The organism is Microbacterium phycohabitans (genome assembly GCF_032464935.1).
GTDB lineage: Bacteria > Actinomycetota > Actinomycetes > Actinomycetales > Microbacteriaceae > Microbacterium > Microbacterium phycohabitans.
Genome location: NZ_JAWDIT010000004.1, coordinates 1 through 110,742 on the forward strand (window position 1 = coordinate 1; position 110,742 = coordinate 110,742).

Annotated in this window: 110 protein-coding genes and 1 tRNA gene (1 of these 111 only partly in view); 61 read left to right on the plus strand and 50 right to left on the minus strand. The window is 71.6% G+C overall.

Annotation, left to right across the window (positions count from 1 at the left end; all coding sequences use genetic code 11):
* Window positions 1–171: 171 nt before the first annotated feature.
* Window positions 172–1,131: a hypothetical protein gene (locus RWH44_RS11330; RefSeq protein WP_316004650.1), complete on the minus strand. Its 960-nt coding sequence runs from the start codon at window positions 1,129–1,131 to the stop codon at window positions 172–174.
* Window positions 1,132–1,651: 520 nt separating this feature from the next.
* Between RWH44_RS11330 and rplK the strand changes: the two genes are divergently transcribed.
* From rplK to RWH44_RS11360, 6 genes are all read left to right on the plus strand, one after another.
* Window positions 1,652–2,083, plus strand: a complete 432-nt coding sequence (gene rplK, locus RWH44_RS11335; protein WP_013585556.1) for a 50S ribosomal protein L11 — start codon at window positions 1,652–1,654, stop codon at window positions 2,081–2,083.
* Window positions 2,084–2,094: 11 nt separating this feature from the next.
* Window positions 2,095–2,787 carry a 50S ribosomal protein L1 gene (gene rplA / locus RWH44_RS11340; RefSeq protein WP_298873776.1) on the plus strand — a complete coding sequence of 231 codons (693 nt, stop codon included), beginning with the start codon at window positions 2,095–2,097 and terminating at the stop codon, window positions 2,785–2,787.
* A 190-nt stretch (window positions 2,788–2,977) separates the two neighbouring features.
* On the plus strand, window positions 2,978–3,784 hold the full coding sequence (locus tag RWH44_RS11345; protein WP_298873775.1) for an amino acid ABC transporter substrate-binding protein: 807 nt from the start codon (window positions 2,978–2,980) through the stop codon (window positions 3,782–3,784).
* Window positions 3,785–3,903: 119 nt separating this feature from the next.
* Entirely contained in the window at window positions 3,904–4,569 is a 666-nt protein-coding gene (locus tag RWH44_RS11350; protein WP_298873774.1) for an amino acid ABC transporter permease, read from the plus strand.
* Complete coding sequence (locus tag RWH44_RS11355) at window positions 4,556–5,347, plus strand: amino acid ABC transporter ATP-binding protein (RefSeq protein ID WP_316004651.1); 792 nt, start codon at window positions 4,556–4,558, stop codon at window positions 5,345–5,347. Before RWH44_RS11350 ends, RWH44_RS11355 begins: the two co-directional genes overlap by 14 nt.
* 47 nt (window positions 5,348–5,394) lie before the next feature.
* Window positions 5,395–6,438 carry an NAD(P)H-dependent flavin oxidoreductase gene (locus tag RWH44_RS11360; protein WP_437127290.1) on the plus strand — a complete coding sequence of 348 codons (1,044 nt, stop codon included), beginning with the start codon at window positions 5,395–5,397 and terminating at the stop codon, window positions 6,436–6,438.
* Between the two features lie 9 nt (window positions 6,439–6,447).
* Here RWH44_RS11360 and RWH44_RS11365 read toward each other — a convergent pair whose 3' ends face one another.
* Window positions 6,448–6,729, minus strand: coding sequence for an acylphosphatase (locus RWH44_RS11365; protein ID WP_316004652.1), 282 nt, complete (start codon window positions 6,727–6,729; stop codon window positions 6,448–6,450).
* 140 nt (window positions 6,730–6,869) lie between these two features.
* Window positions 6,870–7,520: a LysE/ArgO family amino acid transporter gene (locus RWH44_RS11370; protein WP_316004653.1), complete on the minus strand. Its 651-nt coding sequence runs from the start codon at window positions 7,518–7,520 to the stop codon at window positions 6,870–6,872.
* A 69-nt stretch (window positions 7,521–7,589) separates the two neighbouring features.
* Here RWH44_RS11370 and RWH44_RS11375 point away from each other — a divergent pair, with 69 nt between their 5' ends.
* Window positions 7,590–8,477, plus strand: coding sequence for a LysR family transcriptional regulator ArgP (locus RWH44_RS11375; RefSeq protein WP_316004654.1), 888 nt, complete (start codon window positions 7,590–7,592; stop codon window positions 8,475–8,477).
* Window position 8,478: 1 nt separating this feature from the next.
* Here the strand turns inward: RWH44_RS11375 and RWH44_RS11380 are convergent, their stop codons facing one another.
* The 4 genes from RWH44_RS11380 to RWH44_RS11395 form a co-directional block, all read right to left on the minus strand.
* The gene (locus RWH44_RS11380; RefSeq protein WP_316004655.1) at window positions 8,479–9,498 is read right to left on the minus strand and encodes an NADP-dependent oxidoreductase; all 1,020 of its coding nucleotides are present in this window, start codon (window positions 9,496–9,498) and stop codon (window positions 8,479–8,481) included.
* Window positions 9,499–9,649: 151 nt separating this feature from the next.
* The gene (locus RWH44_RS11385; RefSeq protein ID WP_316004656.1) at window positions 9,650–10,111 is read right to left on the minus strand and encodes a MarR family winged helix-turn-helix transcriptional regulator; all 462 of its coding nucleotides are present in this window, start codon (window positions 10,109–10,111) and stop codon (window positions 9,650–9,652) included.
* A gap of 4 nt (window positions 10,112–10,115) precedes the next feature.
* On the minus strand, window positions 10,116–11,810 hold the full coding sequence (locus RWH44_RS11390; RefSeq protein ID WP_316004657.1) for an MDR family MFS transporter: 1,695 nt from the start codon (window positions 11,808–11,810) through the stop codon (window positions 10,116–10,118).
* A 98-nt stretch (window positions 11,811–11,908) separates the two neighbouring features.
* Entirely contained in the window at window positions 11,909–12,577 is a 669-nt protein-coding gene (locus RWH44_RS11395; protein WP_316004658.1) for a YqaJ viral recombinase family protein, read from the minus strand.
* A gap of 101 nt (window positions 12,578–12,678) precedes the next feature.
* Between RWH44_RS11395 and RWH44_RS11400 the strand changes: the two genes are divergently transcribed.
* The 4 genes from RWH44_RS11400 to RWH44_RS11415 all read left to right on the plus strand — a co-directional run bounded on the left by RWH44_RS11400 (window position 12,679) and on the right by RWH44_RS11415 (window position 19,387).
* Window positions 12,679–13,080: an SIP domain-containing protein gene (locus RWH44_RS11400; protein WP_298873765.1), complete on the plus strand. Its 402-nt coding sequence runs from the start codon at window positions 12,679–12,681 to the stop codon at window positions 13,078–13,080.
* Between the two features lie 457 nt (window positions 13,081–13,537).
* Window positions 13,538–14,053 carry a 50S ribosomal protein L10 gene (gene rplJ / locus RWH44_RS11405; RefSeq protein WP_243499995.1) on the plus strand — a complete coding sequence of 172 codons (516 nt, stop codon included), beginning with the start codon at window positions 13,538–13,540 and terminating at the stop codon, window positions 14,051–14,053.
* A 38-nt stretch (window positions 14,054–14,091) separates the two neighbouring features.
* Window positions 14,092–14,478, plus strand: coding sequence for a 50S ribosomal protein L7/L12 (gene rplL / locus RWH44_RS11410; RefSeq protein ID WP_058232706.1), 387 nt, complete (start codon window positions 14,092–14,094; stop codon window positions 14,476–14,478).
* A gap of 340 nt (window positions 14,479–14,818) precedes the next feature.
* Complete coding sequence (locus tag RWH44_RS11415) at window positions 14,819–19,387, plus strand: ExeM/NucH family extracellular endonuclease (RefSeq protein ID WP_316004659.1); 4,569 nt, start codon at window positions 14,819–14,821, stop codon at window positions 19,385–19,387.
* A 144-nt stretch (window positions 19,388–19,531) separates the two neighbouring features.
* Here the strand turns inward: RWH44_RS11415 and RWH44_RS11420 are convergent, their stop codons facing one another.
* Window positions 19,532–20,542, minus strand: coding sequence for a LacI family DNA-binding transcriptional regulator (locus RWH44_RS11420; RefSeq protein ID WP_298873753.1), 1,011 nt, complete (start codon window positions 20,540–20,542; stop codon window positions 19,532–19,534).
* A gap of 240 nt (window positions 20,543–20,782) precedes the next feature.
* Between RWH44_RS11420 and RWH44_RS11425 the strand changes: the two genes are divergently transcribed.
* The 3 genes from RWH44_RS11425 (at window position 20,783) to RWH44_RS11435 (ending at window position 24,568) form a co-directional block, all read left to right on the plus strand.
* Window positions 20,783–22,114: an ABC transporter substrate-binding protein gene (locus tag RWH44_RS11425; RefSeq protein WP_316004660.1), complete on the plus strand. Its 1,332-nt coding sequence runs from the start codon at window positions 20,783–20,785 to the stop codon at window positions 22,112–22,114.
* Between the two features lie 127 nt (window positions 22,115–22,241).
* Window positions 22,242–23,594, plus strand: a complete 1,353-nt coding sequence (locus tag RWH44_RS11430) for a carbohydrate ABC transporter permease (RefSeq protein WP_437127291.1) — start codon at window positions 22,242–22,244, stop codon at window positions 23,592–23,594.
* Window positions 23,591–24,568: a carbohydrate ABC transporter permease gene (locus tag RWH44_RS11435; RefSeq protein WP_298873750.1), complete on the plus strand. Its 978-nt coding sequence runs from the start codon at window positions 23,591–23,593 to the stop codon at window positions 24,566–24,568. The genes RWH44_RS11430 and RWH44_RS11435 overlap by 4 nt, the downstream gene beginning before the upstream one ends.
* Before the next feature lie 804 nt (window positions 24,569–25,372).
* On the opposite strand, the gene RWH44_RS11440 is transcribed toward RWH44_RS11435, so the two are convergent.
* Window positions 25,373–26,044 (minus strand): DUF305 domain-containing protein, encoded by a 672-nt coding sequence (locus RWH44_RS11440; RefSeq protein WP_298873749.1) that lies wholly within the window; start codon window positions 26,042–26,044, stop codon window positions 25,373–25,375.
* A gap of 1 nt (window position 26,045) precedes the next feature.
* Window positions 26,046–26,753, minus strand: a complete 708-nt coding sequence (locus RWH44_RS11445; RefSeq protein ID WP_316004661.1) for a thioredoxin-like domain-containing protein — start codon at window positions 26,751–26,753, stop codon at window positions 26,046–26,048.
* A 232-nt stretch (window positions 26,754–26,985) separates the two neighbouring features.
* On the opposite strand from RWH44_RS11445, the gene RWH44_RS11450 reads away from it, so the two are divergent.
* The 3 genes from RWH44_RS11450 to RWH44_RS11460 all read left to right on the plus strand — a co-directional run bounded on the left by RWH44_RS11450 (window position 26,986) and on the right by RWH44_RS11460 (window position 31,268).
* Window positions 26,986–28,323, plus strand: a complete 1,338-nt coding sequence (locus RWH44_RS11450) for a multidrug effflux MFS transporter (protein WP_298873747.1) — start codon at window positions 26,986–26,988, stop codon at window positions 28,321–28,323.
* Between the two features lie 181 nt (window positions 28,324–28,504).
* Complete coding sequence (locus tag RWH44_RS11455) at window positions 28,505–29,203, plus strand: phosphatase PAP2 family protein (protein ID WP_316004662.1); 699 nt, start codon at window positions 28,505–28,507, stop codon at window positions 29,201–29,203.
* Between the two features lie 10 nt (window positions 29,204–29,213).
* Complete coding sequence (locus tag RWH44_RS11460) at window positions 29,214–31,268, plus strand: helicase HerA-like domain-containing protein (protein ID WP_316004663.1); 2,055 nt, start codon at window positions 29,214–29,216, stop codon at window positions 31,266–31,268.
* A gap of 476 nt (window positions 31,269–31,744) precedes the next feature.
* On the opposite strand, the gene RWH44_RS11465 is transcribed toward RWH44_RS11460, so the two are convergent.
* The gene (locus RWH44_RS11465) at window positions 31,745–33,214 is read right to left on the minus strand and encodes an MFS transporter (protein WP_316004664.1); all 1,470 of its coding nucleotides are present in this window, start codon (window positions 33,212–33,214) and stop codon (window positions 31,745–31,747) included.
* Between the two features lie 141 nt (window positions 33,215–33,355).
* On the opposite strand from RWH44_RS11465, the gene RWH44_RS11470 reads away from it, so the two are divergent.
* From RWH44_RS11470 to RWH44_RS11490, 5 genes are all read left to right on the plus strand, one after another.
* Window positions 33,356–34,969, plus strand: coding sequence for an SDR family oxidoreductase (locus RWH44_RS11470; RefSeq protein ID WP_298873741.1), 1,614 nt, complete (start codon window positions 33,356–33,358; stop codon window positions 34,967–34,969).
* A gap of 66 nt (window positions 34,970–35,035) precedes the next feature.
* Window positions 35,036–35,518, plus strand: a complete 483-nt coding sequence (locus RWH44_RS11475; protein ID WP_316004665.1) for a MogA/MoaB family molybdenum cofactor biosynthesis protein — start codon at window positions 35,036–35,038, stop codon at window positions 35,516–35,518.
* A complete protein-coding gene (locus RWH44_RS11480; protein WP_316004666.1) occupies window positions 35,515–35,973 on the plus strand; it encodes a molybdenum cofactor biosynthesis protein MoaE in 459 nt (152 codons plus the stop codon). The genes RWH44_RS11475 and RWH44_RS11480 overlap by 4 nt, the downstream gene beginning before the upstream one ends.
* 26 nt (window positions 35,974–35,999) lie before the next feature.
* A complete protein-coding gene (locus RWH44_RS11485; RefSeq protein WP_316004667.1) occupies window positions 36,000–36,680 on the plus strand; it encodes a hypothetical protein in 681 nt (226 codons plus the stop codon).
* A gap of 11 nt (window positions 36,681–36,691) precedes the next feature.
* Complete coding sequence (locus RWH44_RS11490; protein ID WP_316004668.1) at window positions 36,692–37,144, plus strand: helix-turn-helix domain-containing protein; 453 nt, start codon at window positions 36,692–36,694, stop codon at window positions 37,142–37,144.
* A 12-nt stretch (window positions 37,145–37,156) separates the two neighbouring features.
* On the opposite strand, the gene RWH44_RS11495 is transcribed toward RWH44_RS11490, so the two are convergent.
* Genes RWH44_RS11495 through moaA form a run of 5 tightly spaced genes read right to left on the minus strand, consistent with a single transcriptional unit; the run spans window position 37,157 to window position 41,057 of the window.
* Entirely contained in the window at window positions 37,157–37,393 is a 237-nt protein-coding gene (locus tag RWH44_RS11495) for a MoaD/ThiS family protein (protein WP_316004669.1), read from the minus strand.
* Window positions 37,390–37,899 (minus strand): cyclic pyranopterin monophosphate synthase MoaC, encoded by a 510-nt coding sequence (gene moaC, locus RWH44_RS11500; RefSeq protein WP_316004670.1) that lies wholly within the window; start codon window positions 37,897–37,899, stop codon window positions 37,390–37,392. Before moaC ends, RWH44_RS11495 begins: the two co-directional genes overlap by 4 nt.
* Window positions 37,896–39,119, minus strand: coding sequence for a molybdopterin molybdotransferase MoeA (locus RWH44_RS11505; protein WP_316004671.1), 1,224 nt, complete (start codon window positions 39,117–39,119; stop codon window positions 37,896–37,898). Before RWH44_RS11505 ends, moaC begins: the two co-directional genes overlap by 4 nt.
* 13 nt (window positions 39,120–39,132) lie before the next feature.
* Window positions 39,133–39,915: a HesA/MoeB/ThiF family protein gene (locus tag RWH44_RS11510; protein WP_316004672.1), complete on the minus strand. Its 783-nt coding sequence runs from the start codon at window positions 39,913–39,915 to the stop codon at window positions 39,133–39,135.
* Window positions 39,912–41,057, minus strand: a complete 1,146-nt coding sequence (moaA, locus tag RWH44_RS11515) for a GTP 3',8-cyclase MoaA (RefSeq protein ID WP_316004673.1) — start codon at window positions 41,055–41,057, stop codon at window positions 39,912–39,914. The genes RWH44_RS11510 and moaA overlap by 4 nt, the downstream gene beginning before the upstream one ends.
* A gap of 129 nt (window positions 41,058–41,186) precedes the next feature.
* Here moaA and RWH44_RS11520 point away from each other — a divergent pair, with 129 nt between their 5' ends.
* Window positions 41,187–41,582, plus strand: a complete 396-nt coding sequence (locus tag RWH44_RS11520) for a TOBE domain-containing protein (RefSeq protein ID WP_316004674.1) — start codon at window positions 41,187–41,189, stop codon at window positions 41,580–41,582.
* Window positions 41,583–41,718: 136 nt separating this feature from the next.
* On the opposite strand, the gene RWH44_RS11525 is transcribed toward RWH44_RS11520, so the two are convergent.
* Together RWH44_RS11525 and RWH44_RS11530 are read right to left on the minus strand one after the other, a co-directional pair.
* A complete protein-coding gene (locus RWH44_RS11525; RefSeq protein WP_316004675.1) occupies window positions 41,719–42,633 on the minus strand; it encodes an SDR family oxidoreductase in 915 nt (304 codons plus the stop codon).
* Window positions 42,634–42,722: 89 nt separating this feature from the next.
* A complete protein-coding gene (locus RWH44_RS11530; protein ID WP_316004676.1) occupies window positions 42,723–43,562 on the minus strand; it encodes a helix-turn-helix transcriptional regulator in 840 nt (279 codons plus the stop codon).
* Window positions 43,563–43,726: 164 nt separating this feature from the next.
* Here RWH44_RS11530 and modA point away from each other — a divergent pair, with 164 nt between their 5' ends.
* Genes modA through RWH44_RS11545 form a run of 3 tightly spaced genes read left to right on the plus strand, consistent with a single transcriptional unit; the run spans window position 43,727 to window position 46,403 of the window.
* Complete coding sequence (modA, locus tag RWH44_RS11535) at window positions 43,727–44,485, plus strand: molybdate ABC transporter substrate-binding protein (RefSeq protein ID WP_316004677.1); 759 nt, start codon at window positions 43,727–43,729, stop codon at window positions 44,483–44,485.
* On the plus strand, window positions 44,482–45,261 hold the full coding sequence (modB, locus tag RWH44_RS11540) for a molybdate ABC transporter permease subunit (RefSeq protein WP_316004678.1): 780 nt from the start codon (window positions 44,482–44,484) through the stop codon (window positions 45,259–45,261). The genes modA and modB overlap by 4 nt, the downstream gene beginning before the upstream one ends.
* The gene (locus RWH44_RS11545) at window positions 45,258–46,403 is read left to right on the plus strand and encodes an ATP-binding cassette domain-containing protein (protein ID WP_316004679.1); all 1,146 of its coding nucleotides are present in this window, start codon (window positions 45,258–45,260) and stop codon (window positions 46,401–46,403) included. Before modB ends, RWH44_RS11545 begins: the two co-directional genes overlap by 4 nt.
* Window positions 46,404–46,506: 103 nt before the next feature.
* Here RWH44_RS11545 and cydC read toward each other — a convergent pair whose 3' ends face one another.
* Genes cydC through RWH44_RS11565 form a run of 4 tightly spaced genes read right to left on the minus strand, consistent with a single transcriptional unit; the run spans window position 46,507 to window position 52,354 of the window.
* Window positions 46,507–48,192: a thiol reductant ABC exporter subunit CydC gene (gene cydC / locus RWH44_RS11550; RefSeq protein ID WP_316004680.1), complete on the minus strand. Its 1,686-nt coding sequence runs from the start codon at window positions 48,190–48,192 to the stop codon at window positions 46,507–46,509.
* Complete coding sequence (cydD, locus tag RWH44_RS11555; protein WP_316004681.1) at window positions 48,189–49,871, minus strand: thiol reductant ABC exporter subunit CydD; 1,683 nt, start codon at window positions 49,869–49,871, stop codon at window positions 48,189–48,191. Before cydD ends, cydC begins: the two co-directional genes overlap by 4 nt.
* A gap of 4 nt (window positions 49,872–49,875) precedes the next feature.
* Complete coding sequence (gene cydB / locus RWH44_RS11560; protein ID WP_316004682.1) at window positions 49,876–50,901, minus strand: cytochrome d ubiquinol oxidase subunit II; 1,026 nt, start codon at window positions 50,899–50,901, stop codon at window positions 49,876–49,878.
* A gap of 13 nt (window positions 50,902–50,914) precedes the next feature.
* Complete coding sequence (locus tag RWH44_RS11565) at window positions 50,915–52,354, minus strand: cytochrome ubiquinol oxidase subunit I (RefSeq protein ID WP_316004683.1); 1,440 nt, start codon at window positions 52,352–52,354, stop codon at window positions 50,915–50,917.
* Window positions 52,355–52,510: 156 nt separating this feature from the next.
* Between RWH44_RS11565 and RWH44_RS11570 the strand changes: the two genes are divergently transcribed.
* Together RWH44_RS11570 and RWH44_RS11575 are read left to right on the plus strand one after the other, a co-directional pair.
* Window positions 52,511–53,062, plus strand: coding sequence for a PadR family transcriptional regulator (locus tag RWH44_RS11570; protein WP_316004684.1), 552 nt, complete (start codon window positions 52,511–52,513; stop codon window positions 53,060–53,062).
* A 100-nt stretch (window positions 53,063–53,162) separates the two neighbouring features.
* Window positions 53,163–53,453: a hypothetical protein gene (locus RWH44_RS11575; RefSeq protein WP_316004685.1), complete on the plus strand. Its 291-nt coding sequence runs from the start codon at window positions 53,163–53,165 to the stop codon at window positions 53,451–53,453.
* Between the two features lie 51 nt (window positions 53,454–53,504).
* Here the strand turns inward: RWH44_RS11575 and RWH44_RS11580 are convergent, their stop codons facing one another.
* Together RWH44_RS11580 and RWH44_RS11585 are read right to left on the minus strand one after the other, a co-directional pair.
* On the minus strand, window positions 53,505–53,834 hold the full coding sequence (locus RWH44_RS11580; protein ID WP_316004686.1) for a heavy-metal-associated domain-containing protein: 330 nt from the start codon (window positions 53,832–53,834) through the stop codon (window positions 53,505–53,507).
* Window positions 53,835–53,844: 10 nt separating this feature from the next.
* Window positions 53,845–54,126 (minus strand): metal-sensitive transcriptional regulator, encoded by a 282-nt coding sequence (locus tag RWH44_RS11585; protein WP_056230224.1) that lies wholly within the window; start codon window positions 54,124–54,126, stop codon window positions 53,845–53,847.
* A gap of 229 nt (window positions 54,127–54,355) precedes the next feature.
* On the opposite strand from RWH44_RS11585, the gene RWH44_RS11590 reads away from it, so the two are divergent.
* Window positions 54,356–54,718, plus strand: coding sequence for a hypothetical protein (locus tag RWH44_RS11590; RefSeq protein ID WP_316004687.1), 363 nt, complete (start codon window positions 54,356–54,358; stop codon window positions 54,716–54,718).
* Window position 54,719: 1 nt separating this feature from the next.
* Here the strand turns inward: RWH44_RS11590 and RWH44_RS11595 are convergent, their stop codons facing one another.
* Complete coding sequence (locus tag RWH44_RS11595) at window positions 54,720–55,418, minus strand: ABC transporter ATP-binding protein (protein WP_316004688.1); 699 nt, start codon at window positions 55,416–55,418, stop codon at window positions 54,720–54,722.
* Window positions 55,415–56,476, minus strand: a complete 1,062-nt coding sequence (locus tag RWH44_RS11600) for an FtsX-like permease family protein (protein ID WP_316004689.1) — start codon at window positions 56,474–56,476, stop codon at window positions 55,415–55,417. Before RWH44_RS11600 ends, RWH44_RS11595 begins: the two co-directional genes overlap by 4 nt.
* 146 nt (window positions 56,477–56,622) lie before the next feature.
* Between RWH44_RS11600 and RWH44_RS11605 the strand changes: the two genes are divergently transcribed.
* From RWH44_RS11605 to gnd, 4 genes are all read left to right on the plus strand, one after another.
* Window positions 56,623–57,786, plus strand: a complete 1,164-nt coding sequence (locus RWH44_RS11605) for a sensor histidine kinase (RefSeq protein ID WP_316004690.1) — start codon at window positions 56,623–56,625, stop codon at window positions 57,784–57,786.
* Window positions 57,783–58,403 carry a response regulator gene (locus tag RWH44_RS11610; protein WP_316004691.1) on the plus strand — a complete coding sequence of 207 codons (621 nt, stop codon included), beginning with the start codon at window positions 57,783–57,785 and terminating at the stop codon, window positions 58,401–58,403. The genes RWH44_RS11605 and RWH44_RS11610 overlap by 4 nt, the downstream gene beginning before the upstream one ends.
* A 51-nt stretch (window positions 58,404–58,454) precedes the next feature.
* Window positions 58,455–58,955 (plus strand): bifunctional nuclease family protein, encoded by a 501-nt coding sequence (locus RWH44_RS11615; RefSeq protein WP_316004692.1) that lies wholly within the window; start codon window positions 58,455–58,457, stop codon window positions 58,953–58,955.
* A gap of 80 nt (window positions 58,956–59,035) precedes the next feature.
* Complete coding sequence (gene gnd, locus RWH44_RS11620) at window positions 59,036–60,097, plus strand: phosphogluconate dehydrogenase (NAD(+)-dependent, decarboxylating) (RefSeq protein ID WP_298873697.1); 1,062 nt, start codon at window positions 59,036–59,038, stop codon at window positions 60,095–60,097.
* A 16-nt stretch (window positions 60,098–60,113) separates the two neighbouring features.
* Here the strand turns inward: gnd and RWH44_RS11625 are convergent, their stop codons facing one another.
* The gene (locus RWH44_RS11625; protein ID WP_316004693.1) at window positions 60,114–60,638 is read right to left on the minus strand and encodes a hypothetical protein; all 525 of its coding nucleotides are present in this window, start codon (window positions 60,636–60,638) and stop codon (window positions 60,114–60,116) included.
* Window positions 60,639–60,825: 187 nt separating this feature from the next.
* Between RWH44_RS11625 and RWH44_RS11630 the strand changes: the two genes are divergently transcribed.
* A complete protein-coding gene (locus tag RWH44_RS11630) occupies window positions 60,826–61,389 on the plus strand; it encodes a ribonuclease H family protein (RefSeq protein WP_298873693.1) in 564 nt (187 codons plus the stop codon).
* Between the two features lie 10 nt (window positions 61,390–61,399).
* On the opposite strand, the gene RWH44_RS11635 is transcribed toward RWH44_RS11630, so the two are convergent.
* Window positions 61,400–62,356: an NAD-dependent epimerase/dehydratase family protein gene (locus RWH44_RS11635; RefSeq protein WP_316004694.1), complete on the minus strand. Its 957-nt coding sequence runs from the start codon at window positions 62,354–62,356 to the stop codon at window positions 61,400–61,402.
* 144 nt (window positions 62,357–62,500) lie between these two features.
* Here RWH44_RS11635 and RWH44_RS11640 point away from each other — a divergent pair, with 144 nt between their 5' ends.
* Window positions 62,501–63,109 (plus strand): DUF3885 domain-containing protein, encoded by a 609-nt coding sequence (locus tag RWH44_RS11640; RefSeq protein ID WP_316004695.1) that lies wholly within the window; start codon window positions 62,501–62,503, stop codon window positions 63,107–63,109.
* Window positions 63,110–63,222: 113 nt separating this feature from the next.
* On the opposite strand, the gene RWH44_RS11645 is transcribed toward RWH44_RS11640, so the two are convergent.
* Together RWH44_RS11645 and RWH44_RS11650 are read right to left on the minus strand one after the other, a co-directional pair.
* Entirely contained in the window at window positions 63,223–64,386 is a 1,164-nt protein-coding gene (locus RWH44_RS11645; protein ID WP_316004696.1) for a GNAT family N-acetyltransferase, read from the minus strand.
* A gap of 45 nt (window positions 64,387–64,431) precedes the next feature.
* Entirely contained in the window at window positions 64,432–65,835 is a 1,404-nt protein-coding gene (locus tag RWH44_RS11650) for a glycoside hydrolase family 113 protein (RefSeq protein WP_316004697.1), read from the minus strand.
* Between the two features lie 202 nt (window positions 65,836–66,037).
* On the opposite strand from RWH44_RS11650, the gene RWH44_RS11655 reads away from it, so the two are divergent.
* A complete protein-coding gene (locus RWH44_RS11655; RefSeq protein ID WP_298873686.1) occupies window positions 66,038–66,406 on the plus strand; it encodes a hypothetical protein in 369 nt (122 codons plus the stop codon).
* A gap of 180 nt (window positions 66,407–66,586) precedes the next feature.
* Here the strand turns inward: RWH44_RS11655 and RWH44_RS11660 are convergent, their stop codons facing one another.
* Window positions 66,587–67,621 (minus strand): LLM class flavin-dependent oxidoreductase, encoded by a 1,035-nt coding sequence (locus RWH44_RS11660; RefSeq protein ID WP_316004698.1) that lies wholly within the window; start codon window positions 67,619–67,621, stop codon window positions 66,587–66,589.
* A 90-nt stretch (window positions 67,622–67,711) separates the two neighbouring features.
* Between RWH44_RS11660 and RWH44_RS11665 the strand changes: the two genes are divergently transcribed.
* The 3 genes from RWH44_RS11665 to RWH44_RS11675 all read left to right on the plus strand — a co-directional run bounded on the left by RWH44_RS11665 (window position 67,712) and on the right by RWH44_RS11675 (window position 71,915).
* Entirely contained in the window at window positions 67,712–68,464 is a 753-nt protein-coding gene (locus RWH44_RS11665) for a hypothetical protein (protein ID WP_316004699.1), read from the plus strand.
* Window positions 68,465–68,664: 200 nt separating this feature from the next.
* Window positions 68,665–71,256, plus strand: coding sequence for a DEAD/DEAH box helicase (locus RWH44_RS11670; protein ID WP_316004700.1), 2,592 nt, complete (start codon window positions 68,665–68,667; stop codon window positions 71,254–71,256).
* 116 nt (window positions 71,257–71,372) lie between these two features.
* A complete protein-coding gene (locus tag RWH44_RS11675; RefSeq protein WP_316004701.1) occupies window positions 71,373–71,915 on the plus strand; it encodes a hypothetical protein in 543 nt (180 codons plus the stop codon).
* 103 nt (window positions 71,916–72,018) lie between these two features.
* Here the strand turns inward: RWH44_RS11675 and RWH44_RS11680 are convergent, their stop codons facing one another.
* A complete protein-coding gene (locus RWH44_RS11680) occupies window positions 72,019–72,579 on the minus strand; it encodes a Dps family protein (RefSeq protein ID WP_116536354.1) in 561 nt (186 codons plus the stop codon).
* A gap of 166 nt (window positions 72,580–72,745) precedes the next feature.
* On the opposite strand from RWH44_RS11680, the gene RWH44_RS11685 reads away from it, so the two are divergent.
* Both RWH44_RS11685 and RWH44_RS11690 read left to right on the plus strand, forming a co-directional pair.
* Entirely contained in the window at window positions 72,746–74,554 is a 1,809-nt protein-coding gene (locus tag RWH44_RS11685) for a glycoside hydrolase family 15 protein (RefSeq protein WP_316004702.1), read from the plus strand.
* Window positions 74,555–74,607: 53 nt separating this feature from the next.
* Window positions 74,608–75,501: an SDR family oxidoreductase gene (locus RWH44_RS11690; RefSeq protein ID WP_316004703.1), complete on the plus strand. Its 894-nt coding sequence runs from the start codon at window positions 74,608–74,610 to the stop codon at window positions 75,499–75,501.
* A 225-nt stretch (window positions 75,502–75,726) separates the two neighbouring features.
* Here the strand turns inward: RWH44_RS11690 and RWH44_RS11695 are convergent, their stop codons facing one another.
* Entirely contained in the window at window positions 75,727–76,191 is a 465-nt protein-coding gene (locus RWH44_RS11695; RefSeq protein WP_316004704.1) for a GNAT family N-acetyltransferase, read from the minus strand.
* An 86-nt stretch (window positions 76,192–76,277) separates the two neighbouring features.
* On the opposite strand from RWH44_RS11695, the gene RWH44_RS11700 reads away from it, so the two are divergent.
* A complete protein-coding gene (locus RWH44_RS11700) occupies window positions 76,278–77,207 on the plus strand; it encodes a helix-turn-helix domain-containing protein (protein ID WP_316004705.1) in 930 nt (309 codons plus the stop codon).
* A gap of 1 nt (window position 77,208) precedes the next feature.
* Here the strand turns inward: RWH44_RS11700 and RWH44_RS11705 are convergent, their stop codons facing one another.
* Window positions 77,209–77,469 (minus strand): hypothetical protein, encoded by a 261-nt coding sequence (locus RWH44_RS11705; protein WP_298873665.1) that lies wholly within the window; start codon window positions 77,467–77,469, stop codon window positions 77,209–77,211.
* A 142-nt stretch (window positions 77,470–77,611) separates the two neighbouring features.
* On the opposite strand from RWH44_RS11705, the gene RWH44_RS11710 reads away from it, so the two are divergent.
* On the plus strand, window positions 77,612–77,770 hold the full coding sequence (locus tag RWH44_RS11710) for a hypothetical protein (protein ID WP_298873663.1): 159 nt from the start codon (window positions 77,612–77,614) through the stop codon (window positions 77,768–77,770).
* 102 nt (window positions 77,771–77,872) lie between these two features.
* Here the strand turns inward: RWH44_RS11710 and RWH44_RS11715 are convergent, their stop codons facing one another.
* The gene (locus RWH44_RS11715) at window positions 77,873–78,919 is read right to left on the minus strand and encodes an epimerase (protein ID WP_316004706.1); all 1,047 of its coding nucleotides are present in this window, start codon (window positions 78,917–78,919) and stop codon (window positions 77,873–77,875) included.
* Window positions 78,920–79,035: 116 nt separating this feature from the next.
* On the opposite strand from RWH44_RS11715, the gene RWH44_RS11720 reads away from it, so the two are divergent.
* From RWH44_RS11720 to RWH44_RS11730, 3 genes are all read left to right on the plus strand, one after another.
* Window positions 79,036–79,635, plus strand: coding sequence for a hypothetical protein (locus tag RWH44_RS11720; protein WP_316004707.1), 600 nt, complete (start codon window positions 79,036–79,038; stop codon window positions 79,633–79,635).
* 239 nt (window positions 79,636–79,874) lie between these two features.
* Window positions 79,875–81,311: a PepSY-associated TM helix domain-containing protein gene (locus RWH44_RS11725; protein ID WP_316004708.1), complete on the plus strand. Its 1,437-nt coding sequence runs from the start codon at window positions 79,875–79,877 to the stop codon at window positions 81,309–81,311.
* A gap of 407 nt (window positions 81,312–81,718) precedes the next feature.
* The gene (locus RWH44_RS11730; RefSeq protein WP_316004709.1) at window positions 81,719–83,047 is read left to right on the plus strand and encodes a serine hydrolase; all 1,329 of its coding nucleotides are present in this window, start codon (window positions 81,719–81,721) and stop codon (window positions 83,045–83,047) included.
* Window positions 83,048–83,151: 104 nt separating this feature from the next.
* Here RWH44_RS11730 and RWH44_RS11735 read toward each other — a convergent pair whose 3' ends face one another.
* Window positions 83,152–83,619 carry a hypothetical protein gene (locus RWH44_RS11735; protein ID WP_316004710.1) on the minus strand — a complete coding sequence of 156 codons (468 nt, stop codon included), beginning with the start codon at window positions 83,617–83,619 and terminating at the stop codon, window positions 83,152–83,154.
* Window positions 83,620–83,770: 151 nt separating this feature from the next.
* On the opposite strand from RWH44_RS11735, the gene RWH44_RS11740 reads away from it, so the two are divergent.
* Window positions 83,771–84,763, plus strand: a complete 993-nt coding sequence (locus RWH44_RS11740; protein ID WP_316004711.1) for an aldo/keto reductase — start codon at window positions 83,771–83,773, stop codon at window positions 84,761–84,763.
* Window positions 84,764–84,828: 65 nt separating this feature from the next.
* Here the strand turns inward: RWH44_RS11740 and RWH44_RS11745 are convergent, their stop codons facing one another.
* Together RWH44_RS11745 and RWH44_RS11750 are read right to left on the minus strand one after the other, a co-directional pair.
* Window positions 84,829–85,281, minus strand: a complete 453-nt coding sequence (locus tag RWH44_RS11745) for an SRPBCC family protein (RefSeq protein ID WP_298873644.1) — start codon at window positions 85,279–85,281, stop codon at window positions 84,829–84,831.
* A 239-nt stretch (window positions 85,282–85,520) separates the two neighbouring features.
* On the minus strand, window positions 85,521–86,729 hold the full coding sequence (locus RWH44_RS11750) for an NAD(P)/FAD-dependent oxidoreductase (protein ID WP_316004712.1): 1,209 nt from the start codon (window positions 86,727–86,729) through the stop codon (window positions 85,521–85,523).
* Window positions 86,730–86,935: 206 nt separating this feature from the next.
* On the opposite strand from RWH44_RS11750, the gene RWH44_RS11755 reads away from it, so the two are divergent.
* The gene (locus RWH44_RS11755) at window positions 86,936–87,295 is read left to right on the plus strand and encodes a sugar ABC transporter ATPase (protein ID WP_316004713.1); all 360 of its coding nucleotides are present in this window, start codon (window positions 86,936–86,938) and stop codon (window positions 87,293–87,295) included.
* Between the two features lie 87 nt (window positions 87,296–87,382).
* On the opposite strand, the gene RWH44_RS11760 is transcribed toward RWH44_RS11755, so the two are convergent.
* The gene (locus tag RWH44_RS11760; RefSeq protein ID WP_298873638.1) at window positions 87,383–87,838 is read right to left on the minus strand and encodes an Hsp20/alpha crystallin family protein; all 456 of its coding nucleotides are present in this window, start codon (window positions 87,836–87,838) and stop codon (window positions 87,383–87,385) included.
* A 245-nt stretch (window positions 87,839–88,083) separates the two neighbouring features.
* Here RWH44_RS11760 and RWH44_RS11765 point away from each other — a divergent pair, with 245 nt between their 5' ends.
* On the plus strand, window positions 88,084–88,908 hold the full coding sequence (locus RWH44_RS11765; RefSeq protein ID WP_316004959.1) for a UbiA family prenyltransferase: 825 nt from the start codon (window positions 88,084–88,086) through the stop codon (window positions 88,906–88,908).
* Window positions 88,909–89,240: 332 nt separating this feature from the next.
* Here the strand turns inward: RWH44_RS11765 and RWH44_RS11770 are convergent, their stop codons facing one another.
* The 5 genes from RWH44_RS11770 to RWH44_RS11790 all read right to left on the minus strand — a co-directional run bounded on the left by RWH44_RS11770 (window position 89,241) and on the right by RWH44_RS11790 (window position 93,959).
* Window positions 89,241–90,350 (minus strand): FAD-dependent oxidoreductase, encoded by a 1,110-nt coding sequence (locus RWH44_RS11770; RefSeq protein ID WP_316004714.1) that lies wholly within the window; start codon window positions 90,348–90,350, stop codon window positions 89,241–89,243.
* Window positions 90,343–91,002 carry a methyltransferase domain-containing protein gene (locus RWH44_RS11775; RefSeq protein WP_437127296.1) on the minus strand — a complete coding sequence of 220 codons (660 nt, stop codon included), beginning with the start codon at window positions 91,000–91,002 and terminating at the stop codon, window positions 90,343–90,345. Before RWH44_RS11775 ends, RWH44_RS11770 begins: the two co-directional genes overlap by 8 nt.
* Before the next feature lie 47 nt (window positions 91,003–91,049).
* Entirely contained in the window at window positions 91,050–92,144 is a 1,095-nt protein-coding gene (locus tag RWH44_RS11780) for a type III polyketide synthase (protein ID WP_316004716.1), read from the minus strand.
* Window positions 92,145–92,403: 259 nt separating this feature from the next.
* Entirely contained in the window at window positions 92,404–93,600 is a 1,197-nt protein-coding gene (locus RWH44_RS11785; RefSeq protein WP_316004717.1) for a glycosyltransferase, read from the minus strand.
* A gap of 173 nt (window positions 93,601–93,773) precedes the next feature.
* Window positions 93,774–93,959, minus strand: coding sequence for a hypothetical protein (locus tag RWH44_RS11790; RefSeq protein ID WP_298873629.1), 186 nt, complete (start codon window positions 93,957–93,959; stop codon window positions 93,774–93,776).
* A gap of 207 nt (window positions 93,960–94,166) precedes the next feature.
* Between RWH44_RS11790 and RWH44_RS11795 the strand changes: the two genes are divergently transcribed.
* Window positions 94,167–94,616 carry a MarR family winged helix-turn-helix transcriptional regulator gene (locus RWH44_RS11795; protein ID WP_316004718.1) on the plus strand — a complete coding sequence of 150 codons (450 nt, stop codon included), beginning with the start codon at window positions 94,167–94,169 and terminating at the stop codon, window positions 94,614–94,616.
* 133 nt (window positions 94,617–94,749) lie between these two features.
* Here the strand turns inward: RWH44_RS11795 and RWH44_RS11800 are convergent, their stop codons facing one another.
* A complete protein-coding gene (locus tag RWH44_RS11800; RefSeq protein ID WP_298873625.1) occupies window positions 94,750–95,091 on the minus strand; it encodes a hypothetical protein in 342 nt (113 codons plus the stop codon).
* Window positions 95,092–95,305: 214 nt separating this feature from the next.
* Between RWH44_RS11800 and RWH44_RS11805 the strand changes: the two genes are divergently transcribed.
* Both RWH44_RS11805 and RWH44_RS11810 read left to right on the plus strand, forming a co-directional pair.
* Window positions 95,306–95,449 carry a hypothetical protein gene (locus RWH44_RS11805; RefSeq protein WP_316004719.1) on the plus strand — a complete coding sequence of 48 codons (144 nt, stop codon included), beginning with the start codon at window positions 95,306–95,308 and terminating at the stop codon, window positions 95,447–95,449.
* Window positions 95,450–95,542: 93 nt separating this feature from the next.
* A complete protein-coding gene (locus RWH44_RS11810) occupies window positions 95,543–96,478 on the plus strand; it encodes an AraC family transcriptional regulator (RefSeq protein ID WP_298873623.1) in 936 nt (311 codons plus the stop codon).
* Window positions 96,479–96,496: 18 nt separating this feature from the next.
* On the opposite strand, the gene RWH44_RS11815 is transcribed toward RWH44_RS11810, so the two are convergent.
* The gene (locus tag RWH44_RS11815; RefSeq protein ID WP_316004720.1) at window positions 96,497–97,990 is read right to left on the minus strand and encodes a SulP family inorganic anion transporter; all 1,494 of its coding nucleotides are present in this window, start codon (window positions 97,988–97,990) and stop codon (window positions 96,497–96,499) included.
* Between the two features lie 120 nt (window positions 97,991–98,110).
* On the opposite strand from RWH44_RS11815, the gene RWH44_RS11820 reads away from it, so the two are divergent.
* On the plus strand, window positions 98,111–98,482 hold the full coding sequence (locus RWH44_RS11820) for a MerR family transcriptional regulator (protein WP_316004721.1): 372 nt from the start codon (window positions 98,111–98,113) through the stop codon (window positions 98,480–98,482).
* Complete coding sequence (locus RWH44_RS11825; protein WP_316004722.1) at window positions 98,479–99,078, plus strand: GNAT family N-acetyltransferase; 600 nt, start codon at window positions 98,479–98,481, stop codon at window positions 99,076–99,078. The genes RWH44_RS11820 and RWH44_RS11825 overlap by 4 nt, the downstream gene beginning before the upstream one ends.
* Window positions 99,079–99,111: 33 nt before the next feature.
* Here the strand turns inward: RWH44_RS11825 and RWH44_RS11830 are convergent, their stop codons facing one another.
* Complete coding sequence (locus RWH44_RS11830; protein ID WP_316004723.1) at window positions 99,112–99,852, minus strand: FadR/GntR family transcriptional regulator; 741 nt, start codon at window positions 99,850–99,852, stop codon at window positions 99,112–99,114.
* A gap of 78 nt (window positions 99,853–99,930) precedes the next feature.
* Between RWH44_RS11830 and RWH44_RS11835 the strand changes: the two genes are divergently transcribed.
* From RWH44_RS11835 to RWH44_RS11850, 4 genes are all read left to right on the plus strand, one after another.
* Window positions 99,931–100,821 carry a proline iminopeptidase-family hydrolase gene (locus RWH44_RS11835; RefSeq protein WP_316004724.1) on the plus strand — a complete coding sequence of 297 codons (891 nt, stop codon included), beginning with the start codon at window positions 99,931–99,933 and terminating at the stop codon, window positions 100,819–100,821.
* Between the two features lie 62 nt (window positions 100,822–100,883).
* Window positions 100,884–102,308, plus strand: a complete 1,425-nt coding sequence (locus RWH44_RS11840; RefSeq protein WP_316004725.1) for an APC family permease — start codon at window positions 100,884–100,886, stop codon at window positions 102,306–102,308.
* Entirely contained in the window at window positions 102,305–103,231 is a 927-nt protein-coding gene (locus RWH44_RS11845; RefSeq protein WP_298873609.1) for an acetamidase/formamidase family protein, read from the plus strand. The genes RWH44_RS11840 and RWH44_RS11845 overlap by 4 nt, the downstream gene beginning before the upstream one ends.
* Window positions 103,232–103,395: 164 nt before the next feature.
* Window positions 103,396–103,487, plus strand: a tRNA-Ser gene (locus RWH44_RS11850).
* Between the two features lie 45 nt (window positions 103,488–103,532).
* On the opposite strand, the gene RWH44_RS11855 is transcribed toward RWH44_RS11850, so the two are convergent.
* The 3 genes from RWH44_RS11855 to RWH44_RS11865 are packed head-to-tail and all read right to left on the minus strand — an operon-like array spanning window position 103,533 to window position 108,035.
* Window positions 103,533–105,845, minus strand: a complete 2,313-nt coding sequence (locus tag RWH44_RS11855; RefSeq protein ID WP_316004726.1) for a transglutaminase TgpA family protein — start codon at window positions 105,843–105,845, stop codon at window positions 103,533–103,535.
* Entirely contained in the window at window positions 105,832–107,088 is a 1,257-nt protein-coding gene (locus tag RWH44_RS11860; RefSeq protein ID WP_316004727.1) for a DUF58 domain-containing protein, read from the minus strand. The genes RWH44_RS11855 and RWH44_RS11860 overlap by 14 nt, the downstream gene beginning before the upstream one ends.
* Complete coding sequence (locus tag RWH44_RS11865; protein WP_316004960.1) at window positions 107,085–108,035, minus strand: AAA family ATPase; 951 nt, start codon at window positions 108,033–108,035, stop codon at window positions 107,085–107,087. Before RWH44_RS11865 ends, RWH44_RS11860 begins: the two co-directional genes overlap by 4 nt.
* 259 nt (window positions 108,036–108,294) lie before the next feature.
* On the opposite strand from RWH44_RS11865, the gene RWH44_RS11870 reads away from it, so the two are divergent.
* The 3 genes from RWH44_RS11870 to RWH44_RS11880 all read left to right on the plus strand — a co-directional run.
* Entirely contained in the window at window positions 108,295–109,227 is a 933-nt protein-coding gene (locus RWH44_RS11870) for an ROK family protein (protein ID WP_316004728.1), read from the plus strand.
* 13 nt (window positions 109,228–109,240) lie between these two features.
* Window positions 109,241–110,485: an ROK family transcriptional regulator gene (locus RWH44_RS11875; protein ID WP_316004961.1), complete on the plus strand. Its 1,245-nt coding sequence runs from the start codon at window positions 109,241–109,243 to the stop codon at window positions 110,483–110,485.
* 136 nt (window positions 110,486–110,621) lie between these two features.
* On the plus strand, window positions 110,622–110,742 hold the beginning of the coding sequence (locus RWH44_RS11880; protein WP_316004729.1) for an extracellular solute-binding protein. The gene runs 1,238 nt beyond the window's last position; 121 of the gene's 1,359 nt are visible here — the first part of the coding sequence; it begins with the start codon at window positions 110,622–110,624; the stop codon falls past the right edge of the window.

Genomic DNA, 110,742 nt, shown 5'->3' on the forward strand with positions numbered 1-110,742 from the left:
GCGCCGCGCCGGCTCGCAGCCGGACGCCCCCGCGCCGCCGCTGCCCGCCGGGCGCGCCGCGCCGCCCCCGCAGCCTTCCGGGCTCGAAACTGCTCGACAAACGCCTTCCGTGCCGAAACACGCGGTCTCGGACCATGTCTCAGCACGCACGGCGTTTATGCCCCCGCGCGGCTACTCGGAACGCGGGTTGAGACCGACGCCGCGAAGGTTGCGCCCGTCGACCCGTGACACCACAGGCAGGCCCGCCGCCCTCAATGCATCGCGGAGGCCGTCGACCCGCAGCGCACCGACGTAGTCCCAGCGCGCGATGCGCCACCCCGCCCGCCGCAGGGCGTCCTCGCGGGTCTTCTCCGCTCGAACGGCCTCGGCGGCTGCCTCCGGATCGTGACGGTCGTACTTCGTCCAGCCGTCGAATTCGCCGACGACGCGATGCTCCGGCCAGCAGAAGTCGGACCGATAGGCGCGGCCGCCGACACGATGCTCGGTCTGCAGGTCGACGGCGGGGAACCCGCACCACTCCATCACCGCCCGGCTCACTGACTCGCCCACGGACTCCGACCGCGGATCGCCGCGGGCCAAGACCCAATCGAGCTTCCTCCGACCTCGCGGATTGCGTTGGGCCGCGGCGAGATCGTGCAACTCGGCCGACGTGACCGCCCCGGTCCGGAGGGCGGCATCCGTGACCGCCAGGGCGAACGCGGGCGGCAGGACGCGCGCGAGGTCCACCACGACGTCGGAGAGAGGGGAGCATCGGATGCCGCCGCGGTCGAGAGCGCGGCGACGGTCGGCACTCGTGTGCACGCGCACGTCGCCGTACGCCACCGAGCGCGCCCGTCGCCCGTCGAAGAGGTGGATGTGGCGGGGATGACCGAAGGTGGGCAGGCCATGCAGAGCCGCTGCCGACTCGTGTGAGAACACCGCATCGGCGTTCACGAGCCGGAACGCGTGCACGCGCAGGAGATATCTGTCCCACGGCGGCAGCGCCGCCCACCCGTCCCGTTCCGTGTACACCCCCGGCCGGATGCGATGCAGCTGCGGGTCGCGCGACGGGTGCGATCCGAGGGAGGGGCTCTCGGCCGCGGCGAACAACGGCAGAGGCGCGCCGCGGAACGCGGGGGAATCGGCATCCATCCGCCGAGGGTGCCGCAAACGGCACGCCCGCGTTGACGGGGTGTGCATAACCCGGGCGAGCTCCGCCGATAAACGCTGTCTCTGCCGAAACTCGCGGCGTCGCGCTGTGTCTTGGCGCGCACGGCGTTTATCGGCACTTGAGGCCGGGCGCGCTCTGCCGATAAACGCTGTCTCTCCCGGAACTCGCGGCGCCACACCGTGTCTCGGCACGGACGGCGTTTATCGGCACATGGGGGCGGGGCACGCGCTCTGCCGATAAACGCTGTTTCTGCCGAAACTGGCGGCGTCGCACCGTGTCTCGGCACGCACGGCGTTTATCGGCACATGAGGGCACAAGACCGGCGCACGCATAGGCGGCGACGCACGGGGAGGGGAGGGGAGGGCGCGGGATGCCGGAAGGCGCCGCGTCGCGTATGATGGCAAGGTTGCGTGCTTCGGCGCGCGACGACCGCTGTCCGGAACCGCCGGGCGTGCGGGAGAGAGGGAACCGCGAGGGTCCCGCTCGAGAGAGGAAAAGGATATGGCACCCAAGAAAAAGGTGACCGGCCTGATCAAGCTCCAGATCAAGGCGGGCGCGGCCAACCCCGCGCCGCCGATCGGTCCGGCGCTCGGTCAGCACGGCGTCAACATCATGGAGTTCTGCAAGGCGTACAACGCGGCGACCGAGGCCCAGCGCGGCAACGTCATCCCCGTCGAGATCACCGTCTACGAGGACCGCAGCTTCACGTTCATCCTGAAGACGCCCCCGGCTGCAGAGCTCATCAAGAAGGCCGCCGGCCTCGCGAAGGGCTCCTCGACGCCCCACACGGTCAAGGTGGGCAAGCTCACCAAGGACCAGGTCCGCGAGATCGCCACCACGAAGCAGCCCGACCTGAACGCGAACGACATCGAGGCCGCCTCGAAGATCATCGCCGGCACCGCCCGTTCCATGGGCATCACGGTCGAGGACTGAGGGAGATAACAATGGCTACCAAGTCCAAGGCATTCCGCGCCGCTGCTGAGAAGATCGCGGCCGACACGTTCTACACCCCGACCGAGGCCGTCGCCCTCGCGAAGGAGACCGGCTCGAAGAAGTTCGACTCGACCGTCGAGGTCGCACTGAAGCTCTCGGTCGACCCCCGTAAGGCCGACCAGATGGTCCGCGGCACGGTCATCCTGCCCCACGGCACGGGTAAGACCGCGCGCGTCATCGTCTTCGCCAACGGCCCCGCGGCCGAGGCGGCCCTCGCCGCCGGCGCCGACGAGGTCGGTGGCACCGAGCTCATCGAGAAGGTCGCGGGCGGGTACACCTCGTTCGACGCCGCCGTCGCCACGCCCGAGCTCATGGGCCAGGTCGGACGCCTCGGTAAGGTTCTCGGACCCCGTGGCCTCATGCCGAACCCCAAGACCGGCACCGTGACCCCCAACCCGGCCAAGGCCGTCGAGGAGATCAAGGGCGGAAAGATCGAGTTCCGCGTCGACAAGCACGCCAACGTGCACTTCGTCGTCGGCAAGGCCTCGTTCTCGGCCGAGCAGCTCGACGAGAACCTGAAGGCCGCGCTCGAGGAGATCGTCCGCCTCAAGCCGTCCAGCTCGAAGGGCCGTTACATCCAGAAGGGCGCCGTTTCGACCACCTTCGGTCCCGGCATCCCGCTGGACGTCAACGCCATCGTCTGACGTTCGTCTCACAGAAGCCCCGCCGCGCCTCGTGCCGGCGGGGCTTCTGCGTGCGCGCCGTGCACGAACGTGCAACACAACGTCATCCGGGAAGACGATCACCCGCCGACGTGTTGTGCTGGAGGGTCGCGGTCGTCCTGCCCCGCACCCCCCGAACGTCATCCCCACATCACACATGTCTGGAACAGCTATGCCCCGTCGTCGTCTGACCGTCCTCGCCGCCACCCTGGGCCTGAGCGCCCTCGCGCTGACCGCCTGCAGCGGCGGAACCACCTCGGGCGCCTCGTCCGACGCCGGCTCCGAGTACGACCTCGTCTCGGGCGGCACCCTCACGGTCGCCACCGAGGGCACCTACCGCCCGTTCTCGTACCACGAGGGTGCGGGCGAGCTCACCGGCTTCGACGTCGAGATCGCCAAGGCCGTCGCCGACAAGCTCGGCCTGGAGGTGAAGTTCCAGGAGACCCAGTGGGATGCCATCTTCGCGGGCCTGGACGCCGGTCGTTTCGACGTGATCGCCAACCAGGTGTCCATCAACCCGGAGCGCCAGGAGAAGTACACCTTCAGCTCGCCCTACACCGTCTCGCGTGGAGTCGTCGTGACCACCGAGGACGACGACTCGATCTCGAGCTTCGCCGACCTGTCGGGCAAGACCACCGCGCAGTCGCTCACGAGCAACTGGTACGAGCTGGCCACCTCCAGCGGAGCCCAGGTCGAGGCCGTCGAGGGCTGGGCGCAGGCCGTGGCGCTGCTCAAGCAGGGCCGCGTGGATGCCACGATCAATGACCAGCTGACCTACCTCGACTACGAGAAGACCAACAGCCCCACGGGTCTGAAGATCGCCGCCGAGACCGAGGACACCTCCGAGAGCGCCTTCGCTTTCAAGAAGGGGCAGGACGAGCTCGCGGATGCCGTGAACTCGGCCCTCGAGGAGCTGCGCGCCGACGGCACGCTGACCCAGATCAGCGAGAAGTACTTCGGCGCCGACGTCACCCAGTGACACCCCCGCGCATCCACGCGCTGTAAACCCCACGGATCATCCGCCTCGCACCCCCTAGCGTGAGAGGCGGATGATCCGTGCTCGCGTGAGACGCGCGCCCCGAACGAAGAAGGAGGCCCATGAACGACCTGTGGACGTTGTTGCTCGACTCGTTCTGGCCGATGGTGGTGGCCGGGATCACGGGCACGATCCCGCTGTCGCTGGCCTCCTTCGCGATCGGTCTCGTGATCGCGCTGCTCATGGCGCTCCTGCGGCTGTCGCCGAACGTGGTGCTGTCGGGATTCGCCCGCTTCTACATCTCGATCATCCGCGGCACGCCGTTGCTGGTGCAGCTGTTCGTGATCTTCTACGGTCTGCCGGCGGTCGGCGTCGTGATCGACCCGTTCCCCGCCGCCGTCATCGCCTTCTCCCTCAACGTCGGCGGGTACGCGGCGGAGGTCATTCGGGCGGCGATCCTCTCCGTCCCGCGCGGACAGTGGGAGGCAGCCCACACCGTCGGGCTGTCGCCGGCGAAGACGCTGACGCGCATCATCCTCCCGCAGGCCGCGCGGGTGTCGGTGCCGCCGTTGTCGAACACCTTCATCTCGCTCGTGAAGGACTCGTCGCTGGCATCCCTCATCCTCGTGTCGGAGCTGTTCCGCCAGGCGCAGAACATCGCGGCGTTCTCGTACGAATTCATGGCCGTCTACCTCGAGGCGGCACTCATCTACTGGTTGTTCTGCCTGGTGCTGTCGTTCGCGCAGAACGCCCTCGAGAAGAGGTTGGACCGCCATGTCGCCCACTGATCCCACCCCCGCGCTGCTGACGGTCACGGGGCTGACGAAGAGCTTCGGCGCCAACCGCGTGCTCGACGGTGTCGACCTCGAGGTGCGCCGCGGAGACGTGCTCGTGCTGATCGGTCCCTCGGGGTCGGGCAAGACCACCGTGCTGCGTTGCCTGAACGGTCTCGAGACGCCCGACGAGGGTGTCGTGGCGTTCGACGGCGGGCCGCGGGTCGACTTCGCGCAGAAGGTGGCCAAGGCCGATCGCGGCGCGGTCCGCGCCCGTTCGGCGATGGTGTTCCAGCACCACAACCTCTTCCCGCACCTCACCGTGATCGAGAACGTCATCGAGGGTCCCGTGCAGGCGCAGGGGGTGCCGAAGGCGACGGCCGTCGCCAACGCCGAGCGCCTGCTCGCGCGCGTCGGCCTCGCCGAGAAGCGCGACGCGTATCCCTCGGAGCTGTCGGGCGGTCAGCAGCAGCGCGTGGGCATCGTGCGGGCACTCGCCCTGCAGCCCGATCTGCTGCTCTTCGACGAGCCCACGAGCGCCCTCGATCCCGAACTGGTCGGCGAGGTGTTGAAGGTCCTGCGCGAACTCGCGAACGAGGGGTGGACGATGGTCATCGTCACCCACGAGCTCGGCTTCGCGCGCGAGGTCGCCGACGAGGTGCTGTTCTTCGACGAGGGCGCGATCGTCGAGCGTGGGGCTCCCGCGAAGCTGTTCACGCAGCCGCAGAAGGAGCGCACGCGGCGCTTCCTCGACCGCCTGCTTCGGCCGCTCGACGGGCCCGACCCGGAGTGAGCCGCGGCATCGGGCCGCTCGACCGTCTCGCGTGGCACCCTGGGAGGGTGAACCGCCTGCAGACCGCGCTCGGCATCGATCTGCCGATCGTCCTCGGCCCGTTCGGCGGACTGTCGTCGATCGAGCTGACCTCGGCGGTGAGCGACGGAGGGGGACTGGGGTCGTTCGGGCTCTACGGCTATGCCCCCGCTCGCATCCGCGACACGATCGACCGACTGCGCCGATCGACGACGCGCCCCTTCGCGGTGAACCTGTGGATGCCGCGCGGCGACGAGGTCGCCCCGGACGACGTCGACGTGCGGCCGTTCCTCGACGCCGCCGGTCCGCTGTTCGACGCGGCGGGCGTGCCCGTGCCCACCCCGCCCGAGGAGTTCGTCCCGCCCTTCGCCGCGCAGCTCGACGCCGTTCTCGAGGCGCGACCGGATGTGCTGAGCGTCGTCTTCGGCGTCCCGGATGCCGAGACCCTGGCGCGCGCGCACGAGCGGGGGATCGCCGTGATCGGCACGGCCACCTCGGTCGCCGAGGCCCGTGCGCTGGACGCGGTGGGCGTCGACGCGATCGTGGCGACGGGAGCGGAGGCGGGAGGGCACCGGGTCTCGTTCCTGGCGGATCCCGCCGCCTCGCTCGTGGGGACCTTCGCCCTCGTGCCGCAGGTGGTCGATGCCGTCGCCGCGCCGGTCATCGCCGCGGGCGGGATCGCCGATCGTCGCGGAGTCGCGGCGGCGTTCGCCCTCGGCGCCGAGGGGGTGCAGGTGGGCACCGCGTTCCTCCGCACGCGCCAGTCCGCCGCGACGGCCGGCCATCGCGCCGCGATCGCCGCCGCGTCCGACACCGACACGCGATTGACGCGGGCCATGAGCGGTCGGCTGGCGCGTGGCATCCCGAACCGGGCGGTGCGCGAGATCGAGGCCTCGGGGATGATCGCGCCGTTCCCGGCGCAGAACTGGCTCACGGGCGTGTTCCGTGCGGCGGCGACCGCGTCGGGCGATGGCGAGCTGGTGTCGTTGTGGGCCGGGCAGGCCGCCGGGCTCAGCCGCCTCGACGACGCCGGCGAGGTGCTCGCCGAGCTGCGGGCCGGGTTGCCGGGTTAGGGCGTCGCCTCAGACGGTCTCGCGGATCTCGAAGCCCTCGGGCACGTCCACGGACTCCCCGCTCTCGAGCACGTCGACATCGGCGACCCGAGACGACGGCGGTCCCTCGTGCGCCCACGCGATGACGCCCTCGACCGCGTCGGGGTCACCCGCGACGAGCGCCTCGACGGCACCGTCGCTCTGATTGCGCACCCAGCCCCGCGTCCCGAGGCGTTGCGCCTCGGCCCGCAGCGCCCAGCGGAAGCCGACGCCCTGCACGCGGCCGGTCACGGTGATCGTCACTGTTCGCATCGATCCATTGTCGTCGCGTCGACGATGGGCGCGGGGGATGCGCGGAGTCCCGGGCGGCGTTTCGCGTCGGGATGCTCGGATTCCGCCCCGAACGCCACGACGCGCGGGGAGTGTCGGCCCCCGGGGCGACGCGGTACCTGTCAGTGCGGGAGCACGAGCGAAACGGCGATCGCGACCATGACCACGGCGATGAGCGCGTCGAGGATGCGCCATGCCCGCGGGGTGTCGAGCCACCTGCCGAGGTAGCGCGCGCCGAAGCCGAGCGCGGTGAACCACACCAGGCTCGCCAGGCACGCACCGACGGCGAAGGCCCAGCGACCGTCCCCGTGGGTCGAGGCGACGGAGCCGAGGAGGAACACGGTGTCGAGGTACACGTGGGGGTTGAGCCAGGTGAGCGCGAGGCACGTCAGCACGGTCGTCGCGAGCGTCGTGCGGGTCCGAAGCGCCGTGCCACCGGCATCCGGGATCGGAGGGGATGCCGCGGTTCCGACGCTCAGCGTCTGCCCGCTCGGGCTGAGCGCACGGCGGGCCGCGAGCACGGCGTAGCCGAGCAGGAAGGCCGCCCCCGCCCACCGCACCACCACGAGCAGCCACGGCACCGCCTGCAGCACGACGCCGATGCCCGACACGCCCAGCAGGATCAGTACGGCGTCGGAGGTCGCGCACACGGCGACCACCGCGACCAGGTGTTCGCGGCGCACGCCCTGGCGCAGCACGAACAGGTTCTGCGCCCCGATGGCGATGATGAGCGAGAAACCGAGGCCGAGTCCGGCGAGCAGAGAGGCGAGCACGTTCCGACGGTAGGCCCGAAGTGATCGGCAGACCAGCTCAGGATTCTGCATCACCGTTAGCATCGCTTCATGTCGATCCCGCTCGATCTCGCCCGAACCCTCGCCGTCGTCGTGGAGGAGGGCACCCTGGATGCCGCGGCGCGTCGCCTGCACATCACCCCGTCGGCGGTGAGCCAGCGCCTGCGCACGCTGGAGGACCGCGTCGGCCGGGTCGTGCTCGTACGGTCGAAGCCGGTGCGCACGACCGAGGCCGGTGACGCCGTCGTCCGTCTCGCGCGCCAGCTCGCCCTCCTCGAGCACGACGCCCTGACGGCGATCGGGGCGGAGGGCGGGGCCACCGCCTCCCTCCCGCTCGCGGTGAACGCCGACTCGCTCGCGACGTGGTTCCTCCCGCCCCTGGCCCGGGTGGCGGCCGCGCACGCGGTCGTGTTCGACCTCCACCGCGACGATCAGGACTTCACCGCGGGGCTGCTCGAGTCGGGAACGGTGATGGCGGCGGTGACCTCGCGCGAAGCGCCGGTGGCGGGCTGCCGCGTGCGCCCCCTCGGCATCCTCCGCTACGAGCCCGTGGCGACGGTGGGGTTCGCCGCGCGCTGGTTCGCGGGCGGAGCGGATGCCGAGGCCCTCGCGAAGGCACCACTGGTCGACTTCGACCGCCGCGACGATCTGCAGACGCAGTGGCTCGCCCGTCGTGGGGTGGTCGCGGGGGATCCTCCGCGCCATCGCGTTCCCGCCTCGCAGGATTTCGCGACCGCGATCGAACTGGGCCTGGGGTGGGGGCTCCTGCCCGGATTCCAGTCCGCACCGGGCCTCGAGGCCGGCACTCTCGTGCGTCTCGCGGACGACGCGATCGACGTGCCGCTCTACTGGCAGCAGTGGAACCTCACGTCGCCCCTTCTCGATCTCGTGGCCGAGGAGGTGGTGTCCGAGGGGCGCCGCCGTCTCGCGGGAGCCTGAGTCAGTCGTCGCTGACGCGCAGCACGACCTTGCCGCGCGTGTGTCCCCGCTCGATCGCGGCGTGCGCCTGCCCCGCTTCGTCGAGGTCGAACACGCGCTCGATGTACACGCGCACGGCGCCCGAATCCAGCAGGCGCCCGATCGTGGCCAGGGCGCCCCCATCGGGGATGGTCTTGAAGTCGGTGGAACGGATGCCGCGTGCCGCGGCCGCCTCGCGGAAGCCGGGCCACGCGCCGGTGGGCACCTCGATCAGGAGCCCGCCGGGTCGCAGCACGTCGAGCGATCGGGTGCCGGTGTCGTCGGAGACGTTGCCGATCAGGTCGATGACCACGTCGACGGTGCCGACGACGTCTTCGAAGCGCGTGGAGGTGTAGTCGACGACCTCCGCCGCGCCCAGCTCGCGCAGCCAGTCGAGGTTGCGGGGCGAGCCCGTGGCGATCACGTGGGCACCGAAGTAGGCGGCGAACTGCACGGCGAAGTGACCGACGCCTCCGCTCCCGGCGTGGATGAGGATGCGCTGCCCCTGGTGGGCGAGGGCGGTCTCGACGACGATCCCCCACGCGGTGAGCGCGGCGACGGGCACGCCCGCGGCCTCGACGTGCGAGAGGGAGACGGGCTTGCGGGCGAGCGAGAGCGTGGGCACGACGACGTACTCCGCGTAGGTCCCCGGGGTGCGCGGAACAGCCGCCATGCCGTAGACCTCGGTGCCGGCGGGGAACGGGTGGGCATCGAACGGCGCCCGCACGACGACCCCGCTGACGTCGAGACCGAGAACCGCCGGCCACGAGTCGATCGCCGACGACATTCCGCGGCCCGCGCGGGTCTTCGCGTCGATCGGGTTCACTCCCGCGGCCACCACGCGCACGAGGACCTCGCTGAGGACCGGGGTGGGCACCGCGACCTGATCGACGCGGAGGGTCTCGGCCGCTCCCGGCTCGTCGAGGACCACGGCATCCATGGTTTCGGGAACCGCCGGAGCGGGGTGGAGGGCGGCCTCGGGACGCGTCGATCGGAATCTCATCGGGCGCTCTCTCTCGCGTGCGGCGGTGTCGCGGCGGCTCCGCCGCGGTCTCCACAGTCAAGCGCGCCATTGTCTCGACGGTGTTACACCTCGGTCACCGTGTCGCGAAGCCGGGGACACCCCGCGTCAGGGGCCTCGACGATCGGGCCGCTCAGCCGCGTGCGGGGACCTCGCCGACGGCGAGGGCGTGCAGCAGGGTCGACAGGTGGCGGATGTCGTCGATCGACCAGTCGGCGATCGCGTCGAACAACCGGCTCTCGTGCGGGGCGCGGGCGTCGGCGAGGCGGCTGTGCCCGATCTCGGTGACCGCGATGAGACGCGAGCGGCGATCGTTCGGGTCGGGCGTGCGGGTCACGAGCCCGAGATCCTCGAGCTCGGTGATCGAGCGGCTGAGGAATCCCTTGTCGGCGGCGAGCCGCTCGGCCAGAGCCGAGAGGGTGAGCGGGCCGAAGCGGCTGACCACCGACAGTGCCTTGAAGGTGGCCGGGAGCATCCCGGGGCTGACCCGTTCCGCCGCCTCGGAGACGAAGCGGCGGAACACGGTCATGAGCTCGGAGAACGACGACTCCAGGGCCTGCACGGCCTCACGGCGGTCATCGTCCACGTCGCTCATCACGTCAGACATCCTCTCCCATCCCGGCGTCTCGGCGCGCACGGTGCGAGGATGCGGCATCCTGCGTCGGCACGGTTCCGGTCGCGGAGAGCGTCGCCATGCCCTCGGGCACCGAGACCGTGGCGAAGTCGGCCTCGCTCGCGGCGACGCGCTCCGTGGTCGTCATGCGGGTGAGCGGGCGGTTCGGCAGGAACAGGATCGCGATGAGGCTCACCACGGCGACGGGCACGGCGATGAGGAACGAGTGCGCGATCGACTGGGCGTAGATGTCCTCGACGATCACGCGCACGCTCTCGGGCAGCGTCGAGACCTGCGGGATCGCACCCGACTGCAGCGACTGGGCGACGGCTGCGCCCTTCTCGCCGAGCCCCATGATCGCGGTCTTCAGGTCGTCGGCGCGGTCGGTGAACAGGCTCGTCGCCATGCTCGCCAGCGCCGCACCCATGACCGAGACGCCGATCGTGCCGCCGAGGCTGCGGAAGAACGTCACTCCCGAGCTCGCCGCACCCATCTGGGTGGGGTTCGCGGTGTTCTGCACGACCAGCACCAGGTTCTGCATCGTCATGCCCACGCCGGCGCCGAGCAGGGCCATGTAGATCGAGACGAGTGCGAAGTTGGTGTCGTAGTGGATGGTCGACAGCAGGAACGAGCCCGCGATGAGCAGGGCGCCTCCCGCGATGAGGAAGGGCTTCCAGTGCCCGAAGCGCGAGATGAGCGCGCCCACGACGATCGACGACACCAGGAGCCCGCCGATCATCGGGATGGTCATGACGCCGGCCTCGGTGGGCGTGGCGCCACGGGCCATCTGCATGTACTGGCTGAGGAAGACCGAGGTGCCGAACATCGCCAGGCCGGTCGCGATCGAGGCGATCGTGGCGAGGGTGAAGGTGGCGTCGCGGAAGAGGTTGAGCGGCACGAGGGGCTCCGACGAGCGCAGCTCGACGACCACGAAGAGGATCGCGGCGACGACGGCTCCGCCGACCATCAGCAGCGTTTCGGTGCTGGCCCACTCGAACGTGCTGCCCGCGTTGGTCACCCAGATGAGCAGTAGAGATACGGCCGTCGACAGCAGCACGATGCCGAGGTAGTCGATCTTGACCTTCCGCTTCGCGCGCACCGGCAGGTGCAGCGTGCGCTGCTGGATGAGCAGGGCGGCGACGGCGAAGGGGAGGGCGACGAAGAAGTTCCACCGCCAGCCGAACGCGTCGGTGATGACACCGCCGAGAAGGGGGCCGCCGACCGTGGCCACGGCCATGACGGCACCGAAGAGGCCCATGTAGCGACCGCGCTCGCGCGGGCTGATGATGTCGGCCATGATGACCTGGCTGAGGGCCGCGAGGCCACCGGCGCCGAGGCCCTGAACGGCCCGGAAGCCGATGAGCATGTCGGTGTTCTGCGAGAAGCCGGCGGCGGCGGTGGCGAGCACGAAGATCGCGATCGCGACCTGGATGAGCACCTTGCGGTTGAACAGGTCGGCGAGCTTGCCCCAGATGGGGGTGGAGATCGCGGTGGTCAGCAGGGTCGCCGTGATGACCCAGGTGTAGGCGTTCTGGTCGCCGGACAGGTCGTGCACGATGACGGGCAGCGACGTCGAGACGACGGTCGAGGCGAGCATCGACACGAACGTGCCGAGCAGCAGCCCGATGAGGGCCGGGAGCACGCGCCGCGGCGCGACGGTCTCGGGGGAGGTGGTGGTCATGCGGAACTCCACGAAAGGGGGATGGATGCCGCGACGACGCTGGCGCGATTAGTTGACTGATGTCAACGATACGCCTGTTGCTTGACTTGCGTCAACTATTAATCGACGAGCGCGAGAGCGCGATACCTCTCGGTGGGTTCCGGTCGCACCGGTTGGCGCGCCTGCATGGTGCGGCGGTACAGCTCGTCGATGAGCGAGGTGGCCAGGCCCACGAGCTTGGCGATCTCGCGCTCATCGCGTTCGATCCACTGGCAGCGCGGTTCGTCGTGCAGGGGGACGAAGCCGTCGTGCTGCTCCCAGGCCACGAGCGTGCGCTCGGCGCCGAGCACGTGCTGCTGCCACCAGATCTGGCGCATGTACGTTTTGGGGATCGAGCGCCACGCCTTGTTGGTGGTCTTGATCTCGGCGAGGATCACGCGACCCTCCCCGTCGACGACGACGCCGTCGGGGGTCGCGAGGTGCCTCTTCTCGACGACCGCGTGATACAGCGCCGACGAGGGGCGGATGCCGTGCGTCGCGGCCACCCAGGCGGCGATCTCGGGCTCGCGTCGACGGCCGTGGGCCGTGAAGGCGTTGCCCGAGAAATTCGAGCCCATGAGCTTCGCATCCGCTGCCCGCGCGATGGCGTTGGCGCTGGTGAGCGCCGCGACGTCGGTGGCGGTGATCCCGCGCGAGCGGGCCCGGATCCAGGCGACGCGATCACGGGAATCGGCGACGATGCGAGCGTCGAGGTCGGCGCTGCGCGACGCGACGAGCTCGGGGGACATGCGTTCGACCCTAACCCCGTCCGGCCGTGGAGCGCACGCGAGCCCCGGCGCGTCGGCATCCGGGTCTTGTCCGCGAGGTAAGGGTGACCTAAGTTGTTCGCATGGATGCGAAGCCCGAGATGCTGCGGCGCCCCGACGGTGGCCTCTGGCGCGACCTCGAAGGTGCGGTGCTCCTCGGGGGAGACGCGCAGAACGTGCCGGAGATGCGACGCATCGCCGCCGCCCTGTCTCCCGTCGCGCACCTCACCGTCGTGGTCGAGGTGTGCGGATCGGACCAGGTCGGCGTGATCGACGCGGGGGACGGGCGGGTGAGCTGGCTCGATCGCGCGCTCGAGGGCGAGCTTCGTCCGCGCGGCGAGCGTCTGGCGCAGGCCATCCACGCCTGGTGCGCCGAGTGGGCGTGCGGCGAGGCGCCGGTGTGCACGGTGTGGCTCGGCGCTCGCACGCCGTCGCGCATCGTGCGCATGACCCAGGCGCTGCTGCCCGAGCCGCGGGTGTCGTAGGCGCGCCCACCCTGCGGCGGGAGGACCGGCGCCCACGAGCTTGCGCCGGCGTCAGGGGAGGGCCGCTGCCTGCGTCTTCAGTCCGGTGTCTACGTCGACCGCGCCGCGCATGTCGGGCGGCCGCCCGCCGAGCGGCATCGGGTCGCCGTCGATGGTGATGGTGGGCGGCAGCGACGGTGGGGCGCGAGGGCGGGGCGGTGGCCGCGGCGGTGCGCGGGCGGATTGGCGCGCGGAGCGAGGGTCGGGTACAGTAGTGACCAAGCCAAAGACCGTCGGTCATCGTCGTGCTCGCATGTCGATCGAAGCGTCTGCTGAAAAGCAGGGGACCTACGCAGGTAAACGAAACTCTTCCGAGCTCCGTGCGCCTGCGCCGGAGCTCTTCTTTTTTGTCCGGACCCCGGTGTCTTCGGCCGGCGCCCCGCCTCCGCGGAGCGCCTCGTACACACAAGGAGTGGCCATGGCGCAGAAGGATGCATCGGTCGCCGAGCTCACGAAGAACTTCGAGAACTCGACCGCCGTTCTGCTGACCGAGTACCGCGGTCTGACGGTTGCCCAGCTCAAGCAGCTGCGCAACGACATCCGTCAGGACGCGGATTACGCCGTGGTGAAGAACACGCTGACCAAGATCGCCGCGTCCAACGCGGGGGTCACGGGACTGGATGACGAGCTCAAGGGCCCGTCCGCCATCGCGTTCGTGCACGGCGACCCCGTCGCCGTCGCGAAGAGCCTGCGTGCCTTCGCCAAGGCTAACCCTCAGCTCGTGGTGAAGGGCGGCTACTTCGATGGCGCCGCTCTGACCGCGGATGAGGTCAACAAGCTCGCCGATCTCGAAAGCCGTGAAGTCCTGCTGGCGAAGCTCGCCGGCGCGATGAAGGCGACGATGACCAAGGCGGCATACGTCTTCCAGGCGCTTCCGTCGAAGGCCGTTCGCACGGTCGACGCGCTGCGCGAGAAGCAGGACACCGCGGCCTGACCCGGCCCGGCTGATTAACCCGATCAAGGAGATACAACATGGCTAAGCTCAGCACCGAAGAGCTGCTCGACGCGTTCAAGGAGCTCACGCTCATCGAGCTGTCCGAGTTCGTCAAGGCGTTCGAGGAGACCTTCGACGTCACCGCTGCCGCCCCCGTGGCCGTGGCCGGCCCCGCCGCCGGTGGCGCCGCCCCCGCCGAAGAGGTCGAGGAGAAGGACTCGTTCGACGTCGTCCTCGAGGCCGCCGGTGACAAGAAGATCCAGGTCATCAAGGTCGTCCGCGAGCTCACCTCGCTCGGCCTCGGCGAGGCCAAGGCCGTCGTCGATGGCGCTCCCAAGGCCGTGCTCGAGGGCGCGAACAAGGAGACCGCCGACAAGGCAAAGGAGGCCCTCGAGGCCGCTGGCGCCACGGTGACCCTGAAGTAATTTCAGACACACCGTCGCTTTCGCGACACCCAGAACCCCGGATGCCGATCGGCATCCGGGGTTCTGTCGTCTCCGCCGCGACGCGGCGACGTGCCGATGTGGGACACCGTGGTCCCTCGCGCGCCGTGGAACCGGGTGTCCGCTGCTGCGGAACCGGAATTCACCGAATGGAAACGAAAGAAGTCTGGGAAAAACGTATGGGCATCGTTTACGGTCGTTGAGAACACCCCCCCCCGTCGATCCCCCCATCCGACGTCGATCTCGTTCACGCGTCCACTCGTGCGTCGGTACCTGGAGACCCATGCTCATCGCTTCATCCGGCGCGCCCGCGCGCCGTTTCATGACCGCTCTCAGCGCCGCCCTCGGCGCCGCTCTGCTCGGTTCCGCCCTGGCCCCCCTGCCCGCTTTCGCGGCCGACGGCGCGAAGGTGGTGATCAATGAGGCCTACCTGAAGGGCGGGAGCGCCGGCGCGCCGTACGCGAAGAAGTTCGTCGAGCTGTACAACGCCGGCGACACCGCGCAGGACCTGACCGGCTGGTCGCTGCAGTACCGCTCCGCCTCCAACGTCGATGCACCTTCGGGCGCGAACACTCAGGCGCTCAGCGGATCGATCGCCGCGGGCGGCTACTACCTCATCGCGCTCCCCGGCAACGGCAACGGCGACGTCGGTGCCCCTCTGCCCGCCACCGATGCCACCAGCGCGGGGCTGAACCCGTCGGGGACGACCGGACAGCTCTTCCTCGCCGACGTCACGGAGCCGCTCGCTCTGCCCGCCGGTTCGGTTGACGACGACCGCGTCGTCGACTTCCTGGGCTACGGCGCCGGCGTGAGCTTCGAAACCGCCCCGGCCGTCGTCGACGGCCCGAACGGCACCCCGAACTCCCTCGTGCGCATCGATTTCGTCGACACGGATGACAACTCCGTCGACTTCACCAACACCGCGACGGTGACGCCGCAGGGGTCCGGGGGAGCCGCCCCCGAGCCGCAGCCGACCGAGGAGCCCTCACCCTCTCCGACGACGCCCGTCCCCGGCGAGGTCACCCCGATCCGCGAGATCCAGGGGACCGGTGCGACGACACCGCTCGACGGCACCGTGGTCACCACCCGCGGCGTCGTGACCGCCGCGTACCCGACCGGCGGCTACAACGGCTTCTTCCTTCAGACGGAGGGAACCGGAGGCGCGGTCGACGTCGCCACCCACACCGCCTCCGACGCGATCTTCGTCTACGGCTCCGACGCCGCGGCATCCGTCGCCATCGGCGACCACGTCGAGGTGACCGGAATCGCGGGCGAGTTCTCCGGACAGACGCAGCTCACCGCCGACGCCGCCAGTGTCCGCGTCCTCACCGAGGAGGCCGCCCCGGTCGCCCCCGCGGAGATCACGTGGCCGAAGAACGACGAGGAGCGCGAGCGCTTCGAGGGCATGCTGCTGGCGCCGCAGGGCGACTTCACCGTGACGAACAGCTACTCGACGAACCAGTACGCCGAGGTGGGGCTGGCGGCGGGCACGACCCCGCTGCGCACGCCGACCGACGTGGCGCGTCCCGACACACCCGACTACGCCGCTGCCGTCGCCGCCAACAAGGCCCGCGCCGTCGTGCTCGACGACGGTGCCTCGCTGAACTTCCTCACCACCGCGAAGGACGTCCCTCTCCCGTACGTGTCGCTGACCGACCCCGTGCGCGTCGGTGCCGCCGTGACCTTCACGCGTCCGGTGATCCTCGACTACCGCAACAACGCCTGGAAGTTCCAGCCGACTCAGCAGCTGACCGTCGACAACGCCGCGAGCGTGCAGCCCGCGACCTTCGCGAACACCCGCACGGCGGCCCCGGAGCCGGTCGGCGGCTCGGTGAAGATCTCGAGCTTCAACGTGCTCAACTACTTCACCACCACGGCGGAGAGCGTCGGGTGCACCTCGACCTACGACGACCGTGAGGGCAACCCGATCACGGCCGACACCTGCCCCGCTCCCGGCCCCCGCGGAGCAGCGGACGCGGTGAACCTCGCCCGCCAGCAGGCCAAGATCGTCGCCGCCGTGAACGGACTGGGCGCCGACGTTGTCTCGCTCGAGGAGATCGAGAACTCGGCCGTCTTCGGCAAGGACCGCGACGACGCCCTGTCCACCCTCGTCGACGCCCTCAATGCGGCGCTGGATGCCGAGGAGTGGACCTTCGTGCCCTCGCCGGCGGACCTTCCGGCGTCGGAGGACGTCATCCGTACCGCCTTCATCTACAAGAAGGCCGTCGTCGCCCCGATCGGCGACAGCGTCATCCTGGACGACCCGGCCTTCTCGAACGCCCGGCAGCCGCTCGCCCAGGCCTTCGCCCCCGTCGACGACGCGGATGCCAAGATCCTCGCGATCGTGAACCACTTCAAGTCCAAGGGGGACAGCCGTCCCGCGGCGACCGGCGACAACGCCAACGGCATCCAAGGCGCCTTCAACGGCGACCGCGTGCGCCAGGCGCAGGCCCTCGGAGCCTTCGCCGCGGAGCGGTCGGCAGCGGTCGGAACCGACGACGTCTTCCTGCTCGGCGACTTCAACGCCTACACGCAGGAGGATCCGATCGAGACCCTGCGCTCGTTCGGCTTCGAGCCGCTGGAGGCGGGAACGGGCAAGTACTCGTACTCGTTCAGCGGGCAGTCGGGGTCGCTCGACCACGTGCTCGCCTCGCCCTCGGCGCGCGAGCTCGTGACCGGCGTCGACATCTGGAACATCAACGCCGTCGAGGCGCTCGCCCTGGAGTACAGCCGCTTCAACTACAACGCGCTGAACTTCTACGACGAGTCCCCGTACCGCTCCAGCGACCACGACCCCGTGGTCGTGGGTCTCGACCTGTCGTCGACGACGGAGCTCAACCTGCTCAACATCAACGACTTCCACGGCCGCATCGACGCCAACACGGTGAAGTTCGCGGGCACGATCGAGTCGCTCCGCGCGGCGGGCGGCGAGGACGACACGCTGTTCCTCTCCAACGGCGACAACATCGGTGCGTCGCTGTTCGCCTCCTCCAACGCCGGTGACAAGCCGACCATCGACGTGCTGAATGCGCTCGACCTGGCGGCATCCGGGGTCGGGAACCACGAGTTCGACAAGGGCGCCGACGACCTCGTCGGCCGGGTCGGCGATCTCGCCGACTTCCCGTACCTGACGGCCAACGTCTACCGCAACGGCGAGCCGCTGCTCCCCGGCTACGAGATCTTCGAGGTCGACGGCCTTCGGGTCGGCGTGATCGGTGCGGTCACCGAGGAGACGGCCTCGCTCGTGACACCCGGTGGCATCAGCGGCGTGGAGTTCCGCGAGCCGGTGGCCGAGGTCAACCGCGTGGTCGCCGAGATCCGCGACCAGGTCGACGTGATCGTCGCCGAGTACCACGAGGGAGCCGCGAAGGGCGGGTCGCTCGACGACGCGCTCGCCGCGGGGGGCGCGTTCGAGCGCATCGTGGACGAGACGGACGCCGACGTCGACGCGATCTTCACGGGGCACACCCACGAGGAGTACGTCTGGGATGCACCGGTCCCCGGCACGGACGGCACGCGACCGGTGCTGCAGACCGGAAGCTACGGCGAGAACATCGGCCAGATCGTGCTGAGCGTCGACCGCGAGAGCGGCGAGGTCGTGGGGCACACCGCCCGCAACGTGCCGCGTCTCGCGGGCGAGGTCGTCGATGGCGACCCGGCGAAGACGGCCGAGAACAGCGCGGCCCTCGACGCCGAGCTCATCGCCGGATACCCGCGCGTGGCCGAGGTGGCGGACATCGTCGCCGCGGCGCTCGCCGACGCCGACCGCGTCGGATCGCAGCCGGTGGGCTCGGTCGACGCCGACATCACCACCGCCTTCACCGGCGGGGCCTACGTCGACGGCGTCTACGCGGGCGGCAAGCGCGACGACCGGTCGCGGCCCTCGGCGCTCGGCTCGCTCGTGGCCGATGCGCTGCTGGCGACCCTGAGCGACCCCGCTCGCGGCGGCGCCGACATCACCGTGGTCAACCCGGGCGGTCTGCGCGCCGAACTCCTGCGCGGAGACGACGGGGTCATCACCTTCGCCGAGGCGAACGCGGTGCTTCCCTTCGTCAACAACCTGGGCACCACGGCGCTGACGGGAGACCAGGTGCGCCGCCTCCTCGAGCAGCAGTGGGGCGATGCGGCGGGTCGCGAGGCCACCCTCGCCCTGGGCGTCTCGGAGAACGTGCGCTACACCTACGACGCCGCGCGGCCCGCGGGCGAGCGCATCACGGGCGTATGGATCAACGGTGCGGCGATCGATCCGGCCGCCACCTACCGGGTCGGCTCCTTCAGCTTCCTGCTGCAGGGCGGCGACGCGTTCTCGGTTTTCGCCGAAGGCACCGACTCCCGCGACTCGGGTCTCATCGACCGCGACGGGTGGATCGCCTACCTGCAGCAGAACCCGGGACTGAGCCCCGACTTCGCGGTTCGCTCGGTCCAGGTGCAGGGTGTGCCGGCCGAGACGAGCCGGGGTGCGCAGGCCGCGTTCACGGTGTCGGGTCTCGACCTGACCTCGCTCGGCAGCCCGCTCACGACCGAGGTGACCGCGACGGTCGGAGGGGGAGCCCCGGTGTCGTTCCCGGTCGTCGACGGCGCGGCGCAGATCGCGCTGGACGTGCCGACGGATGCGCCGGACGTCGTCGATGTCACCCTCACCACGGCGTCGGGCGCGACGGTGACCGTGCCGCTGCGTGTCACCGACGCGGCCGCGGGTGACGGTTCGGGCGCGGGATCGGGCGCCGGCGACGGAGCGGATGCGGGCGGCAACGCTCCCGGCGGCTCCGGTGCGCTTCCCGTGACCGGCACCGACACCGCGTGGATGGGGGCGGGCGTGCTCGCCGCCCTGGCTCTGCTCGGCCTCGGTCTGGCTGTTCGTCGCCGCAGCTCGCTGCACCGCGTCGAGTGATCGCACACTGAAGGAACGGAGGACCCGGATGCCACGGCATCCGGGTCCTTCTTCGTTCCCGCGGCGGTGGCACGCGCGGGTGCCCGCGGGAAGCGGGGCGGGAAACGGGTGCCGGCGGGTGAGGCGGTGCCCGCCGGGTGCGGGTCAGGACGTGCGCGGGGGAGCGGTCGTGGAGCGCACGACCAGACGCGTGTCGGCCTCGGTGCGCCGGGGCACCTCGCCGGTGCCCTCGATCATCCGCACGAGCATACGCGTGGCCTCGACGCCCTGTGCCTGGGGGAACTGCTCGATCGTGGTGAGCGAGAACATCTCGGCGTAGTCGTGGCCGTCGATGCCGACGACGCTGAGCTCGGTCGGAACCGAGATGCCCATCCGCCGTGCCGCGATGATGACGCCGATGGCGACCTCGTCGCACGCGGCGACCACCCCGGTGGGGCGCGAGGCGGCGTCGGCGAGGAACGACGCGGCCGCGGCGTAGGCGTCGGTGATCGTAAGGGTCGACGGCACGCTGCGGATGCGCACGGCGAGACCGTTGTCGTTCATCGCGTTGCGGTAGCCGATCGAGCGCTCGTCGACGTCTTTGGCCGGGGCGTCGGTGGGGGGCGTGCTGCCGACGAAGGCGATGTCGGTGTGTCCGAGCGCGATCAGGTGCTGCGTGATGATGCGGGTGATGGCGATGTTGTCGAGACCCAGGGTCGGGACGCCGGAGAGCGCGTTGCCGATGCTGACGACGGGCTTGCCGATGTTGGCGAGGCGCTCCAGGTCGGCGTCGTCGGGCTCGAGCGCCACCGCGATGATGCCGTCGAATCGCTTGCGCGCGAGATAGGTGGAGTACAGGCTTTCGCGGTCTCGCGACCCCGGTTCGGCGACGTACAGCGTGACGTCGTAGCCGAGGGGGATGAGCGTGCGCTCGACGCCCTCGACGATCGAACCGAAGTACCAGCGGTTGACCTTGGGGACGATGAGCGCAATGGTCCGCGTGCGCCCGGTGGCCAGACTGACCGCGCTCGTGGAGGGGACGTATCCCAGGGATGCCGCGGCGTCGGCGACACGCTGTCGTGTGCCGTCGGAGACGTAGCCGCCGCCCGTGAGAGCGCGGCTGGCCGTCGATTTCGACACGCCCGCCAGGCGTGCCACCTCGGCGATTCCGCTCATGCGCTGGTCTTTCCTCGTCACGTGTCGACGCCAATGTCGACGTCGAAGAAGAGTATCCGACATCCCGCGAAAGTGGAACCGGTTCCTTGCGGGTGAAACGACGGTCTGCCGCATGATTCCGCTAGTTATCGGTTCGTGACCTGACGCGTGTTGCAACTCTTGTGGATTGCCTCTACGGTTGCCTGGAATCGGTTCCCTAAGGGGCCCGATGCACCACCGAACTCAAAGAGGAGAGACCACATGGGTATGTCACAGCGGTATCGCCTGCTGGCTCCCGTCGGACTGCTGGCGGTCGGAGCGATCGCTCTCGCGGGCTGCGCCGAGGGTGACAGCAGCGGATCGGGCGGATCGGGCAGCGGAGAGACCACCGTGCGCATCGCCGGCGGAATCACGGGCACCGAGGCCGACGCGCTGAACCAGAGCTTCGAGCAGTTCACCGCCGACACCGGCATCAAGGTCGTCTACACGGGCGACAAGAGCTTCGAGGGCAACATCGTGACGAAGGTGTCCGGTGGCGACGCCCCCGACATCGCGATCGTCCCGCAGCCGGGTCTGCTCAAGACCCTCATCGGCACCGGCGAGGTGCAGAAGGCGTCCGACGCCGTCTCGTCGAACGTCGACGAGTACTGGGGCGAGGACTGGAAGTCGTACGGAACCGAGGACGGCACGTTCTACGCCGCTCCGATGCTCGCCAACCTCAAGGGCTACGTCTGGTACTCGCCGGCGAAGTTCAAGGAGTGGGGCGTCGAGGTGCCCAAGACGCTCGACGAGCTGATGACGCTCACCGCGACCATCCAGCAGAAGACCGGCGCTGCTCCGTGGTGCGCCGGCTTCGCTTCCGACGCCGCTTCGGGATGGCCCGGAACCGACTGGGTCGAGGACATGGTCCTGCGCCTGTCGGGCCCCGACGTCTACGACCAGTGGGTGGCCAACGAGGTCAAGTTCACCGACCCGCAGATCAAGGCGGCCTTCGACGCGGTGGGCGAGATCCTTCTCAACCCCTCGTACGTCAACGCCGGCTTCGGTGACGTCAGCAGCATCAACTCGACCGCATTCGCCGACGTGGCGGCCAAGGTCGCCGACGGCAGCTGCCCGATGACGCACCAGGCGTCGTTCCTCTCGGCCAACTTCCTCACGGTGACGAACGCGGCGGGCGAGACCCCCACGATCGCCCCCGACGGTGACGTCTACGCGTTCCTGACCCCCGGCGTGACCGAGGGCGAGCTCGCGGTCGAGGGTGGCGGCGAGTTCGTCGCGGCCTTCTCCGACGACGAGAGCGTGCAGAAGGTCGTCGAGTTCATGTCGACGCCCGAGTTCGCCGACGCCCGCGTCAAGCTCGGCGGCGTGATCTCCGCCAACAAGGGCGCGGACCCCTCGCTCGCCTCGAGCGAGTTCCTCACCGAGGCGATGAAGACGCTGCAGGACCCCAACACCACCCTGCGCTTCGACGCCTCCGACCTGATGCCGGCCACCGTCGGTGCCGGTTCGTTCTGGAAGGGCATGGTCAGCTGGATCGACGGCACCCCGACCGACGAGGTGCTCAGCAACATCCAGGCCGGTTACGACAACTGATCGACGCCGACCGAAAGATGGGCCGCCCGCGACGCGGGCGGCCCATCCGGGTCCATACTCATAATCCGCCCCAAGCTCCACACGGGCACTCATCGATGAGCACGAAGGCGTGTTCGGGAGGGACGTCATGACCGATATCAAGAACGCGGAGACGACGCCGGCGGCGTCGCCTCCGCCGTCCGGCCGGGGCAAGCCCGCGTCGCGCGGCTCCGCGGCCAGGAACCGCACCACTCTGCTCGTGGTGGTGGTGGGGCTCATCCTGGTGGTGGCGCTCTTCCTCTTCATGGTGACGCGCGCCCCCGCCGACACCAAGCCGACCACGCTCGGCTTCTCCCTCAACAGCTTCTTCATCTGGCTCGGCGGGCTGAGCCCGATCGTGCAGATCCCGCTCGTCCTCGTGGTCTTCGGGGCGGTCGTGGGACTGCTCCTGCTCCTCATCGAGTACGCGCCCCGCTCGGGCAAGGGCTACTTCTGGCTGCGCCTGATCGCGTGCTTCGCCGTGCCGATCCTCGCGTTCATGCTGCTGCGTCCGTACCAGAACGCGGTCATCTACGTGCTCGGCATCGCGGTCATCCTCGGCGCGATCCTCTTCTACGCCGACTACCGCTCCCGCCAGGGCGCCGGTTACCTCTTCCAGCTGATCCTGTTCGCGGCTCCCGCGGCGATCCTGCTGCTGATCGGCCTCGTCTACCCGGCCATCACGACGTTCTTCCAGTCGTTCTTCGACAAGACCGGCGACAACTTCGTCGGCTTCGAGAACTACATCTGGACTTTCACGAACCCCGAGGGCTTCTGGTCGGTCATCAACACCCTCATCTGGGTGCTGCTCGCCCCGACGATCGCCACGGCGATCGGCCTCGCCTACGCGGTGTTCATCGACCGGGCTGCGGGGGAGAAGTACCTGAAGGTGCTCATCTTCATGCCCTTCGCCATCTCGTTCGTCGGCGCGGGCATCATCTGGAAGTTCGTCTACGACTTCCGCCAGGGCGACCAGCTCGGCATCCTGAACGCCATCGTCACCGCGTTCGGCGGCCAGCCGATCTCGTGGCTGTCGGCCTCGCCGCTGATCAACACCCTCCTGCTCGTGGTGGTCTTCATCTGGAGCCAGACGGGCCTGGCGATGGTCATCCTCTCCGCCGCGATCAAGGCGGTCCCGCCGGAGCAGAACGAAGCGGCCGAACTCGACGGCGCCAGTGCGTGGGAGCGGTTCATCAACGTGACCGTCCCCGGCATCCGCTCTTCGCTCATCGTCGTGCTGACCACGATCGCGATCGGCGCCCTGAAGATCTACGACATCGTCGCCGTCATGACCGGTGGCCGCAACGACTCGACCGTGCTCGCCTTCGAGATGGTCAACCAGCAGCAGCGATTCCAGAGCTACGGGCACTCCGCAGCGCTGGCCGTGGTGCTGTTCCTCTTCGTGCTGCCGCTGATCATCTTCAACGTGCGCCAGATCCGGAAGCAGAGGGAAGTGCGATGACCACCTCCACCGTGGTGCTCGAGCCCACCACCGACACGCGCTCGGCCCGCCAGGTCGCCCGCGACACCCGCAAGCACGAGGCGATGGCGCGCAAGCGCCTGACCTCGAAGGGCGCGACGATCGCGGCGATCGTGATCGCGTTCTTCTGGACGATCCCGACCTTCGGTCTGTTCATCACCTCGTTCCGGCCGGGGTCGGACACGCAGTCGACCGGGTGGTGGACCGTCTTCACCGACCCGTCGTTCACCCTGGAGAACTACCGGCTCGCCCTGACGTCGGGCGGCACCGCCCTGACGCTCGCGCAGTCGTTCCTCAACTCGCTCGCCATCACCATCCCGGTGGTGCTGTTCGCGCTGGCGATCGCCTCGCTCATCGCCTATGCGTTCGCGTGGATCGACTTCAAGGGTCGCAACTTCTTCTTCATCTTCATCTTCGCGCTGCAGATCGTGCCGCTGCAGATGGCCCTCGTGCCCCTGCTGAGCCTGTTCTCGCGGGGACTGACGATCAACGAGGTGACGATCTTCCCGGGCTTCGACCTGCGCGGGGTGGAGCACAGCTTCGCCACCGTGTGGATCGCGCACGTCATCTTCGCGATGCCGCTGGCCATCTTCCTGCTGCACAACTTCATCGCGGAGATCCCGGCCGAGGTCATCGAGGCGGCGCGCGTGGACGGCGCAGGGCACGGGCAGATCTTCTTCCGCCTGATCCTCCCGCTCGCGGCCCCCGCCCTGGCATCCTTCGCGGTGCTGGAGTTCATCTGGGTGTGGAACGACCTACTCGTGGCGACGATCTTCGCGCCATCGTCGTCGCTGCCGCTGACGCAATCGCTCAACTCGCTGTCGGGGACCTGGGGTGACCAGTGGTTCCTGCAGTCGGCGGGAACGTTCATCTCGATCCTCGTGCCGTTGATCGTGTTCTTCCTGCTGCAGCGCTTCTTCGTGCGGGGCCTGCTGGCGGGTGCGACGAAGGGCTGAGGTCCGTTCGACGCGAGGGGCACGTCATCCGGAAGGGTGCCGTGCCCCTCTCGCATGCGGGGAGGGGGATGCCGGGGCGCGCGATGACGGCGCCGCGGGGCCGCGAGAAACGGCGTCCTTGACGAGACACACGGTGGGGGGATTCCGGCGGGGCGCGGTGACGGCGTCGCGGGGCCGCGAGAAACGGCGTCCGTGTTGAGACACGCGGTGGGGGGATTCCGGCGGCGCGTGGTGACGGCGTCGCGGGGCCGCGAGAAACGGCGTCCGTGTTGAGACACGCGGTGGGGGGATTCCGGCGGCGCGTGGTGACGCCGTCGCGGGGCCGCGAGAAACGGCGTTTGTGTTGAGACACGCGGTGCGGGCGCGTGTCTCGTGAGGGATGGCGTTTATCGCCGGGTGGGGCGGGGATCGCCGGGGCGGGGGCCGTCGCCGGGGCGCGGGAGCGGGCGGCGCGGGGCCGGGCGACGCGGGGCGCGAGGGGACGCACGGGCGGATGCCGCTGAGCGGTGCGGACGCCGGTGCGCGGTGCGGATGCCGGTGCGCGGTGCAAATGCCGGTGCGCGGTGCGGATGCCGGTGCGCGGTGCGGAGGCCGGTGTCACGGGGCGTCGCCCCGCGCGGGCCGCGAGAAACGGCATCCATCGCGAGACACGTCGTGCGGCCGCGTGTCTCGCGACGAATGGCGTTTATCGAAGGGCTGGGCGGGGCGGGCGCGGGGCGGGCGCGAGGCGGGCGAGCGCGAGGCGGGCGGGCGTGAGGCGAGGCGCGGGGCGGTCGGCGCGAGGCGGGCGCGGGGTGGGGGCGGTCAGGCGCTGCAGGCGAGGCGGGACTGGATGTCGCGCATCGCGTCGAGCTCGGCGGACTGGCCGGTGACGATCGCGCCGGCGACCTCTTTCACGCGCGCGTCGTCTCCGAGCTCGATGACGGCCTGGGCCATGGGGATCGCGCCCTCGTGGTGGTGGATCATCAGGTCGAGGAAGAGACAGTCCGCGGGCTGGCCCTGCGCGCTGCGCAGTTCGTCGAGTTGGGCGTCGGTGGCCATGCCCATCTCGCTCAGCAGTTCCTCCTGCGTCTTGGCCGCGGTGTCGCCGTGGCTGTGCGCGTCGGACTTCTCCATCCACGTCATGAGCGGTTGGCTCGAGGCCTGGGGGAGCCCCCATTCGACCAGCCACCCGAACATCTCGCCGCGCTGACCCGACTGCGTCGTGGCGATGTCGTACGAGAGGGTGCGCAGCTCGTCGTCCGAGGTCTTGCGGTAGATCTCCATCGCCATGAGCACCGCCTGCGTGTGGTGCACCTGCATGTCGCGCGCGAAGCCGGCCTCGGCCGACGTGTCGGAGGGGTGGGCGGGCGCCGCCGTCGCGCCGAACGCGGTGAAGCGTCCGATCGCGAAGGCGACGGCCATCACGGCGACGGCGACGAGGGCGACGACGGCCCACCGGGCCGCGGGACGCGCGACCGGGGTGTCGTCGCTCACGTCAGGCCTTGCCCGGTCCGTCGATCGCGCCGGAGCACGACGCGTTCGGCTCGGGGGCGTTCTGGCTGCGCCAGTACTCCGTGAAGAACTCCCCGATGCGCGGGTCACTGGGGTCGTCGACCTTGAGCTGGTGGTTCCAGGCGCTGACGGCGACGGGGGTGTCGAGACCGGGGTAGGGCGAGAGCAGAGCGTAGCTGGAGGGCATGACGGCCTTGAGCGCGTCGATGCCGGCCTCGTCGACCTCGTCGGGGTTGTACGTGATCCAGATGGCCCCGTGCTCGAGCGAGTGCACGGCGTTCTCGTTCTGCTGGGGCTCGGTGTAGACGCCGCAGTTCAGCCAGTAGGGGTTGTGGGGGCCGCCTGCCGGGGGCGTCTGCTCGTACGTGACGGCGCCCTGCACGTGGTCGGAGCGGTTCTCGAAGGTCTGCACGCCCTCGATCTCGCGGCCCGTGCTGTTGCCGGCCTGGTAGCTGGTGGGTGCGGCGGGAGCGAAGGCGAAGGATGCCACGACGAGACCGACCACGGCGAGAGCCGCCGTGGAGCCGACGACCCACCAGACGAGCTTGCCGCGCTTACGCTTCGCGACCTGCTTCTGGTATTCGGCGAGCTTCTCCTGACGCTTCTGCTCGCGCTGCTGCTTGACGGTGAGGTCGATCTGGGCCTGCTTCGCGGGGTTGCCGCTGGCTCGCTTGTCGGAGGGGGAGGTCATGCGCTGTGTTCAGTCTCTCTTCGGGGCGGGACACATCGGCATCCGCCGACCTGTCCAGACTATTCGGATGAATGGGCCGCTGGCCTGGGAGGAAACCCCGAGCCGGGATGGTGGCCGACGGGGGAGTCACGGTAGTATGACGATGTCGAATCGATTCGAGGTTCGACGATCCCCCCTTTTTCTCAGCCCGGCTCGCGCCGGGCTGTCCGTGTTGCGAAACGAAATCAGACGCGTGCTCGATACTGCCTCCCACCCCGTCATCCCGACGTCGTCCCACTCGGTGCCGACGACCACCGGCGCGATCCGTGCGCTGGGCAAGAACCCCGCAACCGCGCCGATCGTGCTGCACCCCGGCGACTCGATCCCCGCCTCGCGCCGCGTGCTGTACATCATCGTGCTCGGCGCGCTGACGGCCCTCGGCCCGTTCACCATCGACCTCTACCTGCCGGCCTTCCCGGTGCTCGAGGCCGACTTCCAGACGACCGCCGCCGCGATCCAGCTCACCCTCACCGGCACGATGATCGGCTTCGCCCTCGGGCAGCTGATCGTCGGACCGCTGAGCGACAAGGTCGGCCGCCGCATCCCGTTGCTGTCGGTGACGGCGCTGCACGTGGCGGCGAGCATCTTCGCCGCCCTCGCCCCGACCCTCGGAACGCTCTCCGTGGCGCGCGTGCTCATGGGCGCAGGAGCCGCCGCGGGCGGCGTGGTGGCCGCCGCGATCATCCGCGATCTCTTCGGCGGCAAGCGGCTGGTGGTGATGCTCTCGCGCATGGCGATGGTGTCGGGGGTCGCGCCCGTGCTCGCCCCCCTCGCCGGATCCGCCCTGCTGCTGGTGATGAACTGGCGCGGGATCTTCGTGGTGCTCGCCGTCTACGGCGCGGTCATGCTCGTGTCGGCGATCCTGTTCGTGCCCGAGACGCTTCCGCCCGCCCGACGCGGCGGACCAGGGTCCAGCACGGTATGGCAGCGCTACGGCAGCGTGTTCCGCGACCGCGTCTTCATCGGCGTTCTCATCATCGGTGCGATGGCCTTCAGCGGACTGTTCTCGTACCTGTCGGCATCCTCGTTCCTGTTCCAGGTGACCTACGGCTTCAACCCGCAGCAGTACGGCGTGCTGTTCGCGGTCAACTCCGTCGGCGTCGTCGTGGGTGTGCAGATCGCCTCGCGGCTGGCGGCGCGCTTCGGCCCGCAGTGGGTGCTGGCGGTGTCGACCGCGGTGCTGGTGATCGCGGGCGGCGCCATCGTCGTCACGGATCAACTGGGTCTGGGACTGTGGGGGACCGTCATCCCGCTGTTCTTCTTCATGACGGCGTGCGGGTTCACGTTCCCGTGCGCGCAGGTGCTCGCGCTCGACCGGCACGGCAAGGCCGCCGGCACGGCGCAGTCGATCATCGGTGCGGCCAACTTCGGCGTCGCGGGGATCATCTCGCCCGTCGTGGGCCTGCTCGCCGCGGGCTCGGGCATCACCGCCACGACCATGGCGTCGGTCATGGTCGGATGCGCGGCGATCGGGGTGCTGTCGTTGTGGCTGCTCGTGCGCCCGCGCACGGTGGAGCGTCTCGCGCCCTGACGCGCGCGAGGTGGAGCGTCTCGCGCCCTGACGCGCGCGAGGTGGAGCGTCTTGCGCCCTGACGCGCGCGGAGTGGAGGACCGCGCTCGACGCGCGCGCCGCGGAATCGCGAACAGTAGCAGGACGCGCGGTCGGCGCGTCGACCGTTCCGCCGGCGCCCGCGACGCGGCATCATGAGGCGATGGATGCCACCGCGACCGAGGACGTGCTCGACATGCGTCCGCAGCGTTTCCGCGCCGTCGTCGGGGTGGTGCTCATCGCCCTGGCCTGCGGGCTGGGGGCGTGGGTGTTCTTCCGCGGACCCAGTCCCTTCGCGATCGACGTGTGGTGGAACCAGCTCTTCGCCGCGGCGCCTTCGCAGCCCCTTTACGTGTTCGCGCTCGTCATGGACCAGGTCGGCGGGCACCTGACGGCGGTGCTGATCGTGCCGCTGCTGGGCGCGCTCGCGCTGTTGCTCTCGCGACGACGATGGTCGGCGCTGTATTTCTTGAGCGCGTCGGTCGGCAGTGCGTTGCTCGTGCAGGTGCTGAAGCACACGTTCGGGCGGGCGCGTCCCGAAGACATCCTCATCCTGAGCGACTTCGGCTCCTTCCCCTCCGGTCACACCGCCAACGCCGCGACGATCGCCGTCGTGGCGGCGGTGCTGTTCCCGCGAGCCTGGGTGCGCATCGTCGGCGTCGCGTGGGTGGTGCTGATGGCGTTCAGCCGCACGTACCTGCACGCCCACTGGCTCTCCGACACCGCCGGTGGTGCCCTCGTCGGGGCGGGGGCGGCGCTCGTGCTCGCCGCCGCATTCTCGCGTCTGCGGGCGCGTGACGAGGATCGCCTGACGATCCGCCGTCTGCGCAGAACGGATGCCGGACCGGCGGTCTCGTCGTAGGCTGACGCGCATGAGCGAGCCCGGCGACGCGCCCTCCGTCCCCTCCGCGGCCGATGCCGAGGTCGCGCGGCTGAGAGCGGAGGCGGAGGCCGCCGAAGCGGAACTCCGACTCGCGCGCGCTCGCGCCGACCTCGCGGCAGCCGAAGCCGCGGCGGCGGCCGCACGGGCGCGCGCGGCCGGCGGAGCGACGACCGCCGACGGCGGCGATGTGGCGGCGCTGGCCGAGGGGCCGGCGCAGGCCGGGGGACCGGCCGTGACGGCCTCGGAGCAGTCGAGCCCCGCGGCATCCGACTCGCCGGTCACGGCCGACGACTCGGCGGCAGGTGCGGCCGACGGCGCCGGAGCGGAGCCCGCGACGCCGGAGGCGGCAGCGGCCCCCGCCTCATCCGCGTCCTCCTCCCCGGCGTCCGCCGTCTCGACGCCCGCAGCATCCGACGCCCCCCTCACGGACGCGCAGGTCGCGAAGATCGCCGCCGGCTATGCGGCCGACGGAGCGGCCCTCGACCTGGGCGTCCTGATGAACGGCGGGCCGGTGGCATCCGTCCCCGTGCGCATCCCCCTCGCGATGACGAACCGGCACGGACTCGTCGCGGGCGCCACCGGTACCGGCAAGACGCGCACGCTGCAGCTGCTGGCCGAGCAGCTGTCGGAGAACGGCGTTCCCGTGTTCGCCGCCGACATCAAGGGCGATCTCTCTGGGCTGGCGGCGGCGGGCACGCCGAGCGACAAGCTCGCCGCACGCACCGCCGCGCTCGGGCAGCAGTGGTCGGCACGGGCCTTCCCGACCGAGTTCTACGCGCTCGGCGACGACGTGGGGTCCGGCATCCCGGTGCGGGCCACCGTGTCGGGGTTCGGTCCGCTCCTGCTCAGCCGCGTGCTCGGCTTGAACGCCACGCAGGAGTCGAGCCTGGGGCTGGTGTTCCACTACGCCGACGAGAAGGGCCTGGCGCTGGTCGACCTCTCCGACCTGCGGGCGGTGCTGACGTACCTCACGGGCGACGAGGGCAAGGCCGAGTTGAAGGGCATCGGCGGGCTGTCGGCCGCGACCGCAGGGGTGATCCTGCGCGAGCTCGTGGCGTTCTCGGCGGCCGGCGCCGACACCTTCTTCGGCGAGCCCGAGCTCGATGTCTCCGTCTTCCTGCGCACGGATGCCGCCGGTGCGGGCATCGTGAGCCTGCTCGAGGTGCCGAACGTCGCCGCGCGCCCGGAGCTGTACTCCACCTTCCTCATGTACCTGCTCGCCGAGCTGTACGAGGTGCTTCCCGAGGTGGGCGACCTCGACAAGCCCAAGCTCGTGTTCTTCTTCGACGAGGCGCACCTGCTGTTCCGCGACGCCTCGAAGGCCTTCCTCGAGGCCATCACGCAGACCGTGCGGCTCATCCGGTCGAAGGGGGTCGGCGTGTTCTTCGTCACCCAGACGCCGAAGGACGTGCCCGGCGACGTGCTCGCGCAGCTCGGTTCGCGCGTGCAGCACGCCCTCCGCGCCTTCACCCCCGACGACGCGAAGGCGCTGCGGGCCTCGGTGCGCACCTACCCCGACTCGGGATACGACCTCGAACGCGTGCTGCAGGAACTCGGCACGGGAGAGGCGATCATCACGGTGATGAGCGAGCGGGGTGCCCCCACTCCGGTCGCGTGGACGCGCCTGTTCGCGCCGCGGGCGTCGATGTCGCCGATCACCGCGGATGCCATGGCCTCGGCCGTGTCGGCATCCGCCCTGTTCCCGATGTACGCGACGCCGATCGACCGCGAGTCGGCGCGCGAGATCCTCGGCGCGCGCATTCAGGCGGCCACCGACGCGCGCGAGGCGGACGAGCGCGCGAAGAAGGCCGCGGCGGACGCCGCCGAATACGCGAAGCAGAAGGCGGCGATCGACAAGGCCAACGCCGAAGCGCAGAAGAAGGCGCAGCGGGAGTACGAGCGGATCCTGAAGTCGACGGCCGCACCCCGGAGCCGCACCAGCACGCCCGCCCCCGGACTCGACGGGCTGCTCGGGCGCGGGGCGACGAAGAGCATCGTGAACGGCGTCATCCGGGGGTTGTTCGGCAACAGTCGGCGTCGCTGAGCGCGGCCGGCGGCGGCGGGCGGTCGGCCCCGCGACGTGCCTGGGCCGGTGAGGCGCGCGGGGGCGCTGACGTGCACACAACCTCAGTGATGTGCGCAACCTCCGCTTGCTGCAGCAGATTCGGGCTGAGGATGTGCGCATCGCCGAGGTTGTGGCGGGGATGTGCGTCTGGGGGTGTTGTGCGCAACCTCTGTGATGTGCGCAACCTCCGCTTGCTGCAGCAGATTCGGGCTGAGGTTGTGCGCATCGCCGAGGTTGCGGCGGGGGCGCGCGTCGGGAGGTTCTGTGCGCGATCTCCGTGATGTGCGCAATCTCCGCCGGGTTCGGGCGATTCGGGCTGAGGATGTGCGAATCGCCGAGGTTGCGTGACGCCGGTGAGCCCGGGCCGCGGGGGAAGGGGTGGGCACGGCGCGGGCGCACGACAGGCGGAAGGGGGCGGATGCCGGGAGTACCGGCATCCGCCCCCTTCGCTCACGTCACGAGCGGCGGATCGCCAGCGGCATCGTCGAGGTGTCGATGAGCGGGTCGTCGTCCTGGCGCTCGACCAGGGCCTCGGCCTCGGCGGGCGTCTCGACCGTCGGCACGGAGCCCAGCAGAGGACGCTTCGCCGTCTCGCGCATCGACAGCAGGGCGACGAGTCCGAGGGCTGCGAAGAACATGATGTAGAACGCGGGCATGAGCGTGTTGCCCGTGAGATCGATCAGCGCCTGACTGAACAGCGGCGTGGTGCCGCCGAAGAGCGACACGGCGACGTTGTAGGCCACGGCCATGGCGCCGAAGCGCGAGGCCGTGGGGAACAGGGCCGGAAGTGCGGATGCCGAGATCGCGACGTAGAACGCCACTGGCACCGCCGCCATGAAGAGGGCGATGATCACGGCCCACAGCTCGCCGATCTGCATGATGAGGAAGGCCGGAACGAGCAGCACCAGCGCCGACCCGGCGGCGATCGCGTAGACGGGCTTGCGGCCGATGCGGTCGCTGAGGCGGCCGATCAGGGGCAGGGTGGCCGACATGATCAGCAGCACCGGCACGGTCACGATGGCGGCCGAGAGGTTCGAGACACCGACCTCCTTCTCGAGGTAGGTCGGCATATAGCTGGTGAGGGCGTACCCGGCGGTGTTGGTCGCGGCCACCAGGGCGATGCCGATCAGCAGCGCCTTCCAGTGGTGGCGCACGATGCCCACGAGACCCTGGCGGGCCATCGGGTCGTCGGCGTCGACCTCGACCGTGCCGCTCTGCTCGAACGCGGGCGTCTCGGGGATGCGGAGGCGGAAGTAGATGGCCACGATGCCGAGCGGGATGGCGAGCAGGAACGGGATGCGCCAGCCGTAGTCGGTCATGGCGTTCTCGCCCGAGATCGAGGTGGTGATCGCGGTCGTGATCGCCACCGCCGAGGCGCCCGCGGCGAAGCCGACGTAGGAGCCGACGTCGAGCCACGACGACCAGAAGCCGCGGCGCTTGTCGGGGGAGAACTCCGACACGTAGGTCGTCGCCCCCGCGTACTCGCCGCCGGTGGAGAAGCCCTGCACCATCTTCAGCAGGTACAGCGGGATGATCGCCCACAGCCCGATCTGCGCGGACGTGGGCAGGATGCCGATGAGCGCGGTGGCCGCGGCCATCATCGCCATCGTGAGGAACAGCACCTTCTGCCGGCCGATGCGGTCGCCCAGGGGGCCGAGCACGAAACCGCCGAAGGGACGGACGAGGAAGGAGATCGCGAAGCCGAGGAGCGTGACCAGCAGGCCCCACGGCGCGGGGACGTCGGAGGCGAAGACCGCGGTCAGGGTCACCGCCAGGTAGCCGTAGATGCCGAAGTCGAACCACTCCATGAAGTTGCCGACGACGGTGCCGCCGATGGCGGTGCGCACACGCTTCTTGTCGACGACGATGACGTCGTCGACGGCGAGCCGGGGGGCTCCGGATGCCGAGGGGATTTTCTCGTTCATCCTTCTAGCGTTACCGCGATCCGCGTCGCGTTTCCAGTCCGGGCGCTGCGCGAGGAGGCGTGTTAGCGGCACGACCCCGACCGCCCAGGGCGTTCCGTCAAGCCCCCGGAGATGTCGGAGCCCCGGCGTACCGTGTCGGGCATGACCGACCTCTCCGCCCCCACCGGCCGCGAACCCGCTCTCGTCGCGCAGCCCCGACCCGACGGGTCGGCACCGCGCGCCCTCGTCCTGGGGGCGACGGGCTACCTCGGCGGCCGGCTCGTCCCGCGCCTGCTGTCGGCGGGGTATCGGGTGCGCGTCCTCGCGCGCGATCCGCGCCGCGTCGGAGCGTTCCCGTGGGGCGACGAGGTCGAGACGGTGGGCGGCGACGCCACCGACCGCGCGGCCGTGGGCGAGGCGGTCGAGGGCGTCGACGTCGTCTACTACCTCATCCACTCCATGGGCAGCGCCCGCGACTTCGAGGCCACCGACCGCGTCGCGGCGACGACCGTCGCCGAGGCCGCGTCCGCGGCATCCGTCTCGCGCATCGTGTATCTCGGCGGCCTGCACCCCGACGACGCGACGCTGTCGGCCCACCTGCGTTCCCGGGTCGAGGTGGGCGACATCCTGCTGCACAGCGGGGTTCCGACCCTCGTGCTGCAGGCCGGTGTGGTGATCGGATCGGGGTCGGCGTCGTTCGAGATGGTGCGCCACCTCACCGACGTGCTGCCCTACATGCCCGCGCCCAAGTGGGTGCGCAACCACATCCAGCCGATCGCCGTGCGCGACGTGCTGCACTACCTGCTGGGGGCGGCGCGCGTGGCGCCGAACGTCAACCGGGCCGTCGACATCGGCGGTCCCGACGTGCTCCGCTACGGACAGATGATGAACGGCTACGCCCTCGAGGCGGGACTCAACCAGCGCGCGATCGCATCGCTGCCGGTGCTCACCCCGCGCCTGGCCTCGCACTGGGTCAACCTCGTCACCCCGATCCCGAAGGCGATCGCGCGGCCCCTCGTCGAGTCGCTGCAGAACGACTGCGTCGTGAAAGACCGTGCGATCGACGACCTCGTGCCGCGTCCCGAGGGTGGGCTTCTGCCCTATCGCGAAGCCGTGCGCCGGGCGCTGGGCCGCGTGAACGACGACGCGATCGAGACGAGCTGGCAGGATGCCGAGGTCTCGGGCGTTCCCAGCGACCCCCTGCCGAGCGACCCCGAGTGGGCGGGGCGCCTGGTGTACACCGACGTGCGGACGATGACCACGAAGGCCAGTTCCGCCCAGCTGTGGTCGGTGATCGAAGGGATCGGCGGCGAGAACGGGTGGTACTCCTCGCCGCTGCTGTGGGCGATCCGCGGATGGATGGACCGCCTCGTGGGCGGGGTGGGGCTGGCCCGCGGGCGGCGCAGCCGCTCGGTCGTGACGGTCGGCGACGCCCTCGATTTCTGGCGCGTCGAGGCCATCGAACCCGGTCACCTCCTGCGACTGCGCGCCGAGATGAAGGTTCCCGGCGGCGCGTGGCTTGAGCTGCGGGCGACGCCCGAGGGCGAGGGCGCCCGTTTCGATCAGCGGGCGCTGTTCTTCCCGACCGGTCTCGCGGGCCGGTTGTACTGGCTCGCCGTGCTGCCGTTCCACGGCCTGATCTTCAGCGGCATGGCGCGTCGCATCACTGCCGCCGCCGAGCACGTGCAGCGGGAAGATCTCGAGCCGAAGGCGAAAGCGGGGCGCATCGCCCCCGAGATCGCCGAGGTCGAGACCTCCGCGGCGCCGTCGGCGTGAGCGGCGACGTCGCCGTGCGTGGCGGTTCCCGCCTCGTCGTGACGTCGGCGGCCTAGGCTGAATCGCGTGCCCCATTACGCCCGCGTCCTGACCGTGTCCGACCGCTCGGCCGCGGGGCTGCGCGAAGACCGCGGCGGACCGCTCGCGGTCTCGTTGCTGCGCGAGGCGGGCTTCTCCTGCGACGACCCCGTCGTCGTCGCCGACGGGGCCGACAGCGTGGAGCGGGCGTTGCGCGACCTGGTGGCGGCCGGGCCGGGGCTCATCGTCACGACCGGTGGCACGGGCATCGCCCCGACCGATCGCACGCCCGAAGGCACGGCCCGCGTCCTGGATCGCGAACTCCCCGGCATCGCCGAAGAACTGCGTCGGCGGGGTCTCGCCGACACCCCGATGGCCGTCATCTCGCGCGGACTCGCGGGAATCGTCGACCCCGGCATTCTCGTGGTGAACCTGCCCGGATCGACGCGGGCCGTGGCATCCGGGATCTCCGTCATCGCGGAACTCGCCCCGCACATCCTCGACCAACTCGCCGGAGGCGATCACACATGAGCACACCCGAACAGAGCCTGCCGGCCGAGAACGCGGTGCGCATCGCGCGCCTGTCGGAGCAGCCCCTCGACCTCCACGTGCACCTCGACGCGGTAGAGGAGTCCTCGTCGGGGGCCGTGACCACCTTCGTCGGTCGCGTGCGCGACACCGATCCCGACGCGTCCGACGCCGTCGTGGCCCTCGAATACAGCGCGCACCCGGATGCCGAGCAGACGCTGCACCGCATCGCCGCCGAGGCGGCCGCGGGAACCGACGCCATCGTCGCCGTCAGCCACCGCGTCGGTCGGCTGGGCGTCGGCGAGGCCGCGGTCGTCATCGCGGTGGCATCCGGTCACCGGGCGGCGGCGTTCGAGGTGTGCCGCACGATCATCGAGACGATCAAGACCGACCTCCCGGTGTGGAAGCGCCAGGTCGAGGCCGACGGCACGACGGAGTGGAAGGGCCTGGGGGGCTAGGTATCAGATCTGGTACCATGCTCGGTATGGATGCGGATCTGCCGTCCGGATTGGCCGAGGTTCTCGGCTCCGCGGCGCGGTTGCAGGAGCTGGTGCCGGATGCCGTCCTGGTCGGAGGGTCGGCGGCCGCCCTCTATGCGCGACACCGGATGTCGACCGACCATGACCACGTTCTCGCCGATCTGCAGGACCGGTTCGACCTCGTCCTCGACGCGCTGGAGCGCGACGGCGACTTCGTGCTCAACCGGGCCGTTCCGGGCAAGATCATTCTCGGGGAGCTGGGCGGGATCGAGGCAGGCGTGCGGCAGCTCATCCGGCGGCAGCCGTTGGAGGTGCAACGGGTGACGCTCCCCGGGGGCGGGGAGATCACGGTCCCCACGCTGGCCGAGATCGCACGCATCAAGGGCTTCCTCGTCGTCAAGCGCAATCAGATGCGGGATTACCTTGATGTCGCGGCACTCTCCGGCGCGTTCGGTGCCGCCGAGATCGGCGGGATCCTCGCGGGTGTCGACGATTACTACACCGATCCCTCGCATGGCGAGGATCGTCCGGTGCAGGCGCAGTTGGCCCGACAGCTCGCCTCCCCGGCTCCGAAAGACCATCGATCGATCACCGGACTCGCGACATACAAGGGGCTGATCCCCCGGTGGCGTGAGTGGGACGACGTCGTTGCCGAGTGCCGTGCCCTGTCCATCCACCTGATCTGACGGGAGCTGCTGTGCCACTGCGTTTTCGCAACATCGACGCCACCCCCGACGATCCCGTCGAGGCATGGGGATTCGAGGGAATGCTCGCCGCGATAGACCGAGGTTACGCGGTCGACTGGCGCAAGCTGATCGAAGCGTTGGTCGACGACCCCTCTCTGCGGGCGATATACGACGACGCGCGGGAGGCCGCCGAGTCGACGTCCACGGTGACGCTCCTCGACGCCGCCCTCGCGGCCCGCATCCGTTCTGCAGACGAGGAAGCGCGGGAGCGTTTGCGTACGGCCTTCCGAGCGACGCGTCTTACGCAGGCTCAGCTCGCCGCGCGTCTGTCGACCTCGCGATCGCGCGTCACGTCCTACCTGAGCGGGGCGGTGACGCCCGCGATGGACGTGCTCGTCGCCGTCGAGGGGATCGCTCGGGAACGACGCGCGCCGTCGCTGGCCGCGCACCTCGAGCTGGTGTGAACCCGGGAGGGCTCAGCCCCCGGCGAACGGCGGCAGCACGTCGACGTGCGTGACTCCCGCGAGGGGGGCGTCGTCGTCGTGACGCTCGCCGTCGACGAGCACGGCGCAGCGGTCCAGGATGCCGGAGAGGGCGGGGTGATCCTCGACGAGGGCCGCGCGGAGGGCGGCGAGACCCGTCTCGGCCCGGTCCTCCGCGTCCGTCCCCGCGGCTTCGGCGGCGGCGGCGAAGTAGCGCACGCGCACGCTCACGCGGACACCCCCTCGGCGGCGGAAGCGTGACCCGGCTCGCCCGGCCGCACCCAGTCGCCGGACTTGCCGCCGGTCTTCGACACGATGCGGACGTTCTCTATCGACGTGCCCTTGTCCATGCCCTTCACCATGTCGACGATGGCGAGAGCGGCGACGGAGACGCTCGTGAGCGCCTCCATCTCGACGCCCGTGCGATCGGCGGTGCCGACGGTCGCCTCGATCTCGACGCCCTCGTCGGTGATCTCGAGATCGACCGAGGCGCGGTGCACGCCGATCACGTGCGCGAGGGGGAGCAGCGCGGGGGTGGACTTCGCGGCCTGGATGCCGGAGATCCGCGCCACGGCCAGCACGTCGCCCTTCGGGGCGGTGCCGTCGCGCAGCGCCGCGACGACCTCGGGAGCGCAGCGTACGAAACCGCGCGCCGTCGCGGTGCGGACGGTGGGCTGCTTGAGGGTGACGTCGACCATGCGGGCGTGGCCCGCGGCATCCAAGTGGGTGAAGGTCATGGAATCAGCATGACATCGAGAGGGTCGCCCACCGACACGGTGGACACCTCGGCGGGGACGATCGCGAAAGCTTCCGCGCGCGCGAGCGAGGCGGCCAGGTGCGATCCGGAGCCCCCGGCGGTGGCAGGGCGCACGGTGCCGGCGGCCAGGTCGATCGCGGCGGGGAGGTATTGTCGGCGTCCGGGTGGGGTCGTCCAGCTCTCGGATGCCGTGAGCCGGGCGAGACGCCGGTCGATCGCCGCGCGGCCCTGCATCGCCAGGAGCGCGGGCCGCACGAAGACCTCGAACGACACCGCCACGCTGACGGGGTTGCCGGGAAGACCGAACACGAGACGGCCGTCGTCGAGGACGCCGAACGCCTGGGGCTTGCCCGGCTGCATCGACACCTTCTCGAAGGAGATGCGCCCCTCGAGGGCCTGGCGCACGGGCTCGTAGGCTCCGGCGCTCACGCCCCCGCTGAAGACGATCACGTCGACGTCGGCCGCGTGGTCGAGCAGGGCGTGGATCGCGTTCGCGTCGTCTCGCAGCGAAGAGATGACGGTCACGTCGGCGTCGGTACCGGAAACCAGAGATGCCAGAAGCGTCGAGTTGGAGTCGGGGGTCTGACCGCGGCCCGGGACGACGCCGGGGGCGACGAGCTCGCTACCGGTCGACACGACGGCGACCCGCGGACGGCGGCGCACCTCGAGCGCGGCCACGCCCGCTGCGGCGGCCGCGGCCAGCGCGAACGGTCCCAGCTGCTCGCCGGCCGACAGGACGACGTCGCCCGCGCGGGTGTCGCCGCCACGGCGGCGGATGAAGGCTCCGGATGCCGCGGGCGCCCGCCGCACCTCGACAATGCCCAGCGAGTCGGCGAGGCCACCCGCGGTGTCTTCGAACGGCACGATCGCGTCGGCGTCGGTGGGGACGGGCGCGCCCGTCATGATGCGCACCGCCTCGCCCGCGCCGAACGACGGGTCGTCGGACGACCCGGCCGGCAGGTCGGCGACGACGTGCAGGGTCACCGGGTTCTCGGCATCCGCCCCCTCGACGTCAGCGCGGCGGACCGCGAAACCGTCCATCGAGGAGTTGTCGAAGCCGGGCAGGTCGTGCGCGGCGTGGACGGGGGCCGCGAGGGTGCGCCCGGCAGCGTCGGCGAGGCGCACGGTCTCGGCGGGCAGGAGCCTGACGGCGTCGAGCACGCGCGCACGGTGCTCCTCGACGGTGAGCAGCGGGGTCATCGGGGCCTCCGGGTCAGGACGAAACGGCGGGGCGGACGGCGGGGGAGAGCGGGATCACATCGTGGCGGGCGCGCAGGGCGTCGATGATGACGAGTCGGCCGAGCAGCGGCTCGCCCGCGCCGGTCACGAGCTTGAGCGCTTCGGTGGCCAGCATGCCGCCGACCTGCACGCACAGGGAGCCGAGCACGCCGACCTGGGCGCACGTGGGCGGTTCGCCCGCGGAGCCCGGGGGGAACAGGTCGCCGAGCACCACGGGTGCGTGACCCTCGGGTGGGGCCGACCAGAACACCGTCACCTGCGCGGCCCACTCCTGCACGGCTCCCCAGACGAGGGGGATGCCGAGGCTCTCGGTCGCGGCGGCGACGGCCTCGCGCGTGTCGAAGGTGTCGCTGCCATCGATCACGAGGTGCGCGCCCGCGAAGAGCTCCCGCGCATTGTCGGCGGTCAGCCGCACGGGACGCTCGTGCACGACGGTGAGCGGGGACAGGTCGCGCACGGCCCGCGCGGCGGAGGAGGTCTTGGCGGTGCCGATGTCGTCGACGCGGTGCGCGAGCTGGCGTTGGAGGTTGGTCCGCTCGACGGTGTCGTCGTCGATGATCACGAGCTCACCGACGCCCGCGGCGGCGAGGGCGAGCAGCACGGGCGAGCCCAGGCCGCCGGCCCCCACCACGGCGATCCGGGCGGCGGCGATCCGGCGCTGGCCCTCTTCGCCGATGGCCGCGAGAACCGCGTGACGGGCGGTGCGGATGAGCTCTTCCGGGGCCAGGGATGCCACCGGCTCGACGAGCGGCCTCATCCGCCGATCGCGCTCATCGTGCGCTCGGGCTGCACGAAGTCGGCACGCGCGAGCCCGACGCGGTCGGAGCCGTGCGCGCGGGGCTTGGCCCACATTGCATCCCGCCAGACCTGGGCGATGCCCTCGTCGTCGGCGCCCGCGCGCAGCGTCGAGAGCAGGTCGGTCTCTTCGTGCGAGAACAGGCACGAGCGCACCTTGCCGTCGGCCGTCACGCGGGTGCGCGTGCACGCGGCGCAGAAGGGCTCGGTGACCGAGGAGATGATGCCGACATGGCCGGCCACGGCCGTCTCGCCGGGGCGGCGCACCTCCCACCGTTCGGCCGGGGCCGCGCCGCGCCCGCGGGGGTCGGGGGCGAGGGAGAACGCCGTCTCGATCTCGGCGCGGATGTCGTGCGCCGAGATGACGTTCGTCGCCGTCCACGAGCGGTCGCCGTCGAGCGGCATGTCTTCGATGAAGCGCATCTCGAAGCCGTTCGAGACCGCCCAGTCGACCAGCGGCACGATCTCGGTGTCGTTGATCCCACGCAGGAGCACCGCGTTGATCTTGATCGGACCGAGGCCCGCGGCCCGCGCGGCCTGCAGGCCCGCGAGCACCTTATCGAGGTGCGGTCGGCGGGTGAGCTCGGCGAAGGTCTCGGGGTGCAGGGTGTCGAGAGACACGTTCACGCGGGTCAGCCCCGCGTCCTTCAGCGCCTGCGCCCGACGATCGAGGCCGACGGCGTTGGTCGTCATCGAGATCGGCAGGTCGGGGTTGTCCTCGCGGATGCCGGCGATGATGAACTCGAGGTCCTTGCGCACGAGGGGCTCGCCCCCGGTGAGCCGCAGTTCCTCGGCGCCCAACGACTGCACCGCCACGCGGACGATGCGCCGGATCTCGTCGGTCGACATCAGCTGCGACTGCGGGAGCCACGGCATCCCGTCGGCCGGCATGCAGTACGTGCAGCGCAGGTTGCACTTGTCGATCACCGAAACGCGCAAGTCGGTGGCGACCCGGCCGAAGCGGTCGAGGAGGCCGCCCTCGCGCCGGGCCCCCGTCTTGCGGATGGCTCCCGAGGTCGCTTCGGCGCGGGGCTCGCGCAGAACGGTCGCACCCAGGGGCACCGCAACCGGGCCCGGAGCGGCGGTCTCGTGCGCGGCATCCATGGGTCGAGCCTAGGTCAGCGCACGCGGGCGAGGGCGGTGAGGCGGCCTTACCTCGAGGATTCACGGCGGGGCGCTCTCCGGTGCGGTGGGGGCGGGGCGGGAATCCCGCGCCGGGAGTAGCGTCGGAGGATGCCGAACACCTTCCGCATCGCCACGGCCGCTCGCCTGCTCGGGGTCAGCGACGACACGGTGCGCCGGTGGATCGACCAGGGGATGCTGCCCACCACGGGGGCGTCTCCGGTCGAGATCCCCGGCGCCGCCCTGGCGGAGCGCGCGGTCGCGCTCGCCGACGAGCCCGACGACCCGACCGGGATCGCGTCGAGCGCGCGCAACCGCTTCACCGGGATCGTCACGCGCGTGCAGATCGACGGCGTGATGGCGCAGGTCGACCTGCAGTGCGGCCCGCACCGGGTGGTCTCGCTCATGTCGGCCGAGGCGGCGCGCGACCTCGAGCTCGAGCCGGGCTCCCTCGCGGTCGCCTCGGTCAAGGCGACGGTCGTGACGGTGGAGGCGCCGCGGGGCTGAGACCGCCGTAATCGCCCTCGGCATCCCGGCTCCGAGTGCGGGCCGGCGCCGTCGCGCTCCTCCTCGCGTCGACGAGTCGGCGTCGCACAGCCCTGAGAGATCGGCGAGATGCCGGTTCGCGGATCACGGCCGCTGATCACGCCGCGAAGCGCGAGCCGATCGCGTCGAGCGTCAGGGCCCACAGCCGTCGCGCGTCGTCGTCGCGCCGGAATGGTTCCCACGCCTCGAGCGCTTTCGCGGGGCCGCCGATCAGACGCGACGGGCCGAAGAACGTGCCGTCGGAGATCGGGACCGTGGCGGCGAGCACGGCCGGCTCGGCGGCGGATGCCACGGTGCCGGTGATGTGCAGTCGTGACAGCAGTCGGATGACGCGGCGCCCGGCGAGCTCGCGTTCGCGTCCGAGACCGGGTTGGGCGGCGAGAAGGTTCGTGGGCGAGACGCCCGGGTGGGCGAGCGTGCTGGTGATGCCCCAGCCTTCGGTGCGGCTGCGCTCCTGCAGGTCGCGAGCGAACAGCCCGATCGCGATCTTCGACTGCACGTAGGACGCCATGGCGTCGTACGGCTCCGCGGCGACGGCGGCGGCGTCGAACCGACCGCGGCGGGCCGCGATGCTCGTCTGGTGGACCACCCGCGCGCCCCCGGCGCGCAGCAGGGGGAGCAGGCCGAGCGTCAGCGCTGCGTGGCCGAGGTGATTGGTGCCCCACTGCAGCTCGAACCCGTCGGCGGTCTCCTGTCGGTGCGGAGGGGTCATCACCCCGGCGTTGTTGACGAGAAGGTGGACGGGGCGACCCTCCTCGCGGAGACCGCGCACGAGCGCGTCGACCGAGTCGAGGCTCGCGAGGTCGAGCGTGCGCGTCGAGGCGACGGCATCCGGGACGACGCGACGCACGGCGTCGAGCGCGCGCCGGCCCTTCTCGGCGGAGCGGACGGGCAGCACCACCTCGGCGCCGAGCTCGGCGAGGCGCGTCGCGATGACCGTGCCGATGCCGTCGCTGGCGCCGGTGACGACGGCCAGGCGGCCGCGCAGGGAGCGGGGGGATTCGGGAGACATGAGCGGTCCTTTCGTGGGATGACTCGATGCTTCCGCGGTCGGTGCCGGGCGACCAGTGCCCGCTCACCCACTGATCGCCGATCCACCCCTCAGCGGGCGGAGGCGGCCCCGATGACCGCGAGCAGTCGGAGCTTCTCGGCGCTCTCGCTGCCGGGCTGCGCTGTGTAGACGAGCAGGCGGTGGGAGTGGTCGGGGTCGAGAAGCGTCTGGCACGACAGGTCGAGCCGGCCGACCTCGGGATGCAGGAAGCGTTTGACCGCCGGGGGTCGCGCGCCGACCTCGTGGGCGAGCCACAGGGCGGCGAAGTCGTCGCTGCGCGCGCGCAGGTCGTCGGCCAGCTCGGCGGCGCGCGACCCGGGGCCGTGGGCGGCGACGAGCTCGCGCAGACCCGCGGCGTACACGCGGGAGAGCGCCGCCTGCTCCTCGGGGGGATAGGCGGCGCGTGCCGACGCGTCGGTGAACCAGCGGTATCCGATGGTGCGCGCGGGTCCCGAGCGCAGGGTGGCATCGCCCAGGAGGGCGACCCCCAGTCGGCTCTGCCGGAGCGTCTCGCCCAGCTCCGTGACGATCTCGGCGGGGGTGTCGTCGAGTCGGTCGAGCACGCGCAGCATGCCGGGGCTGATGTGCTCGGTGCCGGAGTGGCGCAGGGGCGGCCGGTGCCCCGCGAGATGGAACAGGTGATCGCGCTCGGCGAGGCTCAGGTGCAGGCCCTGGGCGAGCGCGGTCAGCATCTGCTCGGACGGTGTGGGCCCCGTACCCCGTTCGAGGCGGGCGTAGTAGTCGGTCGACATGTGGCTCAGCAGAGCGACCTCTTCGCGGCGCAATCCCGCCGTGCGACGGCGGACTCCGCGCGGGAGCCCGACATCTTCGGGCTGCAGGGCCTCGCGGCGTCGCTGCAGGAAGTCGCCCAGGCTGGTCAGGTCGCTCACGTGGTTCCTCGCACCCCCCGTTCCTACCCGGTGGATCGTCATGCTGCCAGGACCCGCCGATCCACCCCTTCCGGAGCCCGCAGGTGCGGCCTCCGGCGCCCTCGGCATCCGCAGATGCGGAATACTGGAGACATGCGGCCCGCCGGCGTCGCCGAAAGGATGCCATGTCCCGCTCCCTCCGTCTCCTCGCCGTCGCCGTCGCCGCCGCGCTCCTGGCCGGGTGCGCGAGCACTCCGCCCGCACCCGCGGCATCCGCCGACGGTCCGTCCGGGACCGTCGAGGTCTACGCCGCCGCGTCGCTGCAGCGCTCGTTCGACGAGATCGCGCGGGCGTTCGAGGACGCCACCCCCGGGGTCACGGTGAGTCCGGTGTACGACGGGTCCAGCACGCTGGCCACCCAGATCGGCGAGGGGGCGCCCGCCGACGTCTTCGCCTCGGCCGACGTGAAGAACATGACGAAGGTCGCAGCCCAGGCCCCCGACCCGCAGGTGTTCGCCGCGAACACCCTCGTCATCGCCGTCCCGTCGGGCAACCCCGGGGCGGTCGCGACTCTCGCCGACCTCGCGCGGGTGACGACGGTGCTGTGTGCGCCGGAGGTGCCGTGCGGGGCGGCGTCGCAGACGCTGCTGTCGAACGCCGGCGTCGCGGTGACCCCCGCGAGCGCCGAGCAGAACGTCACCGCCGTGCTGACCAAGGTCGCGGCGGGGGAGGCCGACGCGGGCCTCGTCTACGCGACCGACGTGGTCGGACGCGACGACGTCGAGGCCATCGTGCCCGCGGGGGCGGATGCCGTGGTGAACCGGTATCCGATCGCGGCGCTCGCCGACGCTCCGAACCCCGACGCCGCGGCGGCTTTCGTGGCCTTCGTGCTGTCGGACGAGGGGCGGAAGATCCTCGCCGACGCCGGCTTCCGGGCGCCGTGACCGGCCGGGGTTTCCTCCCGCGCTGGCTCGCGGTGCCGGCGGTGGTCGGTCTCGCGTTCCTGCTCGTGCCCCTGACGGCTCTCGTCGCGCGCGTGCAGTGGGCGTCGCTGTGGAGCGACGTCACCTCGCCCGCGGCGCTGTCGGCGCTCGGACTGTCGCTCGGCACGGGCGCCGCGGCGACCGCGGTGTGCGCGGTCATCGGCATCCCCCTCGCCCTCGTCATCGCCCGCAGCTCCGCGCGTCTGGCGGCGGTGCTGCGCGCTGTCGTGACGGTGCCGCTCGTGCTCCCGCCGATGGTGGGCGGTGTGGCCCTGCTCTACCTGTTCGGGCGCACGGGGCCGCTGGGTGCGCTCGGGTTGCCCTTCACCACGGCCGCGGTCGTGCTGGCGCAGGTGTTCGTGGCGCTGCCGTTCCTCGTTCTCGCGGTCGAGGGCGCCCTGCGCACCACCGGCGTGGAGTTCGAGCGCACGGCCGCCTCGCTCGGCGCGTCGCGCGCGACGATCCTGCGGCGCATCACGCTTCCGCTCGCGGCCCCCGGCATCGTCGCGGGGGTCGTGCTGTGCTTCGCGCGGGCGATCGGCGAATTCGGGGCGACCGCGCTGTTCGCGGGCAACCGCCCTGGCGTGACGCAGACGATGCCGCTCGCGATCTACACGGCGTTCAACGGCGCGGGCGTGTCGCAGGGGACCGCGGTGGCGCTGTCGCTGCTGCTGCTCGTGACGGCGATCGCGGTCCTGCTGCTGGTGCGCGGGTGGCGGCCGGGGGTGGGGCGATGACGGCCCCGGATGCCGGGATGCCCGGCCGTCGCCCGCGGGACGGCGAGGGGGTCGCCGCCGCGCCCCGCGCCGAGAGCACCGCGGCGACGGATGCCGGGGAGCCGGCCCCGGTCGCCGCCGCTCTGCGGGCCCGCGTGCTCGTGCGCCGTCGCGACTTCGACGTCGACATCGCCCTCGACGTGGCACCCGGAGAGACCGTCGCGGTCATGGGTCGTAGCGGTGCGGGAAAGTCCACGCTGCTCACCGCCCTCGCCGGCCTCACCGCGCTGGACGGGGGCGAGATCGCGGTCGACGGGCGCGTGCTCGATCGCCCGCCGCGCCTGCGCACCGCCCCGATGCACCGCGGGATCGTGCTCCTCGGGCAGGACGCCCGGCTCTTCCCGCACCTCACCGCGCGCGAGAACGTCGCCTTCGGGCCGCGGTCAGCGGGGATCTCGGCATCCGTCGCCCGATCCCGCGCCGACGAGTGGCTCGACCGTGTCGGGCTCCCGAGCGCGGGAGACCGCCGGCCCGCGCAGCTGTCGGGCGGAGAGCAGCAGCGGGTCGCGGTCGCCCGGGCCCTCGCCGCGGGACCCCGGGTGATCCTGCTCGACGAGCCGCTCGTCGCGCTCGACGCCGTGACGGCGTCGGAGATCCGCTCGATGCTGCGGGAGTGCCTCGCGGGGCTCACGACTATCGCGGTCACCCACGACGCGGTGGATGCCGCGGCCCTCGCCGATCGACTGGTGATCGTCGAGAGGGGCAGCGTGACGCAGGACGGCACGGTGCGCGCGGTGCTCGCGGCGCCGGCGACCGCGGTCGCGGCCAAGATCGCGGGGCTGGAACGGGTCGTGGGGGTGGCCGCGAACGGGGGGTTCGAGGGCGGCGGGCTGCGGCTCACCTCGACGGATGCCGACTCCCTGGCGCTCGCGGCCACGGACGGGCGCGCGCTGGCCGCGGTCTTCCGCGCGGTGGACGCGCGCCTCGGGGAGGGGATCCCGGCGACGGTGTCGCACCTCGAGCCGACCCCGACGGGCGTGCGCGTGATCACCGATCGGGGCGTCGCCGAGGTGCCGCCGGGCGAGGCCGCGGCATTGAGCGCCGGGGACACCGTACGGCTGAGCGTCCCGCCCGATCGCGTGCGCTTCGTCCCGGCATCCTGAGGTAATCAACACCGGCGTCGAGTGTCCACGACATGCCGTCGCGTCGCGGGGCGCGCCGGCGTGTTCTGGACACTCGACGGGCCTTCGACGCCGCGGGGCGGGGTCATGCCGGGACGATGCGACCGCCCTCGAGGTGCACCTCGCGGTCGACGAGCCCGGGCGGCACCTCGACGTGGGAGACGAGCACCACGGCCTGCTCCCGCCCGACCGCCCCGAGGAGGTCGGTGAGAAGGGCATCGGATGCCGCGGGGTCCACGCCCGCGGTCGGCTCGTCGAGCACGAGCACGGGGAAGCCGCGCAGCAGAGCCCTGGCGAGGGCGAGGCGCTGAGCCTGACCTCCCGAAACGAGCCCGCCGCGATCGCCGACGCGCGCGTCGAGACCGCCGCGCTCGCGGGTCCACTCGGCGAGGCCGACACGGGACAGCACGGCCCAGAGGTCGGCGTCGGTGGCCGTGTCGCGGGCGAACAGCAGGTTCTGCCGCACCGATTCGTCGAACAGGTACGGCGACTGCTCGATCAGCCCGATCGTGCGGCGAAGGTCATCGCCCGAGATCTCGCGCGCGTCGACGCCCCCGATGCGGAACGACCCGGAGAAGTCGAGGAACCGCACGAGCACGTGCGCCAGGGTCGTCTTTCCCGCACCGCTCGGACCGGTCACGAGCACGCGCTCGCCGGGGCCGACGCGGAGGTCGACGTCGTCGAGGCGGCCCGCGTCGCCGTCGGCGTCGGACCACGACGGCCAGTGCGCCCCGACGCCGAGCAACTCGAGACCCGCGCCGAGCGCCGGGGCCTCACCGGTCGCGGCCGGCTCGTCGCGGGGGAGGCCCTCGGGGATCCGCTCGGGGACCGCAGCGTCGATGCGCTCCGCGGCGGCGCGCACCTGTCGCCACGACGCGAGCGCGAGGGGCACCGGGCCGAACACCTCGAACACCGCCATCGGCAGCAGCACGACCACGGCCAGTCCCGGCCCCGACAGGGCGTTGCCGGTCACGGCCGGGGCGGCGGCGACGAGGGCGGCGAGAGACGCGACGCCCGCGAGGACCGACACCGCACCCGAGGTGAGCCCCTGCGCGCCACCCCGGCGGACCACCGCGCGGCGCAGCGCCGCATCGGCTGCGCGCACGCGGTCGCGGGCGGCATCCACGGCGCCGTAGGCGGTGAGCACGTCGAGGTTCGTGACGAGGTCGTGCACCGCGTCGGCGACGACGGCGCGCAGCGGGGCGATCGCGCGTTCGGCGCGGGAACCCGCCGCCCAGCCGACCGCGACGGCGACGGCGAAGGCCGCGGCCAGGCACCCGAGCATCGTGAGGGCGGCGGGCCACGACACGAAGGCCGTGAACACGACCGCGGCCAGCGCGGTGGTGACGGCGGTGACCAGCGGAAGCACGACGCGCAGCGGCAGGTTCTGCAGTTCCTCGACGTCGTCGATGACGCTCGACAGCAATCCGCCGCGCTGGGCACGCCCGAGCCCGTCGGGGGCGAGGGGCACGAGGTCGCGCACGAGATCGGCGCGCACCCCGGCGAGCTGGTGCAGCGCGGCGTCGTGGCCGCTGAGGCGTTCGAGGTAGCGGAACACCCCGCGCGACAGCGCGAACGCGCGCACCCCGACGACCGCGACCGAGAGGTACATCACCAGCGGCTGCTCTGCCGCGCGGGCGATGAGCCACGCGCTCGCGGCGAGCAGCGCGACGGCGCTCGCGGCGGTGCCGAATCCGGCGAGCAGCGCCGGCGCGAACCGACGGCGCGAGGGCATCGCGGAGCGCAGGATGCCACGCACGCGCGCGTTCACGCCCGTCCACCCACGCGTGAGTCGCCAAAAATCGTCGCCTCGACCCTCGCCGAGGTGACAATTCCTGGCGACTCACGCGCTGCGTGAAGCTCGACGACGCGGTCGGCGATCGCGCGGGCGGAGGGGCGGTGCGACACCAGCAGCACCCCGCGGCCCGCGTCGGCCTCGCGGCGGAGGGTCGCCCACAGGTGAGCCTCGGTCGCGGCATCCAGGGCGCTCGAGGGCTCGTCGAGCACGAGCACGGGCACGCCCCCGGTCCGCGCGCGATACAGCGCCCGCGCGACGGCGACGCGCTGGGACTCACCGCCCGAGAGCCCCGCCCCGGCAGCGCCGAGCATCGTGGCGGGGTCGAGGTCCGCCGCCCCCGCGTCGGCCAGCGCCGCGGCGATGCGCCGGGGATCGGGCGCGGAGCCGAGAGCGACGTTGTCGGTCACCGATCCGGTCACCAGCCCGGCCCGCTGGCCCGCCCAGGCGATCGAGCCGCGCGCGTGCGAAACCGGGGCGCCGTCGATGCGCACCGCTCCGTCGTACTCCGCGAACCCCAGCACCGCCGCCAGCAGCGACGACTTGCCGACGCCGCTCGGGCCGGTCACCAGCACGATCTCCCCCGGACCGACCGAGAGCGACACCTCCGGCAGCGCGTGCCCCTCGAGCCGAACGCGAACCCGGTCGAGCGTCAGCATCGATCCGCGGGTGGGGGTCGCGGCATCCGGTTCGGGGCTCGTGCGAGCCGTGTCCAGCGCGTCGAAGATCTCCTCCGTCGCGGCCACCCCCTCGCTCGCGGCGTGGAACTGCACGCCCACCTGCCGCAGCGGCAGATACGCCTCGGGGGCGAGGAGCAGCACGAAGAGCCCGACGAGCAGCGAGAGATCCCCCGCGAGCAGCCGGAAGCCGATCGTCACGGCGATGATGGCGACCGAGATGGATGCCAGGAACTCCAGCGCGAAGCCCGAGAGGAACGACACGCGCAGCACGGTCATCGTCTCGCGCTTGTAGTCGCGGGTGACCGTCTCGATGGAGTCGGCCGCGCGGTGCTGTCGGCCGAACGCCTTGAGCGTTCCGAGCCCGTCGACGGTGTCGGCGAAGCGCGCCGCGAGCCGGCCCAGCGTGCGGTACTGCTTCTGCTGCACGCCTCGCGTGGCCAGGCCGATCAGCACCATGAAGAGCGGGATGAGCGGGATCGTCAGCACCACCGTCAGACCCGAGAGCGGGTCGGCGAGGGTCATCGCGCCGATGAGGATCGGCGTCGTGATCGCGGTGGCGACCAGCTGCGGGAGGTAGCGGCCGAAGTACGCGTCGAGCGCCTCGAGGCCGTGGCCGGCGGTCACCGAGAGGGCGGCGGCGTTGCGCTCGCCGAGCCAGCGCGGACCGAGACGGCCCACCGCGGCGACCAGGGCCTCGCGCAGCTGCGCCGAGGCCGCCGCCGCCCCGCGAGCCGAGGTGCGCTCGGAGGCGGCGATCAGCAGCCCCCTGAGCAGGGCGAAGGATGCCGCGGCCCCGAGGTGGTCCCACAGCTCGCCGACCGGCTGCCCCTGGATCGCGCCCACCAGCGCGCTCGTGAGCGCCCACGCGAAGCCGACGATCGCGCCCGTCTGGGCGAGGACGATCGCCGCGCTCACCGCGAAGAAGCCGCGGGAGGCGGTGGCGTAGCGGAGCAGCCGCGGGTCGACGGGTTTCATGGGATCAGTGCGCGACGAGCGCGGCCTTCTCGATGCGGGCGCGGGTGACGCGCTTGCGGAACACCCAGTAGGTCCATCCCTGGTAGGCGAGGATCAGCGGCAGGAAGATCAGCGCGGCCCAGCTCATGATGGTCAGGGTGTAGTCGGTGCTCGAGGCGTTGTCGATCGTGAGGCTCGCGCCCCCGGCCAGGGTCGAGGGCATGACGTTGGGGAAGAGCGCGAAGAACAGCGCCGCCACCGCCGTCACGATCGTGACGGCGCCGAGGGTGAAGGCGGTGCCCTCCCGGTCGCGGGAGTTCGCGACCCACGAGCCGATGAGGGCCAGTGCGGCGATGCCCGACAGCGCCACGACGCCGAGGAACAACGGGGCCTGCGCGGCCTGGGCGATCGTCCATCCGAGGAACACGGCCGCGAGGGCGATCGTGATGAGACCGGCTCGACCCGCGAGGCGCCGGGCGTCGGCGCGCACCTGCCCGTCGGTCTTCAGCGCGACGAAGTACACGCCGTGCGTGAAGAACAGCAGCAGGGTCGTGAGCCCGCCCAGGATGCCGTAGGGGTTCAGCAGCGTGAGCACCGTGCCGGCGTACTCGTGGTCGGCATCCAGGGGAACGCCCTGCACGATGTTGGCGAACGCGACGCCCCAGAGGAAGGCGGGGAGGGCGGATCCGGCGACGATCATCCGGTCGAACGAGCGCTTCCACCGCAGCGAGTCGCGCTGGTGGCGGTACTCGAACGAGACGCCGCGGGCGATGAGCGCCAGCAGGATCGCCAGCAGGGGCAGGTAGAACCCGCTGAAGAGCGTCGCGTACCACTCGGGGAACGACGCGAACAGGGCGGCACCGGCGACGATGACCCACGTCTCGTTCAGGTCCCACACGGGACCGATCGTGTTGATGATCTGCCGGCGGGCGATGTCGTCCTTGCCGAGGAAGGGGATCGACATCCCCACACCGAAGTCGAACCCGTCGAGCACGAAGTAGCCGACGAAGAGGAACGCGACGATCCAGAACCAAAGCTGCGCGAGATCCATGATGACAGGGCTCCTAGTAGACCGTGGTGGGGGTGTTCTCGATGGAGTCGTCGCGCTCGGCATCCGGGTCCGGCAGCGGCTCGGGACCCTTCTGCGCGAACTTCACGATGAGACCGAACTCGACGATCGCGAGGCTGAGGTAGACGAGCGTGAAGGCGACGAGCGAGACCAGCACGCTCCAGCCCGGGACGCTGGGGGAGACGCCGTCCTGGGTGAGCATGAGGCCGAACACGATCCACGGCTGCCGACCCATCTCGGTGAAGACCCACCCGACGAGGCTCGCGAGCATCGGCAGGGGAGCGGTCCAGATGGCGACGCGCCACATCCAGCCGGCGACGGGGCGCTTGGCGTTCTTGCGCGTGACCCACAGGCCCACGACGCTGACGAGAGCGGCGATGCCGCCGAGGGCGATCATCCAGCGGAACGCCCAGTAGGTGACCCAGAGGACGGGGGCGAAGTTGCCGTCGACCTGGTCGGCGAACTGCGGGAACATCTCCTGGCTGTAGAGGGTGTTGAGGTCGTTGATGCCCTCGACGCAGCCGTCGAGCGAGTGCGTCGACAGGATGCTGAGCAGGAACGGCACGCGGATCGAGAACAGCTCGCTGGTTCCGTCGGGGGTGCCGAGGGTGAAGATCGAGAACGAGGCGTCCTGGCCGCACACGGTGTTGAAGGTCGCCTCGGCGGCCGCCATCTTCATCGGCTGGGTCGCCACCATCACCAGGCTCAGCTGGTCGCCGACGATCGCGACGAGCACGAACGACACGAGCGTGCCCCACAGGCCGAAGCGGAGCGTCTTGCGCATCATGTCGGTGTTGCGGCCCCGGGCCATGTGCCAGGCCGAGACGGCGACCACCACCATCGCGGCGAACATCCAGCCCGCGAAGATCGTGTGGGGGAAGGCGGCGAGGGCGACGGGGTTGGTCAGCAGGGCCCAGAAGTCGACGAGTTCGGCGCGGTGGCCCTCGGCCGACATCTGGTAGCCCACCGGATTCTGCATGAACGCGTTCGCGGCGATGATGAAGTACGCCGACAGGGTTGCGCCGATCGACGCCATCCAGATGCTCGCGAGGTGCGCGAGGCGCGGGAGCTTGTCCCACCCGAAGATCCACAGGCCGATGAAGGTCGCCTCGAGGAAGAACGCGAGCAGGCCCTCGAAGGCGAGGGGCGCACCGAACACGTCGCCGACGAACCGCGAGTAGGCCGACCAGTTCATGCCGAACTGGAATTCCTGCACGATGCCGGTCACGACGCCCATGGCGAAGTTGATGAGGAAGATCTTCCCGAAGAAGCGCGTCAGGTGCAGCCATCGCACGTCACCCGTGCGGTACCAGACGGTCTGGAAGATCGCCACGATGAGCGACATCCCGAGCGTCAGCGGCACGAACAGGAAGTGGTACAGCGTCGTCAACCCGAACTGCCAGCGGGCGAGAGCCAGGGGGTCGAGCCACTCCATCAGGAGCCTCCGATCGAACCGGAATGTGTGGTCAGACCACATGCTACGCCGGGCTCTCCCACGCCGCCCGGCGATGATTCGGCGTCGAACCACCTCGTCGGTCTACGCTGAGACTTACCGAGAAAGTCTTTTCCTGCGAACCGGTCCGGAGGCCCGATGTCGGTGCGTCAGAGCCTGCTCGCGATCCTCGATCGCGGCGCCTGCTACGGCTCCCAGCTGCGCGCCGAGTACGAGCGCCGCACCGGCGCCACCGTGAACGTCGGTCAGGTCTACACGACACTCGAGCGTCTGGAACGCGACGGACTCGTCGAGGGGGCTGGGGTCGACGACGAGGCGCGGGTGCTGTGGCGGCCCACTGCCGCGGGCCGCGCCGAGGCGCGCGCCTGGCTTGCGAGTGCGTCGCTGGCGGAGGGCCGCGACGACGTCGCCCTCAAGATCGCGCTCGCCGTGACCCTCCCGGGTGCCGACGTCGCCGCCGTCGTCTCGGCGCAACGGGTGGCGGTCCGTGCGGCACTGCAGGCGACCGAGGCCGGAGGCGTCGGGGGGGATGCCGTGCCCGCCGCGATCGTGCGAGCGGCCCGGCGGGCACGGCTCGAGGCCGACCTGCGCTGGCTCGACGAGGTCGAACGCCTCGCCGCCACGGTCGAGCCCTTCGGGCTGTCGGACGAGCGCCCGAGGCGCGGACGGCCCGCCCGGTCTACGGTGTAAGGCGCGCGTAGCTTCGACGGGGTCATCCGTCAAGGGCGGGTGTGATCATCGGGAAAGCGTGCACGCTGAGAACACCCCGGACGACCCAAGGAGTTCTCACATGGTCATGGAAGCACCGCTCAGCCGCCGGGGTTCGATGAAAGCGGCGGCGCGCGCCGCAGCCCCCGCCGATCCGGCCGTCATCCCGCCGGCTCTCACGGAGATCCCCTGGACGAGGATCGACCTCGATCTGTACGAGGTCGCCCGCGACGGCTACATCGTCGGCTACGTCGAGGTCGTCGGGGCGGTGTTCGTCGCCCTCGGCGGTGCGCGCTACGACCGGGCGGTCGAGGTGTCGCAGCACCTCACGTTCCACTCCGCCGTCGACGCCCTCGTGCGCCGGGCGTTCTGAGGCGAGGGCGGGAACCCCGCGCGGCGCGAGCGCCGGCGCGCGCCGGCCGGGTCAGCGCGCCAGCGAGTAGCCCGCTTCGTCGATCGCCGCGGCGAGGTCGTGATCGCTGACGCCTGCGGAGCGCGCGATGCGCACCACCGACGTGCCGCCCGCCTGCAGGGCGACGTCGACGACGTCGACGCCCTCGAGCGACGAGAGTTCTTCGGTGACGGCGCGGACGCAGTGCTCGCACGTCATGCCCTCGACGCGGAGCTCGTCGGTGGCCGCGACCGACGCGGGAGCGGATGCCGCGGTGCCGTGGGCGCACCCGCATCCGTCGCCGCACCCTCCGCCGGCGGGGGTGGTTGCCGCGAGGCCGAGCTCGATGCGCTGTTCCGACATGGTGTCCTCCTCAGGAACGGACCAGGCGCGCGATGGCCTGATTTGCTTCTTTCAACTTCTCTTCGGCGACGGGACCGCCCTGCGCGGCCGCCTCGGCGACGCAGTGCGAGAGGTGGTCGTCGAGGAGCGAGAGGGCGACGTTCTCGAGCGCCTTCGTGACCGCCGACACCTGCGTGAGGATGTCGATGCAGTACTGGTCGTCGTCGACCATGCGCGCGATGCCGCGCACCTGTCCCTCGGCACGCCGCAGGCGCTTGAGGAGATCGTCCTTGTGGCCCTCGTAACCGTGCATGGCTCGATGATACCCCCGTGGGGTATGCCTAGCATCCCGGTCGGAGGTGTCAACCCCCTCGGCAGGAGGTCGCCCGTGACGGAAGGTCGAGTATCAGGAGGTCGACATGCTTTCTCGTCAGACCGGTGGTGGTCGGCGATGACCACCGAACCTTTCCCCACCGGACCCCATCGCCCCGTGCGCATCCCGCACCTGCCCCCGCTGCGCTCGCAGCGGGGAGAATCGAAGGATGACGCGAACACTGGCGGCGCTTCCGGGCGCCGCCCGGAGGCTGTGCCTCAGCCGAAGAAACGGCGAGATCTGCACCCGTGAGGACGGGCACCGGGGCCTGCACCACCGCACCGGTGGGCGTCTGCTCTGGAGCGATCTGCAGGCCGACCCGCCCGAGTGCCCCGGCGCAGGATCGCCGGCCGAGCCCGCGGCGACCCTCGACGACGGTTTCCCCGACGGACGGGCCGTCTGCCCGGTCTGCTGGGCCTTCGTGGGCCTGACCGACGACGGCACGCTCGAGCCGCATGACTCCTGGCGCGGAGACGAATCGCGTCAGGAATCCGATCGGCGCCGCGAATGGTTCAACGCCTTCGGGTGGTGACTCACCCCCGTGCCCGTGCACCGACCAGGGCCGCCCGCCCGTCGACCACCTCGACGGTCTCGTCGAGAGCGCCGGCGTGCACGAGGTCGTGCGTGACGAGCAGCGTCGCGGTGCCGAGGTCGTGCGTCAGACGTGAGATGAGCGTCATGATCTCCGCGCCGCGAGCGCTGTCCAGCGCGCTCGTCGGCTCGTCCACCAGCAGCACGCGCGGCTCGTGCACGAGGGCGCGGGCGATGGCGACGCGCTGACGCTGCCCTCCCGACAGGTGCGCGGGGCGGCGAACGGCCTGACCGCCGAGCCCGACGGCATCCAGCAGCTCGTCGACGCGGCCGCGCACGGCGGCGCGACGCACCCGACGGCCTCGCCCGCCGAGCTCTGCCATCACGCGCAGCTGCTCGCGCGCGGTGAGGGCGGGCAGCAACTGCGGCTGCTGGAACACGATGCCGATCCGCTCGCGGCGGAGCGCGGTGCGACCCGCGGCGGTGAGGCGGGTGGCGTCCACTCCGTCGACGACGACGCGACCGGAATTGGGGCGGACGAGGGTGGCGGCCAGGGCCAGCAGGCTCGACTTGCCCGAACCCGACGGACCGGTGATCCCCGTGACGAGCCCGGGGCGGCCCTCGAGCGTGGCGTGGTCGACCGCCGTGACGCGGGAGTCGCCGTCGGGATAGGTGAGGGTGACGTCGTCGAGAAGGATCATCGGGTGCTCCCCAGGGCGGTGAGAGGGTCGGATTTCGTGACGGTGCGGAGCGACACGGCCGCTCCCAGCACGCCCAGCGCGATCATGACGACCGCCGGGGCGAGGGTGGTGAGGGGGCTCAGGACGAACGGCAGCGCTCCGCCGGCGAGCGCGCCGAGGAGGGCGGTGAGGCCGATCCCGACGCCGACGCCGACGAGCAGCACGACGAGCGCTTGGCCGAGGGCGTCGCGCACGAGGGCCGGGGTGCTGGCGCCGAGGGCCTTGAGCACGGCGACGTCTCCCGCCCGCTGCATCGTCCACACGGTGAAGAACGCGCCTACGACGAGCGCCGAGACGCCGAAGAGCATCGCGATCATGAGCCCGAGCGACCCGATCTCGGAGCGGAACGTCGGTAGCGCCGACAGGCTCGCCAGGGAGGAGGATGCCGTGGTCCCGGTCTCGGCGGCCACCTCGTTCCACGCGGGGTCGCCGGAGACGGCGAGAACGGTCGCCTCACCCGATCCGCCCAGGCGCTGGTCGAGCGTCTTCCACGCCGTGGGGCTGAGGGCCACGACGGGGGTGTGGCTGTAGGAGAGGTCGTCGCCGACGGACGCGACACGGAACCTCTCGCCGGCGATCGCCACGTCGTCTCCCACGGTGGCACCCAGGGCTTTCGCGGCACCGGCGGAGAGTGCGGCGTCGGCGTCGGAGGGGGCGTTCAGCGCGAAGGCGGGGGAGTCGAGGCCGAACAGCGCCACGGCTCCCGACGCGGTGGGGCCTTCGGCGCGGGACTGCAGGATGCCGATCGACACGACGCCGGTGACACCCGTCGCGTCGCGCCACGCGGCGACGGCGGCGTCGTCGACCGCCGAGTCGGTGAACGTCGCCGCGGCGTCGCCCTCGGGCTGCAGCACGAGCCGATCTCCGGGCAGGGCCAGCACGGCCGAGACGTTCTGGGCGGCCAGGCCGCCGGTCAGGCCCGCGAGGAACCCCACGAGCAGGGTGATGAGGGCGACGACCGCCCCGATGAGGGCGAATCGCCCGCGGGCGAACCGCAGATCGCGCCATGCGACGTACACGTCGCCTCCTTCCGCCGGCGGATCTCACCGGCACCCCTCCAGCGTCGCCATCCGGCCCGCGGCGGTCATCGGCGCAAGGGGCGTTCTTGCTCTCCACCTTTCGGATGATCCGCCCAGGGCCCGGCATCCGTAGCCTGGAGATCGTCATGCCGCACCGCACCCTCGCTCCCGTCTTCGCGGGCCTGCGCGTCGGGCTCCACGTCTTGTTCGGGGCCCTGCTCGCGCTGGTCGTGGTGCGCGTGCTCGTGACCGGCGGCTCGGTGGTGGCGCTCGTGCTCGCGGGAGTGCTCGGTGCGGTGTACCTCGCCGGGCTCGCGATCGCCCGTGTGCGCCGCCGCGCGGCCGCGGTGGTCTGGGTCGCGGTGCTGACCGTGGTGTGGGCGGCGCTGGTGTGGCTGGTGCCCGAGGCGGCCTACCTCGTCTTCCCGTTGTTCTTCCTCTACCTCCACGTGCTCCCCGGGATCGCCGGTCCCCTCGCCGTTGTCGCGACGACCGCGCTGACGATCGCCGCGTTCGCCGTGCACGGCGGCCTCACGGTGGGCGGCGTCGTGGGGCCGATCGTCGGTGCCGGGGTCGCCCTGCTCATCGGTCTCGGCTACGCGGCGCTCGACCGGCGCGCGGCCGAGCGTGAAGCGCTCATGGCCGAGCTGCTCGCCACCCGCGACCGTCTCGCGGCCGCCGAACGCGAGCAGGGCATCCTCGCCGAGCGGTCGCGGCTCGCGCGCGAGATCCACGACACCGTCGCGCAGGGGCTGTCGAGCATCCAGATGCTCCTGCACGCGGCGGAGCGGGCGGATGCCGAAAGCCCGGGCCTGCCGCACGTGCGTCTGGCCCGCGAGACCGCGGCCGACGGACTCGCCGAGACCCGGCGCTTTATCCGCGAACTGGCGCCGCCCCGTCTCGACAGCGGCCTCGGTCCGGCGCTCGAGCGACTCGCGCGAGAATGGGGTGCCCGCGAGGCGGTCGCGATCGACGTCGAGGTGGACGAGGACGCATCCCTCCCGATGGATGCGCAGACGGCGCTGCTGCGCATCGCCCAGGGGGCGCTCGCCAACGTCGCCCAGCACGCCGGCGCCGCGCGGGTCGGCATCCGTCTGACCCGCCTCGACGGTGCGGTGCGCCTGCGGATCGCCGACGACGGCGGCGGGTTCGACCCCGACCGAGCGGAGGCGGTCGCCGCCGAGACGGACTCGTTCGGGCTGCGCGCCATGCGGGAGCGGGTCGAGCAGCTCGACGGCGCCCTCGAGGTCGACAGCGCACCGGGTCGGGGCGCCGCCATCACGGTCACTCTTCCGGGGGGTGCGTCGTGATCCGTGTCGTCATCGCCGACGACCACCCCGTCGTCCGCGCCGGCGTGCGGGCGCTGCTCGACGCGGAGACCGACATCGAGGTGGTGGGGGAGGCCGCGACCCCCGATGAGGCGGTCGCCCTGTCGGAGCGGCTCGCGCCCGAGCTCGTGCTGATGGACCTGCAGTTCGGCGACCGGGCAGCCGGCGCCGAGGCGACCAGGCGCGTCCGCGCGCTCGCCGCCCCGCCCTACGTGCTCGTGCTCACCAACTACGACACCGACGGCGACATCCTCGGCGCGATCGAGGCGGGTGCCAGCGGGTATCTGCTGAAGGACGCGCCGCCCCACGAGCTCCTGGCCGGCGTCCGTGCCGCCGCGGCCGGGCAGAGCGCTCTCGCGCCGGCGATCGCGAGCCGACTGCTCGCACGGCTGCGCGAACCCCGCGTGACGCTGTCGGCGCGCGAGATCGAGGTGCTGCGCCTCGTCGCCCGCGGCGCGTCGAACGCCGACGTCGCCGCCCGCCTGCACATCACCGACGCGACGGTGAAGTCGCACCTCGCGCACGTCTTCTCCAAACTCGGCGTCACCTCGCGCACCGCCGCCGTCTCGTCGGCGCGGGCCCTCGGCATCCTGCGCTGAGCGCCTCGAGGTCCCCTCCGGCGCCGGAGGGGACGACGTACGATGGGCGTCATGATCCGGGTGCGAGTGGTCGGCGTGGCCCTCGACCCGGCGCAGCAGCACGTCATCCTGCTCTCGCCCATCGACGCCGAGGCCGACGGGGAGCGCGTGCTCCCGGTGTGGATCGGGCCGCAGGAGGCGATGTCGATCCTCGTCGCGATCGAGGGCACCGCCTCGCCCCGCCCGCTCGCGCACGACCTGATGACCGCGATGCTGGGGGAGTTGTCGGCGACCGTCGACCGCGTCGAGATCACCCATCTCGCCGAGGGGACGTTCTACGCCCGACTCGTGCTGGACACCCCGCGCGGACAGCGCACGTTCGATGCTCGGCCCTCCGACGCGATCGCGCTGGGAGCCCGCGTCGACGCGCCGATCTGGGTCGCCGACACCGTGTTCGCCGAGGCGGGCGTGCCCGACGACGCGGTCGCGCTCGACCCGTCGCCCGAGGAGGAACGGGTGGAGGAGTTCCGGCGGTTCCTCGACGACGTCGACCCCGAGGACTTCCAGGGCTGACGGTCCGCCGACCCCGCGACGCTCCTAGACTCGCGGAGGGGTCGCGCGCCGCGGCCCGATCCACGACGAACGGGGTACGGATGCAACTCGCCATGGTCGGACTCGGACGGATGGGCGCCAACATCGTGCGCCGGCTCATGAGGGACGGTCACGATTGCGTCGTCTTCGACGTGAATCAGGATGCCGTCGCCTCCCTCGTCGAGGAGGGGGCGACCGGTGCGACGAGCATCGCCGACCTGGCGTCGAAGCTGCAGAAGCCGCGCGCCGTCTGGCTCATGATCCCCGCGGGGCTCACCGGATCGGTGGTCGACCAGGTCGCCGAGGTGCTCGAGCCGGGCGACATCATCATCGACGGCGGCAACTCCAACTACCGCGACGACGTGCGTCGCGCGAAGAAGCTCGACGACAGCGGCATCCATTACGTCGACGTGGGGACCAGCGGCGGCGTGTTCGGTCTCGAGCGCGGCTACTGCCTCATGGTCGGCGGCCACGACGAGGCCGTGGCGCACCTCGAACCGGTGCTGCGCACCATCGCCCCCGGGCCGGGCGAGGTCGAGCGCACGCCCGGACGCACCGGCGACTACACGACCGAGGAGCGCGGGTACCTGCACTGCGGTCCGTCCGGGGCGGGACACTTCGTGAAGATGGTGCACAACGGCATCGAATACGGCATCATGGCCGCGCTCGCCGAGGGTCTCAACGTGCTCAACAACGCCGATGCGGGTCTGCACCAGGGCGAGCACTCCGCCGAGGTCGCCCCCCTCGAGGAGCCGGAGTTCTACCAGTTCGACATCGACACGGCGCGGGTGACGGAGCTGTGGCGTCGCGGATCGGTCATCTCGTCGTGGCTGCTCGACCTGACCGCGGCGGCTCTCGCGCAGAACCCCACGCTCGACGGTCTCGCCGGTCGCGTGTCGGACTCGGGCGAGGGGCGCTGGACGGTGAAGGCCGCCGTCGACACGGGCGTGCCCGTTCCGGTCCTCGCCGCGTCGCTGTTCGAACGCTTCGCCTCGCGGGGCGAGGACCACTTCGCCAACCAGGTGCTCTCGGCGATGCGTCTGCAGTTCGGCGGTCACCAGGAGCTGCCCGCCGGAGACGTGCTCGAGGCCGGTCAGAAGAAGGCCGAGAGCGGTCGCGACTGACGACCCGCGCGCGAACTCAGCGCGTCAGCAGGATCTGACAGATGAAGAGGCCCCCGCCGTCGTTCCACACCTCGACGGCGGGGGCCTCGCACGTGCCGTCCTCGGCGGTGAGCAGTCGGACCCCGGCGTCGTCGTAGAGCGCGTAGGGGCCCACGGTGCCGCGGACCGCGGCGGAGACGCCCTGCGGGAGCTCGCTCACGGAGGCCAGGGCGTCACGCAGCGGAGCGCTCGCTTCTTCGGTGTAGTGGGTCTCGGCGTCGTAATCCCGGCAGTTCGCCGTGCCGCCCGCCCCGATGGGGAAGCCTGTGCCCAGGCAGTAGCCGCCCGCGGGCATCTCGGGGAGGGTGTCGTGGGCGCTGCGGTACTTCTCGAAGATCTCCTGCCACTGCACGAGCTTCTGGGTGGCCTGCTGGTTCGGCGTCGAGCTCGTCGAGATCAGGAACCAGGAGAGGAATGCGAGCGCTCCGATGATGATGAGGCCGCCGATCACGAGCGACACGATGGCGGCGGGGTGAAGGCGGGTGCGAGACGTGGTCGACATGGCGGGCTTTCTCGAGAGGGGGGCGCGGGCGACGCGATGACGGATCGCGCCAGAATCGCATCCGCCGCGCCCGTCCTCGTCGGCGAGCGCCGTGGCTCCCGCGGGCGAGCGCCGAAGATTCACCCGGGCGCTCGCCCCGTGGGGTCCGGCGTCGAGTCGCGTCCGGTGGGCGAGGGAGACTAGGGGGATGAGCAGTACGGCATCCACGCCCCCCGATCGTTACGTCGTCGCCACCGACGGCGCCTGCAAGGGCAACCCCGGTCCCGCGGGCTGGGCCTGGGTCGGAGAAGACGGCCACTGGGCCGCGGGTTCGATCCCGTCGGGCACGAACAACATCGGCGAACTGCTCGGTCTGCTGCACGCGATCACCGATCACGCCGACGTGCGCGAGCTCGTCGTGCAGGCCGACTCGAAGTACGCGATCGACACGTATTCGTCGTGGATGGACGGCCACCGCCGCCGGGGGTGGGTCACGAGCGCCAAGAAGCCGGTGGCCAACCGCGGGATCCTCGAGGCGCTCATCGCCGCCCGTGACGCGCGCCGTGCCGCGGGGCTCCCCGACGTCGTGCTCGAGCACGTGCGCGGGCACTCCGGGCACGTGCTCAACTCCTGGGCCGACGAGCGGGCGGTGCGCGCCTCGCAGCACGCGGCCAAGGGCGAGGAGCTCATCTGGACCTCGCTGCGCGGTCTCGACCGCCTCGAGGTGCAGAAGGCGCCGCCCCGCTCCGCGGCGGACCGCAACGGCCGCTGACCCCGCGCCCTCAGCCGGCCAGCACCTCGGCCTCCTCCGCCGCGGTGAGCCCCGCCCGTCGCGGCCGGTCGATCCCGCGCGCGCGTTCGTCGTCGAGGACACGTCGCATCGTCTCGGCCAGCGGGCGGCGCCGGCCACCGGACGACAGGAAGGCGGCGTCGCTGCGACGGGAGAAGCCCCGCGCTTCGGCGGGCAGCCACAGCGGGAGCGACCGCGGGCCCATCCAGTGCTGCACGCCGCGGGCGAGGAGGGCCTCGTCGTCGAGGGTGACGGTCTCGGCAACCGCTGCGGACGCATCGCGGGCGGCGGCGAAGATCGCCGCGAGCGGGAACTCCTCGCCGACGGCGTTCACCGGGCCGTGCGCCCCGGCGGCGCCCGCGCGCACGATCCACTGCGCGAGGTCGTCGACGTCGATGCCTTGCGCGTGCCGATCCGCTGTCTCGGGCACGAGCACGCGGCCTCCTCTCGCGAAGCGCGCCGGCCAGTAGCCGAAGCGGTCGGTCGGGTCCCCCGGTCCCACGATGAGCCCGGCGCGCACCAGAAGAGCCCGCTCCGCCAGGCGCGCCGTGGTCAGCCGCTCGGCGTGCACCTTGGCATCCGCGTACCGCGCGAGATCGGTCGGCTCGACGAGGTCCGCGGACTCGTCGGCGAACGGGGCGTCGGAGTGGGCGTACACCGACACGCTCGACACCACGGTCCAGTGCGCCGCGCGCTCGGCGAGGGCGTCGAGGGCGGATGCCACGAAGCCCGGGTCCCACGACAGCTCGACGACGTCGTCCCAGTCGCCGTCGAGGCTCGCGTAGGCGTCGGGGTCGTTCCGGTCGGCGCGCACCAGCCGTGACCCCGCCGCGACGACCCCCGACTCGCCGCGGGCGAGGCAGGTGACGTCGGCGCCTGCGGCCAGCGCGGCCGTCGCGATCGCCCGGCCGAGCCAAGCGGTTCCACCGAGGATGAGGATGCGTCGCATTGGGCCAGCCAAGCAGCCGGACGCCCGGGAAGGCGAGGGGGTTCGCGGTCGGCGGATCTCGACGGGGCATCAGAGCGGGGACCCCACCCGTTATGGTCGGGCGGAGGGAGGGCATTCGTGAACGGACCACATCCTCGGCGGCCGATGGACGATCGCCACGGAGGGGATTTCGACGGCCCGCCGTCCGACCCTCGCGCGACGGAACGCTCGCGCCTCTGGGATGCCGCGTGGGCACCGAGCGATCCGTCTGGGCCCGACCTCCGGCGCGACCACCCTGATCGATGGGTGCGGTTCTGGAGCCTTCCCGACGGTCGGCGTCTGCCCGAGGGCGACGCGGACATGGCGGTGATCCTGCACCGCTATCGGACCGTCCTCGAGGTGCTGAACCCCGAGCGCGCCGCGCTCACCGTCGTCGGGGCGGACTGGGGCCCTCTCGACGGCGTCGGTGGATGGACGCGGCGGCACCTGCCGGGCCGCCGCCCCTGGCGGATCTCGAGCCTCGCCGACGATGGCGGCACGCCGGGCACGACGTTCTTCTGGGCGTCCGAGGGCGTCGCCACGGACGACCTCGACGACCTCCTCCGCCTCGCCGCCGTCGACGCGGCTCACGTCATCGTGGTTCCGCCTGACATGTCGTGGGTGTTCGCGCCGTACGACGGGGGTGTCGACGTGCTCGTCATCGACAGCGATTCCCGGGGGGCCGTGCGCGAGTCCCTCGCGCCGTGGCTCTCGACCCACCCCGACGGGCTCTAGGGGCATCACGCATCGACCGCCTGGGCGACGGGAAAGCGCTGCGTTCGTCGACGAGGCACAGCGCACGGCCCCGCGAGGACGCCGATCGGTCGGGCGCACGGGGTCGCGGGTCGTCACCGACCCAGCGGCGTCCCCTGGTGGAACAGCATCCGGAGATCCGGCGCGCACCGCCACACCGACAAGCGGCGGCTCTCGCGGCCGTCGAGTCGGAGCAGGTAATCGAGAAGCACCGTGTCCGGCGCGATCATGCGCGACGAACGTTCTCGGATGACGCCCGCCGCGCTGCCCGGGTCTCGGGCGACGGCGTCGATGATCTCGGCGCGTTCCCATCGCCGCCCCGACTGACCGATCTCCACGAAGTCGTCGGCGAGGAGACGTCCGAGCTCGGCCGCGTCCCTCCGGACGGCGGGGTCGAGCAGACGCTGCTCGGCGTCCCAGGCCGCGGCGGTGAGGGCCGCGGCATCCATCGCCCGACCGCGTATCTCGTAGCGGCGCTCGATGCCCGCCGTCGCGCTGCCCCACGTGCTCGTCGACACACGGCGCTGGTGGGCGTCGAACGCGGCCTCGTCGGCGAAGCGCTCCTCGACCCGCCAGACGAGCGGGTCGTCCGTGGGGTCGACCTCGAACACGAGGCAGCCCGGTTCGGCACGGGTGAGGGCGACGTGCGCCGGGAGGTGCGCGCGCACGCGCTCGCGTTCCGCGGCGTCGGCGCAGCGGAGCTCGCCCGACAACGTGACCGCGGGGCCGCGGGGTACAGGCGTGGTCGTGCCCGACTCCCAGTCGCGCCGCAGCACGCTGTAGGCGACGGATGCCATCGGCTCGCCGTCCTCGACCGGCCACCCGTCGCGGTAGTACGCCTCGAGAACCCACCCGCTGCGCTCGAACGTGCGGCGCATCGCCGTGTTGTCCTCGCGCGTCTGGCCCTCGAATCGGATGACGGCGGGATGGGCGGCGAAGACGCGGTCGGTCGCGAGCGCCAGCGCTGCCGCGCCCAGCCTCTGACCGCGCCAGGAGTCACCGATCCGCAGGTCGAGCATGGCCGTGGCATCGGCGAGGTCGTCGAGTCGGACGACCCCGATGCGTCCCCGATCGTCGTCATCGATCCAGAGCGTCTCGGTCTCCTCGCCGCTCCACGATCCGGCGTCGATCGATCCGTGCACCTCCGCGACGCGGGGATGCGGGTGCACGTGGAACGGGAAGTGATTCTCCGAGAGGAAGGCGACGAGCGCGTCACGATCGGCCCCGGCGGCATCGAGACGGGTCAGATGCAGCGGCATCCGTCCACGCTACGGGCTCCGGATGCCGGGAAGGGGACGCCGGGCTCAGGTCGCCGGAGCCGCGAGCGAGGGCGTCTTCGCGATGGCATCCCTCAGCACCTTCTCGCCGGCGAAGAGGGTGTCGTGATAGACGTCGCCGAAGGCGAAGGGGGCACGCATGTGCCAGATGGAGGCCCCGGTGCACCACGACGATCGCAGCGGCGCAGCGAGGACCGAGCGGTACAGAAGAGCCTGGACGTCGTGGTTCGGCGCGCCCGTGGGCGGGGTGCTGCCCTCCTGCTGGGCGAGACCGTCGACACGCGGTTGCACGCCGACCTCGGTGATGAGGAAGGGGATGCGCAGCTGCGCGCACACGTCTTCGAGCTTGCCGAGGTGGTCGTCGGTTCGGCCGCCGGCTCCCCGCCAGCCGTCGACGAGCTCGTCGACGGTGATGTTCGGCGCGGACGGGGTGTAGACCTTGTCGGTCAGGCGGATCCAGGAGTTGATGCCGAACACGTCGAGCAGCTGCGCCATGTGCGGGGTGCCCTGGGGCAGCCAGTAGGTGTGGAGCAGATAGAGCTCGAGCGTGGTGAAGGCGGCGGTGAGCTTCACTCCGGGCTCGGCCGCCCGCACCGTCTTCGCGAGGTCGACCCACTTCGCGTACTGCGCCGCGTCGGTCTGTCCCGGTTGCTCGCACGCGAGGGAGAGGTACTCGACGCCGTTGTCGGCGCACAGACCCGCGAAGTGCACCATCTGCTCGGTCCACCGCGTGAAGAAGCCCTCGACGGATGCCGGGGCGTAGTTCGCACGGTAGAACCCGTCGCCGTCCTCCTCGGTGGCGATGTGCGGCTTGAGCAGGGTGATGCGCACCCCGCGGTCCTCCGCGAGGGCGAAGACTTTGCGGATGCGGTCGTCGGACACCCGGTTGAACGTCGTCGAGGTGGCATCCGGGATGTAGCAGAGCACGACGAGGGTCGCGTGGGCGCCGAGACGCGCGATGCGGTCGAGTTCGCGCGCCGTCACCGACAGGGGTGTCTTGTCGTCGAGGCTCAGCGAGATGCTGAGGTCGCGCTTGATGTCGCCGACCGTACCGGCGAATCGGCGTCGCCGACGATCGTCGCCGTGGCGCACCTCGATCGTGAACGCGTAGGGTCCCGGCGTCGTCAACCGCCCCGCGAGAGCGGAGCCCGCGAGGGAGAGACCGGCGGGGAGGGCCCCGTCGAGCAGGGTCAGCGTCGCGTCATCGTTCTTCGACAGCGGGCGGCGGACGGTGTCCCACACGTGCAGGTCGAGATCGGCGGGCGTGTTCGCGCTCGGCGACGGGGATGCACCGGAGGCGCTGTTCGAGGGCGAGGCAGGGGGTTGCTGCGGGGCGCCGCTGGTGATCATGCTCGCCGCGGCGGCGCTGCCCGCCCCCAGGGCCACGACCCCCAGACCGCCCAGGAGCAGACCGCGTCTCGAGACCTCCATGGCGACCCCCTCCCGATGCGATGCCGTGTGATGCGCGGTGTCGACGTCGACCGGTGGAGGGCCTTCGCCCCCGCCGTCCCAGGCTAGGGGCGCGGTGTGCTGGTGCGTGGGGAATCTCCGACGACTCTGGGGGTTCTCGCGGGCTCGGCGTCGGCAACGACGCGCCGGTTACGCTGGAGCAACCGTCACCCGAGGAGTCACCGTGTCCACCGACGAGCGCGCCCGGCGCATCCGCACCCTCCGTACCGCTTCCCTCGGGATCGCCGGCATCGGCTCCTCGATCGCCATGGCCGTGCTCGGATCGTGGTGGACGCCGCTCATCCTGCTCGCGGCCACCGCGGGGGCGGTGCTCGTGATCTGGCGGTCCGACAGCGCGCTCGCCGCCCCTCGCGCGGTCATTCCGGTGCTCGTCGTGGTGAGCGCCCTCACGGTGGCGGGCCTACTGGGCGTCGTCGGTGTGCTGCCCGCGGGCTGGGTGTGGGCCGCCCTCGGCGCCTACGCGGTGGCCTGGGGCGAGTACCTGCTGTCGCAGACGATCGCGCGCTCGCGGGGCGTCACGGCCTGGCGCTGAGCGGCGCCGGCCGCTCCAGGCACAGCAGATCGGGGCGATCGTCCCACGAGGCGACCCCCGCCGCAGCGAGGGAAGACGGCGGTGCGCACGACGGTCATCCCGCCAGGCTACGTCTCCGCGCGAGACGACGAACGGACCCGGATGCCGAGGGGGCGGCATCCGGGTCCGTTGCGTGCTTGGTCAGACCGTCGCGAGCGTCGACTGCCACCCGAGGGCGGGAGCGACGTGCTTCGCGAAATTCTCGACGAGGCGCAGGTTGAAGTCGACGCCCATCTGCGAGGGAATCGTCAGCAGGAGGGTGTCGGCGCTCATCACGGCCGCGTCGTTCTGCAACTGCTCCACCAGCACCTCGGGCGGGGCGGCGTAGGTCTTGCCGAAGGTCGAGCGCATGCCGTCGATCACGCCGATCTGGTCGCTGCCCGCCGAGCCGCCGAAGTACATCTCGTCTTCGGCGGTGACGATCGGGAAGATGCTGCGGCTGACGGAGGTGCGCGGCTCCCCGGCGTGCCCGGCCTCGCGCCACGCGGCGCGGAAGGCGTCGAGCTGCTGCGCCTGCAGGATGTCGAAGGGGGTGCCGTCGGCCTCGGTGAGCAGCGTCGACGACATGAGGTTGACGCCGATGCGGCCCGCCCACTCCGCGGTCGCGGTGGTGCCGGCGCCCCACCAGATGCGCGTGCGCAGGCCGGGGGAGTGCGGCTCGATGCGCTGCAGGCCGGTGCCGCCGCCGAAGGGGCTCATCGGGTCGCGCTCGGCGAGGCCCTCGCCGTCGATGGCGCGGAGGAAGAGGTCGAAGTGCTCGCGGGCGATGTCGGCTCCGCGCGGGTCTTGCGACCCGGTGTACCCGAAGGCCTCGTAGCCGCGCTGGACCGTCTCGGGTGACCCGCGGCTCACGCCGAGCGCGAGGCGGTTGCCGCTGATCAGGTCGACGGATGCCGCCTCCTCGGCGAGCATGAGCGGATTCTCGTACCGCATGTCGATCACGCCGGTGCCGACCTCGATGCGCGAGGTGCGCGCGGCGATCGCGGCGAGAAGCGGCATGGGGGCGGCCTGCTGGCGGGCGAAGTGGTGCACCCGGAACGAGATGCCGTTCACGCCGAGATCGTCCATGCCCTGGGCGAGATCGATCGCCTGCAGCATGGAGTCGCCCGCGGAGAGGTGGTGCCCGCCGCCGAGGGGGCCGTAGTGGCCGAAGGAGAGTGTGCCGAAGGAGCGCATGCAGGGTGCAACGCACGGCATCCTGATCTATTCCCGCGCATATATCGCTCAGCGACCCCGGACGCCGCCGGGTGTGGAAGCATTTCGAGAGTGGACGATGGCGTGCGGGAGGAGCTGCGGCGACTGCGCGCGCGGGCGTACGGTCCCGGCGCCGACATCTCCGACGATCCCGCTGCGTACGCCCGGCTGCTCGCCCTCGAGGACCTCGAGCGCGTCGAGCGGTCCGAGCCCGCGGCCGTGACGACCCCGTCTCCGTCCGCCCCGTCCGTCGAGAACCTGCCGACGATCGAGGGCGAGCGGGAGGCCCCGCCCGAAGAGGACGCGCCGCGCGAGCGCCCGCCCCTCCTGCGATCGAAGCGCACCGTCTGGGCGTGGGCCCTGTCTCTCGCGCTCGTCGCAGCGCTCGCGAGTGCGGCGACCTCGGTGGGCGTCGGCTTGGTGCCGGTCGCCGCATCGGCGGGAGCGCCGCAGGTCGCCACCCTCGTCGAGGATCCGGGCGCCCAGACCCCCTCCGTCTTCGGGCAGCGCACGGGCGACGAGCGGGCATTCGCCGACTTCTACGGTGTCAGCGCCTTCGTCGGCACCGCCCAGATCGATGCGAGCGAGAACCGCAGTTCGTGCATCTACCTGCTCGACACCGACGAGGTCGGACAGGACGGCACCACCGGCTTCCGCGGGAACTTCGTCTACGGCGGATGCGGTGCCGGGATCTTCCCCGCCACCGTGCAGTTCATCGTCGCCGACGGCATGCCGGACGCCTTCATCGAACGCTTCCCGGTCGGCACGAGCGTGCAGTTCGTGTACGACGGCGAGAACGTGGGCGTGTTCAGCGACGCGGGCTGAGGATGACCGGGCGGTGGGGCCGGTGGCTTCGACGGGCTCAGCCACCTCGTGGTGTGTCAGGGGGGCGGTAGCCCGGGGCGGTGGGGCCGGTGGCTTCGACGGGCTCAGCCACCTCGTGGTGGGTCGATGGGCCTCGGTCGCCCGGGTCGGCGGTCCGTGAGCCTGCCGGAAGCCCGCCCAGCGGATGAGAGGGTGGGGGAGTGACCCCCCTCCTCGAACACGTGCCCGCCGGAGCCGAGCCGGATGCCGTGTACCTCGGTTTCGTCGAGTGGGCGGCCTCGCGCGGGCTGACGCTCTACCCCGCGCAGGACGAGGCGATCATCGAGATCGTGTCGGGGGCGAACGTGATCCTGTCGACACCGACCGGCACGGGCAAATCCCTCGTGGCGGTCGCCGCGCACGCGGCATCCCTCTCCCGGGGCGGCCGCACGTACTACACGGCGCCGATCAAGGCCCTCGTGAGCGAGAAGTTCTTCGCGCTCGTCGAGATCTTCGGCGCGGAGAACGTCGGCATGGTCACGGGCGACTCGTCGGTGAACGCCGACGCGCCGATCGTCTGCTGCACCGCCGAGATCCTGGCCAACCTCGCGCTGCGCCAGGGTGCCGACGCCGACGTCGATCAGGTCGTCATGGACGAGTTCCACTACTACGGCGAGGCCGATCGCGGCTGGGCCTGGCAGGTGCCGCTGCTGCTGCTCACGCGCGCGCAGTTCATCCTCATGTCGGCGACCCTGGGCGACGTCGAAAACATCGCCGACGACCTCTCGCGACGCACCGGCCGCCCCACGGCGCGCGTCACGGGCGTCGAGCGCCCCGTGCCGCTGCACTTCGAGTACGCCCGCACGCCCGTGCACGAGACGGTGCAGGAACTGCTAGACACCAAGCAGGCCCCGATCTACGTGGTGCACTTCTCACAGGCCGCCGCGATGGAACGGGCGCAGGCGCTATCGTCGATCCGCATCATCGGGCGTGAGCAGCGCGACGAGATCGCCGAGGCGATCGGCGGGTTCCGCTTCACCACCGGCTTCGGCAAGACGCTCTCGCGCTACGTCCGCGCCGGCATCGGCGTGCACCACGCCGGCATGCTGCCCCGCTACCGGCGCCTGGTCGAGACGCTCGCGCAGCGGGGGCTCCTGCGCGTCATCTGCGGCACCGACACCCTCGGCGTCGGCATCAACGTGCCGATCCGCACCGTGCTCATGACCGCGCTGACGAAGTACGACGGCACGCGCATGCGCCAGCTCTCCGCGCGCGAGTTCCACCAGATCGCGGGCCGCGCCGGCCGCGCGGGTTACGACACCGCGGGAACGGTCGTCGTCATGGCACCCGACCACGAGATCGAGAACGCAGCTCAGATCCTCAAGGCCGGCGACGACCTGAAGAAGCAGAAGAAGATCGTGCGCAAGAAGGCGCCGCAGGGCTTCGTCAACTGGACCGAGCAGAGCTACGACCGCCTCGTCGCGGCGGAGCCCGAGCCGCTGCAGCCGCAGATGAAGCTCAGCGCCGCGATGCTCATCAACGTCATCGCGCGCGGCGGCGACGTGTTCGCGAACGTCCGCGCGCTGGTGTTCGACAACCACGAGCCCCGCGCCCGCCAGTACGAGCTCGCCCGTCGCGCGATCGCGATCTTCCGCACCCTGGTGCAGGCGGGCGTCGTCGAGGTCGTCCCCCCGCGTGAGTCGCCGGAATCCGTCGCTTCGAGCGGCCCTGAAGCGACGAATATTGGCGATTCGCGCATTCGGCTCACCGTCGACCTTCAGCCGAACTTCGCACTCAACCAGCCCCTGTCGCCCTTCGCGCTCGCCGCGATCGAGATGCTCGACCCCGAGGTCGAGCTGGGGAGGGGGCCGGATGCCACGGCCGCCGCCGGCGGCGTGGGCACGGGGCACTACGCGCTCGACGTGGTGAGCGTCATCGAGGCGACCCTCGACGACCCGCGTCCGATCCTGTCGCAGCAGCAGTTCCGTGCGCGCGGAGAGGCCGTGGCGGCGATGAAGCGCGAGGGCATCGAGTACGACGAGCGCATGGAACTGCTCGAGGAGATCACCTGGCCCAAGCCCCTCGACGACCTGCTAGCCCAGGCGTACGAGGTGTTCGCGTCGAGTCAGCCGTGGATCCGCGACTTCGAGCTGTCGCCGAAATCGGTCGTGCGCGACATGTTCGAGCGGGCGTGCTCGTTCGGCGAGTACGTCTCGCTCTACCAGCTCGCCCGCAGCGAAGGGCTCGTGCTGCGCTACCTGAGCGACGCCTACCGCGCGATCAGGCAGACCGTGCCGGTCGACGCGCAGACCCCCGACCTGCTCGACCTCATCGCGTGGCTCGGTGAACTGGTGCGGCAGGTCGATTCGAGCCTCGTCGACGAGTGGGAGCAGCTCATCAACCCCGCCGACGATCCCGACGCGCCGGTGGTGCCGCCGGCTCCGCCGTCGATCCTCACCAACCGCCGCGCCTTCGTCGTGCTCGTACGCAACGAGATGTTCCGCCGTGTGCAGCTGGCGGCCCTGCAGCGCGACGACGAGCTCGTCGAGCTGGATCCGGATGCCGGGTGGCCCGACGTCCTCGACCGGTACTTCGACGAGCACGATGCGATCGGCACCGGCGGAGCGTCCCGGTCGTCCGCCCTCGTGGACATCGACGAGTCCGAAGCCGCCGAGGGCCTCTGGCGCGTCGAGCAGACCATCGACGATCCCGCGGGCGACCACGATTGGCGCATCCGCGCCGAGGTCGATCTCTCCGCCTCCGAGGAGGAGGGGACGGCGGTCGTGCGGGTCACCGAGGTGCTGCGGCTCTGACCCCGTCTCCCCGGCCCGTCGATGGGTGAAGTTCTCCACCGATCACATGTGCGCATGTGATTCCTGCTGAGCGGTGTCGTAAATTGGACGCACGCCGCGAACGGGAAGGATCGGCCGTGACTCTCGACACTGCACAGGTGTTCATCGCCCTCGCCGCGTTCTTCCTCACGTTCTCCGCGGCGATCCTCGGCGGTATGAAGTGGATGCTCGATCGAGGTGAGCGTCGCACCGACCGCAACTTCGCGCAGGTCGACCGGCGGTTCGAACAGGTCGACCGGAGATTCGAGCAGGTCGATCAACGGTTCGAACAGGTCGACCGGAGATTCGAGCAGGTCGATCAACGGTTCGAACAGATCGACCACCGGTTCGAACAGATCGACCACCGGTTCGAACAGATCGACCACCGGTTCGACCGCCTCGAGGCCCGCATGGAGCGCGCGGATGCCCGCATGGACCGCGCCGACGCCCGTTTCGACGAGCGCATGGCTCGGATCGACGCCCGCGAACGTCAGATCGACGACCGGCTGCTGAAGATCGACGCGAACATCCTCGCCATCACCACGAAGATCGCCGGCATGAGCGACAGCATCATCGAGATGAAGGCGTCGCTCGCTCGGCTGGAAGGTCCGCAGCCGCCCCTCCTGATCGCGCGCGGCTGACGCTCCCCGTTCGCGACGGGCAGGGGCCGCGGCGGCCTGAGCCTCGCACGAACGACGGATGCCGAGGCCCTGAGGCCCCGGCATCCGGTATCTGCGGTCGCTCTTACGACTTGCGGGCGACGCGGTTCTCGGCGCTGACCATCCACGACAGCTGCTCGAGACGCTCGAGCACGCCGTGCAGGATGTCGGCGCTCGTGGGGTCCTCGTCGTCGACGTCGTCGTGCACGTCGCGGACGGTGCCGACGACGGCGTCCAGGCGCTCGGTGATGAGGTCGATGACCTCGGCCGTGTCGACCTCGCCCTGAGGGAACTCGGGGAGAGTGGTGGTCTCGGCGACGGTGTCGCTGCGGCCGTCGGGCAGGGCGTGCAGCGAGCGCATGCGCTCGGCGATCTCGTCACCGAACTCGCGCGCAGCGTCGATGATCTCGTCGAGCTGCAGGTGGGTGTCGCGGAAGTTCTTGCCGACGACGTTCCAGTGGGCCTGCTTGCCCTGGATCGACAGCTCGATGAGGTCGACCAGAACGGCCTGCAGGGCGTCGGTCAGCTGCTCCGACGCCTGGAAGCCCTTCTCGGCGTTCTGCTCGTCGGTGGTCTCCGGACCGCTGCCTCCGCGCGCGGGGCGGCGGCGGTTCTTGGTGGGGGCGTCCTTCGTGGTGGTGGACATGCGCGTTCCTTTCGTCACGGTCGATAGCGACGTTAGGCCGCACGCCCGGGCGCGCGGCGGGGGTTGCAAGGGCGTCGGAGGAGAGGTACCGGAGTCCGCCGTAGCCGCTCGCGGGTCGAACGACAACCCCGGGGGAGCCTCGCGGCCCGATTCCTAGCGTGAAGAGGTGGCTCCCACTCCTCCCGCACCGTCTCGGCCCCTCCGCGACTACGCCGCGATCGGCGACGGTCGAACGGTCGCGCTCATCGGCCTGGACGGATCGGTGGACTGGCTCCCGCTGCCCAACATCCACTCGCGTCCGGTGTTCGCCCGTCTCGTCGACGAGTCCGCGGGGGGATGCATCGAACTGGCGCCCGTGGAGGAGTACGAGGTCACGCGGCGGTACATCCCGCGTACCAATGTCCTCGAGACCACGTTCACCACGGCATCCGGGGTCGCGACCGTCACCGACGCGATGGTCACGGGTATCGCCGGACGCCTGCCGTGGGCAGAGCTCGCCCGCCGCGTCGACGGCGTGAAGGGCGAGGTGGAGTTCGCGTGGTGCGTGCAGCCGGGCACCATGCTGCGCTCGGCGGCCCCCTGGACCGAACGCATCGACGGCTTCTCGATCATGCGCGTCGACCACGTCTCGCTCGCGGTGACCGGCCACGAGCACGGACTCCACGGCGATCCGGATGCCGGCAACGAGAGCATCGACGGAGGGTTCACGACCACGAAGGGCTCGCGGCATCTCCTCGTGATCGCCGCGACCGAGGGCGAGCCCCTGCGCATCCCCGACGCGAAGAACGTGGACCGGGGCATCGACCGCACGATCGGCGGCTGGACGATGTGGTCGGACGAGTTCTCGTACGAGGGGCCGTGGGCCGACGACGTGCAGCGCAGCGCTCTCGCCCTCAAGCTCCTGCTGTTCAGCCCGACCGGGGCGATCGCGGCCGCGGCGACGACGTCGTTGCCCGAGAACCCGCGCGGCGGCAAGAACTGGGACTACCGCTTCGCCTGGGTCCGCGACCTCGCCTACACCGCCCACGCCTGGGTCGGCTTCGGTCTGCGCGAGGAGACGCACGCCGCCATCTCGTGGCTGTTGCGGACCATCCGCAAGAACGGTCCCGAGGTCCAGGTGATGTACACGCTCGACGGCGAGGCCGAGATCGGGCTCGAGAAGCATCAGGTGCCGGGATGGAACGGCAATCAGCCGGTCGTCACCGGCAACCCGGCGCAGGGGCAGCTGCAACTCGGGGTCTACGGCGACCTGATCGCGCTGTGCCGCACGTACGTCGAGGCCGGCAATCGCCTCGACACCCAGACCGGGCGCCTGCTGGCAGACGTCGCCGACCGCACGTGCGACCTCTGGCGCCGCGAGGACTCCGGCATGTGGGAGCTCCCGGAGCTGCGTCATTACACCTCGTCGAAGATGGGGTGCTGGAAGGCGCTCGACGACGCCCAGTGGCTCGCCGACGGCGGTCACATCCCCGACAACGGCGACCGCTGGCGCGCCGAGCGCGACCGCATCCACCGCTGGGTCGAGGAGCGTTGCTGGTCGGAGAAGCTGCAGGCCTACACGCTCGCGTCCGGCAGCGAAGATCTCGACGCCTCCGTGCTGCTGCACGCGCCCACCGGTTTCGACCGGGGCGAGCGGATGTCGAAGACCCTGGATGCCATCACCGCACGTCTCACCACCGAGAACCACCTCGTCTACCGCTACACGGGCATGGACCAGGAGGAGCAGACGTTCGTCGCCTGCGCCTTCTGGCGGGCCACGGCCCTGGCCTGCGTCGGTCGGCACGACGAAGCCCTCGAGGCGATGGACGCGCTCGTCGCGCAGGGCAACGACGTCGGGATCTACTCCGAGATGATCGCCGAGTCCGACGGGGCGTTCTGGGGCAACCTGCCGCAGGCGCTCAGTCACCTCGCCCTCATCAACGCCGCTCTCGTCATCCGCGACCTCGTCGACGAGGCCGCGCTGAAGAACCGCTGACTCTCCGCCGAGGCGGCCTCCGCCCCGGCATCCCCCCTATGAAAGGACTCGCCATGAGCACGCAGTACACCTTCACCGACCCGGCCAAGCTCTACGCCGACATCGACCCGCAGTCGCAGGACCAGAAGGAGCCCGGCCTCGACGCCGAGCTGACGCCGAAGGCCGCCCTCGGCGAAGACACCTACGTCGGCACCGATCGGCTGAAGGGCCGGAAGGCCCTTATCACCGGTGCCGATTCGGGCATCGGTGCGGCCACGGCGATCGCGTTCGCCCGCGAGGGGGCGTCGGTCGCGATGTCGTACCTGCCGGAGGAGAAGGTGGATGCCGATCGCATCGCCGGCATCCTGCGCGAGGCCGGCGCGACCGTCGTGCAGATCCCCGGCGACCTGCGCGAGCGCGAGTACGCCCGCACGCTCGTGAAGGAAGCGGTCGAGGGCCTCGGCGGCCTCGACATCGTCGTGAACAACGGCGGCAAGCAGATCTTCAACGAAGACGTCACCACGCTGACCGACGAGCAGTTCGACGACACCTTCAAGACCAACGTCTACGCGATGTTCTGGATCTGCAAGGAGGCCGTGCCCCACCTGAAGCCCGGTTCGACGATCATCAACACCACCTCGATCCAGGCGTACTCGCCGGCGCCGATCCTCGTCGACTACGCCTCGACGAAGGCGACGATCAACACCTTCACCAAGGCGCTCGGTCAGCAGCTGGCGCCCAAGGGTATCCGCGTCAACGCCGTGGCTCCGGGACCGATCTGGACGCCGCTGCAGGTCACCGACGGCCAGCCCGACGAGAAGGTCGACGAGTTCGGCGAGGAGACGCCGCTCGGACGCATGGGCCAGCCCGCCGAGCTCGCTCCGGCGTACGTGTACCTCGCCTCGGCGGAGTCGAGCTACGTCATCGGCGAGACGCTGAACGTCAACGGCGGGATGCCGACGCCGTAAGCGGCGAGCGCAGGCGGGGGCCGTCGTCCGGGAACGGGCGGCGGCCCTTCGGCGTGCGGGCGGGGCCCGGTCCCTTCGACAGGCTCAGGGACCTGGCGTGCGCGCCGGGGCTGTTTCGGGCCTGGCATGTGCGGGAGGTGGCTGAGCCTGTCGAAGCCACCGGGGCCGCGTCGGGGCGTGGCGTTCGTGGGAGGTGGCTGAGCCTGTCGAAGCCACCGGGCCCCCTCAGGCCTCGAGGCGCTTGCGGTAGAAGATCTCGCCGTCGGCGGTGGTCTCGGTGCGCTGATAGCCCTCGCGCTCGTACAGGCGCTGGTTCGCCTCGCTCAAGCCTCCGGTGAAGAGTTCGGCCTCGGTGGCTCCGGCATCCCGTCCGCGGTCCTCCACCGCCGCGAGCAGCAGCGTCCCCAGCCCTTCCCCCTGCTGGTCGGGCGCGATCGCGAGGCGGCCGATCAGCAGCAGGTCGCCGTCGCGGCGGGCGCGCACCGCGCCGACGATGCGACCGCCGGTCACCGCGACGCAGCCGAGGTTCTCCACGAGTTCCGCGGCGAGCTCCTCGAGGGTCTGCGTGAGGGGCGGCATGTCGGGATCGCCGTAGATGAGGGCTTCGCTCGCGAACGCGGCGCGTTGGATCGTCAGCACCTCGCCGGCGTCGTCGGGGTGGATGGGGCGGATGACGGGTTCATCGGTCATGGGGTTCTCTCCCGGCGGTTTCGAAGCGGAGGTTAACTATCATGGGGCGTGCTGCGACGTCTTTCAGGGGTCTAGCGCTCCTCGCCATGAACGACTTCTTCGATTCGCGCGTCCGCACCGACGACGCCGCCGACACGCACGCCTGGCTCCAGGCGCAGTACGGCCATGTCGACGTCCTGGCCGATCGCGTGTCGATTGCGGAGCACGCGGTCGGCGATGCGGCTTTCGCGCTGCGGCGCCTCGCCTGGGACTGCCGGGCGGAGATCGTCTACGAGGCCGACCGTTTCTTCTTCGCCACCTCGGGCCCCGGGTACGCCTGGCGTATCGGCGCGCGCCACGGCGACTACAGCGTCGAGCCGGGCATCGTCGAGCCCGGGCACGAACTGATCGGGAGTGCGGACCGGACCGAGGTGCAGCTGTTGACCTTCGACGCGGACTGGCTCCGTGAGGCGGCTCGCACGATGTACGGCGACGACGCCCTGGAGGTCCGCTTCGGCGATTCCGGTCCCGTCTCGCGGCGGCTGCGGGACTACTGGCTGGCGACTCTGCGCTGGTCGCTCACGCAGACACCCCTGCTCGCCGAGCCGCTCGTGCGCGCCCACGTGCGTCGTGCGCTCGTCGCGGCGACGCTCGAGGCGTTCCCCCTTCTCGGTGATCCGCGCGAACGGCGGGCGTCGGCGATCGAGCAGGCGTCGCTGTACGCGGCGGCGAGCTCGTGGATCGACGACCACGCCTCGTTGCCCGTCACGGTCGACGACGCCGCCCGTGCGGTCGGGACCTCGACGCAGGGCCTGCGCCGCGCGTTCCTCGCCAACGGGCACCTGGCATCCACTCCCGAGGACTATCTGGCGCACGCACGTCTGAGCGCCGCGCACGCGGACCTGCTGGCCGCGGACCCGACGATCACGAGCGTCGCCGACATCGCGGCCCGCTGGGGATTCCTCGACCTCGCGGCTTTCGCCCGGGCCTACCGCGACGCGTACGGCGCGTCGCCGCGGCGGACGCTGGATCGCTGACTCAGCGATCGCGGTCGGTGTACTCGCCCGGGTCGTCGAGGTCTTCACGCGACTCGTGGCCGCTCGACTGCTCGACGTCGGTGTAGGCGCCGGCCTCGTCGGCGCGCGGGCGGCTCTCGCTGCCGTCGGCGTTCTGGCGGTCGATGTACTCGCCGGGCTGGTCGGCGCTGCCGCGGTCCATCTCGCCGTCGGGCAGTTGGACGTCGGTGTACTCGCCCTCGCCGGGTCCCGTGCCGTGTCCGTTGACGTCGCGATCGGCCATTGCCGCCTCCTCGGGGTCGTGGTGTGCTCGACGCTAGCCGTCGGATGCCGCGGCCGCGACCGTCTTGACACGCTCCTGCGGCGCGGCCCGACGTGTGTCAAGGCCGCGGCGCGAGTCCACCCGGAGGTGCAGGGTGGAACACATGCCAGCTCTCGCCATCATCCTCGTCATCGTGGGCCTCGTGCTCCTGTTCCTCGGCGTCTTCGTCGAGGCCGTGAAGTTCTTGCTGTGGATCGGGATCATCATCCTGATCATCGGCATCATCGCCGCGCTCATGCGCTTCATCCGTCGACAGGTCTAGTCACCGGTCGCACGTCGACGCCGCTCCACGCGAACCGCCCCCGGGCTGACGCGTCGGGGCGGCGTCGACGTTCTGCCGCGTTTGCGAGCCGCCGCACGCGACTCAGGCCGAGAACAGGTCGCGCGCCCGCGGCCGACGCGACGCGGCGACATCGTCGAGAGCGCTGCCCAGCTCGGAGAACGCGAACGTGAAGCCCGCCTCGGTGAGCGCCCGGGGGACGGCCCAGCGGCTCTTGAGAACCAGCTCGGGTTCGTTGCGCAGCAGCGCCATCGCCGGATCGAGCATCCAGCGCCACGCCGGCAGGCCGAACGGCATCCGGGCCACCCGCCGCAGTTCGCGCATGAGGGTGCGGTTGTCGCTGACGCCCGGAGCGACGAGGTTGACGGGCCCCGAGAGCGCCTCGTCGTCGCGGAGGAAGCGGACGGATGCCACCACGTCGTCGATGTGGATCCAGCTGAAGCGCTGATACCCGCGCGAGCGATGCCACGACGACCACACGGGACCGGTGGGGCGGGCGCCGATCCCACGGTAGCGACGGTGCGGGAACCACCAGCTGTCGATCTGCGGCCCGCCGAGTCCGAGCTTCGCGAGAGCGAAGAGCATCCGGGTGGCGGGACCGTCACCGAGGACGATGGCCATGCGCAGGGCCACGCGCCGGGTCGCGGGCAGGTCGCCCGAGAAGAACGCGCGCTCCCAGCTCGTGGCCACGTCGACCGAGAACCCCTCGCCGATCACGCCGTCGGTCTCGTCGTTGCCACGTTCGGTCTCGTGCCGGTAGATCGTGGCGGTGGAGGCGTTCATCCACACGCGCGGCGGTCTCCTGGCCGCTCCGACGGCGGCGTGCAGAGCACGCGTGGTGTCGACGCGGGAGCGGAGGATCTCGTCGCGATCCGCGTCGGTGTACCGGCACGACACGATCTTCCCGGCGAGGTTGATGAGCACGTCGGCGCCGTCGACCAGGCGCGCGATCGCCGCCGGGTCGCCCCACACGGCCGACCCGGCGCGCCCGACGGTGAAGACGTCGTAGCCATCGTCTTCGAACGCGCGCGCCAGCGCCCGCCCGACGAAGCCGCTCGCGCCGGCGATGACGGCGCGGGGGCGTGAATCGCGCGCGGGAACGCCGCCGCGGGATGCCGGGTGATCGGTCACGGGGACTCCTGTTCGTCGATCGATGCTATCGACCGGCCCGGCGCGAGGTGCTCCCGGTCGCTCGATGGCGGGGCACCGGGCGGGAGGCCGTCGCCACCGCTGACACAATGGACGCCATGCGACGACAGAGCCGGGCCCCGCGCGTCGCGCGCGGCGCCGCCGCGGCATCCGTCGCCACCTTTGTCGCCCTGCTCTCGCACGTTTCCAGTGGCGGGGACGTGCCCGGACTCTTCGGCCTCGTCGTGCCCCTCGCGCTGTCGTTCGTCGTGTGCACCGCGCTCGCCGGACGCCGACTCTCGCTCCCGCGTCTGGGAGTCGCGGTGGCCGTGAGTCAGATGCTCTTCCACACGCTGTTCGTGCTGGGCAGCTTCCGTCCCGGTGCTCTCGGCCACGACCACGGGTCGTTGCTGCTGCTATCGGGCGACTCCTCGGCTCCCGTCGTCACGGCGGATGCCGCGATGTGGGCCGGCCACCTCGTCGCCGCCCTCGCGACCACGGCGCTGCTGCACCGCGGCGAACGCACCGTGGGCGCCCTGCGCGCTCTCGCCGGTCGCTGCGTCGCATGGGTCCGCGCACGCGCGCGCATCGCCGCGGTCTCCGTCGCCCCGGCTCCGGCGCGTCGCGTGCACGCGGCGATCGTGGTCGTCGTGGCGTCCGTTCCGGCTGCCGTCGTCGCCTCGACTCCACGTCGCGGGCCGCCGCTCACGGCATCCTGAGCCTCGCCCCGCCCCTCGTCGGGTGGGTGCGCGACCGCGCGCGCGATGCGTTGCCGGTCCGTCCTGCGTCCTTCGCGGACGCGCCATCCTTCCTCACCGCGCCCCTCTGCGCGTCGGCCCGCGGGCCGCACGTCGGAGGCCGCGGCCCCGGCGCCAGCAAGCGCGCCGGATGTCGGGCGTTCCCGCCCGGAAAGCGACACCCCCATGCCTACGTTCCTTCTCCGTTCGGCGGTCGCCTCGTGACCGCCACCGATTCCCTGCCCGCGGCTCCCGCCGCAGCCGCCCGACCGCCCGCTCGGGGTGGCTGGTTCACCCCGCTGCTGCGTCGTCTGCACTTCTTCGCGGGGCTCCTCGTCGGGCCGTTCATCCTCGTCGCGGCGGTGAGCGGCGCCCTCTACGCCGTCTCACCGACGATCGAGAGGGTGATGTACGCGCACGAGCTGACCGCGACCTCGGATGACGCCGGGGTCACCCTCGCCGCGCAGATCCAGGCCGCGCAGGCCTACCTCGGCGACGGATCCACGCCGGTGGCGGTGCGTCCGGCCCCCGAGGCCGGGGCGATGACGCGCGTCATGTTCGCCGACGAGTCGCTGCCCGAGAGCACGACGCGGGCGATCTTCGTCGACCCCGCCACGACCGAGATCCGCGGCGACCTCCCCGTCTACGGCACGAGCGGGGCGCTGCCGCTGCGGCACTGGATCAGCGACCTGCACCGTTCGTTGCACCTGGGCGATGCGGGCCGCTGGTACAGCGAGCTCGCGGCATCCTGGCTCGGAATCGTCGCGCTGGCGGGGCTGGGACTGTGGGTCGGACGCTTCGTGCGCTCGCGCCGGGGACGCCGCGACCTGCTGCGCCCCAACCGCCGTCACACCGGGTATCGACGGCTGTCGGGATGGCACTCGGCCGTCGGGATCTGGGTCGTCCTCGGCGCGGTGTTCCTCTCGGCGACCGGGATCACGTGGTCGACGTTCGCCGGTGCGCACGTGTCCGACCTGCGCGCGGCCGTCGGCGAGGGCACCCCCGCGCTGACGACCTCGCTCGAGGGCGGGGGATCGGGCGGCGAGCACGCCGGTCACGGTCACGCCGCGTCGTCGCCGACGGGGGAGGCGGATCCCGCGACCTTCGACGCCGTGCTCGAGGTCGCCCAGGGCCTGAACGTGAACAGCGGTGACGTCGAGATCAAGCCGCCGGCCGCGGCGGGGAAGGCGTGGGTGGTGCAGGAGATCCACCGCAGCTTCCCGACCGAGGTGGATGCCGTCGCGATCGACGGATCGAGCATGCAGGTGACCGATCGCGTCGATTTCGCCGATTACCCGCTGCTGGCGAAACTCTCGCGGTGGGGGATCGACCTGCACTCGGGCACGATGTTCGGCCTCGCGAACCAACTGGTGCTGTTCGCCCTCGCCGTCGGCATCGCCGCGCTCGTCGTGCTCGGGTACGCGATGTGGTGGAAGCGCCGCCCGACCCGCGGGCTCGCGACGGCTCCCGCCCGCGGGGTTCTCGGGGGCGCACCGTGGTGGGGGATCGCCGCGGTCATCGCCGTCGCCGTCGCCGTCGGACTGTTCCTGCCGCTCGTGGGATACACGCTCGCCGCGTTCGTCGTGCTCGACGTGCTCGTGGGGTGGCGCGCGCGTCGCGCTGCCGCGTCGGAGAGAGGCGGCGCGGCCGCGCGCTGAGGCCCCGGGACGGCATCCCGTGGACACGTCCGCCTGACGGACGTCTGCGGGATGCCGTCCCCTCGGGGCCCGGCGGGGCGGGTGGGGTGGGCGGCGCATGCCGTAGGGCGGAGGTGGGGTTGGTCGTCGGGCGGAGGCGGCGTGTGCCGTCGGGCGTGCGGCGTGCGCCGTCGGGCGGAGCGGCGCGTGCCGTCGGGCGGAGTGCGGGGATGACACGCCGGTGGGGGATGCCGGCGGGCGGCGTGTCGGGGACGATCTCCGCAGCACGGCGGCGATCGGGCGGGGCTGCTCGGTCGCGCAACGACCACGACGGCTCGCCCTGGCCGGTTCGCGCATCTCCCTCGCGCGAGGGATGTGCGGCCGGCCGTGCGCTCCTAGCGTGGGAGGACCCCACCGGAAGGACCCCCGTGACTCTCGCCCGTCGCCTCACCGCCCTCGTCTCGCTCGTCGCCGTCGCCGCGCTCGCCGCGTGCACGAGCGCGAAGCCCTCTCCCGCCGACGACAGCCCGGCATCCGTCGAGATCCCCACCACTCCCGTCGGGGAGCGGATGACGTGGATCCTCGACGTGTTCGAAGCCGAGGCCGACACCACCCCCGGCGAGTGGGCGCGCGTGCTCGATGAGAACTTCCAGAAGCAGGTGCCGGCGGAGCAGGTCGCCGAGATGACGAACCGACAGATCCGTCCGGCTGCGCCGTTCACGGTGACCGCCTACAACGGAACGGAGACCGAGGCGCGCGCGACGCTCGCGGGTGCCCTCGGCGACCCGTTCGACCTCACGCTCGCGATCGATTCCGCGGGGCGGATCACCACGATGCTGCTGGGCCCCGTCGCGCCGACGTGGGAACCGTCGACCTCGCTCGACGAGGTCGAGGAGCGACTGCGCGAGCTGCCCGGGGAGGTGAGCGCGCTCGTTCAGCGCGGCGACGACACCGTGATCGCGATCGACGCGGATCGCTCCGCGCCCCTCGCATCGGTCTTCAAGCTGTACGTGCTGCTCGCGACGGCGGAGGCCGTGGCATCCGGAGACGCGTCGTGGGACGAGACCCTGGTGCTCGACGACACCGACCGCAGCCTCCCCTCGGGTGAGCTGCAGGATGCCCCCGCGGGCACCGAGGTGACGGTGCGGGATGCCGCCTCGGCCATGATCCGCATCAGCGACAACACCGCGACCGACCTGCTCATCCGACGCCTCGGACGCGAGCGCGTCGAAGCGGCGGTCGCACGCAGCGGTCACGCCGACCCCGCGGCACTGACGCCCTTCCCCTCAACGAAGGAGATCTTCACGCTCGGGTGGGGCGACCCGGCGGTGCGTTCCGAGTGGGAGGCCGCCGACGAGGCGGGCCGGCGCGCCCTGCTCGATCGCATCGCCGCGGCGCCTCTCGCCGTCGAGGGCGAGGCGGTGACCACGTCGCAATGGCAGAACGGATCCGACTGGTTCGCGTCGGCCGCCGACGTCGCCGCCGTGCATCGCGCGCTGCAGCAGACCCAGGATGCCGAGGTGCTCGGCATCCTGAGCGAGAACCCGGGCCAGGGACTCGACGTCGGCACGTGGCCGTACGTGGCGTTCAAGGGAGGGTCGAGTCGCGGCGTCCTCACTGGCAGCTGGTTCGTGCGCGATGACGCGGGGGAGGCGACGGTGGTGCTGCTGATGGCCGACACCGACGTCGCCGCGGTGTCGGCGGCGATGTCGAGCTTCTTCCACCTCGCCGAAGACGCCCTGCGCCTGTCGCACTGACGGCGGCGTCGCGGCTGCTCAGCCTCCTGTGCGGGAGGTCCCTGAGCTTGTCGAAGGGACCGGGCGCGGGAGGCTCCGACGACGCAACCTCCCGCGCGCGCGGATCACGCCTCGTCGGGGTCGGGCAGGCCCTGGGCGATCTTGCTGGACGCCGCGGAATCGCGGCCCACGCCCGGCTGGAAGGCGGCGATGGGGTCATCGGCATCCACGTGCGGCTCGCCGCCGTCGTCGGTGCGCGGGGGAGAGGCCGGGGTCCGCGGTTCGTCGTCCTCGGCGGAGCGGCCGTCGTGATCGGCGTTTCCGGTGTCTTCGGTGTGACGCGAGGTCGACCCGCCCTCGCCCGAGCCTCGCTCGGTGAGTCCGTCCGCCGCGCGCGTTCCGACGCCCGGCAGATCGTTCTGGCTCGAGATGTTCTGCAGTCGGGCCTCGTCGTCGGGGTCGATCCGAGCCGTTCCCACAGCGCCGGAGTCGGCTCCCGCCGCACCGGCCGGCACGTCGGCGGCGAGTCCGTCGGACTCGGGGACAAGATCTTCTTCGTCGGCTCCGGGAAGCCGCTCGGCGGGGGTGTCCATGGTGTTCCTTCCGTGGGTGTGTGGCCACGCTATGCGTCGGGCGCGCGAGCGCATCCGGGGTTGCGCTCGCCGGATCCCCGGCATCCGTCGCCGGCCGGCCCCGGTGTCGGAGGGGCTGGATAGGCTCGATGCAGCTTCGAAAGGAACCGCAATGCAGCAGCGTCCCCTCTCCCGTACCGGCCGCGAGGTCTCGGCCATCGGCCTCGGCACCTGGCAGCTCGGCGCCGATTGGGGTGATGTCAGCGAAGACGACGCCCGCGCCGTGCTCGAGGCCTCGGCCGATTCCGGCGTCACCCTCTTCGACACCGCCGACGTCTACGGCGACGGCCGGTCCGAGCAGATCATCGGGGCGTTCCTGAAGAGCCGAGCGGATGCCGGTATCACCGTCGCGACCAAGATGGGTCGCCGCGAAGATCAGGTGCCCGAGAACTACGTGATGGAGAACTTCCGCGGCTGGCTCGACCGCTCGCGGCGACTGCTCGACACCGAGACCCTCGACCTCGTACAGCTGCACTGCCCGCCGTCCGCGGTCATCGACGACGACGCCACGTGGGACTCCCTCGACCAGCTGGTCTCGGAGGGCGTGATCGCCGCCTACGGGGCGTCCGTCGAGACGATGGACCAGGCCCTGTCGGCGCTGCGGCGGCCGAACCTGACCAACCTGCAGATCATCTTCAATCCGTTCCGCCTCAAGCCCCTCGACGAGGTGCTGCCCCTCGCGGCCGAGAAGAACGTCGCGGTCTTCGCACGCGTTCCGCTGGCCAGCGGCCTGCTGTCGGGCAAGTACACGGCCGACACGACCTTCGCCGAGAACGACCATCGCAGCTACAACCGCAACGGCGAGGCCTTCGACAAGGGCGAGACCTTCTCGGGTGTGCCGTTCGACGAGGGCGTCGCCGCGGCCGACGAGCTCAAGGCATCGCTGCCCGAGGGCGTGACCCTGCCGGCGGCGACGCTCGCGTGGATCGCGTCGCGCCCCGGCGTCACGGCGGTCATCCCGGGGGCGCGTTCGGTGCAGCAGGCGGCCTCCAACGCGGCCGCGGGCGACCTGCTCGACGGTGGTTTCGACCTCGAGGCCTTCGACGCGCTGGTGCGCGACGTCTACGACCGTCGTCTGCGCGCGGAGATCCACCCGCAGTGGTGACCTCGTCATGACGAAAGCCGGGCCCGCCTGTGGAGGCGGGCCCGGCTTTCGTGGAGGGGAAGACGTCAGCTGACGTCGCCGCGCCAGGCGCCGGACTCGGCACCGCGCGACTCGATGTACTCCTTGAAGTTGGCGAGGTCCTTCTTCACCGAGTGGTCGTCGGCGCCGAAGACCGCACCGAGCTTCTCGAGGACACCGGTCGGCTCCCAGTCGATCTGCACGGTCACGCGCGTCTCGGCATCCGACAGTCGGTGGAAGGTCACGACACCCGCGTGGTTCTCGTCGCCGCCGACGCTGTTCCACGCGACGCGCTCGTCGGGGTGCTGCTCGGTGATCTCGGCGTCGAACTCGCGCTCGGCTCCGCCGATCTTCACCTTCCAGTGCGTGAGCGTGTCGCTCTTCTGCGTGATGGACTCCACGAAGCTCATGAAGTGCGGGAACTCCTCGAACTGGGTCCACTGGTTGTAGGCGACGCGGACGGGAACGTCGACGTCGATGGTTTCGATGACCTGTGCCATGGTGCATGTCCTCTTTCGTGTGGTTTCCGGGGCTGTCCTCAGTCTTCGCGGGATGCCGACCGCCCGCCCCCGGGGTTGAGGGATCGGCGTTCGTGCCCTATAGGCGCAGAGCGCGTCCATGATTCGATCGCGAGGAGGCTGAGCCTGTCGAAGTCTCCGGTTCAGGTAGCGGTGCCGGTCCCTTCGACGCGCAGGAACCTGGGGCGGGAGGAGGCTGAGCCTGTCGACGTCTCCAGGTCTCAGGCGCGGCCGCGCAGGATCAGGTGCCAGTACACCCACGGCAGCACGCGGCGGTCCGCGATCCACGACAGGCGACGCTCGCGATACAGCGACCGCCAGAACGGGACGCTCGGCTGCAGCCGTCCTCGCCGGTCGAACTCCGCGAACACCACCGTGCCGCGCGAGACCGTGAACGGCACGACACTGTAGCCGTCGTACCGTGCGGACGGAGTGCGGCCGTTCAGCGCCGCCGTCATGTTCTTCACCAACGTCTTCGCCTGCTGTCGGATGGCCCCGCCCGAGCGCCGCGTCGCGACCGTCGCGGCGTCACCGACGGCCCAGATCTCGGGGTGGCGGACGTGCTGCAGGGTCTCGGGGTCGACGTCGACGAACCCGTGCGGATCATCGGATGCCGACAGCCCGCTGCCGGCGATCCACTCCGGCGCCCGCTGCGGCGGAACCGCGTGCAGCACGTCGTACGCGAGCGTCTCGCGGGTGTCGCCGTGGCCGATCTCGAGCGTGCGGGAGCCGGCATCCACGCTCGTGAGTTCGCGCTGGTAGCGCACCTCGATGCCGTACTCGTCGAGCTTGCGCCGCAGTTCGCGATCGATCGCCGGGATGCCGAAGGGCACCGGGTCGGGGCAGACGAACACGACGCGGATGTCATCGCGCACGCCGATCGCGCGCCACCAGTCGCACGCGAGGTACATCGGCTTCTGAGCGGCTGCGCCGCACGAGGCGGGCTCCGGCGGTTGGGTGAACACGACGGTGCCGCGGCGCAGGTCGCGCAGCACGGGCGAGGCTTTCGCGGCGAGGTCGTAGTCGTAGTTCGACACGCCCTCGGGGGCGGCCATGGCCTCGGGCAGGCCGGGGATCTGTTCCCACGCCATGCGCATCCCGGCGCAGACGACGAGCTGGTCGTAGTCGATGCGTCCGCCCGAGACGAGGTGCACGCGCCGGGCCGCGGCATCCACGGTGAACGCCTCGTCGCGCAGCCACCGCACCCCCGGAGGGATGACGTCGGCCTGAGGCCGGATCGCCTCGGACGCGCGCGCGGCCCCTCCGGCGATGTGCGACTGGAGGGGAGCGAACACGTGCTGCTCGCGAGGCTCGATCACGGTGATCTCGCCGACGCGGGCGCGATGCAGCCGCCCCGCGACGGAGAGTCCGGCGTTGCCGCCGCCGATGACGACGACGCGCACGGGGGCGGCGGAGGGAGAAGGGGTCATGTGCCCCACGCTCCGCCGCCGGATGCCGGGATGCCAGCGCCTTGACAGCGACGCGCGGTGGCACAGGGGGGGGCCTCGCACAGCTGCAGCAACACGGGAGCGCACGGCGGCGCCTGTCAAGGGCCCGGGGAGCCCGCGAGGGGCCGCGTTGGATGGAGATCACCGCCGATCCCGGCGGCCACCCGCGTCCGACGGAAGGACCCCTCATGAGCGACGCTTCGATCGACCCGACCCCCGACGCGACCACGCCGGCAGCCGACGCGGGCATTGCGGGTGTGCAGCCCCTTCGCGACGGCGACACGTCCATCGAGCCCGACCCGACGCTCGACCCGGCGCAGGCGGAGTGGGATGCCACGACCGCCCTCGACGAGGGGGCCGACCCCGAGGACATCAACCCGGCGACCGCGACCGGGGGCGACCCGGCGGAGATCCCGGCCGACGACAGCGACATCCCGCTCGATGACATCCACCCGGAGTCGACCGGCACCGATTCGCAGGGCGAGGATCCCGGCGTCGTCGAGCTGGGCGAGGAAGGCCAGGGCGACCTGGCCCCCGAAGACCTCTGAACCCACGCGAGGTGCCCCGGCCGCAGAGGCGGCCGGGGCACCGTGCTGTCAGGACGGCGGGCGATCGCGCCCGCTCGGCCGCGGCTCCTACTGCTCGATCGGCTGCGGAGTGCTCTCGTGCGCCTCGATCACGCCCTCGCCGTCGTCGGTCGAGACGGCGATGCGCCGCGGCTTCGCCTTCTCGCTGACCGGGATCGTGACGCTCAGCACGCCGTTGCGGTAGCTGGCACTGATGCGCTCGGTGTCGATGCCCTGACCCAGGTTGAGCTGCCGGACGAAGGATGCCGTCTCGCGTTCGCGGGTGATCCACTTCACGCCCTCGCCGGAGCCGAGGGTGCGTTCGGCGCGGATCGTCAGCAGCTGCCCGTCGACGTCGATGTCGACCGACCCGGGGTCGACACCGGGCAGGTCGGCCGCGAGCACGTAGTGGTCGCCGTCGCGGTACAGGTCCATCGGCATCCGTCGCGGACCACCGCCGCGGCGGGCGTCGAGGAGCGTCGACGCGAGGCGGTCGAGGTCGCGGAAGGGGTCATAGGTGGCCATGGTCGTTCTCCTTTTCGATCGGTCCGGATGACACATCCGGGTCTGTTGAAGTTGAGTCACCTCCGCTCAACTCGGCAGAAGATTAGCACTCTCCACCCGAGAGTGCCAAGCCTCCTCGACCGAGTGTCCAGACCACGCCGTCCACCCGTCACGGCACACGGCGTGTTGTGGACACTCGACGGATCTTTCACGCGACATGCCGGAGACGCCGCGGGCGTCCCGCGCCGGGTAGCGTCGTGCGCGTGATGGATGCCGCGGCGAAGCCGCCCCTCGTGAAGGCGCTGTGGGGGGCGACCCATCCCGGGCCCACGCTCGTGGTCACGGCCCTGTCTCTCGCGCTGGGCATCGCGGCCGGCGTGGAGCCCGCGCGTCTCGCTCTGCTGGTCATGGCCGTGTTCGCCGGTCAGGTGTCGGTCGGACTCTCCAACGACGCGATCGACGGCGCCCGCGACGCGGCGGTCGGCCGCACCGACAAGCCCATCGCCGGGGGAGCGGTGACCCCGGAGCGCGCGCTCGCGGTGGCCGTGGCATCCCTCGTCGTGGCGATCGTCCTCTCGCTGCCGCTCGGGCCGGGACTGCTCGCCGCCCACGCGATCGCCCTTGCCTCGGCATGGGCCTATAACGCCGGGCTCAAGTCGACGCCGTTCTCGATCACCCCCTTCCTGCTGAGCTTCGGGCTGTTCCCCTCGTTCGCGACGCTCTCGCTGCCCGATCCGGAGCTCGCCGCTCCCTGGGCCTCGCTCGCCGGCGCCGCCCTCGGCGCCGCCGTGCACCTCACCAACGTCGTGCGCGACCTCGACGACGATCGTCGGACGGGCGTGCGGGGCCTGCCGCACCGGCTCGGCGCGCGCGCCTCGGTGGTGCTCGCCGCGGTGGGGATCACGGTCGGCGCCGTCGCGGTGCTCCTCGGGACGGATGCCACCACCGTCGGCACCGTGTTCTTCGTGGCCGTGCTGACCGTCGCGGCCACCGCCGTCGTCGCGGTGATGGTGCGCCCTCCGGGCCGCGCGGTGTTCCAGCTCACGATGCTCGCGGCCCTTCTGCTGGCCGCCCAGCTCGTCGCCACCTGACGCCCCCGCCGTCCGCGGCGTCCTCCCGGCCGCGCCCACTCCGGCCCCGCCCGGTGTGCACAACGGCGGAGCCGACGCCGACACGCCGCGCGAGGCGGCCTCCGCGTCGGCGTGTCGCCCGCGGCTTCCGCCGCTGTGCACACCCCGCGCCATCACCGCCTGGCGTGCTGCCCACCCCGCCCGCTCCGGCCCCGTCCGCTCCGGCCCCGTCCGGTGTGCACAACGGCGGAGTCGGCGCCGACACGCCGCGCGAGGCGGCCTCCGCGTCGGCGTGTCGCCCATCGCGCCCGCGGTTGCGCACGCGCAAGCGCCCCGGCACGCGCCCGGCGCCGTCAGCGCCGCGCGGCCCGGTCGAACCGCATCGCGTACGCCCGCGTGAACGCCGCGCCGCCCGGCCCGCGCAGCACCGTGCGCAGCGCCGTCGTGCGCGCCGCGTGCACGGCCGGGGCGGCCGCGCGACCGAGCATCGTGTTCAGGAAAGCCAGACGCGCCGCATGCCGCGCCGACGCCAGGCGGTCGCGTTCCCACCGGGCGAGGCCCATGTCGTCGCCGTGGCGCACCCAGGGTGCGAGCAGGGGCGCCACCGTGAGCGCATCGAGCAGGCCGAGGTTCATGCCCTGACCGCCGATCGGGCTCACCTCGTGCGCCGCGTCGCCCACGACGACGATCCGTCCGCGCCGCAGCGCCGGGGCCACGGCCCGCCGCACCCCGAACGTCGACGCGCCCGCGATCTCGGCCTCGACCCCGGTGCGGGCGGCGACGGCGTCGCGGAGGAAGCCGTCGGCATCCGTCACCTCGCCCGTGCCCGCCCAGGCGACGAGCCGGCGCCGACCGTCCGGCAGCGGGAACGACTCGACCACCCCGTCGCGCTCGAGGTGCACGCGCGCGATCGGACCCCCGGATGCCACGACGTCGGCCATGACGTACCGGTCGGGGTAGTGGTGCGTGCGCACGGCTCCGGATCGGTAGACCAGGTCGCGCCCCGACCAGCCGGTGGCGACCACGACCACCCCGGCGCGGATCTCGTTCCCGTCGTCGAGCTGTGCGCGGACGCCGTCGCGCTCCTGTCGCAGCGACGTCACGCCCACTCCCCGCCGCACCGGTGGGGCGAGCGCGGTGAGCACCTCGATCGTGTCGGACTGCGGCAGGGCCGCCACGTACGGATGCCGGGCCCGCAGCCGGTCGAAGCGGATCTCGGCCAGGACGCGCCCGTCCGCTCGCGCCTCCCCGCGGGCGATGCGCACCGCGCGTTCGCGGATGCCGTCCGTCGCCCCCGACGCCTCGAGCAGCTCCAGAGCCGGGGAATGGATGCCGATCGCCCGGGTGCCCGCGCCGGGGTCGACGCGTCGCTCGACGACGTCGACGGCGACACCGCGGGCGCGCAGGTCGGCGGCGAGGGCGAGACCCACGGGCCCCGCGCCCACGACGAGGACCTCAGTCACGCGCGCGCCCCCTCGCCGTGGCGAGCACGCGGAACGGTGCCGGGGTCTCGACGACCCAGGGCGTGCCCAGGGCGGCGGCCAGTTCCGCGGCGCGATAGCTGCGGCGGATCGAGCGGAGCCCGTCGACCCGCAGGAACGTGCCGGCCGAGAGCGGAGCGATGCCCACGGCGTAGAGGCCGTAGGCGAGTCGCCCGCGCGCGATGTCGGTGTGCAGCACCGCTCCGCGCGAGAGGGCGAGGCTGTCGTCGGCGAAGGCTGCGAGCGACGCCTCGTCGAGGTGATGCAGCACGTGGTTCGACAGCACGAGGTCGAACCTCTCGCCCGCCTCGATCAGCTCCCGCGATCCCCGCGACACGAAGCGCACGCCGGGGCGCTCCCGCAGCCGTGCGGCCTCGTGCGCGCGGGGGTCGGGATCGGCGCCCACCCACTCCACCTCGAGGCCGTCGCGGCTCGCGAGCTCCGCGAGGCGCGCGACGACGTCGCCACCACCCGAGCCGAGGTCGAGCACGCGCGCGGGTCGCCCGAGCGCGATCAGCTCGGGCCGCACCCGCGTGCGGTACACGTGCCCCCAGGCCGACACGAGGCGGTTCACCACGTCGAACCGGCGGTAGGTGGCGGCCAACGCCCGCGGGTCGCAGTCGGGGTCGTCCATGAGCTCGGTCAGCGCGGTGTCGCGCCGCGCGAGTCCGGTGAACGCGCTCACGCCGACGCGCGGCGCGCGGTGAGGGTCGCGGCCTCCACGGTGAGTCCCGGTCCGAAGGCCATCGCCGCGACGCTGTCCCCGTCCTTCAGAGCGGGGTCGGCGAGCAGGTCGCGCAGGATGAACAGCAGCGTGGCGCTCGACATGTTGCCATGCCGGCGCAGCACCTCCCGCGAGGGCGCCAAGGCCTCGGCATCCAGCCCGAGGGCGCTCTCGACGCGGTCGAGGATGCTCCGCCCGCCCGGATGCACCGCCCACGCGTCGACGTCGGCCAGGTCGCCGAGCACGTCGGCGGCGATCGCGGAGATCTCGCGCCCGATGATGCGCGGCACCTCGGGCGTCAACGTCATCTCGAAGCCCGAGTCGCCGACGGTCCACGCCATGTCCTTCTCGCCGTCGTCGGTCACGTGGGTGGCGAAGCCGTCGAGGTCGAGGCCCTCTCTCGAGGGATCCCCAGATGCCACGACCGCGGCGCCCGCGCCGTCGGCGAACACCGAGGCGGCGACGATCTGATCGGGGTGCGACGAGGTCTGCCAGTGCAGCGAGCACAGCTCGGTGCAGGCCACGAGCACGACCGCGGCGGGGTCGTTCCCGACAATCCGCGCCGCGAGGCGCAGCGCCGGGATCGCCGCCGCGCAGCCGATGAATCCGAGGTGGTACCGCTCGACGGTGGGGGAGAGTCCGAGGTCTCGCACGAGGTGGTAGTCGGGACCGGGGGCGAACATGCCCGTGCACGACACGGTGACGACGTGCGTCACGGCATCCGTGGAGTACCCGGATCCCTCGATCGCCGCGCGCGAGGCCGCCGCGAAGAGTCCCGGCGCGGTGCGGCGGTATTCGTCGTTGCGGGCCCCCGTCGGCGGCATGAGCAGGGTGTCGCCGTCGCGCACGGGGAGGCCGTCGACGGCGGTGCCCGCGAGCTGCGGCAGCACGACGTGACGGGTGTCGATGGCCGCGGCGTCGAACGCGGCCCCGACCAGACGCTGGGCCTTGCGGTCGAAGCCCGGTTGCGCGGCGAACAGGTCGCGCAACGTCGACTGGGTCACGCGGGTGTCGGGCAGCGCCGTGCCGATCGACACGATTCGGGCGGTCATGTCTCACTGTAGACACGCTTCGGCGGCCCCGGCGCGGGGATGGTGCGGGTGTCGCGCGGCATCTAGGGTGCCGGGGGCCGGATCGTGCTCGAGAGGTGGTTGAGCCGTTGAAGCCGCCGATCGCGCGCGTCCCGGTCCCTTCGACGAGCTCAGGGGCCTGGGTGCGGTCGCGATGAGTCGGCCGCAGCCGCCGGTCGCGCGGATGGCCGGGCCTTCGGCGAGCCCCCGACCCGCGTGCCGGAGCGAAGAACCGCCGCCGTCAGGCCGCGATCGCGTCGCGCAGCAGCAGTCCCGCGATCGCACCCCGGTACTCGTCGATCATGCGGCGGCGATCGAGTCGTCCACGCGCCGCGAGGGCGGCTCCGCGCAGCGCCGGACGCAGGGCGAGGGCGTCGCCCCAGGCCTCGGCGATCGCGTCGACGTCGCGCGCGGTGACGAGACCGAAGTCCCTCACCATGCGCGCAGCGTCTCCGACGTCGGTCGTCACGGGCACGGCCCCGGATGCCGCACCCTCGACCAGGCAGAGCGGTGACGCTTCGCCGAAGGCGCTCGTGAGGGCCACGACATCCGCGATGCGGTACAGCTCGGGCATGTCCTCGCGCAGACCCAGCGCGTGGAGGGCGACCTCGTCGCCGACGCCGCAGTCGGCGCGCAGCGCACGGAAGGCGGGGTTGTCGGCCGTCATCCCCGAGCCGCACATGAGGTAGTGCGTGGCCGGCGTGCGGCGCGCGTGCCGGGCGACGGCCCGAAGGAACAGTCCCGGATCCTTCATCGCATCGAAGCGCGCGGCCAGCAGCACCACGGGCGCCGACTCCGGGATGCCGAGAGCCGAGCGGATGCGGCGTCGCTCCGCACGCGTGCCCGGGCGGAAGCGGCGGGTGTCGATGCCGTTGTCGATGACCCGCGCCTCGCGCGCGGCCACTCCGGCCCGCGCGTACGCCTCCGAGGTCGAGGTCGCGCACGAGATGGTGGCCGTCACGGCGCCGGAGGCGGCGGCATCCGTCAGCCACCGCAGAGCGGGCCCGGAGTGGGTCGGGTCGGAGCGGTGCAGGCACGCGGCGATGGGGATGTCGGGCAGAAGGCCCGCACGGTCGAGCGCGACGACGAGGCTGAGCGGCTGCTCCTTGAGGGAGAGCACGACGTCGGCGTCGTCGAAGAGGGCGGCCGCGTGGTCGAGCTCCGCCGCGGTGTAGTCCTCCGGGGCGATCGGGCGGTCGCCGGCGGTGCGGTCGAATGCGTCGATCTGCACACCGGCCGCCCGCAACCGCCGGTAGCGGGTGTCGTCGCGCGCGAGCTGCAGCGATGCGTCGCGGCGGGCCGAGGCGGTGAGCGAGAGCACGCGGTGCTCCTGCGCTCCGTCGCGCGCGAGGCCTTCAACCACGTCGGAGTGCAGGATGCGTGCCCCGCCGGCGAAGAAACCCTCGTAGAGCGAGAGCACACGGATGGATCGCGTCATCGGGGTCTCCGTTCGGCCGGGGAGAGGTGCCGCGGATGCGGTCGTCCCATGCTGAAGGGTCGACCCCGTGGACCGGGTTACGCCCGAAAGACCATCGTGTGAACGCCCGGACACGAGCCGACGCGCCGGCTCCCGGGGGAAGGAGCCGACGCGTCGGGTGAAGGGGCGGTGGATCAGGCGCGGGGCGCGACCACCATCGCCTCACCGGCGTCACGTGTGCGCGACCAGGGCCAGCGCGGCGCCGTGCGCTCGCGCGGTTGGTCGGTCGAGCGCGGCACGATGCCGTTGCCCATGGCGGTCGACATGGCGATGCTCCACACCGAGCCCGCCTGCTGTCCGCTCTGCTGTCCGTAGATCATGGTGTTCTCCTCACTCCCGTCTCCCGACGGGATGCCCCCCCGTCTCACGACGGCGTCTCGACTTCCGTCATAACCCGAGGGCCGTTCGACCACTCCCCGCTTGACAACGGTGACATGATGCGCATCCCGGGCTCCGGTCGGCGAATGACGAGACCCTCCCCGCGGATGCGGACGCGACGAGGGTCGATGTCACTACGATCAGGGCTCGTGCAGTCATCCGAAGCTCCGGCGTCCTCCTTCCCTGGATCGGCACTCGGGCGCGCCCTTCTCGCCTACGGCGAGGCGAGACGGATCGCCGCCGCCGAGGCCCGACGCGCTCTGTCCTTGAACGAGCTCGACGCCCGTGCCCTCCTCTTCATCGCCGACAATCCGGGCGCGCGCCCCACGCACGTGCGCGACCACCTCGGCATCACCTCGGCCGGGGTGACCACCCTCATCGACCGCCTGGTCCAGCGCGGGGCGGTCAGGCGCGATCTCGACGCCGAGGACCGCCGCGTGAACCACATCACGGCCATCGTCGACCTGGACGCTCCGCCGTGGTCTGCGCTGCGGGCGTTCGACGCGGGCATCGAGGATGCCGTCGCCGACATGGATCCGGCCGTCGCCGACCGCGTGGCCCGGGTCATCGACGAGCTCATCGCGCACGCGCAACGCTGACGACCGGCCGCGACACGGGGCGGTCGCAGGTCAGGATGCCGCGCCGCCGTGCGACGTCGTGGCGTGACGCGCATCGCGACGGCGCCTCTCGACGGCCGACACCGGGAGCGGGTGCGACACCGCCCGAGTCGACCTACTCCGTGGCGGCCAGGAACGCCTCGGAGCGAGCCTGGAGGAACGAGCACAGCGCGGCGAGGGTCGCGAGCTCTCCCGCGAGGGCCATCACCCGGCCCGCCGGCAGGGGAGCGGCGTCTTCACGGGGCTCGAAGGTGACCGACCAGTCGGTCGCGCCCTCTTCGGCGCCGGGCGCGACATAGAAGGTCGTCGACACGCTGCGCAGCCGGGCAGCGATCAACCCGGCATCCCCGCCGTCGTCGTTGTCGCGGGGGATGACGCGGAGGATGTCGGCGTCATAGCCGAGGGCACGGAAATCGTCGATCCACGACTGCAGAGTCGTCACGGTGCGGAACGGCATCGGGTCCCCTCGGGTGACTGGGCGCCGAACAGGCACCGCCCCCATTATGGCGGCGGTGGGGGCCGCCGCGGTCGGCGTCGCCTCCTCGGCGTCGCGAGTTCGCGCAGCGACGCTCCGGGAGACTGCTCCGGGGGCGGGAGTGGTCGGTCACCTCTCCCGGGTGCGGCCTGCGGAAAGTCGCCGCGACCGGGGACGAGATCGAGGCGCGCCCGCGATGCTGCGCTTCGCGGCCGTTCGCTCGCGTCCTGAGGCCGACGGCGCCGAAATGCGCATTTTCCGCATCTTGAAAGATACGGTGAAAACGGATGGGGGGTCATCCGCGCCGACCGTCGCGGTCGGAAGCATCATCGCCGATTAGTGCGTCGTGTCGCGTGAGAGCGTTCCCATATCGACGTGTGCCTTTCGGCGCAATGGTCTTGCCGCACATTCTCGGACGATTTAGGAAACCTGCGTGGAGCACACGAACATCGAGACCCGCGACGCCGAGACGGTCGAGCACCTGTGGCAGACCATCGTGCCCGGAGCACGCATCACCCGCGCGGATGCCATTCAGCCGGCGTTGGCGTGGCACGCGGCATCCGAGCCGGGGTTCGGGTTCTGCGACTGGACGATCGGTTCGACGATGCTGGTCGAATCCGACCCTCTCGACCAGGTGGTGGTCGGTCGGATCGCGGGTCCGCGGGTCGTGGGGACCTACCGGCGCGAGCGCATCGACACCGCGGTGCCGTTCATGGTGGTCGACCGTCCGCTGGAGATCGCCTTCACCGGTCGCATCGCGGGCACCGGCGTCTCGTTCGCGCGGACGGAGTTCGACGAGGCGGCGCGGCGCCTGTCGGGTGACGAGGGATTGCGCGTGCGGGCGACGGGCTACGCGCCCGTGAGCGAGCAGCGGCTGCGCTACTGGTCGCGCACCTGGGAGTACACCCGCGACGTGCTGCTGCGCTCGCCCGAGCGCACCCCGCTCATCCAGCAGCAGGCGCGCACGCTCATGCTCGAGGCCTCGCTCATGACGTTCCCCACGACCTTCACCGACGCGCTCGCCGCCGGGCGGCCGTCGCGACCGCTGCCTGCTCCGGTGCGTCGGGCCAAGGCCTACGTCGAGGCGCACGCGGCCGAGCCGGTCGTGCTCGCCGACATCGCAGAGGCGGCGCGCCTGTCGCCGCGCGGCCTGCAGTACGCCTTCCGCGCGGCCACCGGCCGTACGCCGATGCAGTACCTGCGGCGCGTGCGCCTCGACGCCGCGCGGGCCGAACTGCGCAGCGCCGACCCGTCGGTCGAGACGGTGGCGGCGATCGCCGCGCGCTGGGGTTTCTCCAACCTCGGCCGCTTCGCCGCGATGTACCGCGGGGAGTTCGGCGAGACGCCCTCGACGACCCTGCGCTCCTGATCCCGCCGGGCCGCCGCGTCAGTGCCCGGCGCCGAGTCCGCCGCTGAGGCGGTCGTGGAAGCGGGCTGCGGTGTCGTTCATGCCCTCGAGCTCGACGGTCGTGCCGAGGTGGGCGTATTTCGTGCGCACCGCGTCGAGCGCGGCCACGGTCGAGGCGTCCCACACGTGCGAGCGCGAGAGGTCGATGATCACGCGCGCGGGGTCGCGGTGGTACGCGAACTTCGTGGTCAGGTCGTTGCTCGAGGCGAAGAACAGCTCGCCCTCCACGACATAGCGGGCGATGTCGCCGTCTTCCGAGCGGGTGACGCTGGTCAGGCTCGCGACCCGACGGGCGAAGAGCACCGCGGCGGCGACGACGCCCACGGCGACGCCGATCGCGAGATTGTGCGTCCACACCGTGACGGCGACGGTCAGCACCATGACGATCGTCTCGCTCAGCGGCATCCGGCGCAGGGTCGAGGGGCGGATGCTGTGCCAGTCGAACGTGGCGATCGACACGACGATCATCACGGCCACGAGGGCGGCCATGGGGATGATGGCGACGACGTCGCCGAACACCAGCACCAGCATGAGCACGAAGACCCCGGCGAGGAACGTCGAGATGCGGGTGCGCGCCCCGGATGCCTTGACGTTGATCATCGTCTGGCCGATCATCGCGCAGCCGCCCATGCCGCCGAACAGGCCCGACAGCACGTTCGCGGCGCCCTGGCCGAGCGATTCGCGGGTCTTCGACGACGGCGTGTCGGTGATGTCGTCGACGAGGGCCGCGGTCATGAGCGACTCCAGCAGGCCGACGACGGCCATCGCGACGGCGAACGGGAAGATGATGCCGAGCGTGTCGAAGGTGAGGGGCACGTTCGGGATGAGCAGCGCGGGCAGGCTCTCGGGCAGGGCGCCCTGGTCGCCGACGGTGGGAACCGAGATGCCGAAGACCACGGCGGCGCCCGTGAGCAGCACGATGGCCACCAGCGGGGCGGGGATCGCCTTGGTCAGACGCGGCAGCAGGTACATGATCGCCAGGCCCGCCGCGGCGATGGGGTACACCGCCCACGGAACGCCGATCAGCTGGGGCACCTGCGCGATGAAGATCAGGATGGCCAGGGCGTTCACGAATCCGACCATGACGCTGCGGGGGATGTAGCGCATGAGCTTCGCCACTCCCGCAAGGCCCAGGATCACCTGCAGGATGCCGCCGAGGATCACGGTTGCGAGCAGGTAGTCGACGCCGTGTTCGCGGGCGACGGGGGCGATGACCAGCGCGATGGCCCCGGTCGCCGCCGAGATCATGGCGGGGCGCCCGCCGAGGAACGCGATCGCCACGGCCATGACGAACGACGAGAACAGGCCGAGGCGCGGGTCGACCCCGGCGATGATCGAGAAGGCGATGGCCTCGGGGATGAGGGCGATCGCCACGACGAGACCGGCGAGCACCTCGCGGGTGAGCAGGCGCGGGGAGCGCAGGGCCTGTAGGACGGTGGGTTCGGGGCGCGGGCGCGCCAGGACGTCGGTCATATCGATGCTCCTGAGGGGTATCGGAGGGAACCCGCAGCGGCGCGGGGAAGAATAGGGGGGTCGCGATCGCGACCGAGAAGAACTCTACCGTAACGTGAGGTTTGCGGGATCGGGGATGTCATGACCGAGGAGCGTCCGATGCAGATCGGCGAGCTCGCCGAGCGCACGGGGCTGTCGATCCGGACGCTGCGCCACTACGACGAGATCGGCCTGCTGCGTCCGTCGGCCCGGACCGAGGGCGGCTTCCGCCTCTACACGGCCGACGACGAGTCGCGCCTGCTGCTGATCCGACGGATGAAGCCGCTGGGCTACTCGCTCGAGCAGATGGGCGAGCTGCTGACCGTCGTCGACGGCCTCGAGGCCGATCCCGACGATGCCGCGCTGCGCGAACGCTTCGCCGGCATCCGCGACGAGGCGCAGCAGCGCCGGGAAGACCTGCGCCGCAAGGTCGCCGCGGCCGACGAGTTCGTCGCCCAGCTGGAAGCGCGATGACCGCGCACGACATCGCGCTCGAGGGGCACGGCATCCGTCTCTCTCCCGCCGCGGCATCCGACGCCGCCGAGGCGTGGCCCCTCACCGACCCGGAGCTGTGGAGCCGCATGACCTCGCCGTGGCCCGACTCGGTCGACGCCTACGCCGCGCACGTCGAGCGCCAGCTCGCGACTCCCGGCCTGTTCGCGTTCACCGTGCGGGATGCCGAGACCGGCGTCGTTCGCGGATCGACCACGTTCTACGAGTACGTGCCCGCGCAGGGGCGGGTCGAGATCGGGACGACCTGGTACGGACGCGCCTTCCAGGGCGGGCGGACCAACCCCGCCGCCAAGCTCCTGCTGCTCGGTCATGCCTTCGAAACCTGGGGCGTGAACCGCGTGGCGCTGCGCTGCGATGCGCGCAACGAGCGCAGTGCCCGCGCCATCGAGCGGCTCGGCGCGACGCGGGAGGGGCGCCTCCGTCGGCATCGCATCGCCCCCGACGGCTCGGTGTCCGACACGCTGTACTTCTCGATCCTGCGCGAGGAGTGGGGCGGAGTGCGCGAGGGGCTCGAGGCGCGGCTCGCCGCATCCCCGTCGCCGGGCGTCGCCGGCTGACGTCTGCGCGACGGACTCCGTGCCCGGCGGCGGTCAGTCGCGCGCGGCAGCCGCGCGACGGCGGGCGAACTCGCGGGCCTCGGTGAAGAGCTCGAGGTCGATCTGCACGTGACGACGCGCGAGTTCCGCGGCCTCGTCGGGGGCGGCGGTCACGATCGCGTCGACGATCGCGTCGTGCTCCCGCGCCGCGCGGGACTCCATGCGCCGATGGCTCTCGCGATCGCCCCAGGGGTGCGCGGGAGCCGACAGCGAGAGATGGCGCTCGTGCTCGAGGAGGATGTCGCGCAGGGCCGTGTTGTGCGCGGCATCGATGATCGACAGGTGCAGCAGGCTGTCGGCGCGCTGCTTCGGGTCGCCCGACGGTGCCGCGTGAAAGGCCGCGAGGCGGTCGCGCATCGTCGAGATGTCGGCATCCGTGCGTCGTTCGGCGGCGAGACGGGCCAGCGACGAGTGGAGCATCGAGCTGGCGGTGCACGCGTCGACGAGGTCGCTCCAGCGCGCCTCGAACCACCGGTCGACGCCGACGACCACCGAGTCGGGCCAGTGCTCGGCGACGAACGTGCCGCCGCTGCGGCCCCGACGGCGCTCGATGAGCCCGCGCGTGGAGAGGTCGTCGAGGGCGGCGCGCACCGTCGTGCGGCCCACGCCGAGCAGGGGCGAGAGGTCGCGCTCGGCCGGCAGTCGCGTGCCGGGCAGGAACTCGCCCACCGCGACGGCGGTGATGAGGCGCTCGGTCACGCGCTCCACCAGGGAGGCGTCGTCGGTCTCGGCCATGGGCTCCCGTCGTTTCCTCCATGTTAATTCCGCAGAAAAGGTTTGCCAACACACCTTTAAGGGGTCCACGATGACCTCATGCAACGCGAGATCACCGTCCCGTTCCTCGACGGATTCACCTGGGCCCGACTGACCGAACCCGCCGAGCCCTCCGGCGCGGCGCCGCTGTTCGTTCTCCACGGCGGGCCCGGAATGGCCCACGACTACGTGAAGAACCTCGACGCGCTCGCCGAGATCACCGGTCGCACCGTCGTGCACTACGACCAGATCGGGTGCGGACGCAGCTCGCACCACCCCGACGCCCCCGCCGCCCGCTGGGTGCCGCAGCTGTTCGTCGACGAATTCCACACCCTCCGCGAGGCGCTGGGCTTCGACGAATACCACGTGCTCGGACAGTCCTGGGGCGGCATGCTGGGCGCCGAGATCGCGGTGCGACGACCCGCGGGACTCCAGGGACTGATGATCTGCAACTCCCCGGCATCCATGCAGCTGTGGCTCGACGGCGCCGCGCGCCTGCGCGCGGAGCTGCCCGCCGAGAACCGCGAGGCCCTCGATCGCCACGAGGCGGACGGCACCCTCGACCACCCCGACTACATCGAGGCCACGCGCGTGTTCTACGAGCGGCACGTGTGCCGCATCACGCCGATGCCGCAGGACTTCGTCGACAGCGAGGCGCAGATGCTCGCCGACCCGACGGTCTACCACACCATGAACGGACCGAACGAGTTCCACGTCGTCGGCACCGGCCGCGACTGGACGATCATCGACCGCCTCCCGCAGATCGCGGTGCCCACTCTCGTCGTCGCGGGGGAGTTCGACGAGGCCACGCCCGAGACGTGGGCGCCGTTCGTCGAGCAGATCCCCGGCGCGCGCTCCCACGTGTTCGCGGGCGCCAGCCACTGCACGCACCTCGAGATGCCCGACGTGTTCCGCGGCGTGATCGCCGATTTCCTCGCACCCCTTCCCTGACCCGTCCCCCCGAACCCGCTTCACACGCACCCGCCCCACCCGAACCCCGATCAGGAGCCCCGATGTCGAAGACCGCCCCCGAAGCCCAGCAATCGCTGGAATCCTTCGGCTACAAGCAGGAGCTGAAGCGCTCCATGTCCACTCTCGACCTGATCGTCTACGGCCTGGTCTTCATGGTGCCGATCGCCCCGTGGGCGATCTTCGGCGTGGTCTACAACGCCGCGAGCGGAATGGTCCCGCTGGTCTACATCACGGGCGTGGTGGCCATGATCTTCACCGCGCTGGCCTACGCGCAGATGTCGAAGGCCTTCCCGATCGCCGGTTCCGTGTTCTCGTACGTCGGACGCGGCATCCACCCCACCGTCGGCTTCTTCGCGGGATGGGCGATCCTGCTCGACTACCTGCTCGTCCCCACCCTGCTGTACGTCTTCGCGGCGTCGTCGATGGCCGGCATCTTCCCCGACGTGCCGCAGTGGATCTGGGCCGTCGCGTTCGTGATCATCAACACCGTCATCAACGTGCTCGGCATCGGCTCGATCAAGCTCGCGAACCGCGTCATGCTCGGCATCCAGCTCGTCTTCGTGGTCATCTTCGTCGTGATCGCGATGGTCGCCCTCTCCTCCGGCACGATCCCCGGCGCCGAGTTCTCGATCGCCCCGGTGTGGGATGCCGAGAAGGTCAACCCCGCGCTCATCGCCACCGCACTGTCGATCGCGGTGCTGAGCTTCCTCGGCTTCGACGGCATCTCGACGATGGCCGAGGAGTCCACGGGTGACCGCAAGTCGGGCGGCCGCGCCATGATCATCGCGCTGCTCGTGGTCGCCGTGCTCTTCGTCGCGCAGACGTGGTTCGCCAGCGCCCTCGCGGCCGGAACGATCGCGTTCTCGGATGACGACGTCAACAACGCCTTCTTCCTGCTCGTCGCCCAGGCCGCGGGCTCGGGCTGGGCCACGGCGTTCCTCGCCGTCAACGTCGTCGCGGTCGGTATCGCCAACGCCGTCGCCGCTCAGGCCGCGACCTCGCGTCTGCTGTACTCGATGAGCCGTGACCGTCGCCTGCCGGCGTTCTTGTCGAAGGTGAACTCCCGCCAGGTGCCGCTCGCCGCGATCCTCTCCGTCAGCGCGATCTCGCTCGTGCTCGTGCTGTTCTTCGTCGGTCAGATCGCCGTGATCTCGTCGCTGGTGAACTTCGGCGCGCTGCTGGGCTTTCTCCTGCTGCACGTGTCGGTCGCGGTGTACTACCTCGGCAAGAAGAAGTCGAAGAACTACCTGCTGCACCTCGTCGTGCCGGTGATCGGGTTCCTCATCATCGGTTATGTGCTGCTCAACGCCGACATCACCGCCAAGATCGGCGGCATCCTGTGGCTCATCGTCGGCGGTGTCGTCTACGCCATCTTCGCCCGCAGGAACGGCGGCGCGACCGGGCCCTTGCCCGAGCACGCGACCGCGACGGCCGGAGAGGGCGGCGACGAGGTGGCCGCGCGATGACGGCCGACCACGTGCTCGGGGCGGAGCTCGGGCGACCGGGCTTCCGCGCCGACGTCGCGCCCGTGCTGCGGCTGCGGCCCGGCACCGGTGAGACGGTCGCGTTCCACACCGACGACGCCGTCTACCGCGAGCTGCACGAGCACGGCGACCTCGCCGCGCTCACCGCCCCCATCAACCCGGTGACGGGGCCGGTGTACATCGAGGGCGCCGAACCCGGCGACGCCCTCGCCGTACACGTGCACGACATCGTGCTGCCGGACTTCGGATGGTCGCAGAGCCTCCCCGGCGCGGGCGCGCTCTCGCACCGCATGCCCGATCGCGTGGTCAGCCGCCGCGTCCCGATCGACGCCGACGGGGTGCACGTCACCGCGCGCCACGTCGTGCCGGCGCGCCCCATGATCGGCTGCATCGGCACGGCTCCGGCCCGGGGCGAGAACTCGACGGTCATGCCGACCACGGGCCTCGGCGGCAACATGGACCTCACCGACGTGGCCCCCGGCGCCACGGTCTACCTGCCCGTCGAGGTCGAGGGGGCGCTGCTGTCGATCGGCGACATCCACGCCGTGATGGCGCGCGGCGAGTCGTCGTTCGTGGCGATCGAGGCGGCCGGGGTCGCGGTGGTCTCGGTCGATCTCGTGAAGGATGCCGGCTTGCGCGCGCCGCGCGTCGAGACCGCCGACGAGTGGATCTTCGTCGGTCTCGGCGATCCGGTGCAGGAGAGCATCCGCCGCGGCTACGAGGACGTCTTCGACACCCTCGTGGAGGAGCACGGCTGGGATGCCATGGACGCCTACGCGCTCATGAGCGCTGTCGTGCACAGCGAGCTCGGCGGACCCACGGGGTCGGAGGCCCCCGACCCCCTGCACCCGTTCCGCGCGATCGGGGCGGTGACGTTGCACCGCCTGCCCAAGAGCGTGCTCTGAGGCGGGGCGGGCGTCCGGGGCGCTCGCCGGCCGGGGGTGTGCCGCCATCGGGTCGCCCGCGCGGTCCGAGCCCCCGGGCGGGTGCCCGCTCCCGACGTCTGTTCCCCCCGACCGGACCGGCCGGTGACTCAGGCGGGCTCGGCGGCCGTGTAAGCTTTCCTGTTGGAAGTGTGTCCGAGCGGCCTAAGGAGCATGGCTGGAATCCATGTAGGCGGGGTAACTCGCCTCGCAGGTTCAAATCCTGTCACTTCCGCCACACGAAGAGCGTCATCCTCGATCCGAGGGTGGCGCTCTTCGGCGTTCAGCCCACGCTCTCGCGCTCGCGCTCGGCGTCCACGGCACCCGGACGCACGACGAGCGAGCGGGGCAGCACGCGCGCGAGCACGCGGCGGACCGGGGTCGCCCTCGCGAGCAGACCCGCCCGGATGCGGTCGACGGCCGCGGCCAGCGTCGGTCCCTGCTCGGCATCGGGCGCATCGCCGGCGTAGCTGACGCGCTCGAGGGCTTCGCGCAGCAGATCGGCATCGTCGGCGGCGACGCCGTGCTCCGCGGTGAGACGCGCGGCGAAGGCACGGGGCGATTCGGCGCCGGGCGCCGGGATGCCGAGATCCACCGCATCCTCCCGCAGAGCGGTCCAGGCGGCGACGGCGTCACCCGCGCGGGCTGCGGCCAGGCGGCGACGGCGCCACACGACCCGCAGCAGCGACGGCACGAGGGCTGCCGCCAGCAGGGCCAGGAGCACGATCCCGACGGGCACCCATGCGGCACCCTGGCGTCCGCTCGTCGCCGCGCTCCCTGCATCCACGGCACCCACGTCGCCGCGGTCGGCCGCCGAGGGCGCCGTCGAGGGCTGGGCGTCGGGGGCGGCGGCATCCTGTTCGGGGGTGGAGGGGGTCGCACCGCCGTTCGACGTCGATCCCGACGCGAAGTTCGTCGGCACGCCGAGGCTGTTGGTCGGCTCGAAGGGCACCCAGCCGATGCCCTGGAAGTAGACCTCGGGCCACGCGTGCAGCTGGCTCGAGGTCACCGTGTACTCGGTGCCGCCCTGCTGGGGGATGCTGGAGGCCGTTCCCGGCAGGTATCCGACGACGATGCGCGAGGGCATGCCGAGCGAGCGCGCCATCACCGCGAATGCGGAGGCGTAGTGCACGCAATATCCGGCGCGCACCTGCAGGAAGTCGGCGACGGCGTCGAGTCCCGCGCCGTCGAAGCCCGCGTCGACCGGTGCGTCGAGGGAGTAGCGGAACTCGCTGCTGCGGAACCAGGTCTGCATCGCGAGCAGGGCGTCGTACGGGGTGGAGGTGCCGGCCGTCACCTCGCGGGCCGTGTCGCCGATGATCGAGGGCACGTCGGCGGGCAGGGCGCTGACGTCGGCGCCCAGGCCGGGGTCGCCCACCGAGCGGCTGCGGATCTGCTCGAGCGTCGGTCGCGGCACGCTCGCCTGCACCTCGTACTGCTGGTCGCGCGTGGACCCGGCCCGCGTGACGACCGTGCGGTTCTGCGGCATCCCGAGCCACTCGCCGTCGAGGCCGGTCACGCTCGAGGCGGGGTAGGGCACGGGCAGCCAGGGACTGTCGAGGGCGTCGACGGTGACGTCGGTGGTCCAGTCGGCGCGCGCGATGTCGGCGTCGGTCTCGACCGGACTGAAGACCGCCCCGTCGCCGGGAACGGGCACGGTGTCGGCGCTGTCGGGAGACCACACGGCGCCGTCGAAGCGCGACAGCGTGACCGCGCGCAGGTAGGGAGCGGTCGGGGCCGTCGTGCGCACGGTGAGCACGTCGACCTCGCGCGGCTGGCGCAGGTCGTTGCCGAGCTCGAGGTTGGGGTTGATCGTCGTGCCCGTGCCGCCCGACCCGCCGGTGGCGAAGCGCAGGCCGGGCTGGGGGAGGAGGGGAGTGGCGACCACGGCGACGATGACGGCGACCACGGCGACCGCGACCGCCGTCGCCGAGACCCCCAGCCGCCCGGGCGTGCGAGCGGTCGGGCGACGTGGCACCGTCCCGGCGGCGCGGGCACGCGTGTCGATGCGGAGCAGGAAGAGCAGCGAGGCGGCCAGCAGGACGAAGCCGGCGACGTCGACGTCGGAGGGGATCGCGATCGTGGGGATGAGCGACACCGCGACCAGGCCGACGCCGGCCAGCAGCGGCATGCGCGCCGTGAGCACCACGTGGTCGAGCACGAGGGCGAGGGCTGCGACCGCGGCGACGAGCAGGAAGCTCAGCCCCACCTCGGGCGGCACGGGGGCCACGCCCAGGCGGATCTCCTCGGACGCTTCCGAGAGCAGCCCCGGCACGGTCGCGAAGGTCGCCGGAGTCGGGATGACGCCGAGCAGGGCGGTCGATCGACCGAACAGCAGGGTGAGCCCCACGATCCAGACCGCCGCCTCGACGATGCTGGCGACGATGGCGGGGAGCTGGGCGAGCCGCACCAGCAGCCCTGCCGCGAGCACCGCGGCGGTGAGCGCCGCCGCGCCGGCCACCCACGGACCGGGGGCGATCACCGAGAACGCCGGCAGGAGCGCCGCGATGATCGCGACGAACAGCCCGGCTGTCAGCAGAGCGGCGTCGCGTCGGCGGCGCGCGGTGCGCAGCTGCGTCACGTCAGCGGCCGACACGGGCGTACCCCTGTTCGATCGCGTCGTCCCACGCCGCCGCCACATCGCCGCCGGGCAGCACCTGCGCCGCGCGCCATCCGCCCGCCCGCAGCCGCTCGAGCTCGGCGCGTTCGGCCACCACCAGCAGCACCGGCAGGGCGGAGCGCTGGGCCACGGCGCCGAGACCCGCGCGGTCGTCGGCGTCCAACGCCCCGGTGACCACGATCACGGGACCGGTCAGGGCCGCGGCGGTCGCCGGGACGACCCGTCGCGCGGCATCGTCCGGGCGCGCGCGCAGGCTCGCGAAGCCCGCCGCGGTCGCGCGGGCGTCCACGTCGTCACCGCCCTCCACGGGGTCGGCGAGCAGGTGTCCGTCGCTGTCGACCACGTCGACCGTGTACCCCTCGTGCACCAGGCGCGCGACCGCGGAGACGCACGCCGAGACGGCCGTCTCGAACGCGGCGTCGCCGCCCGGCGCGTGGGCGGCCTGGGGAGACCACCGCGACAGGGCGCGGTCGAGCACGACCGTGGCCGCCGGGCTCGACTCCTGCTCCTCCTGACGCACCATGAGCGTGTCGCGGTGCGCGGTCGCCCGCCAGTGGATGCGACGCATCGAGTCGCCCGGCGCGTAGGGGCGGGCGACGAGGTTGTCGGCGCCCTGGCCGATCTGCAGCGTCGTGGTCTGACGTGACCCGCCGGCCTCGCCCGATGCCCCGGGCAGCGCCGCGAGATCGTGCACCGTGGGCGCCACGGTCACCGGCGTCGTACGGCCGAGGGCGATGCGTCGGCGCACCAGTCCGAAGGGGTCGGTCGTGGTGACCTCGAACGGTCCGACGGCGTGCACGCCCCGAGCGGCCCCCGTCACCTCGTAGCGCACCTCGATCGTCGACGCCGAGCCGCTCAGGCTCGACGAGATCGTGGGCGACGCCCCCTCGGCCGCACCCGACAGGCCGGAGGGGAGTGCGTCGCGCCAGCGGCCCGGAGCGGTCGGCAGGGCGCTGTGGATGCCGGCGCGCACCGTCACGGTCGCGGAGCCCCCGACCTCGGGCACCTCGGGCGAGACGACGCGCGCGACCGCACCCGATCCGCGGGTCAGCAGCAGCGCGATCGCCGACGCGGCTAGCAGCGCAACCAGGAGCGTCGCGAAGTACAGCAGTTCCGGGATGCCGGCGCGTTGGGCGATCACGAAGGCCGCCACGGCGAGCAGCAGTGCCCCCGTGCCGCGCACCGTGAACGGCCAGAACCGCCTCGCCCGGGCCCTCACGGTCGCGAGGCGAGGGGCACGCGCACGCTCGCGGCGATCCGCTCGAGAGCGTCGGCCACGACCGCCGCCCCCGCCTTGCCCCCGGCCGCCGACCGGTTGGCGATCAGGCGGTGGGCGAAGACGGGCGCCAGCAGGGCCGTGATGTCGTCGGGGATGACGTACGACCGGCCGTCGAGTGCCGCCCGCACCTTGGCGGCCCGCACGAGCTGCAGGGTCGCCCGGGGGCTCGCACCGAGCCGGATGTCGGGGTGGCTGCGCGTCGCCTGCGCGAGCGCCACGACGTACTCCTCGAGGGCCGGGGCGACGTGCACGCCGCGCGCCCACGCGATCATCGCGGTCACCTGGCGGGCCGAGACGACGGGGGTGAGCCCGTCGAGCGGGTTGACCGCGTCGCGCTGACGGAGCATGAGCGCCTCGGCCGCGGCATCCGGGTATCCCATCGAGATGCGCAGCAGGAAACGGTCGCGCTGCGCCTCGGGCAGGGCGTACGTCCCCTCCATCTCGTAGGGGTTCTGCGTGGCGACCACGAGGAAGGGCGAGGGCAGCACGTGCGTGCGCCCGTCGACCGTCACCTGGCGCTCCTCCATCGCCTCGAGCAGCGAGGACTGCGTCTTGGGGGAGGAGCGGTTGATCTCGTCGGCGATGACGATGTGGGCGAACACCGCACCGGGGGTGAACTCGAACTGCCGCTGCACGGGGTTGAACACCGACACGCCCGTGATGTCACCGGGAAGCAGGTCGGGGGTGAACTGGATGCGGCGCACGTCGGCGTCGATCGTGGCCGCGAGGGCCCGCGCCAGCATGGTCTTGCCGACCCCGGGCACGTCTTCGATCAGCAGATGACCCTCCGCGAGCAGGGCGATGAGCGCACTCTGCACGGCCTCCGGCTTGCCGTCGATCACGCGGGAGACGGATGCCAGGATTCCCCCGGTCAGACGGGCGAACATCTCCGCATCCAGAGGGGCGTCGGTCGGGGGTCGGGGTGTGGTGTCGGGGCGGCGGAGTCGTGATGCCGCCTCGGGCGTGACCGTCTCGTCCATGGCATCCCTTGTGTCGCGGGGTGGAGGCGCGTCGTCGCCGCCGTGACCTGATCGTAACCCGCGTCGCGGGGGCGAGGGCTGGAAACGGTGCGGTGCACAGGCGTCACTCGGCGGATGCTCGGGCCCCTAGGATCGGGGAGCGTTGGTCCACCCGAGGAGCCCGCGCATGTCGCACACCACCCCGTCCCTGCCCGCCGTCACGCACGTGCTCGCCGTCGACATCGGCGGGACGAAGGTGGATGCCGCCCTCGTCTCTCTCGCCGGCGAGGTCGAGCGGGCGAGCGTGACCCGGCGACCGACCGGGCGCAGTGCCGACCGCGACGAGATCGCCCGCAACATCCGCGAGGCCGCCGTCGCGGCGCTCGCCGCCGTCCCCGACGCCCGCGTCGGCGCGATCGGCGTGGGCAGCGCGGGCCCGGTCGACCTCCCCTCGCGCTCCGTCTCGCCGCTGAATCTGCCCCTCGCCGCCGGTCTCCCGATCGACGAGGTGCTCGGCGGCCTCGTCGACGGTCCGATCCGCCTCGCGCTCGACGGCACGTGCATCGCGCTCGCCGAACACTGGCGCGGCGCTCTCGTGGGCTGCGACGACGCGATGGCCATCGTGGTCTCGACCGGCGTGGGCGGCGGACTCATCCTGGGCGGAGCGCCCATCCCCGGCGCCAGCGGCAACGCGGGGCACCTGGGCCAGACGTTCGTGCGCACCATCGAGGGCGACGAGGTCGTGGCATCCACCCTCGAGGCGGTCGCTGCGGGCCCCGGGACGGTCGCCTGGGCGCAGTCCCAGGGCTGGGAGGGCGAGACGGGACTCGATCTGGCCGCCGCCCACGCGGCGGGGGACGCGATCGCGATCGCGGCCGTCAGCCGATCGGCCATCGCCGTCGGGCAGGCGATCGCGGCGGCGGCGACGCTGTGCGACCTCGAGGCCGTCGCCATCGCGGGCGGCTTCTCGCAGGTGGCCCCCGACTACATCGACCAGGTGCGCGCGGCCGCCGAGACGGCGTCGCTGCACGCCTACGCGCGCCGGTGCCGCATCGTCGGCTCGGGGCTCGACGGCGACGGCCCCCTCCTGGGCGCGGCGGCGCTCGCACTGCAGTCCTGAGGCCGGGTCTACCCTGAGACCGAGGGACCGCGCCGCGGGCCGGCGAGTGAGGGCGGGGAACATGCGTACGGGTTCCAACCTGCCCGCCGTCGGCGAATACAACCAGACCCTGGTGCTCGACCTCATCCGGCGCTCGCCGGAGGGGCTGAGTCGGGTCGAGCTCTCGGCGCGCACCGGTCTGAGCGCGCAGACGCTGAGCAACGTCACCCGCCGCCTCGCCGACGACGGGTTGATCATCGAGGCGGGCAAGGTCATCTCCGGCCCCGGCAAGCCGCGGACGCTGCTCAAGCTCGAGCCGCGCTCGCGGTTCGCCGTCGGTGTGCACCTCGACCCGGTCGTCGACACGATCGTCGTGGTCGACATGGCGGGCGAGGTGATCGCGCACGACGAGATCCCCGGGCTCCGCGAGGTCGCTCCCGGAGCCCTCGTGACGGCCGTGGCTGCGGCCGTCGACGCGATCGTCGACCGTGCGAACGTGCCGCGCGAGCTCGTGCTCGGGGTGGGCGTCGCCGCCCCCGGACCCTTCGACGCCCGCGGGGGACGCCTGCTCGACCCGCCGCTGCTGCCGCAATGGCACAACGTGAACGTGCGCGAAGACCTGGGCGCGGCGACCGGGCTGCCCGTCATCGTCGAGAAGGACGTGACCGCCGCCATGGTCGGCGAGATGTGGTTCGACCGCTCCGACGTGCTCAGCGACGCGATGTTCCTGTACTACGGCGCCGGTGTCGGCATGGGGCTCGCGGTGGCGGGCGCCCCCGTGCGCGGGCGCACCGGCAACGCCGGGGGCATCGCCCACGTGGTGGTCGATCCGGAGGGCCCGCTGTGCGCGTGCGGGTCGCGCGGGTGCCTGGGTGTGTCGATCGAACCCCGCGTGCTGATCGCGGAGGCGGGATACGTCGGGGGAGATCCGCGGTCCGACCTCGATCGCCTCGTGCGCGACGCGCGCGACCCGGGTCATCCGGCCGCCGGGGTGCTGCATCGCGCGGGGGAGCGCATCGCGCGTGCTCTGGTCATCACCAACAACCTGCTCGACGTCGACGAGGTCGTGCTGGGCGGACCGGTCTGGGAGCGCCTCGCCGGAGTGCTCGCCGACGTCGTCGCCGAGCGGGTGGCCTCGGATCCCGCGTCGACGGCGACGCTGCCGATCATCGTGCGGCGGTCCGTGGTCGGTGTCGACGTCGCCGCCGTGGGGGCCGCGTGCCTCATGCTCGACGGGGCGTTCGCCGCGCGTCCGGCCCGCATGATGATCGCTCTCTGACCCCGCCGCTCGCGCCGAGCGTCGGGCGTGTCCCGATCGTTACCGACGGCGGGACTCTTCGACTTGCCGAGTTAGTCCATTTGATTTATAAAAGGTTCTGGCGACGCGGTGTCTCCACCCGAGCAAGGGAGCTTCCATGAAGAAACTGACGATGGCGACCGGTCTTCTGACCGCCACCGCCCTGACCGTGGCTCTGGCCGGCTGCTCCGGTGGCAGCGGCGACGCGGCGGACTCGAAGACGATCCGTGTGGCGTACC

Excerpts from the sequence above, each read along its gene's own strand:
- RWH44_RS11330 (WP_316004650.1), bottom strand. The coding sequence starts at position 1,131 with ATGGATGCCGATTCCCCCGCGTTCCGCGGCGCGCCTCTGCCGTTGTTC.
- rplK (WP_013585556.1), top strand. The coding sequence starts at position 1,652 with ATGGCACCCAAGAAAAAGGTGACCGGCCTGATCAAGCTCCAGATCAAG.
- rplA (WP_298873776.1), top strand. The coding sequence starts at position 2,095 with ATGGCTACCAAGTCCAAGGCATTCCGCGCCGCTGCTGAGAAGATCGCG.
- RWH44_RS11345 (WP_298873775.1), top strand. The coding sequence starts at position 2,978 with ATGCCCCGTCGTCGTCTGACCGTCCTCGCCGCCACCCTGGGCCTGAGC.
- RWH44_RS11350 (WP_298873774.1), top strand. The coding sequence starts at position 3,904 with ATGAACGACCTGTGGACGTTGTTGCTCGACTCGTTCTGGCCGATGGTG.
- RWH44_RS11355 (WP_316004651.1), top strand. The coding sequence starts at position 4,556 with ATGTCGCCCACTGATCCCACCCCCGCGCTGCTGACGGTCACGGGGCTG.
- RWH44_RS11365 (WP_316004652.1), bottom strand. The coding sequence starts at position 6,729 with ATGCGAACAGTGACGATCACCGTGACCGGCCGCGTGCAGGGCGTCGGC.
- RWH44_RS11375 (WP_316004654.1), top strand. The coding sequence starts at position 7,590 with ATGTCGATCCCGCTCGATCTCGCCCGAACCCTCGCCGTCGTCGTGGAG.
- RWH44_RS11380 (WP_316004655.1), bottom strand. The coding sequence starts at position 9,498 with ATGAGATTCCGATCGACGCGTCCCGAGGCCGCCCTCCACCCCGCTCCG.
- RWH44_RS11385 (WP_316004656.1), bottom strand. The coding sequence starts at position 10,111 with ATGAGCGACGTGGACGATGACCGCCGTGAGGCCGTGCAGGCCCTGGAG.
- RWH44_RS11390 (WP_316004657.1), bottom strand. The coding sequence starts at position 11,810 with ATGACCACCACCTCCCCCGAGACCGTCGCGCCGCGGCGCGTGCTCCCG.
- RWH44_RS11395 (WP_316004658.1), bottom strand. The coding sequence starts at position 12,577 with ATGTCCCCCGAGCTCGTCGCGTCGCGCAGCGCCGACCTCGACGCTCGC.
- RWH44_RS11400 (WP_298873765.1), top strand. The coding sequence starts at position 12,679 with ATGGATGCGAAGCCCGAGATGCTGCGGCGCCCCGACGGTGGCCTCTGG.
- rplJ (WP_243499995.1), top strand. The coding sequence starts at position 13,538 with ATGGCGCAGAAGGATGCATCGGTCGCCGAGCTCACGAAGAACTTCGAG.
- rplL (WP_058232706.1), top strand. The coding sequence starts at position 14,092 with ATGGCTAAGCTCAGCACCGAAGAGCTGCTCGACGCGTTCAAGGAGCTC.
- RWH44_RS11415 (WP_316004659.1), top strand. The coding sequence starts at position 14,819 with ATGACCGCTCTCAGCGCCGCCCTCGGCGCCGCTCTGCTCGGTTCCGCC.
- RWH44_RS11420 (WP_298873753.1), bottom strand. The coding sequence starts at position 20,542 with ATGAGCGGAATCGCCGAGGTGGCACGCCTGGCGGGCGTGTCGAAATCG.
- RWH44_RS11425 (WP_316004660.1), top strand. The coding sequence starts at position 20,783 with ATGGGTATGTCACAGCGGTATCGCCTGCTGGCTCCCGTCGGACTGCTG.
- RWH44_RS11430 (WP_437127291.1), top strand. The coding sequence starts at position 22,242 with ATGACCGATATCAAGAACGCGGAGACGACGCCGGCGGCGTCGCCTCCG.
- RWH44_RS11435 (WP_298873750.1), top strand. The coding sequence starts at position 23,591 with ATGACCACCTCCACCGTGGTGCTCGAGCCCACCACCGACACGCGCTCG.
- RWH44_RS11445 (WP_316004661.1), bottom strand. The coding sequence starts at position 26,753 with ATGACCTCCCCCTCCGACAAGCGAGCCAGCGGCAACCCCGCGAAGCAG.
- RWH44_RS11455 (WP_316004662.1), top strand. The coding sequence starts at position 28,505 with ATGGATGCCACCGCGACCGAGGACGTGCTCGACATGCGTCCGCAGCGT.
- RWH44_RS11460 (WP_316004663.1), top strand. The coding sequence starts at position 29,214 with ATGAGCGAGCCCGGCGACGCGCCCTCCGTCCCCTCCGCGGCCGATGCC.
- RWH44_RS11465 (WP_316004664.1), bottom strand. The coding sequence starts at position 33,214 with ATGAACGAGAAAATCCCCTCGGCATCCGGAGCCCCCCGGCTCGCCGTC.
- RWH44_RS11470 (WP_298873741.1), top strand. The coding sequence starts at position 33,356 with ATGACCGACCTCTCCGCCCCCACCGGCCGCGAACCCGCTCTCGTCGCG.
- RWH44_RS11480 (WP_316004666.1), top strand. The coding sequence starts at position 35,515 with ATGAGCACACCCGAACAGAGCCTGCCGGCCGAGAACGCGGTGCGCATC.
- RWH44_RS11485 (WP_316004667.1), top strand. The coding sequence starts at position 36,000 with ATGGATGCGGATCTGCCGTCCGGATTGGCCGAGGTTCTCGGCTCCGCG.
- moaC (WP_316004670.1), bottom strand. The coding sequence starts at position 37,899 with ATGACCTTCACCCACTTGGATGCCGCGGGCCACGCCCGCATGGTCGAC.
- RWH44_RS11505 (WP_316004671.1), bottom strand. The coding sequence starts at position 39,119 with ATGACCCCGCTGCTCACCGTCGAGGAGCACCGTGCGCGCGTGCTCGAC.
- RWH44_RS11510 (WP_316004672.1), bottom strand. The coding sequence starts at position 39,915 with ATGAGGCCGCTCGTCGAGCCGGTGGCATCCCTGGCCCCGGAAGAGCTC.
- moaA (WP_316004673.1), bottom strand. The coding sequence starts at position 41,057 with ATGGATGCCGCGCACGAGACCGCCGCTCCGGGCCCGGTTGCGGTGCCC.
- RWH44_RS11520 (WP_316004674.1), top strand. The coding sequence starts at position 41,187 with ATGCCGAACACCTTCCGCATCGCCACGGCCGCTCGCCTGCTCGGGGTC.
- RWH44_RS11525 (WP_316004675.1), bottom strand. The coding sequence starts at position 42,633 with ATGTCTCCCGAATCCCCCCGCTCCCTGCGCGGCCGCCTGGCCGTCGTC.
- modA (WP_316004677.1), top strand. The coding sequence starts at position 43,727 with ATGTCCCGCTCCCTCCGTCTCCTCGCCGTCGCCGTCGCCGCCGCGCTC.
- RWH44_RS11545 (WP_316004679.1), top strand. The coding sequence starts at position 45,258 with ATGACGGCCCCGGATGCCGGGATGCCCGGCCGTCGCCCGCGGGACGGC.
- cydD (WP_316004681.1), bottom strand. The coding sequence starts at position 49,871 with ATGAAACCCGTCGACCCGCGGCTGCTCCGCTACGCCACCGCCTCCCGC.
- cydB (WP_316004682.1), bottom strand. The coding sequence starts at position 50,901 with ATGGATCTCGCGCAGCTTTGGTTCTGGATCGTCGCGTTCCTCTTCGTC.
- RWH44_RS11565 (WP_316004683.1), bottom strand. The coding sequence starts at position 52,354 with ATGGAGTGGCTCGACCCCCTGGCTCTCGCCCGCTGGCAGTTCGGGTTG.
- RWH44_RS11570 (WP_316004684.1), top strand. The coding sequence starts at position 52,511 with ATGTCGGTGCGTCAGAGCCTGCTCGCGATCCTCGATCGCGGCGCCTGC.
- RWH44_RS11575 (WP_316004685.1), top strand. The coding sequence starts at position 53,163 with ATGGTCATGGAAGCACCGCTCAGCCGCCGGGGTTCGATGAAAGCGGCG.
- RWH44_RS11580 (WP_316004686.1), bottom strand. The coding sequence starts at position 53,834 with ATGTCGGAACAGCGCATCGAGCTCGGCCTCGCGGCAACCACCCCCGCC.
- RWH44_RS11585 (WP_056230224.1), bottom strand. The coding sequence starts at position 54,126 with ATGCACGGTTACGAGGGCCACAAGGACGATCTCCTCAAGCGCCTGCGG.
- RWH44_RS11590 (WP_316004687.1), top strand. The coding sequence starts at position 54,356 with ATGACGCGAACACTGGCGGCGCTTCCGGGCGCCGCCCGGAGGCTGTGC.
- RWH44_RS11595 (WP_316004688.1), bottom strand. The coding sequence starts at position 55,418 with ATGATCCTTCTCGACGACGTCACCCTCACCTATCCCGACGGCGACTCC.
- RWH44_RS11605 (WP_316004690.1), top strand. The coding sequence starts at position 56,623 with ATGCCGCACCGCACCCTCGCTCCCGTCTTCGCGGGCCTGCGCGTCGGG.
- RWH44_RS11615 (WP_316004692.1), top strand. The coding sequence starts at position 58,455 with ATGATCCGGGTGCGAGTGGTCGGCGTGGCCCTCGACCCGGCGCAGCAG.
- gnd (WP_298873697.1), top strand. The coding sequence starts at position 59,036 with ATGCAACTCGCCATGGTCGGACTCGGACGGATGGGCGCCAACATCGTG.
- RWH44_RS11625 (WP_316004693.1), bottom strand. The coding sequence starts at position 60,638 with ATGTCGACCACGTCTCGCACCCGCCTTCACCCCGCCGCCATCGTGTCG.
- RWH44_RS11630 (WP_298873693.1), top strand. The coding sequence starts at position 60,826 with ATGAGCAGTACGGCATCCACGCCCCCCGATCGTTACGTCGTCGCCACC.
- RWH44_RS11635 (WP_316004694.1), bottom strand. The coding sequence starts at position 62,356 with ATGCGACGCATCCTCATCCTCGGTGGAACCGCTTGGCTCGGCCGGGCG.
- RWH44_RS11640 (WP_316004695.1), top strand. The coding sequence starts at position 62,501 with ATGGACGATCGCCACGGAGGGGATTTCGACGGCCCGCCGTCCGACCCT.
- RWH44_RS11645 (WP_316004696.1), bottom strand. The coding sequence starts at position 64,386 with ATGCCGCTGCATCTGACCCGTCTCGATGCCGCCGGGGCCGATCGTGAC.
- RWH44_RS11650 (WP_316004697.1), bottom strand. The coding sequence starts at position 65,835 with ATGGAGGTCTCGAGACGCGGTCTGCTCCTGGGCGGTCTGGGGGTCGTG.
- RWH44_RS11660 (WP_316004698.1), bottom strand. The coding sequence starts at position 67,621 with ATGCGCTCCTTCGGCACACTCTCCTTCGGCCACTACGGCCCCCTCGGC.
- RWH44_RS11680 (WP_116536354.1), bottom strand. The coding sequence starts at position 72,579 with ATGTCCACCACCACGAAGGACGCCCCCACCAAGAACCGCCGCCGCCCC.
- RWH44_RS11690 (WP_316004703.1), top strand. The coding sequence starts at position 74,608 with ATGAGCACGCAGTACACCTTCACCGACCCGGCCAAGCTCTACGCCGAC.
- RWH44_RS11695 (WP_316004704.1), bottom strand. The coding sequence starts at position 76,191 with ATGACCGATGAACCCGTCATCCGCCCCATCCACCCCGACGACGCCGGC.
- RWH44_RS11700 (WP_316004705.1), top strand. The coding sequence starts at position 76,278 with ATGAACGACTTCTTCGATTCGCGCGTCCGCACCGACGACGCCGCCGAC.
- RWH44_RS11705 (WP_298873665.1), bottom strand. The coding sequence starts at position 77,469 with ATGGCCGATCGCGACGTCAACGGACACGGCACGGGACCCGGCGAGGGC.
- RWH44_RS11710 (WP_298873663.1), top strand. The coding sequence starts at position 77,612 with ATGCCAGCTCTCGCCATCATCCTCGTCATCGTGGGCCTCGTGCTCCTG.
- RWH44_RS11720 (WP_316004707.1), top strand. The coding sequence starts at position 79,036 with ATGCGACGACAGAGCCGGGCCCCGCGCGTCGCGCGCGGCGCCGCCGCG.
- RWH44_RS11735 (WP_316004710.1), bottom strand. The coding sequence starts at position 83,619 with ATGGACACCCCCGCCGAGCGGCTTCCCGGAGCCGACGAAGAAGATCTT.
- RWH44_RS11740 (WP_316004711.1), top strand. The coding sequence starts at position 83,771 with ATGCAGCAGCGTCCCCTCTCCCGTACCGGCCGCGAGGTCTCGGCCATC.
- RWH44_RS11745 (WP_298873644.1), bottom strand. The coding sequence starts at position 85,281 with ATGGCACAGGTCATCGAAACCATCGACGTCGACGTTCCCGTCCGCGTC.
- RWH44_RS11750 (WP_316004712.1), bottom strand. The coding sequence starts at position 86,729 with ATGACCCCTTCTCCCTCCGCCGCCCCCGTGCGCGTCGTCGTCATCGGC.
- RWH44_RS11755 (WP_316004713.1), top strand. The coding sequence starts at position 86,936 with ATGAGCGACGCTTCGATCGACCCGACCCCCGACGCGACCACGCCGGCA.
- RWH44_RS11760 (WP_298873638.1), bottom strand. The coding sequence starts at position 87,838 with ATGGCCACCTATGACCCCTTCCGCGACCTCGACCGCCTCGCGTCGACG.
- RWH44_RS11765 (WP_316004959.1), top strand. The coding sequence starts at position 88,084 with ATGGATGCCGCGGCGAAGCCGCCCCTCGTGAAGGCGCTGTGGGGGGCG.
- RWH44_RS11775 (WP_437127296.1), bottom strand. The coding sequence starts at position 91,002 with ATGGACGACCCCGACTGCGACCCGCGGGCGTTGGCCGCCACCTACCGC.
- RWH44_RS11780 (WP_316004716.1), bottom strand. The coding sequence starts at position 92,144 with ATGACCGCCCGAATCGTGTCGATCGGCACGGCGCTGCCCGACACCCGC.
- RWH44_RS11785 (WP_316004717.1), bottom strand. The coding sequence starts at position 93,600 with ATGACGCGATCCATCCGTGTGCTCTCGCTCTACGAGGGTTTCTTCGCC.
- RWH44_RS11790 (WP_298873629.1), bottom strand. The coding sequence starts at position 93,959 with ATGATCTACGGACAGCAGAGCGGACAGCAGGCGGGCTCGGTGTGGAGC.
- RWH44_RS11800 (WP_298873625.1), bottom strand. The coding sequence starts at position 95,091 with ATGCCGTTCCGCACCGTGACGACTCTGCAGTCGTGGATCGACGATTTC.
- RWH44_RS11805 (WP_316004719.1), top strand. The coding sequence starts at position 95,306 with ATGCTGCGCTTCGCGGCCGTTCGCTCGCGTCCTGAGGCCGACGGCGCC.
- RWH44_RS11815 (WP_316004720.1), bottom strand. The coding sequence starts at position 97,990 with ATGACCGACGTCCTGGCGCGCCCGCGCCCCGAACCCACCGTCCTACAG.
- RWH44_RS11820 (WP_316004721.1), top strand. The coding sequence starts at position 98,111 with ATGACCGAGGAGCGTCCGATGCAGATCGGCGAGCTCGCCGAGCGCACG.
- RWH44_RS11825 (WP_316004722.1), top strand. The coding sequence starts at position 98,479 with ATGACCGCGCACGACATCGCGCTCGAGGGGCACGGCATCCGTCTCTCT.
- RWH44_RS11830 (WP_316004723.1), bottom strand. The coding sequence starts at position 99,852 with ATGGCCGAGACCGACGACGCCTCCCTGGTGGAGCGCGTGACCGAGCGC.
- RWH44_RS11835 (WP_316004724.1), top strand. The coding sequence starts at position 99,931 with ATGCAACGCGAGATCACCGTCCCGTTCCTCGACGGATTCACCTGGGCC.
- RWH44_RS11840 (WP_316004725.1), top strand. The coding sequence starts at position 100,884 with ATGTCGAAGACCGCCCCCGAAGCCCAGCAATCGCTGGAATCCTTCGGC.
- RWH44_RS11845 (WP_298873609.1), top strand. The coding sequence starts at position 102,305 with ATGACGGCCGACCACGTGCTCGGGGCGGAGCTCGGGCGACCGGGCTTC.
- RWH44_RS11865 (WP_316004960.1), bottom strand. The coding sequence starts at position 108,035 with ATGTTCGCCCGTCTGACCGGGGGAATCCTGGCATCCGTCTCCCGCGTG.
- RWH44_RS11870 (WP_316004728.1), top strand. The coding sequence starts at position 108,295 with ATGTCGCACACCACCCCGTCCCTGCCCGCCGTCACGCACGTGCTCGCC.